At 42.0% G+C, this 115,343-nt stretch carries 110 protein-coding genes and 2 pseudogenes (2 of these 112 cut by a window edge); 42 read left to right on the forward strand and 70 right to left on the reverse strand.

Annotated elements, in window-relative coordinates:
- The 10 genes from lptC to yjgA form a co-directional block, all read left to right on the forward strand.
- Positions 1-100, forward strand: the 3' end of a protein-coding gene (gene lptC, locus ABWV45_RS03425) for an LPS export ABC transporter periplasmic protein LptC (protein ID WP_353348708.1). Its footprint begins 461 nt before the window's first position; the window shows 100 of its 561 coding nt (coding positions 462-561); the start codon falls outside the window, past its left edge; it ends in the stop codon at positions 98-100.
- Entirely contained in the window at positions 81-581 is a 501-nt protein-coding gene (gene lptA / locus ABWV45_RS03430) for a lipopolysaccharide transport periplasmic protein LptA (RefSeq protein ID WP_353348710.1), read from the forward strand. The genes lptC and lptA overlap by 20 nt, the downstream gene beginning before the upstream one ends.
- A gap of 4 nt (positions 582-585) precedes the next feature.
- On the forward strand, positions 586-1,311 hold the full coding sequence (gene lptB / locus ABWV45_RS03435) for an LPS export ABC transporter ATP-binding protein (RefSeq protein WP_353348712.1): 726 nt from the start codon (positions 586-588) through the stop codon (positions 1,309-1,311).
- 53 nt (positions 1,312-1,364) lie between these two features.
- A complete protein-coding gene (locus tag ABWV45_RS03440; RefSeq protein WP_353348714.1) occupies positions 1,365-2,864 on the forward strand; it encodes an RNA polymerase factor sigma-54 in 1,500 nt (499 codons plus the stop codon).
- 106 nt (positions 2,865-2,970) lie between these two features.
- Complete coding sequence (hpf, locus tag ABWV45_RS03445; RefSeq protein WP_353348716.1) at positions 2,971-3,276, forward strand: ribosome hibernation-promoting factor, HPF/YfiA family; 306 nt, start codon at positions 2,971-2,973, stop codon at positions 3,274-3,276.
- 6 nt (positions 3,277-3,282) lie between these two features.
- A complete protein-coding gene (gene ptsN / locus ABWV45_RS03450) occupies positions 3,283-3,735 on the forward strand; it encodes a PTS IIA-like nitrogen regulatory protein PtsN (RefSeq protein ID WP_353348718.1) in 453 nt (150 codons plus the stop codon).
- Positions 3,736-3,750: 15 nt separating this feature from the next.
- Positions 3,751-4,608: an RNase adapter RapZ gene (gene rapZ / locus ABWV45_RS03455; RefSeq protein WP_353348720.1), complete on the forward strand. Its 858-nt coding sequence runs from the start codon at positions 3,751-3,753 to the stop codon at positions 4,606-4,608.
- An 84-nt stretch (positions 4,609-4,692) separates the two neighbouring features.
- A complete protein-coding gene (locus ABWV45_RS03460; RefSeq protein WP_353348722.1) occupies positions 4,693-4,962 on the forward strand; it encodes an HPr family phosphocarrier protein in 270 nt (89 codons plus the stop codon).
- 122 nt (positions 4,963-5,084) lie between these two features.
- On the forward strand, positions 5,085-6,440 hold the full coding sequence (gene mgtE / locus ABWV45_RS03465; protein ID WP_353348724.1) for a magnesium transporter: 1,356 nt from the start codon (positions 5,085-5,087) through the stop codon (positions 6,438-6,440).
- A gap of 15 nt (positions 6,441-6,455) precedes the next feature.
- Positions 6,456-6,998, forward strand: a complete 543-nt coding sequence (gene yjgA, locus ABWV45_RS03470; protein ID WP_353348726.1) for a ribosome biogenesis factor YjgA — start codon at positions 6,456-6,458, stop codon at positions 6,996-6,998.
- On the opposite strand, the gene ABWV45_RS03475 is transcribed toward yjgA, so the two are convergent.
- The 7 genes from ABWV45_RS03475 to ABWV45_RS03505 are packed head-to-tail and all read right to left on the reverse strand — an operon-like array spanning position 6,976 to position 16,290.
- Positions 6,976-7,809: a carbon-nitrogen hydrolase family protein gene (locus tag ABWV45_RS03475; RefSeq protein ID WP_353348728.1), complete on the reverse strand. Its 834-nt coding sequence runs from the start codon at positions 7,807-7,809 to the stop codon at positions 6,976-6,978. The two genes, yjgA and ABWV45_RS03475, sit on opposite strands and share 23 nt — an antisense overlap.
- The gene (locus tag ABWV45_RS03480; protein ID WP_353348730.1) at positions 7,809-11,672 is read right to left on the reverse strand and encodes a YhdP family protein; all 3,864 of its coding nucleotides are present in this window, start codon (positions 11,670-11,672) and stop codon (positions 7,809-7,811) included. Before ABWV45_RS03480 ends, ABWV45_RS03475 begins: the two co-directional genes overlap by 1 nt.
- 8 nt (positions 11,673-11,680) lie before the next feature.
- Positions 11,681-13,156: a ribonuclease G gene (gene rng / locus ABWV45_RS03485; protein WP_353348732.1), complete on the reverse strand. Its 1,476-nt coding sequence runs from the start codon at positions 13,154-13,156 to the stop codon at positions 11,681-11,683.
- Positions 13,157-13,214: 58 nt separating this feature from the next.
- Positions 13,215-13,799, reverse strand: coding sequence for a Maf family protein (locus ABWV45_RS03490; RefSeq protein ID WP_353348734.1), 585 nt, complete (start codon positions 13,797-13,799; stop codon positions 13,215-13,217).
- Between the two features lie 2 nt (positions 13,800-13,801).
- Complete coding sequence (gene mreD, locus ABWV45_RS03495; protein ID WP_353348736.1) at positions 13,802-14,269, reverse strand: rod shape-determining protein MreD; 468 nt, start codon at positions 14,267-14,269, stop codon at positions 13,802-13,804.
- The gene (gene mreC / locus ABWV45_RS03500; RefSeq protein WP_353348738.1) at positions 14,269-15,207 is read right to left on the reverse strand and encodes a rod shape-determining protein MreC; all 939 of its coding nucleotides are present in this window, start codon (positions 15,205-15,207) and stop codon (positions 14,269-14,271) included. The genes mreD and mreC overlap by 1 nt, the downstream gene beginning before the upstream one ends.
- A 42-nt stretch (positions 15,208-15,249) precedes the next feature.
- The gene (locus ABWV45_RS03505) at positions 15,250-16,290 is read right to left on the reverse strand and encodes a rod shape-determining protein (protein ID WP_353348740.1); all 1,041 of its coding nucleotides are present in this window, start codon (positions 16,288-16,290) and stop codon (positions 15,250-15,252) included.
- Positions 16,291-16,434: 144 nt separating this feature from the next.
- Between ABWV45_RS03505 and gatC the strand changes: the two genes are divergently transcribed.
- Genes gatC through gatB form a run of 3 tightly spaced genes read left to right on the forward strand, consistent with a single transcriptional unit; the run spans position 16,435 to position 19,660 of the window.
- A complete protein-coding gene (gatC, locus tag ABWV45_RS03510; protein WP_353348742.1) occupies positions 16,435-16,722 on the forward strand; it encodes an Asp-tRNA(Asn)/Glu-tRNA(Gln) amidotransferase subunit GatC in 288 nt (95 codons plus the stop codon).
- A gap of 12 nt (positions 16,723-16,734) precedes the next feature.
- Positions 16,735-18,195, forward strand: coding sequence for an Asp-tRNA(Asn)/Glu-tRNA(Gln) amidotransferase subunit GatA (gene gatA / locus ABWV45_RS03515; protein ID WP_353349397.1), 1,461 nt, complete (start codon positions 16,735-16,737; stop codon positions 18,193-18,195).
- A 10-nt stretch (positions 18,196-18,205) separates the two neighbouring features.
- Positions 18,206-19,660 (forward strand): Asp-tRNA(Asn)/Glu-tRNA(Gln) amidotransferase subunit GatB, encoded by a 1,455-nt coding sequence (gene gatB / locus ABWV45_RS03520; protein ID WP_353348744.1) that lies wholly within the window; start codon positions 18,206-18,208, stop codon positions 19,658-19,660.
- Positions 19,661-19,863: 203 nt separating this feature from the next.
- Here the strand turns inward: gatB and moeA are convergent, their stop codons facing one another.
- The 5 genes from moeA to ABWV45_RS03545 all read right to left on the reverse strand — a co-directional run bounded on the left by moeA (position 19,864) and on the right by ABWV45_RS03545 (position 27,378).
- Positions 19,864-21,099: a molybdopterin molybdotransferase MoeA gene (gene moeA, locus ABWV45_RS03525; RefSeq protein ID WP_353348746.1), complete on the reverse strand. Its 1,236-nt coding sequence runs from the start codon at positions 21,097-21,099 to the stop codon at positions 19,864-19,866.
- A 276-nt stretch (positions 21,100-21,375) separates the two neighbouring features.
- Positions 21,376-23,160, reverse strand: coding sequence for an acyl-CoA dehydrogenase C-terminal domain-containing protein (locus ABWV45_RS03530; protein WP_353348748.1), 1,785 nt, complete (start codon positions 23,158-23,160; stop codon positions 21,376-21,378).
- Positions 23,161-23,567: 407 nt separating this feature from the next.
- Positions 23,568-25,370, reverse strand: a complete 1,803-nt coding sequence (locus tag ABWV45_RS03535; RefSeq protein ID WP_353348750.1) for an acyl-CoA dehydrogenase C-terminal domain-containing protein — start codon at positions 25,368-25,370, stop codon at positions 23,568-23,570.
- 370 nt (positions 25,371-25,740) lie between these two features.
- A complete protein-coding gene (locus ABWV45_RS03540; RefSeq protein WP_353348752.1) occupies positions 25,741-26,559 on the reverse strand; it encodes a crotonase/enoyl-CoA hydratase family protein in 819 nt (272 codons plus the stop codon).
- Between the two features lie 63 nt (positions 26,560-26,622).
- On the reverse strand, positions 26,623-27,378 hold the full coding sequence (locus tag ABWV45_RS03545) for a Nif3-like dinuclear metal center hexameric protein (RefSeq protein WP_353348754.1): 756 nt from the start codon (positions 27,376-27,378) through the stop codon (positions 26,623-26,625).
- Between the two features lie 53 nt (positions 27,379-27,431).
- Between ABWV45_RS03545 and ABWV45_RS03550 the strand changes: the two genes are divergently transcribed.
- Positions 27,432-28,520, forward strand: a complete 1,089-nt coding sequence (locus ABWV45_RS03550) for a trypsin-like peptidase domain-containing protein (protein ID WP_353348756.1) — start codon at positions 27,432-27,434, stop codon at positions 28,518-28,520.
- 111 nt (positions 28,521-28,631) lie between these two features.
- Here the strand turns inward: ABWV45_RS03550 and ABWV45_RS03555 are convergent, their stop codons facing one another.
- Positions 28,632-30,368 (reverse strand): aldehyde dehydrogenase family protein, encoded by a 1,737-nt coding sequence (locus tag ABWV45_RS03555; protein ID WP_353348758.1) that lies wholly within the window; start codon positions 30,366-30,368, stop codon positions 28,632-28,634.
- Positions 30,369-30,514: 146 nt separating this feature from the next.
- Between ABWV45_RS03555 and ABWV45_RS03560 the strand changes: the two genes are divergently transcribed.
- A complete protein-coding gene (locus tag ABWV45_RS03560; protein WP_353348760.1) occupies positions 30,515-31,735 on the forward strand; it encodes a hypothetical protein in 1,221 nt (406 codons plus the stop codon).
- 24 nt (positions 31,736-31,759) lie between these two features.
- Positions 31,760-32,764, forward strand: a complete 1,005-nt coding sequence (locus tag ABWV45_RS03565; protein ID WP_353348762.1) for a DUF6976 family protein — start codon at positions 31,760-31,762, stop codon at positions 32,762-32,764.
- A gap of 63 nt (positions 32,765-32,827) precedes the next feature.
- Here ABWV45_RS03565 and ABWV45_RS03570 read toward each other — a convergent pair whose 3' ends face one another.
- Positions 32,828-34,177, reverse strand: coding sequence for an aminotransferase (locus ABWV45_RS03570; protein ID WP_353348764.1), 1,350 nt, complete (start codon positions 34,175-34,177; stop codon positions 32,828-32,830).
- Between the two features lie 136 nt (positions 34,178-34,313).
- Complete coding sequence (locus tag ABWV45_RS03575) at positions 34,314-35,789, reverse strand: NAD-dependent succinate-semialdehyde dehydrogenase (protein WP_353348765.1); 1,476 nt, start codon at positions 35,787-35,789, stop codon at positions 34,314-34,316.
- 135 nt (positions 35,790-35,924) lie between these two features.
- On the opposite strand from ABWV45_RS03575, the gene ABWV45_RS03580 reads away from it, so the two are divergent.
- Both ABWV45_RS03580 and ABWV45_RS03585 read left to right on the forward strand, forming a co-directional pair.
- Positions 35,925-36,866, forward strand: coding sequence for a LysR family transcriptional regulator (locus ABWV45_RS03580; protein WP_353348766.1), 942 nt, complete (start codon positions 35,925-35,927; stop codon positions 36,864-36,866).
- Between the two features lie 153 nt (positions 36,867-37,019).
- The gene (locus tag ABWV45_RS03585; protein WP_353348768.1) at positions 37,020-38,303 is read left to right on the forward strand and encodes an NAD(P)/FAD-dependent oxidoreductase; all 1,284 of its coding nucleotides are present in this window, start codon (positions 37,020-37,022) and stop codon (positions 38,301-38,303) included.
- Between the two features lie 44 nt (positions 38,304-38,347).
- Here the strand turns inward: ABWV45_RS03585 and ABWV45_RS03590 are convergent, their stop codons facing one another.
- From ABWV45_RS03590 to urtA, 9 genes are all read right to left on the reverse strand, one after another.
- Positions 38,348-38,695 carry a hypothetical protein gene (locus tag ABWV45_RS03590; RefSeq protein WP_353348770.1) on the reverse strand — a complete coding sequence of 116 codons (348 nt, stop codon included), beginning with the start codon at positions 38,693-38,695 and terminating at the stop codon, positions 38,348-38,350.
- Positions 38,696-39,019: 324 nt separating this feature from the next.
- A complete protein-coding gene (locus tag ABWV45_RS03595; protein ID WP_353348772.1) occupies positions 39,020-39,508 on the reverse strand; it encodes a GNAT family N-acetyltransferase in 489 nt (162 codons plus the stop codon).
- A gap of 113 nt (positions 39,509-39,621) precedes the next feature.
- Positions 39,622-40,014 carry an FmdB family zinc ribbon protein gene (locus tag ABWV45_RS03600; protein WP_353348774.1) on the reverse strand — a complete coding sequence of 131 codons (393 nt, stop codon included), beginning with the start codon at positions 40,012-40,014 and terminating at the stop codon, positions 39,622-39,624.
- A gap of 10 nt (positions 40,015-40,024) precedes the next feature.
- Entirely contained in the window at positions 40,025-41,254 is a 1,230-nt protein-coding gene (gene fmdA / locus ABWV45_RS03605) for a formamidase (RefSeq protein WP_353348776.1), read from the reverse strand.
- A 47-nt stretch (positions 41,255-41,301) separates the two neighbouring features.
- Positions 41,302-41,991 carry an urea ABC transporter ATP-binding subunit UrtE gene (gene urtE, locus ABWV45_RS03610; RefSeq protein WP_353348778.1) on the reverse strand — a complete coding sequence of 230 codons (690 nt, stop codon included), beginning with the start codon at positions 41,989-41,991 and terminating at the stop codon, positions 41,302-41,304.
- Positions 41,992-42,002: 11 nt separating this feature from the next.
- Positions 42,003-42,755, reverse strand: a complete 753-nt coding sequence (urtD, locus tag ABWV45_RS03615) for an urea ABC transporter ATP-binding protein UrtD (protein ID WP_353348780.1) — start codon at positions 42,753-42,755, stop codon at positions 42,003-42,005.
- 32 nt (positions 42,756-42,787) lie between these two features.
- The gene (gene urtC / locus ABWV45_RS03620; protein WP_353348782.1) at positions 42,788-43,942 is read right to left on the reverse strand and encodes an urea ABC transporter permease subunit UrtC; all 1,155 of its coding nucleotides are present in this window, start codon (positions 43,940-43,942) and stop codon (positions 42,788-42,790) included.
- 53 nt (positions 43,943-43,995) lie between these two features.
- A complete protein-coding gene (gene urtB / locus ABWV45_RS03625) occupies positions 43,996-44,919 on the reverse strand; it encodes an urea ABC transporter permease subunit UrtB (protein ID WP_353348784.1) in 924 nt (307 codons plus the stop codon).
- Between the two features lie 152 nt (positions 44,920-45,071).
- A complete protein-coding gene (gene urtA, locus ABWV45_RS03630) occupies positions 45,072-46,346 on the reverse strand; it encodes an urea ABC transporter substrate-binding protein (RefSeq protein ID WP_353348786.1) in 1,275 nt (424 codons plus the stop codon).
- Positions 46,347-46,659: 313 nt separating this feature from the next.
- Here urtA and ABWV45_RS03635 point away from each other — a divergent pair, with 313 nt between their 5' ends.
- Positions 46,660-50,082, forward strand: a complete 3,423-nt coding sequence (locus ABWV45_RS03635; RefSeq protein ID WP_353348788.1) for a hybrid sensor histidine kinase/response regulator — start codon at positions 46,660-46,662, stop codon at positions 50,080-50,082.
- On the forward strand, positions 50,069-50,992 hold the full coding sequence (locus ABWV45_RS03640) for a response regulator (RefSeq protein WP_353348790.1): 924 nt from the start codon (positions 50,069-50,071) through the stop codon (positions 50,990-50,992). The genes ABWV45_RS03635 and ABWV45_RS03640 overlap by 14 nt, the downstream gene beginning before the upstream one ends.
- A 31-nt stretch (positions 50,993-51,023) precedes the next feature.
- On the opposite strand, the gene ABWV45_RS03645 is transcribed toward ABWV45_RS03640, so the two are convergent.
- Entirely contained in the window at positions 51,024-51,407 is a 384-nt protein-coding gene (locus ABWV45_RS03645) for a VOC family protein (protein WP_353348792.1), read from the reverse strand.
- A 179-nt stretch (positions 51,408-51,586) separates the two neighbouring features.
- Positions 51,587-52,729 carry a hypothetical protein gene (locus tag ABWV45_RS03650; RefSeq protein WP_353348794.1) on the reverse strand — a complete coding sequence of 381 codons (1,143 nt, stop codon included), beginning with the start codon at positions 52,727-52,729 and terminating at the stop codon, positions 51,587-51,589.
- 432 nt (positions 52,730-53,161) lie between these two features.
- Here ABWV45_RS03650 and ABWV45_RS03655 point away from each other — a divergent pair, with 432 nt between their 5' ends.
- The gene (locus ABWV45_RS03655) at positions 53,162-53,752 is read left to right on the forward strand and encodes a hypothetical protein (RefSeq protein WP_353348796.1); all 591 of its coding nucleotides are present in this window, start codon (positions 53,162-53,164) and stop codon (positions 53,750-53,752) included.
- A gap of 56 nt (positions 53,753-53,808) precedes the next feature.
- On the opposite strand, the gene ABWV45_RS03660 is transcribed toward ABWV45_RS03655, so the two are convergent.
- A complete protein-coding gene (locus ABWV45_RS03660; protein WP_353348798.1) occupies positions 53,809-54,759 on the reverse strand; it encodes an alpha/beta fold hydrolase in 951 nt (316 codons plus the stop codon).
- 332 nt (positions 54,760-55,091) lie between these two features.
- On the opposite strand from ABWV45_RS03660, the gene ABWV45_RS03665 reads away from it, so the two are divergent.
- Entirely contained in the window at positions 55,092-55,541 is a 450-nt protein-coding gene (locus tag ABWV45_RS03665) for an ester cyclase (protein WP_353348800.1), read from the forward strand.
- Positions 55,542-55,868: 327 nt separating this feature from the next.
- On the opposite strand, the gene ABWV45_RS03670 is transcribed toward ABWV45_RS03665, so the two are convergent.
- From ABWV45_RS03670 to ABWV45_RS03685, 4 genes are all read right to left on the reverse strand, one after another.
- A complete protein-coding gene (locus tag ABWV45_RS03670) occupies positions 55,869-57,161 on the reverse strand; it encodes an APC family permease (RefSeq protein WP_353348802.1) in 1,293 nt (430 codons plus the stop codon).
- Between the two features lie 114 nt (positions 57,162-57,275).
- Positions 57,276-57,803 (reverse strand): cytochrome b, encoded by a 528-nt coding sequence (locus tag ABWV45_RS03675; protein WP_353348804.1) that lies wholly within the window; start codon positions 57,801-57,803, stop codon positions 57,276-57,278.
- A 327-nt stretch (positions 57,804-58,130) separates the two neighbouring features.
- The gene (locus ABWV45_RS03680) at positions 58,131-58,850 is read right to left on the reverse strand and encodes a glutamine amidotransferase-related protein (RefSeq protein WP_353348806.1); all 720 of its coding nucleotides are present in this window, start codon (positions 58,848-58,850) and stop codon (positions 58,131-58,133) included.
- 136 nt (positions 58,851-58,986) lie between these two features.
- Complete coding sequence (locus ABWV45_RS03685) at positions 58,987-60,339, reverse strand: glutamine synthetase family protein (RefSeq protein ID WP_353348808.1); 1,353 nt, start codon at positions 60,337-60,339, stop codon at positions 58,987-58,989.
- Positions 60,340-60,752: 413 nt separating this feature from the next.
- On the opposite strand from ABWV45_RS03685, the pseudogene ABWV45_RS15505 reads away from it, so the two are divergent.
- Positions 60,753-60,848: pseudogene (locus ABWV45_RS15505) on the forward strand (LuxR family transcriptional regulator); the annotation flags it as partial.
- A 238-nt stretch (positions 60,849-61,086) separates the two neighbouring features.
- Here the strand turns inward: ABWV45_RS15505 and speB are convergent.
- A complete protein-coding gene (gene speB, locus ABWV45_RS03690) occupies positions 61,087-62,025 on the reverse strand; it encodes an agmatinase (protein WP_353348810.1) in 939 nt (312 codons plus the stop codon).
- A gap of 122 nt (positions 62,026-62,147) precedes the next feature.
- Between speB and ABWV45_RS03695 the strand changes: the two genes are divergently transcribed.
- A complete protein-coding gene (locus tag ABWV45_RS03695) occupies positions 62,148-63,086 on the forward strand; it encodes a LysR family transcriptional regulator (RefSeq protein ID WP_353348812.1) in 939 nt (312 codons plus the stop codon).
- On the opposite strand, the gene lhgD is transcribed toward ABWV45_RS03695, so the two are convergent.
- Complete coding sequence (gene lhgD / locus ABWV45_RS03700) at positions 63,058-64,311, reverse strand: L-2-hydroxyglutarate dehydrogenase (protein ID WP_353348814.1); 1,254 nt, start codon at positions 64,309-64,311, stop codon at positions 63,058-63,060. The genes ABWV45_RS03695 and lhgD overlap by 29 nt on opposite strands.
- 65 nt (positions 64,312-64,376) lie before the next feature.
- Positions 64,377-64,770: pseudogene (locus ABWV45_RS03705) on the reverse strand (carbon starvation induced protein CsiD).
- Between the two features lie 130 nt (positions 64,771-64,900).
- Between ABWV45_RS03705 and csiR the strand changes: the two are divergent.
- The 5 genes from csiR to ABWV45_RS03730 all read left to right on the forward strand — a co-directional run bounded on the left by csiR (position 64,901) and on the right by ABWV45_RS03730 (position 69,887).
- Positions 64,901-65,614 carry a DNA-binding transcriptional regulator CsiR gene (gene csiR / locus ABWV45_RS03710; RefSeq protein WP_353348816.1) on the forward strand — a complete coding sequence of 238 codons (714 nt, stop codon included), beginning with the start codon at positions 64,901-64,903 and terminating at the stop codon, positions 65,612-65,614.
- A 1-nt stretch (position 65,615) separates the two neighbouring features.
- A complete protein-coding gene (locus ABWV45_RS03715; protein WP_353348818.1) occupies positions 65,616-66,866 on the forward strand; it encodes an ATP-binding protein in 1,251 nt (416 codons plus the stop codon).
- Positions 66,859-67,416 carry a response regulator transcription factor gene (locus tag ABWV45_RS03720; protein WP_353348820.1) on the forward strand — a complete coding sequence of 186 codons (558 nt, stop codon included), beginning with the start codon at positions 66,859-66,861 and terminating at the stop codon, positions 67,414-67,416. Before ABWV45_RS03715 ends, ABWV45_RS03720 begins: the two co-directional genes overlap by 8 nt.
- Before the next feature lie 168 nt (positions 67,417-67,584).
- Positions 67,585-67,992 carry a rhodanese-like domain-containing protein gene (locus ABWV45_RS03725; RefSeq protein WP_353348822.1) on the forward strand — a complete coding sequence of 136 codons (408 nt, stop codon included), beginning with the start codon at positions 67,585-67,587 and terminating at the stop codon, positions 67,990-67,992.
- 26 nt (positions 67,993-68,018) lie between these two features.
- Positions 68,019-69,887: a methyl-accepting chemotaxis protein gene (locus ABWV45_RS03730; RefSeq protein ID WP_353348824.1), complete on the forward strand. Its 1,869-nt coding sequence runs from the start codon at positions 68,019-68,021 to the stop codon at positions 69,885-69,887.
- Positions 69,888-70,042: 155 nt separating this feature from the next.
- On the opposite strand, the gene ABWV45_RS03735 is transcribed toward ABWV45_RS03730, so the two are convergent.
- The 7 genes from ABWV45_RS03735 to ABWV45_RS03765 all read right to left on the reverse strand — a co-directional run bounded on the left by ABWV45_RS03735 (position 70,043) and on the right by ABWV45_RS03765 (position 74,818).
- The gene (locus ABWV45_RS03735; protein WP_353348826.1) at positions 70,043-70,468 is read right to left on the reverse strand and encodes a DUF1761 domain-containing protein; all 426 of its coding nucleotides are present in this window, start codon (positions 70,466-70,468) and stop codon (positions 70,043-70,045) included.
- Positions 70,469-70,547: 79 nt separating this feature from the next.
- Positions 70,548-71,330 carry a GNAT family N-acetyltransferase gene (locus ABWV45_RS03740; protein WP_353348828.1) on the reverse strand — a complete coding sequence of 261 codons (783 nt, stop codon included), beginning with the start codon at positions 71,328-71,330 and terminating at the stop codon, positions 70,548-70,550.
- Entirely contained in the window at positions 71,320-71,778 is a 459-nt protein-coding gene (locus tag ABWV45_RS03745) for a DMT family transporter (protein WP_353348830.1), read from the reverse strand. Before ABWV45_RS03745 ends, ABWV45_RS03740 begins: the two co-directional genes overlap by 11 nt.
- A 1-nt stretch (position 71,779) precedes the next feature.
- Positions 71,780-72,406 (reverse strand): NAD(P)H-dependent oxidoreductase, encoded by a 627-nt coding sequence (locus ABWV45_RS03750; RefSeq protein ID WP_353348832.1) that lies wholly within the window; start codon positions 72,404-72,406, stop codon positions 71,780-71,782.
- Between the two features lie 108 nt (positions 72,407-72,514).
- Positions 72,515-73,111 (reverse strand): Crp/Fnr family transcriptional regulator, encoded by a 597-nt coding sequence (locus ABWV45_RS03755; RefSeq protein WP_353348834.1) that lies wholly within the window; start codon positions 73,109-73,111, stop codon positions 72,515-72,517.
- A gap of 592 nt (positions 73,112-73,703) precedes the next feature.
- Positions 73,704-73,901 carry a 2-hydroxymuconate tautomerase family protein gene (locus tag ABWV45_RS03760; protein WP_353348836.1) on the reverse strand — a complete coding sequence of 66 codons (198 nt, stop codon included), beginning with the start codon at positions 73,899-73,901 and terminating at the stop codon, positions 73,704-73,706.
- A gap of 11 nt (positions 73,902-73,912) precedes the next feature.
- Positions 73,913-74,818 (reverse strand): DMT family transporter, encoded by a 906-nt coding sequence (locus ABWV45_RS03765; protein WP_353348838.1) that lies wholly within the window; start codon positions 74,816-74,818, stop codon positions 73,913-73,915.
- A gap of 98 nt (positions 74,819-74,916) precedes the next feature.
- Here ABWV45_RS03765 and ABWV45_RS03770 point away from each other — a divergent pair, with 98 nt between their 5' ends.
- From ABWV45_RS03770 to ABWV45_RS03780, 3 genes are all read left to right on the forward strand, one after another.
- Positions 74,917-75,771 (forward strand): LysR substrate-binding domain-containing protein, encoded by an 855-nt coding sequence (locus ABWV45_RS03770; protein WP_353348840.1) that lies wholly within the window; start codon positions 74,917-74,919, stop codon positions 75,769-75,771.
- An 88-nt stretch (positions 75,772-75,859) separates the two neighbouring features.
- On the forward strand, positions 75,860-76,273 hold the full coding sequence (locus tag ABWV45_RS03775) for a MarR family winged helix-turn-helix transcriptional regulator (protein ID WP_353348842.1): 414 nt from the start codon (positions 75,860-75,862) through the stop codon (positions 76,271-76,273).
- A gap of 19 nt (positions 76,274-76,292) precedes the next feature.
- A complete protein-coding gene (locus tag ABWV45_RS03780) occupies positions 76,293-77,183 on the forward strand; it encodes an alpha/beta hydrolase family protein (RefSeq protein ID WP_353348844.1) in 891 nt (296 codons plus the stop codon).
- Positions 77,184-77,316: 133 nt separating this feature from the next.
- Here ABWV45_RS03780 and recJ read toward each other — a convergent pair whose 3' ends face one another.
- Positions 77,317-79,071 (reverse strand): single-stranded-DNA-specific exonuclease RecJ, encoded by a 1,755-nt coding sequence (recJ, locus tag ABWV45_RS03785; protein WP_353348846.1) that lies wholly within the window; start codon positions 79,069-79,071, stop codon positions 77,317-77,319.
- 44 nt (positions 79,072-79,115) lie between these two features.
- Between recJ and ABWV45_RS03790 the strand changes: the two genes are divergently transcribed.
- A complete protein-coding gene (locus tag ABWV45_RS03790) occupies positions 79,116-80,390 on the forward strand; it encodes a CinA family nicotinamide mononucleotide deamidase-related protein (RefSeq protein WP_353348848.1) in 1,275 nt (424 codons plus the stop codon).
- An 8-nt stretch (positions 80,391-80,398) separates the two neighbouring features.
- Here the strand turns inward: ABWV45_RS03790 and ABWV45_RS03795 are convergent, their stop codons facing one another.
- The 9 genes from ABWV45_RS03795 to ffh form a co-directional block, all read right to left on the reverse strand.
- Positions 80,399-81,085, reverse strand: a complete 687-nt coding sequence (locus ABWV45_RS03795; protein WP_353348850.1) for a hypothetical protein — start codon at positions 81,083-81,085, stop codon at positions 80,399-80,401.
- Between the two features lie 209 nt (positions 81,086-81,294).
- Positions 81,295-82,695: a threonine synthase gene (thrC, locus tag ABWV45_RS03800; protein WP_353349399.1), complete on the reverse strand. Its 1,401-nt coding sequence runs from the start codon at positions 82,693-82,695 to the stop codon at positions 81,295-81,297.
- A gap of 39 nt (positions 82,696-82,734) precedes the next feature.
- Positions 82,735-84,015, reverse strand: a complete 1,281-nt coding sequence (locus tag ABWV45_RS03805) for a homoserine dehydrogenase (RefSeq protein ID WP_353348852.1) — start codon at positions 84,013-84,015, stop codon at positions 82,735-82,737.
- 202 nt (positions 84,016-84,217) lie between these two features.
- Positions 84,218-84,973: a DsbC family protein gene (locus ABWV45_RS03810; protein WP_353348854.1), complete on the reverse strand. Its 756-nt coding sequence runs from the start codon at positions 84,971-84,973 to the stop codon at positions 84,218-84,220.
- Between the two features lie 257 nt (positions 84,974-85,230).
- Positions 85,231-85,590, reverse strand: a complete 360-nt coding sequence (rplS, locus tag ABWV45_RS03815) for a 50S ribosomal protein L19 (protein ID WP_353348856.1) — start codon at positions 85,588-85,590, stop codon at positions 85,231-85,233.
- 30 nt (positions 85,591-85,620) lie between these two features.
- A complete protein-coding gene (gene trmD, locus ABWV45_RS03820) occupies positions 85,621-86,373 on the reverse strand; it encodes a tRNA (guanosine(37)-N1)-methyltransferase TrmD (protein WP_353348858.1) in 753 nt (250 codons plus the stop codon).
- Between the two features lie 2 nt (positions 86,374-86,375).
- Complete coding sequence (gene rimM / locus ABWV45_RS03825) at positions 86,376-86,903, reverse strand: ribosome maturation factor RimM (protein ID WP_353348860.1); 528 nt, start codon at positions 86,901-86,903, stop codon at positions 86,376-86,378.
- 24 nt (positions 86,904-86,927) lie between these two features.
- Positions 86,928-87,185 carry a 30S ribosomal protein S16 gene (rpsP, locus tag ABWV45_RS03830; protein ID WP_353348862.1) on the reverse strand — a complete coding sequence of 86 codons (258 nt, stop codon included), beginning with the start codon at positions 87,183-87,185 and terminating at the stop codon, positions 86,928-86,930.
- Between the two features lie 491 nt (positions 87,186-87,676).
- Positions 87,677-89,098, reverse strand: coding sequence for a signal recognition particle protein (ffh, locus tag ABWV45_RS03835; RefSeq protein ID WP_353348864.1), 1,422 nt, complete (start codon positions 89,096-89,098; stop codon positions 87,677-87,679).
- A 203-nt stretch (positions 89,099-89,301) separates the two neighbouring features.
- Between ffh and ABWV45_RS03840 the strand changes: the two genes are divergently transcribed.
- From ABWV45_RS03840 to ABWV45_RS03850, 3 genes are all read left to right on the forward strand, one after another.
- Positions 89,302-90,096, forward strand: a complete 795-nt coding sequence (locus tag ABWV45_RS03840; protein WP_353348866.1) for a cytochrome C assembly family protein — start codon at positions 89,302-89,304, stop codon at positions 90,094-90,096.
- 87 nt (positions 90,097-90,183) lie between these two features.
- Entirely contained in the window at positions 90,184-91,446 is a 1,263-nt protein-coding gene (locus ABWV45_RS03845) for an HlyC/CorC family transporter (RefSeq protein ID WP_353348868.1), read from the forward strand.
- Positions 91,447-91,807: 361 nt separating this feature from the next.
- A complete protein-coding gene (locus ABWV45_RS03850) occupies positions 91,808-92,707 on the forward strand; it encodes a DMT family transporter (RefSeq protein ID WP_353348870.1) in 900 nt (299 codons plus the stop codon).
- Positions 92,708-92,719: 12 nt separating this feature from the next.
- Here the strand turns inward: ABWV45_RS03850 and purT are convergent, their stop codons facing one another.
- The 4 genes from purT to ABWV45_RS03870 all read right to left on the reverse strand — a co-directional run bounded on the left by purT (position 92,720) and on the right by ABWV45_RS03870 (position 95,421).
- Positions 92,720-93,919, reverse strand: coding sequence for a formate-dependent phosphoribosylglycinamide formyltransferase (purT, locus tag ABWV45_RS03855; protein WP_353348872.1), 1,200 nt, complete (start codon positions 93,917-93,919; stop codon positions 92,720-92,722).
- Between the two features lie 124 nt (positions 93,920-94,043).
- The gene (locus tag ABWV45_RS03860; protein WP_353348874.1) at positions 94,044-94,247 is read right to left on the reverse strand and encodes a DUF1289 domain-containing protein; all 204 of its coding nucleotides are present in this window, start codon (positions 94,245-94,247) and stop codon (positions 94,044-94,046) included.
- Positions 94,248-94,256: 9 nt separating this feature from the next.
- Complete coding sequence (locus ABWV45_RS03865; protein WP_353348876.1) at positions 94,257-94,796, reverse strand: gamma carbonic anhydrase family protein; 540 nt, start codon at positions 94,794-94,796, stop codon at positions 94,257-94,259.
- Between the two features lie 34 nt (positions 94,797-94,830).
- Positions 94,831-95,421, reverse strand: coding sequence for a CoA pyrophosphatase (locus ABWV45_RS03870; RefSeq protein WP_353348878.1), 591 nt, complete (start codon positions 95,419-95,421; stop codon positions 94,831-94,833).
- Positions 95,422-95,778: 357 nt separating this feature from the next.
- Here ABWV45_RS03870 and ABWV45_RS03875 point away from each other — a divergent pair, with 357 nt between their 5' ends.
- Complete coding sequence (locus ABWV45_RS03875; RefSeq protein ID WP_353348880.1) at positions 95,779-96,117, forward strand: DUF3135 domain-containing protein; 339 nt, start codon at positions 95,779-95,781, stop codon at positions 96,115-96,117.
- A gap of 75 nt (positions 96,118-96,192) precedes the next feature.
- Positions 96,193-96,750 carry an NUDIX hydrolase gene (locus ABWV45_RS03880; RefSeq protein WP_353348882.1) on the forward strand — a complete coding sequence of 186 codons (558 nt, stop codon included), beginning with the start codon at positions 96,193-96,195 and terminating at the stop codon, positions 96,748-96,750.
- On the opposite strand, the gene ABWV45_RS03885 is transcribed toward ABWV45_RS03880, so the two are convergent.
- Genes ABWV45_RS03885 through ABWV45_RS03895 form a run of 3 tightly spaced genes read right to left on the reverse strand, consistent with a single transcriptional unit; the run spans position 96,747 to position 97,708 of the window.
- The gene (locus tag ABWV45_RS03885; protein WP_353348884.1) at positions 96,747-97,061 is read right to left on the reverse strand and encodes a YqfO family protein; all 315 of its coding nucleotides are present in this window, start codon (positions 97,059-97,061) and stop codon (positions 96,747-96,749) included. The genes ABWV45_RS03880 and ABWV45_RS03885 overlap by 4 nt on opposite strands.
- Before the next feature lie 9 nt (positions 97,062-97,070).
- The gene (locus ABWV45_RS03890; protein ID WP_353348886.1) at positions 97,071-97,331 is read right to left on the reverse strand and encodes a YkgJ family cysteine cluster protein; all 261 of its coding nucleotides are present in this window, start codon (positions 97,329-97,331) and stop codon (positions 97,071-97,073) included.
- Between the two features lie 35 nt (positions 97,332-97,366).
- Complete coding sequence (locus ABWV45_RS03895; RefSeq protein WP_353348888.1) at positions 97,367-97,708, reverse strand: hypothetical protein; 342 nt, start codon at positions 97,706-97,708, stop codon at positions 97,367-97,369.
- Positions 97,709-97,880: 172 nt separating this feature from the next.
- On the opposite strand from ABWV45_RS03895, the gene ybiA reads away from it, so the two are divergent.
- Complete coding sequence (gene ybiA / locus ABWV45_RS03900) at positions 97,881-98,357, forward strand: riboflavin biosynthesis intermediates N-glycosidase (protein WP_353348890.1); 477 nt, start codon at positions 97,881-97,883, stop codon at positions 98,355-98,357.
- Between the two features lie 693 nt (positions 98,358-99,050).
- Here the strand turns inward: ybiA and ABWV45_RS03905 are convergent.
- From ABWV45_RS03905 to ABWV45_RS03915, 3 genes are all read right to left on the reverse strand, one after another.
- Complete coding sequence (locus ABWV45_RS03905; protein ID WP_353348892.1) at positions 99,051-102,686, reverse strand: ATP-binding protein; 3,636 nt, start codon at positions 102,684-102,686, stop codon at positions 99,051-99,053.
- Positions 102,687-102,813: 127 nt separating this feature from the next.
- On the reverse strand, positions 102,814-103,611 hold the full coding sequence (locus ABWV45_RS03910) for a DUF4194 domain-containing protein (RefSeq protein ID WP_353348894.1): 798 nt from the start codon (positions 103,609-103,611) through the stop codon (positions 102,814-102,816).
- 53 nt (positions 103,612-103,664) lie between these two features.
- Complete coding sequence (locus tag ABWV45_RS03915; RefSeq protein ID WP_353348896.1) at positions 103,665-105,119, reverse strand: Wadjet anti-phage system protein JetA family protein; 1,455 nt, start codon at positions 105,117-105,119, stop codon at positions 103,665-103,667.
- A gap of 207 nt (positions 105,120-105,326) precedes the next feature.
- On the opposite strand from ABWV45_RS03915, the gene ABWV45_RS03920 reads away from it, so the two are divergent.
- Positions 105,327-105,686 carry a sirohydrochlorin chelatase gene (locus ABWV45_RS03920; RefSeq protein ID WP_353348898.1) on the forward strand — a complete coding sequence of 120 codons (360 nt, stop codon included), beginning with the start codon at positions 105,327-105,329 and terminating at the stop codon, positions 105,684-105,686.
- Positions 105,687-105,724: 38 nt separating this feature from the next.
- Here the strand turns inward: ABWV45_RS03920 and ABWV45_RS03925 are convergent, their stop codons facing one another.
- The 9 genes from ABWV45_RS03925 to ABWV45_RS03965 all read right to left on the reverse strand — a co-directional run bounded on the left by ABWV45_RS03925 (position 105,725) and on the right by ABWV45_RS03965 (position 113,207).
- Positions 105,725-106,096, reverse strand: coding sequence for a DUF1304 domain-containing protein (locus ABWV45_RS03925; RefSeq protein WP_353348900.1), 372 nt, complete (start codon positions 106,094-106,096; stop codon positions 105,725-105,727).
- Positions 106,097-106,204: 108 nt separating this feature from the next.
- Positions 106,205-106,777 (reverse strand): gamma-glutamylcyclotransferase, encoded by a 573-nt coding sequence (locus ABWV45_RS03930; RefSeq protein WP_353348902.1) that lies wholly within the window; start codon positions 106,775-106,777, stop codon positions 106,205-106,207.
- Between the two features lie 220 nt (positions 106,778-106,997).
- Complete coding sequence (locus tag ABWV45_RS03935; protein ID WP_353348904.1) at positions 106,998-107,711, reverse strand: ZIP family metal transporter; 714 nt, start codon at positions 107,709-107,711, stop codon at positions 106,998-107,000.
- 9 nt (positions 107,712-107,720) lie between these two features.
- A complete protein-coding gene (locus ABWV45_RS03940; RefSeq protein ID WP_353348906.1) occupies positions 107,721-108,428 on the reverse strand; it encodes a pseudouridine synthase in 708 nt (235 codons plus the stop codon).
- 50 nt (positions 108,429-108,478) lie between these two features.
- Positions 108,479-108,769 carry a hypothetical protein gene (locus ABWV45_RS03945; RefSeq protein ID WP_353348908.1) on the reverse strand — a complete coding sequence of 97 codons (291 nt, stop codon included), beginning with the start codon at positions 108,767-108,769 and terminating at the stop codon, positions 108,479-108,481.
- Between the two features lie 124 nt (positions 108,770-108,893).
- Positions 108,894-109,919: a DUF2333 family protein gene (locus tag ABWV45_RS03950; protein WP_353348910.1), complete on the reverse strand. Its 1,026-nt coding sequence runs from the start codon at positions 109,917-109,919 to the stop codon at positions 108,894-108,896.
- Positions 109,920-109,922: 3 nt separating this feature from the next.
- Positions 109,923-110,381: a copper chaperone PCu(A)C gene (locus ABWV45_RS03955; protein ID WP_353348912.1), complete on the reverse strand. Its 459-nt coding sequence runs from the start codon at positions 110,379-110,381 to the stop codon at positions 109,923-109,925.
- A gap of 110 nt (positions 110,382-110,491) precedes the next feature.
- Positions 110,492-112,471 (reverse strand): bifunctional diguanylate cyclase/phosphodiesterase, encoded by a 1,980-nt coding sequence (locus tag ABWV45_RS03960; protein WP_353348914.1) that lies wholly within the window; start codon positions 112,469-112,471, stop codon positions 110,492-110,494.
- 16 nt (positions 112,472-112,487) lie between these two features.
- A complete protein-coding gene (locus ABWV45_RS03965; RefSeq protein WP_353348916.1) occupies positions 112,488-113,207 on the reverse strand; it encodes a transglutaminase-like cysteine peptidase in 720 nt (239 codons plus the stop codon).
- Between the two features lie 159 nt (positions 113,208-113,366).
- On the opposite strand from ABWV45_RS03965, the gene ABWV45_RS03970 reads away from it, so the two are divergent.
- Both ABWV45_RS03970 and aroQ read left to right on the forward strand, forming a co-directional pair.
- Positions 113,367-114,974: a diguanylate cyclase gene (locus tag ABWV45_RS03970; RefSeq protein ID WP_353348918.1), complete on the forward strand. Its 1,608-nt coding sequence runs from the start codon at positions 113,367-113,369 to the stop codon at positions 114,972-114,974.
- Between the two features lie 98 nt (positions 114,975-115,072).
- Positions 115,073-115,343: the 5' portion of a type II 3-dehydroquinate dehydratase gene (aroQ, locus tag ABWV45_RS03975; RefSeq protein WP_353348920.1), read on the forward strand. Its footprint extends 170 nt past the window's final position; the window shows 271 of its 441 coding nt (coding positions 1-271); its start codon is at positions 115,073-115,075; the stop codon falls past the right edge of the window.

The following is a 115,343-nucleotide window of genomic DNA, read 5'->3' on the forward strand; positions in this document are numbered from 1 at the left end:
AAGCGAATTAAGCGCCATTGGAATGACCATTTTATTAGACAAACAACTGGTTAATTTTAAGTCGCAAGTCAGAGGACGCCATGTACCTAAAGCACCTTAAAATATTTTTTAGTTTACTCCTATTAACTCAGTTAAGCTGGGCACTACCGGATGATCGCCAACAAGAAATTCGGATCGCCAGTGACCAAGCTTCTTTAGATAAGCTAAAAGGGGAAGTCATTTATTCCGGTAACGTAAAAATGCAACAAGGCTCATTGAATATTGAAGCCGAGAAAATCACACTCAAGCGCAGCCCTGATGGCATTTCAGAAATCATAGCCCAAGGTACCCCCGCTCGATATGAACAAATAATAAATGCTGATGACGGCAAAACCTTAGCCTACGGTGAAACCATTATTTACAATACACAAAGTGATCAATTAACGTTATTAAAACATGCAGGTTTAGAGAAACAGGGTAATGTATTCTCAGGCGAGAAAATTGTGTATTCAATAAACGAACAAAAAGTAAAAGCTGAAAGCCCACAAGAAGACACCCGTATTCACATGGTAATTCAGCCTAAACAGGACAAGGAATCCTAAATCCATGGCAAAATTGCAAGCTCAGAATTTAGCCAAAAGCTACGGGCCAAGACAAGTTGTTAAAGACGTTTCCATGTCCATTGAAAGTGGGCAGATTGTTGGATTACTTGGCCCAAATGGCGCGGGAAAAACCACCTGTTTTTACATGATCGTCAACTTAGTTGCCTCAGATAAAGGCCGTGTTTTAATTGACGACACCGACATCACCAATTTACCTATGCATGGCCGCGCGCAAAAAGGTATCGGCTACTTACCACAAGAAGCATCAATTTTTCGTAAGTTAACCGTTGCAAATAATATTATGGCCATATTAGAAACTCGCAAAGAATTGAGCCATACTGAACGTAAGGAAAAACTTGAAAAACTGTTAGATGAATTCCACATCCAACATATTCGAGACAGCTTGGGCATGGCCCTTTCAGGTGGTGAACGACGCCGTGTTGAAATAGCTCGTGCGCTTGCTGCAGAACCATCCTTCATACTTTTGGATGAACCCTTTGCAGGGGTTGACCCCATATCAGTGGGAGATATAAAAAGTATCGTAAAACAACTGAAGAAACGCGGTTTAGGTGTACTGATAACCGACCACAATGTTCGAGAAACCCTTGATATTTGTGAGAAAGCTTATATCGTGGGTAATGGTCACATTATCGCAGAAGGTTCTGCTGAAGATGTTTTATCAAATCAGCAAGTCAAAGATATTTATTTAGGTGATGACTTTAAGTTGTAATCTTGTATATTCAGGGTAACAAGTCAAAGTGACATGGGATTAAGCAGTATTATATGAAAGCCTCGCTCCAACTTAAAATGGGTCAGCAGCTGACCATGACTCCTCAGCTGCAACAGGCCATCCGTTTACTTCAGCTTTCTACCCTAGATCTGCAGCAAGAAATTCAAAACGCTCTGGACTCAAACCCTTTGCTCGATGTAGATGAAGAGTTTGAAGGCGATGCCAATCAAGACATCAACTCACAAAGTGAAGACAAACAAGAAACTACCCAACCAGTAGAAGAAACCCAATCGGATGAGCCAACCGCCGCCGATGACTGGAATGAAAACATTCCGGACGAACTGTCTACCGACAGTGAATGGGACGATACTTGGCAAGCCTCCGCTGCCCCTACATCCATGACAGAAAGCCACTCAGGCTCATCATCTGGTGATGATTTTGACATGGATAGCCGAAACGGCAGTACTGATGATCTACGTGATCACCTATTATGGCAGCTTAACCTAACTCCTATGTCAGAAAACGATCACCTAATTGCCATCAACATCATTGAAGGTGTGGACGATGACGGCTACTTAAAAGTTGATCTTGAAGACATTGTTGGGTCATTAAACCCAGAGCTTGAAATTGAACTAGACGAAGTAGAAGCCGTATTACATTTACTCCAACAATTTGAGCCTAGCGGTGTATGTGCCCGTGATTTACAAGAATGCTTATCACTGCAACTGCGCCAACTACCCATTGAAACACCATGGTTGCCATTAGCTCAAACCTTAATCGATCAATACATCGACTTATTAGGCTCTAAAGATTACGCAGCACTTATGCGTAAATTAAAAGTCAAAGAAGACGAGCTAAAAGTGGTTATTCGAGGCATACAAGAATTAAATCCACGCCCAGGCTCACAAATTGATCCACAAACCAGCGAATACGTCATACCTGATGTTATGGTTCGTAAAATCAAAGGTGAGTGGCGTGTTGAATTAAACCCTGAAATTGCCCCTAAATTGCGCATCAATGACCACTACGCATCAATGGTGAAGCGCGCTGACAGCAGCGCAGACAACAATTTCATCAAGGATCACTTACAGGAAGCCCGCTGGTTTCTTAAAAGCTTACAAAGCCGTAACGAAACCTTGCTTAAAGTGGCCATGAAAATCGTTGAGTATCAACAAGACTTTTTAGAACAAGGGGATGAAGCAATGAAACCCTTGGTTCTGCATGACATTGCCGAGGCAGTAGGCATGCATGAATCCACCATTTCTCGTGTTACCACTCAAAAATACATGCATACACCGGCCGGTATTTTCGAGTTGAAGTACTTTTTCTCTAGCCATGTGAGTACCACCAGTGGTGGAGAGTGCTCATCAACCGCAATTAGAGCTATGATTAAAAAGCTCATTTCAGTCGAAAGTGCTAAAAAGCCTTTAAGCGACAGCAAAATTGCCAACATGTTAGAAGAAGAAGGCATCAAGGTTGCACGTAGAACTGTAGCCAAGTACCGTGAGGCGATGCACATTCCACCGTCAAACGAACGGAAACGCTTGGTTTAGCCATTAGTATATGGCGAATAAACGAGTTTTCGCCGATAAACTATTTATTAGATTATCAGCATATTCACGCACTCTGGAACTGGAGTGCCGACAGTAGGAGCCATCTATGCAAATTAATATCAGCGGCCATCATGTTGAAGTGACTCAATCCTTAAAGGATTACGTTCAGTCTAAAGTGGAAAAGCTTGAGCGTCACTTTGATAACATAACCAATGTACAAGTCACCCTGACCGTAGAAAAGCTCGCCCAAAAGGCAGAAGCCACCATCCATGCTGCTGGCGCCGATTTACACGCCAACGCAGATAGCGAAGACATGTACACCGCTATCGACAGCATGACGGATAAACTAGACCGCCAACTGCTTAAGCACAAAGAAAAGATGGTTAATCACCGTCATGGAAATAACCACTGATTCAATATGACTTCAAGTATTTCAAATATTCTTAATCTTGAGCGCACCCAATTGGGTGCGCACTGCAGTAGTAAAAAGAAACTCATTCAGCATGTTAGCCAGTTTTTAGCATCCAACATTGAGGACGCTCAGGCTGATGACATCTATGAACGACTCATTACAAGAGAAAAGCTGGGAAGCACCGGCATCGGAGAGGGCATCGCCATTCCCCACTCTCGCTTAGAAGAATGTATCGACACGGTAGGCGCACTATTTATTTTAGATGAGCCCATCGACTATGACGCCATTGATCGTCAGCCCGTTGATATTGTGTTTGTGCTTTTAGTGCCCGCCGAAGCCACCGAGCAGCATTTACAGACCCTCAGTATGCTTGCACAAAAATTCAGCAAAGAAACCTATCGAGAGCAACTTCGCTCAGCAAAAAGCCAACGTGAACTTTACCAGCTCGCCACCGCATAAATAAAAGGTTTAATTATGAAACTCGTGGTCATAAGTGGTCGTAGTGGTTCAGGGAAAAGTACCGCCCTTGATCTATTAGAAGATCTTGGGTTTTATTGTATCGATAACCTACCAGTGGCTTTACTGCAAAACCTACTGGATCAAATACAGAGCGAATCATCACAACTTACCAGTGTTGCCGTAAGCATTGATGCGCGCAACAATCAAACTGACCTAGCTAACTTTTCCATTATTCTTGATAAACTTGACCGCAAGCAATGCGAACTAGAAATCATCTATCTGGATGCCCACACAGACACCTTATTAACCCGCTTCAGTGCCACCAGACGAAAACACCCATTAACAGGGCCAGATGTACCGTTACTGGATGCCATTGAGCGCGAAAAAGCTCTGCTTCACAACCTCGCCGATTTAGCGGACTTAACCGTCGATACCACTCACCTATCCATGCATCAATTAAGAAGCTTAATTAAAGAAAGAGTGGTCCAAAAACAAGAAAATGAAATGTCATTGTTGTTTGAATCATTTGGTTTCAAACACGGCATACCTAAAGATAGTGACTTAGTGTTCGATGTACGCTGCCTACCTAATCCCTATTGGGACCCAAGTTTGCGTCAATACACAGGACAAGACGTAAAAATACAAACATTTTTAAAAGATGAAGACTCCGTCAATAAGATGTTCAATGACATACAAGGGTTCTTACAAAACTGGTTACCTGAATTTGAAGCTAATAATCGCACCTATATGACAGTCAGTATTGGCTGTACTGGCGGACAACACCGAAGTGTGTATATGGCTGAACGGCTTTTTAACGCCTACCAAGAGATTTACCCAAATGTTCAAGTACGTCACCGCGAGCTCAATCAATAATACGCTGAATTCCATGCGCTAACGCTGGACATCAACTCATTTGCTGGATATGGTAAGTCATTACTCATTTTTACACCTACTATCATGCTTGAAAACTCTGCAACAATAATAAATAAACTGGGTTTGCACGCACGCGCCGCCGCTAAGTTGGTATCCACCGCATCCGCGTTTTCCAGTAAAGTTAAAATTAGCTTCAATGGGAAAGAAGTAGACGGAAAAAGCATTATGTCCGTGATGATGCTAGCAGCCAGCCAAGGCTCTGAAGTTCTATTAAAAGTTAATGGCGATGACGAACAAGCGGCCATGGATGCATTAATAGAGTTAATTAACGACTTCTTTGGTGAAGGCGAATAACCTTTCCTCTCAATAAAACCTCAAATAAATCAGCTCACTAGGCTACACTTTTTAAACAAGGGGTCGTAGCCTGATACTCGCTTTATCGGTACAATCAACCCCTGATCTAAAGGGAACCCACTATGGCTAGGGGCGAACATAAGCACAATAAACTTGTCCATCTAGGTGCCGCTCTAGAAAGCGGTGCTTTGGCACAAGTGCGCCGTATCCTAAATAGTGATTTACAACCTGCCGATGTTGCCCACCTGCTTGAATCATCCCCCCCAAAAGAGCGTAATTTACTTTGGGACTTAATTGATGAAGAAAATGAAGGTGAAGTTCTTCAACACCTGAATGATGAGCTGCAAAGCTGGTTATTGAACCGAATGAGTGTTGAAGAAGTGGCCAACGCCATGTCTGACTTAGATACAGACGACGTGGCCGATTTACTTCAAATACTGCCTCATACAGTGACCCAAGAAGTCCTTACCACAATGGACTCACAAGACAGAGCGCGTATTGAAGCGGTTCTGTCTTATCCTGAGGACAGTGCCGGTGGTCTGATGAACACAGACACTGTAACGGTACGTCCAGATATTACGCTGGAAGTGGTATTACGTTACTTAAGGCGTCACCGCTCCCTTCCTGACATGACAGATAACTTATTAGTAGTAAACCGTCGCGATGAATTTATTGGTGTTCTTCCTATCAATAAAATTTTGGTCAGTGATGGCGATACCACTGTTCGAGAAATAATGAACACCGATGTCATTACTATCTCAGCGGATATGCCAGATACCCAAGTTGCACAGTTATTTGAACGTCACGATTTAATCTCAGCGCCGGTTGTAGATGAAAAAACATACAAGCTGTTAGGACGTATCACCATTGATGACGTGGTTGATGTTATCCGTGAAGGAGCTGACCACTCATTAATGAGCATGGCAGGTCTTGATGAAGACGAAGATACTTTTGCACCCGCATTTAAAACCAGTCGCCGTCGTGCTGTTTGGTTAGGTATAAACTTGCTCACAGCCTTCTTAGCCAGTGCCGTTATTGGGTTATTTCAAGGCACCATTGATAAAGTGGTCGCGCTTGCGGTATTAATGCCAATTGTCGCCAGTATGGGCGGCATAGCAGGTAGCCAGACATTAACTTTGGTTATTCGTGGCCAAGCTATTGGTCACATCGGCAGTAACAATATTGGCTGGCTGCTTAATCGAGAGTTCATCGTGGGTTTAAGCAACGGCGTACTTTGGTCTATTGTAATTGCGCTGGCCACCTATGCTTGGTTTCAAGACCTACAGATCTCCGTCATAATTGGCGTTGCTATCATTATAAATTTAGTGGTGGCCGCATTAGCCGGTGCATTTTTACCGATAATTATGCAACGCCTTAAAATTGACCCCGCCCTAGCAGGTGGCGTGGTATTAACCACCATTACCGATGTGGTTGGTTTTTTTGCATTCCTTGGCCTTGCGGCCAGTTTTTACTTATAAAGTTTGGTTTAAAACATGAACGAGCATGACGACGATCAGTTTGAAGAGTATTCAGGCCCCAGCAAATCTCAAGTAAAACGAGAGATGCATGCTCTTCAAGACTTGGGCAAACGCATTTGCGAGCTACCTAAAAAGCAATTGAAATTGCTACCACTTACAGCAACTATGATTGAAGCCGTTGCCGAGTGGGACCGCATAAAAAAGAATGAAGCAAAACGTCGTCATCTTCAATATGTTGGTAAAGTAATGCGTACTGAAGATGTAGAAGCCATACAACTGGCTTTAGACAAGCAAGACCCAAGCAGTGAAGAATATAACCGTGTACTTCATCAACAAGAAAAGTGGCGAGACCGTTTGATTATTGAAGGTAAGGACTCACTCAGCGATTTTTGTGCTCAATTTGAAGTCAAAGATATTCAGCATTTACGACAACTAATTCGTAATGCAGCAAAAGAGCATGAAAACAAAGAAGCAAACCCAGATGCACCTCAAGTAAAATCAGGTAAAACCGCTGCGCGTAAATTATTCTTGTTTATTAAGACTTGTTACCCAGAATAATTTTTTTATGCTGGGTAATGGGCATCTTTTGACGACATTGCTCCAGCGCACTAAAATCTAAATCGGCGATAACGACTTGTACTGTTTCATTATCTGCCTGAGCAAGCACCTCGCCATTTGGTCCAATAATCATGCTTTGCCCCCAAGTGCGTCGGCCATCTTCATGAACGCCCACCTGATTTGCCGCAAGCACAAAGCTCTGGGTTTCAATCGCACGCCCACGTAATAATATTTCCCAATGTATTCGACCTGTCTCATAGGTGAATGCCGAGGGAACTGTTATTAATTCACACTCTTGGTTTTGGTAAACTTGATATAACTCAGGAAAGCGTAAATCATAGCAAATACTTAAACCTAACTTATGGCCATGAATATCAATTACTTTCGGATTTTCCCCACAAAGAAACGTATCTGATTCGCGATAACGCCCCTTTTCATCCGATACATCTACATCAAACAGGTGAATTTTATTGTATTGTTCAAGCAAGCGTCCATCTGGTGAAAACACTAAACAAGCAGCAAGTACTTTTTCGGCTTCGTTATAAGAATCTGACATCAAGGGCATTGAGCCTGCCACTATATACATATCAAATTGCCTCGCCCATGTAGCGATAACACCTAATACATCTTGTTCAATGAAACGTTCTTGCGCCAAGGAGAATTGATTTTTCACTCCAATGCATGCAAACATTTCTGGTAAGACCGCCAGCTTAACACCTTGTGAAGAGGCCTCAGTAAGTAACTGATGAGCAGCAGTAAGATTTCCATCAACATCCCGACCACTATTCATTTGAATGACAGCAGCACGCATTAATCATCACCCCCTAAACCAAAGAAGTCCTTCATGCGATACCAAAAACCGGTATTTTGCTTTCCTTCAATCTTGTTATCAAAGCGCTTCATTAAATTTAAATTAGGCTCATCCCAACTGCCGCTTAATCGGTAAGTAGCACTGGTGAACTTCTCTATTTGATCTCCTACCAATTGCTCCCCTACAAATAAAGACGCCGCTACAGGAGGTGCAAACCCCGCTAAGATGGCAACAAAAGGCAGAGTACTGGTAATTGGAAAGGTTACTGATAGCTCTTGATTTAACTGCTTATTATTTAGGTTCACCGTACCACTGGCTGCAAATTTAGCTGATGGCCCTTTAATATCCATGGTATCAACAATATTCATAACACCCTTTTCGATCTTGAATTTCCCTGTGACGGAATCAAAATGCAATCCGCTCTGGTAAACATCAGAAAAGTCCAAACGCAATCGACGGCCAATTGCTGCAAAATTTAAAAGGCCAAATGCACTTAACCCTTGAGCGTCCCCCGCCTCTAAAAATCGACCATCTTTTAAATTCAAAGCCGCTGTACCATTTAACAATTCAGTATTGAACGCTAATGGATTATCGTCCCAAGTTAAATCTACATTCACTTTTGCATCTTTAGATTCAATCACAGGCTTAGCGCGCCACGCTTTCTGTATACCGCCCACGTCTTTACTGGAAACGCTCAGCTTAACTTGGGTGCTTTCAACAACACTTTGCTCTTTGTTTTTTTGCCAATGAATATTACCGGCCACATCCATCTTCTTGATTTTACCTTTAATCTCGCTGAGCGAGACTTGGCGGTCATCTGTTCTTAAACGCCCTTGCCATGCACCATAATTCGTTGCACCAACAAAAATTTCAGCCACGTTTACATCTAGCTCTGGGATTTGCTGAGGGTAAATGTTTGCCAGAGCTTCATCCTGCTTGTCTTTGGTTTCAGCCCCATCCAATGAAGGCCAGTGTATATACTCTAAATTAAGCTTTGTAGGGGCACCTTCTTGCCAAGTTGCAAGCCCTTTAACCAAAGGTGACTGAATATTGAACTGATAAACGGAATTGGCTTGAAGAATATCTACTTTAACTTGCTTGGCTTCAAAATCGTCAAATATTAAACGATCAGTACTAAGCTGAGCTGTCCTAAAAATATTGGAAGATTCCACCTGAGTTTGCAATTGAGCAGGCTTAATTTCATCCCATAACGCATGCCAAGCCAAAAGATCTAAACTTGGAATATGCCCCAGCACTTCCAACCCACTTTCACTTGGTATATAAGCTTCTGTTGCACCTAAATAAACCTGTCCCGCATGAATACTTCCTTGCTTAAGATGCAGTGCGATATTGGCTTTTTTATCATATTTAATACTGAGTTTTTGCCCCTCATCCAACTCCATATTAAGCTGGATTGGTGCGACTGCATCCGGTGCCTTCAAGTAAGGTTCAGGTAAATCAAGAGCAACTCCCACTAAATCACTCTTTAGCGTTAAACCGGTATAATCATTCGCTTGAGCACTAACTCTAAATTTACCTGATACTTGAGTACGCCCTGATGCAGGTTGCAAGATTGATAAATCCAACCACTTTTTAAGTCTCGACGCTGACACCCACCCATTAAATCCAATATCAGTAGAAAGACCAAGCTCATGGATTTGAGAGTTAATCGCTAAATTAATGGGCTCTTGCCACAACGAAGATGTTAAATGATTCGAAAACAAACCTTTACTTGATGTGTATGAGACCTGTCCTTTGGTATCACTGAAGTCCAAATTAATATCCACAATATTTAAAGATGTATCTTTAAGCTGGCTTTCTACATCCACTAATATTTGATCATTAGCTTCACTTAACGGCACCATCATCCCAAATCTTGTCTGATGAAGTCCATTTGCTTGCCAGTCTTTTGCAACATTATTAATTACTTCAGATAAAGGTGTTTGCTGAAAATAATCCAAACCTTCCGAAGCATTGCCATTAACCAACGTTTTAATCCACAATTGATTTTTATTAATACCGTCATACACAACTTGACTTCTTTGCGCATCACCGCCGAGTGTTTTTGCACTTTTGATTGCAGCAAAAACATGATCATTCTGAACAAGTAAATCACCTTCTACATCACTCAATCTAGGCCAGCCAGCTAAATATTCAAGTTGACCATCCAGTACCGATAAACTTAATTCTGTTTGATATATAGAGCCTTTATCTAAACCTGCAAGCATATAAAACTGCCCACTTCTCCCATGGCCACCTAACAATGCTTTATCCAACCAACCCCTAAGCCTACTTGATACTAATTTAGGAACTAAATCTTTATGCGCCAGAACATTCGCATCAGTTAGAGATAAATTAAGTTCTAATTTATCTTCTAATTGGGGATCGTTATAAAACCAAGTCTGAAAACCACCTCGAATACTTTGTGTATTTTCCATCGAAACGGACAAACCACTGCCTTTTAAATGAAAACCAGAGTCCAATATGCTCCAGTCGACTTGACCTTTTCCTCTTTTAAATTGAAAAGGTAACTCATAAATATTAGGGAACTCCAAAGTCAGGTCATCACCTTCAAATTGAACTCGTCCGCCTTTATTATTAACGGCTAAAATACCATTTAAATTTGTAACGCTTGGAATGCCACCACTTGCCTGACTACTCACTCCTGCAAGCTGACTAACGACGGTAAACGAAAGCGAATCTTCGCTTTTTGGCTGCAAAACAACGTTTAGATTTTCAACTGCACCAGTTACAGCTAATTCATTTAAAATTGGCTGAGCTTGCTCAGGAATAATATTCAAAGCATTCATAAAATCTTGCACGTAAACTAAATCTAATGCCTTTGCATATCCCTGCCAACGACTAGCACCATCCAGTTTAGCAACACCAATACCGATTTCCTTAAATGACCATGGCTGACCATTTAACTTAAATTTTGTATCTTCGAGCCAAAAACTCCAATTATTAATTGCCTTTTGCTTCACCCAAAGCTCAGCTCTAGCCGCCCCTACTTCACCTCGATCACTGATATCTACTTTGGGGCTTGCTGCAGTTAATTTGGCATAATTAAGTAAGCTATCTTTAAACTCAAAGCGTAATTGTGCTGAAGCTGAGAACTCATTAAAAATAGAGACATCAAAAATCTCTCTTATCCAGTAATCCACATCCACATCTGGTAAATCTAACGCCCCTCTAGCATAGAAACCCTCTAACTCAAAAGGACTTCCCTTACTATATAAACGCAATCCAGCGTCTACTTTTTCTTCATCACCATATGAAACATTACCCGTAATTAAATGATGATAACCATCACCCGTCATGGTTAGGTGTCTTAAAAATAATGAGTTAATCTCGCCATTGCGCTCATTTTCAATGGTGACATTATTCAGCTCTACATGGTGTTGAAGTAATAATGAGTCTACAAACTGTTTAATCAAAACCACATCATCGTCTTCTAGCGCACGATTCGGTTTTTGAGTTTCGCCATCTAAGTGAACATACAGTCCAGACAATCGAACGGAACGAAAAACAGGGGTAAGATTGATAAGAGAAAGCCGAGGGTCAAGCACTGCATCAATCGCAGCAATAGAAATTTTTGCGTGATTTGGTCTGTCAGGGGTATGTAAGGTGATGCCTTCCATATGTATCGATGGCGTCAAGACATCCATGTCACCTGCTAGATTACGAATATTAACAACGCCATCTAGCTGGTCACTCAAATATTGCTCTAGGGTTACACGATATTGACCTATATGAGGAAATATCTGCTGGCCAATGGCACTGTATAGTGCCAGTACCAAAAATGTGGCCACAAACAATAGGTTGAATACGTTTAACCCTTGTTTCAGTGCTTTTAATTTCATATTTAGGATTACTGCAAGATTAAGTCGTACTGCTCTTGGCTGTACATTGGGTCAACTTGCAGTTTAATAGATTTATCAATGAAATTTTCCAAGTCTGCCAAGCTCTGACTTTCTTCATCTAGCAATAGGTCAATGACACTTTGTGACGCCAGCACCAAATAGGCCTTGGCATCATAAGCACGAGCATCACGCAATAATTCTCGGAAGATTTCATAACATACCGTTTCAGCGGTTTTGATCTCTCCACGACCATCGCAATGAGGGCAAGGTTCGCATAGCATTTGCCCTAAGCTTTCACGGGTACGCTTGCGTGTCATTTCAACTAAACCAAGTTCAGAGACTTGTGATATTTTGGTTTTAGCGTGATCTTTCTCTAATACTTTCTCTAACATGCGAAGGACCTGACGCTGATGCTCCGTGTCTTCCATGTCGATAAAATCTAAAATAATGATACCACCAAGGTTACGCAAACGAAGTTGTCGACCAATCACTGTGGCCGCTTCAAGGTTGGTTTTAAAGATGGTTTCTTCTAAGTTACGATGACCAACAAAACCACCAGTATTCACATCTACTGTGGTCATGGCCTCAGTTTGGTCAATAATTAAATATCCGCCAGACTTCAGTTGTACTTTTCGCTCAAGAGCTTTTTGTATTTCATCTTCAACACCGTATAGATCGAAAATTGGTCGCTCACCTGGGTAATACTCCAATTTATCGGTCACCTCTGGTACAAACGACTCTGAGAATTCTTGAGCTTTTTGGAAGTTCTCGCGAGAATCGATTAATACTTTATCAATCTCAGGGCGAATGAAATCTCTAAAGGTGCGCAGGTGCAATGGTAACTCTTCATAAATAAGGCCCGGAGCTAAAACCGTTTTCATGCGCTCTTTCACTTTGTTCCAAACACGTTGTAAATAACGAGTATCTAACAGGATTTCGTCTTCACCTGCTCCTTCGGCTGCGGTTCTTAAAATAAATCCGCATTCGTCATTTAGCCCTTCTACTTCCATGCAAGTTTGCACCAGCTCACGCAGACGATCTCGTTCTGATTCAACTTCAATTCGCTGACTAATGCCCACGTGCTGGGTGTAAGGCATGAATACCAAATAACGGGATGGGATAGACAGGTGCATGGTCAAACGAGCACCTTTGGTTCCAATAGGGTCCTTAGTGACCTGAACAACGATACTTTGCCCTTCGTGCAATAAACTGTTGATTGCATCCGGCTGGCGACGGGCTGCTTCACTGTCTTTTAACGGTGTTTGAACATCAGCAGCATGAATAAACGCAGCACGCTCTAGCCCCACTTCAACAAAAGCCGCCTGCATACCCGGGAGTACACGCACCACTTTGCCAATATAAATATTACCAACAATGCCCCGTCGGTTACTGCGCTCAATGTTTACTTCTTGCAGGACACCGTTCTCCACTAATCCCATGCGGGTTTCAGTGGGTGTTACATTTAATAAGATTTCCGTATTCATGATTAAAAACTACTTTTAGTCTTTACGACTTTAAAATTAAAATTCGATTATTGGCGGCTTACTCACACCAAATGGGCACCCGATGTTGCTGTAAAAATTGTGCCGTTTCTTTAAGTGGTAAACCCACTACATTACTGTAACTACCGATTATGCCATCAACAAACACTGCTGCTTTGCCTTGAATTCCATACGACCCAGCTTTATCAATGGGTTCGCCTGTTGCAATGTAATCTTTAATTTGCTGATCAGTTAAGGCTATAAACGTTACTTTTGTGGTAACACAGCAAGCAGCCACTTGCTGCTCATCACCCTGTTGCGTACAAAGTGCAACACCTGTCATGACTTCATGGGTCGTCCCTGAAAGGGTTTGCAGCATCTCAAATGCATGAGCCTCACTGCTAGGTTTACTTAAAATAGTCCCATTTAGTACGACACAAGTATCTGAACCGAGCACTGGTAATTGGGTGTTTTTTGCACCGCTTATGGCCTTTTCTTTAGCTAAGCGAACCACATAATTCTTAGCCTGTTCATTTGGCAAAATGGATTCATCAATATCTTGAGGCTCACAAGTATATTGGACTCCAATTTGGTCTAGCAGTTCACGTCGCCTAGGTGAGGCTGATGCCAATACAATGTGAGCCATAGTTAGTCTCTAAAATAATGCCTAACAACTAACAATAAGTTATACCAAAGCGGCCAAATAAACGCACTGCCCACTGAAGGCCAGAGTAGTGCCGCTTTAGACTGCCCTAAAACAACTGATTCACTCCAATAGCGGACCAATAAAAATAATCCCACCAGAACAAACACAATAAAACTTTGCTGAAGCGGATTATATAAGCGCAATCGAGAATGCAGTAAAATAACCAAATATGCCATGACGCTCATAGCAAATGCATTTAGCCCCAATAAACTGCCATGGAGCACATCTAATAATAATCCCATGGCAAAACCTAAAAACACACCTGTTACTTCAGGTTTAACTAATATCCAAAAAATAAGTGTCATAGCCACCCATTCGGGGCGAATATAGTCTATCAGCCTAGGCATTGGAAAAGATGCCAATACAAACGCCAAAAAGAACGTAGGTAAGATAATCCCATAGGCACGCATTATGAGTCACCTCCTTGCTTGGGTGTTACATCAGGCAACTGACTCTCTTTAGAAAAAACTAATAACACGTAACGGGAACGATCAAGATGCGCCTCTGGTTTTGCCGACACAATAGCAAAAGGCTCACCAGGGTCATGCTCTACCTTGGTGATTACTCCAACTGGATAACCTCTCGGGTAACGGGAGCCCAAACCAGAACTCACCAGTAAATCCCCTTCTTGTATATCCGCGGTATCAGGTACATATATCAAGGCAAGTTCGTCTAAACGACCAGAACCCACAGCAATGGCGCGAATACCATTACGGTTCACCAAAACAGGAATTGCATGGTTACTATCCGCTAATAACAATACTCGAGAAGTAAAAGGCAGTACTTCAATCACCTGCCCCATTAATCCTTGATCATCTAAAATAGGTTGACCCACAAACACGCCGTGCTTTGCGCCCTTGTTAATAATAATATGATGGGTATAAGGATCAGGGTCTACACCGATTAACTCCGCTACTTGAACTTTGTCGTCTAATAATTCAGATGCATTAAGTAATTCACGTAATCGGTTATTTTCAGCCCGCATAGATACCATTTGCTGAACTTTTTGCTTAAGAACTAATGACTCATTACGCAGACGATCATTCTCTTCTTGCAAGCTAGCACGACTAACAGCAGACTTTTCAGCCCACATGCCTAATTGACCTGGGATACCTGAAACCCACTGAACGGGTGTAATTAAATACCCAAGAGTGGATCTTAGGTGATGTACTGGCTCAAGGTACTTATCAGCCAGCATCAAAGTGACCGACAGCATAACCGCCAATAGCATTCGAGCGTTATAAGATTGGCCAGAACTAAATATGCCCTTAATGATTGGCTCCTTAAGACTTAAATAATTGTAGAAGTTGTCTCTTCGGGCTATACGCACAAAATGCGCAACCCTCACGGATTACGCATTCTCTACAAAGCTAGACTAAATAGTAACCAATTAATATTCAGAAGCTAATAAATCCAATTGCTGGTCTGTCATGGTTTCTAAAGCTCGACCACCACCACGGGCAACACAGGTCAAAGGATCATCTGCCACAATAACAGGTAAGCCAGTCTCTTCGCTTAATAACTTGTCTAAATCACGAAGCATAGCGCCACCACCCGTCAGTACTAGACCACGTTCAGCTATGTCAGAAGCCAATTCAGGCGGACATTGTTCAAGAGCACTTTTCACCGCCTGCACAATAGCCGCTAAGGATTCTTGTAGTGCCTCAAGGATTTCGTTGCTGTTTAACGTGAAAGAACGTGGAATACCTTCTGCCAGATTACGACCACGTACATCAATTTCACGAACTTCACCACCAGGGTAAGCTGTACCAATCTCTTGTTTGATACGTTCAGCTGTGGCTTCACCAATCAACGAGCCATAATTGCGACGCACATAGGTCACTATAGATTCGTCAAACTTATCACCACCGACTTTCACCGATTCAGAATACACCACACCATTCAAAGAAATAATGGCGATTTCTGTGGTACCACCACCGATATCCACCACCATAGAACCGCTGGCTTCTTCAACAGGCAAGCCTGCACCTATAGCCGCAGCCATTGGCTCTTCTATTAAATAGACCTTACGAGCACCGGCACCGACACAGGATTCACGAATAGCTTTACGCTCAACCTGTGTGGATTTACATGGTACACACACAAGCACACGAGGGCTTGGAGTGAAAAAACTGTCTTCGTGTACTTTTTTAATAAAGTGCTGCAACATTTTTTCAGTCACTTGGAAATCAGCGATAACACCATCTTTCAAAGGACGAATTGCTTGAATGTTTCCAGGTGTACGACCCAACATACGTTTCGCATCATGGCCTACAGCAGCCACTGTTTTTTGATTCCCCTGACTGCGAACAGCAACCACTGAAGGCTCATTCAGAGTGATGCCTTTCTCGCGTTCGTAGATTAGTGTGTTGGCTGTTCCAAGGTCAATGGATAGATCACTTGAGAACATCCCTCTTAGTTTTTTAAACATTCAATATTTCCAATGTAACTGTAGAGACTGTCATTTGCTGCTTAGACTATCAACGGCGGGCTTTTTGGGCAAGGCACAAATGTGGTAAGTTACGCACCTTTCACACACTTTACATGTAAAGCCACAAAAGGCAGAGAAAATACCATGGCGCTTGATCGTTCAGATGTCACCAATATTGCAAATTTGGCCCGTTTGGCCATTGCAGAAGACAACATTGACCAATATCAACAAGAACTAAGCAGTATTTTGGCTTTAGTTGAGCAAATGAATGCCGTCAATACCGACAATATACAGCCTTTGGCTCATCCTACCGATGCAGTACAAAGATTACGCAGCGATCAGGTAACTGAAGTAAATGATCGCGAAAAATTCATGGCCAATGCTCCAGCTCAAGAAAACGGCCTATTTTTAGTACCAAAAGTTGTAGAGTAATTAATCATGGCATTGCATAACCTAACCCTTGCCCAAATTTCTAAGGGCCTAGAAGCCGGTGATTTCACCAGTGTCGAGATCACTCAACATTTCCTTGATCGCATCAATCAATTTGATAAAGGCGAAAACGGTCTGAATAGTTTTATCACGATTAGTGAAAAACAAGCCTTAATCGACGCACAGGCCGCCGATGAACGTCGCGCTGCAGGCAACGCAACACAGTGGACTGGTGTACCGTTTGCCCATAAGGATATTTTTTGTACAGATGGCACATTAACTACCTGTGGATCAAAAATGCTTAGCAATTTTGTCCCCCCTTATGACGCCACCGTGGTTGAAAACATGAAACGCGAAGGGGCTGTGTGTTTGGGTAAAACCAACATGGACGAATTCGCCATGGGTTCCTCTAACGAATCATCGTTTTACGGCGCGGTCAAAAACCCATGGAATAACGAAACTATCCCCGGTGGCTCATCTGGTGGCTCCGCTGCCGCCGTTGCCGCCCGTTTAGTACCAGCAGCTACCGGTACCGATACTGGTGGTTCCATCCGCCAACCTTCTGCTTTGTGTGGTTTAACTGGTTTAAAACCCACTTATGGTCGTTGTTCACGCTGGGGCATGATTGCTTATGCCTCATCTTTAGACCAAGCAGGCCCAATGGCACGCACCGCTGAAGACGCCGCCATGATGTTAAATGTAATGGCCAGTTTTGATGAAAAAGACAGCACCAGCATTAATCAAGACGTGCCTGATTACACCGCCACACTAAACGATGATTTAGCAGGTAAAGTCATTGGCCTTCCAAAAGAGTTTTTCCCCGACAGCCTAGACGGCGAAATGAAACAAACCATGAAGGCTGCCATTGCTGAATTTGAAAAACTCGGCTGCACAGTAAAAGAAATCTCACTGCCAAGTACCGACCTCGCCATTCCGGCCTACTACGTGGTAGCGCCAGCAGAATGTTCTGCCAACCTATCACGCATGGATGGCGTGCGTTTTGGTCACCGCTGTGAAGACCCTAAAGACGTAGAAGATTTATACAAGCGTTCACGTGGAGAAGGTTTTGGCGACGAAGTGAAACGCCGCATCATGATCGGCACCTACGCACTGTCTACTGGTTTTTACGATGCCTACTACGTAAAAGCGCAAAAAATTCGCCGCTTAATCAAAAACGATTTTGTTAAAGCATTTGAAGAAGTGGATTTCATTATGGGGCCGGTTACACCTAGCCCTGCGTTTAAAATCGGTGAAAAATCGGGTGACCCAGTCGAAATGTACATGGAAGATAAATTCACGCTTTCATGTAACTTAGCGGGCCTTCCAGGCATGTCCATTCCAGCCGGCCAAATTAACGGTTTGCCAGTTGGCTTACAGATTATGGGTAACTACTGGAATGAAGCGTCCATGCTAAACGCTGCACACAAGTTCCAGCAAGTGACTGATTTCCACCAACAAGCACCAGCGAATATCTAAGGAGTCGAAAATGGAATGGGAAGTAGTAATCGGCTTAGAGATTCATGCTCAGTTGGCCACAAAATCTAAAATATTTTCAGGCTCTAGCACCGCATTTGGCGCAGAACCTAACACACAAGCATCACTGGTTGATTTAGGTCTACCGGGTGTTTTACCTGTATTTAACGAACAAGCCCTCGCTATGGCGGTTAAATTTGGTTGCGCTATTGATGCCGAGATTGGCAAAGTATCGGTGTTTGATCGTAAAAACTATTTTTACCCCGATTCGCCAAAAGGTTATCAAACCACCCAATTGCATCACCCAATCGTGGGCATGGGTCACATAGATATCACCTTGGATGACGGCTCAACTCGACGCATCAACGTCACCCGCGCTCACCTAGAAGAAGACGCCGGAAAATCATTACATGAAGATTTCCACGGACAATCTGGCATTGATTTAAACCGTGCAGGTACACCGCTCATTGAAATTGTATCCGAGCCAGAAATTCGCAGCGCCAAAGAAGCGGTGGCTTACTTTAAAAAAATGCACAGCATCGTAACCTACCTTGGCATTTGTGATGGTGATTTATCACAGGGCTCAATGCGTTGTGACTGTAACGTATCTTTGCGCCCTAAAGGCCAAGAAGAGTTCGGCACCCGCACTGAAATTAAAAACGTCAACAGTTTCCGTTTTGTAGAGCAAGCCATTAACGTGGAAATCGAACGTCAAATGGACATCCTTGAAGACGGCGGTAGCATCACTCAAGAAACCCGTTTGTTTGATGCCAATAAAATGGAAACCCGTTCAATGCGTTCAAAAGAAGTGGCCAACGATTATCGCTACTTTCCTTGCCCTGACTTATTACCGATTGTCATTGACGACGAATACATTCAAACCATTCGTGACACCCTACCTGAACTGCCTGATCAAAAGAAACAGCGCTTAATGGATGAAAACGGCCTAAGTGAATACGACGCCAGCGTCCTGTCATCTACCCGTGAAATGGCCGACTACTTTGAAGCCGTTGCTAAAGCCTGTGATGATTACAAGCTAGCCGCAAACTGGGTAATGGGTGAGCTTTCTGCTGCGTTAAATAAAAACGAAGTAGACATCAAAAACAGCCCTGTTAAAGCAGAGCAACTGGGTGCCATGATTGCACGCATCAAAGACAACACCATTTCAAGCAAAGGCGGCAAAGACGTATTTGCGGCATTGTGGGATGAAAAAGGTGACGACGTTGATGCACTGATCGACTCGCTTGGCTTAAAACAAGTAAGCGACACCGGAGCCATTGAAGCCATCGTTGATGAAGTGATTGCCAACAGCCCGAAACAAGTTGAGCAGTACGTGACAGCTGAGCCAGATAAGCGTGGCAAAATGATTGGCTTCTTTGTGGGTCAAGTCATGAAGGCCTCGAAAGGTGCGGCTAACCCCGGCATGGTAAATAAAATACTGAAAGAAAAACTAGATGCGAAGTGTTAGACGTTAGACGTTAGACGTTAGACGTTAGACGTTAGACGTTAGACGTTAGACGTTAGACGTCATCAAATTGAGAACCGCTTGTGGAAACACAAGCGGTTTTTTATTCCTCATACAAAATAAAGTACCCTGACCCCTTCATTAATCCCACGCGTTAGTACGAAGTAAGTAACACCCTATCAACAAAGGCACCAAGCGGATCAAGCTCACAACAACAAACGATCAAATGGCTCAATCATGACAGTGTCGCCTGCCTGCACTGAACCCCTATCTTGCTCCAATACTATGTAACAATTTGCGCGGCTCATGGAGGTCAGCATGCCGGAACCTTGGCTCCCCGTAAGCTGCACTATCAACTCACCATGTGCAGTTAATTGATACACTCCTCGTTGAAAATCCATACGCCCCGGTTGTTTACGTATATTGGTAGCAGCTACAGCTTTTAAACGTAAAGGAGGCTGCTGCTCTTGTCCTGAGATTTTTCTTAATAGCGGAATGGCCAATTGATGCAAAGTCACCAATGCGCTAACCGGATTACCCGGTAAGCCAATAAAGTAACTATCTGGCAAAAAGCCAAAGGCAAAAGGCTTGCCCGGTTTGATGGCAAGCTTCCAAAAATAAATACGACCTAATTCCTCTAACACTGTTTTTGTGTAATCGGCTTCACCTACCGAAACACCACCTGATGTAATGACAACATCGGCCCATGCGTCGGCTTGGGTGAAAGCTCTTTTTAACGCATTTATGTCATCTTCAATAATACCAAAGTTCATTAATTCAACGCCAAAGCGCTGTAAAACCGCTCCTACCGTGTAACCATTGCTCTCATAGAACTGACCAATATTTAAAGGCTTCCCCGGCGTTTGTAGCTCATCTCCGGTACTCATGAGCGCAACCTTAATAGGTGCAAACACTGTTACATGGGAAAATCCCAAACTGGCCAATAATCCAATATCAGCTGGTGTTAAGCATCTACCTTTACCTAAAACGATTTGCCCTTGAGCGATATCTTCTCCGGCTCTTCGAATGTTTTCACCCGACCGTACCGCTTTTTCAATGATAATTATATTATCTTGAGTTAAGGTATTTTCTTGCATTACAACCGCATCGCACCCAGCGGGCACCTGCCCTCCGGTCATAATGCGCGCACATTGACCCATACCAATGACACCATCAAATGGATGACCTGCAAACACTTTGGCCACTTGCTCTAACTGTGCACCATTTACAGCGTCTTCTATGCGTACAGCAAAACCATCCATAGCACTGTTATCTGCTGCTGGAATATTTATGTTACTAACGACCGATTTCGATAAAACACGACCTAAGGCTTCCTCAATAGGCAGTGTCGTGGTGCGGGTCATCACCTCAACTTTTGCTAAAAGTTGCCCTAAAGCATCATCAAACGGAGTTAATCCGGGTGTACTGCAGCAATCAGTCATAGCTTTTACACTTTCCATTATTCATTGAGAGCTTTCTAAGTACTCAATTATAGGGTTTTAATCTTCAATACTATTTTGTGTATCTTATCTCAATTAGCACTGTGACGCTTAATCATCTTATCTAATACTCACTGCCTGTGCTTGTAGCTTAAACGGCTTATAACACGCATAAAAAAACCGAACCATTTCTGGTTCGGTTGTTAAATAAGATCAATGGCTAACTATAACTATTAACACCATTGCCCTTGATCAGAGGACAATAAAGTTAATCGCCAATTAGAACTGACCTGCGTCCATTTCATACAAACAATCGGCTCCACCTTTAACGGATTCGCTGAGAGAGATGTAGCGAGGAAGTAGACGCTTAACAAAGAAACGAGCTGTAGCGAGCTTGTTTTCGTAAAAAGGCTCAGAGCCTTTATTCTGTAGTGCTTTTGCCGCCATCATGGCGTACATATAAGCAAAAGAGGTGTAACCAAATACTTGTAGATATTCAACCGATGAGGCTCCAATCTCATTTGGATTATTCTGTGCTTTATCCATCACCCATTCTGTTAGTTCAGTCAGATTGGCCAAAGCGGCTTTAAGCGGGCTAATGAATTCAGACATCGCTTTGTTATCTACCTGCAAAGCAATGAAATCGTTAATTTCTTGCTGATAAATCTTGTAGTGTGCCCCACCGTTTGCCGCAATCTTACGGCCAATCAAATCTAATGATTGAATACCATTGGTACCTTCATAAATTTGAGTAATACGAATATCTCGTACGTGTTGTTCTTGGCCCCACTCACGAATAAAACCATGTCCGCCAAATACCTGCTGCCCAGCCACTGCTGACTCTAACGCTAAATCGGTTAAAAATGCTTTCACCACAGGAGTTAATAATGAAACCATGGCTTCGGCGTTTTGCTTTACTTCTTCATCATCAGAAAATTTAGATAAATCTAACCATTTAGATACATAAGTAGAAAATGCACGAGAACCTTCTGTATTCGCACGCATGATTAACAACATACGACGTACATCCGGATGGACAATAATTGGGTCGGCGGCTTTTTCTGGGAATTGCTTGCCTGTAGGTGCTCGCGACTGTAAACGGTCATTGGCATAGACCACAGCATTTTGATACGAGTTTTCGGCGATGCCTAAACCTTGAATACCTACCGCCACACGCTCGTAATTCATCATGGTGAACATGGCTGCAAGGCCTTTGTTTTCTTCACCCACTAGCCAGCCTTTAGCGCCGTCAAAGTTCATAACACAGGTAGCAGAACCTTTAATACCCATTTTGTGCTCGATTGAACCACAGCCCATTGGGTTACGTTCACCTAACGATCCATCTTCATTAACAAGGAACTTAGGCACTAGGAATAACGAGATACCTTTCGGGCCAGTAGGTGCTCCAGGCAATTTTGCCAGTACAAGGTGAATGATGTTTTCAGCCATATCGTGCTCACCCCAAGTTATGAAAATCTTGGTGCCTGAAATAGCGAATGAGCCGTCTGCATTGGGTTCCGCTTTAGTACGGATAATACCCAAGTCTGTACCGCAATGAGGTTCGGTTAAATCCATGGCACCCGGCCACTGGCCTGAATACATGTTAGGTAGATATTTGTCTTTTAATTCTTGGCTGCCGTGGGCTTTAAGGGATAAACACGCACCGGCCGTAAGCATGGGCAGTAGGCCAAAAGACACGTTTGAGCCTTGAATCATCTCTTCTACTTGGCCAACCAGCATTTTAGGCATACCCATGCCACCAAATTCTGGATCACCACCTAGGGCACCCCAACCCCCTTCGCAGTAGGTTGCATAGGCTTCTTTAAACCCCGGAGGAGCGGTGACTTGACCTTCATGCCATTTAGAACCGTGCTCGTCACCTTCACGGTTAATAGGTGCGATGACTTGTGCAGCAATTTTGCCCGCTTCCTCAAGAACAGCGTCAGCGGTTTCAGGGTCAACGACATCCGCTAAACGTGGGTTTTCAGACCACAATTTTGGAGCGTCGAAAACTTCATTAAGTAGGAAACGCATGTCGCGTAATGGTGCTTGATACTCAGGCATGTTCTATCCTCAAAAAAATACCGCCGTATAAATAATAGTCAGGCCGAATAAATATGAGAGACATTCTACATTATTTAAAAATAAATTCAGATTTATTTATTAAAATCTATCACCTGAGCGACACATAAAACAGTTTATTTCGCAAATCACAGCAAAAAGAAAAGAAGTGAATACAAATTCACACAGTACAGTAAAGCACCCTAAAAGTCATCAATTAGTCACCTATGTGACAATTATAATTCCAACAGGAAATCACCTAGCCACACCCTAAAAGCAATATAAGGCCAACCCCAACCTTATTACGACAAATCCCTCTCCACAAAATCAGCAACCACAAAAAAACCGCAACCCTTACGAATTGCGGTTTTTTTAAACTTAAAACCCTGACCAGCAGGGTTTAAGTCAGATTAGAATGCAAAGTGTTCTGCATCTAGATCCATAAGTGTATCAGCACCCGCTAACATAGTTGCAGCGTGGCCTTTAGTACGAGGCAAAATACGAGTGAAGTAGAAGCGAGCCGTTGTTAGCTTGGCGTTATAGAAAGCCTCTTCAGTTGTACCAGCAGCTAGCGCAACTTGAGCCGCTTTAGCCATTTTAGCCCATAGGTATGCAAATGTTACATAACCAGAGTACATTAGATAATCAACAGAAGCAGAACCTACTTCTTCACGGTCATTCATAGCAGTCATACCAATTTTCATGGTTAGATCGCCCCACTCTTTATTCAATTCAGCAAGCGGCGCAATTAGGTGAGCAAGCTCTGCGTTATCTGCTTCTTCTTTACAGAATTTATGAACCAGTTTGGTGAAACCCTTCAATGACTGACCTTGAGTTGAAAGAACCTTACGACCTAACAAGTCAAGCGCCTGAATACCAGTTGTACCTTCATACAACATAGAGATACGAGTATCACGAACGATTTGCTCCATACCCCATTCAGCAATGAAACCGTGGCCACCAAATACTTGAACACCATGGTTAGCAGCTTCAAAACCAGTTTCAGTGATGAATGCTTTAGCAATTGGCGTTAAGAAACCTAACAACTCATCAGCTTCTTTGCGCGCTGCTTCATCTTCACCTTTATGAACGATGTCGTTTTGCTGAGTCGTTAAATAAACCATTGCACGACCCGCTTCAGCAAATGCCTTTTGAGTTAACAACATTTTACGAACATCAGGGTGAACAATAATTGGATCAGCTGCTTTCTCTGGAGCTTTAGGGCCAGATAGAGAACGCATAGCTAGACGGTCTTTCGCATAGGCTAATGCACCTTGGAATGAGCCTTCAGCTGCCGCAACACCTTGAATAGCTGTACCAATTCGCGCAGTGTTCATGAAAGTAAACATGGCGTTTAGACCTTTATTTTCAGGTCCAATTAGGAAGCCTTTAGCGCCGTCAAAGTTCATTACACACGTAGCATTACCATGAATACCCATTTTATGCTCGATAGAACCACAAGTTACACCATTACGGTCAGCAACTTCGCCACCTTCAACATTGAATTTGGGCACGATGAATAGAGAGATACCTTTAGTACCTTCTGGAGCACCCGGCAGACGCGCTAGTACGATATGCACAATATTATCAGCCATGTCGTGCTCGCCAGCAGAAATAAAGATCTTAGTACCAGAGATTGCGTAAGAACCATCAGCATTTGGCTCAGCTTTGGTTTTAAGAATACCAAGGTCAGAACCACAATGAGGCTCAGTTAGACACATGGTACCTGTCCACTCGCCACTTACTAATTTAGTAAGGTATTCTTCTTTTTGCTCTGGCGTACCCCAAACACTAATAGTGTTCATTGCACCGTGAGAAAGGCCCGGGTACATACCCCAAGACCAGTTCGCCGTACCGATCATTTCAGAAACAACCGTACCTAGAGACTCAGGAAGACCTTGACCGCCAACATCTTCGCTGTGGGTCATTGAAGGCCAGCCGCCTTCTACATACTGCTTGTAAGCTTCTTTAAAGCCAGTAGGCGTTGTTACAGAGGCATCATCATGACGAGTACAGCCTTCGATATCACCACCACGGTTCAATGGTGATAATACATTTTCACAAAATTTAGCGCCTTCATTAATGATGGCATCAACCATATCTGGAGTAGCAACGTCAGCGTACGCAGGTAGATTAGCGTAGTGGCTAGGCATATCTAGCACTTCATCAAGTACGAATTTAATTTCACGTAAGGGAGCTTTATATTCTGGCATGGCAACCTCTTAGCCTACAATCATAGGCCCAAATTGGGCCGTTGGTTATTCATTTAAGCTCGGTAACCGAACTCTCTCAAATTATCTGTCAGCACTTGAAATAGACGAGCTGGCCAGACTTAAACTTCAAACAAGTGTTTGAAACATACGTTTGCAAGTCAATTTTGTCAAGACTTTGCCTGATACTAAGCAATTAAATGCTGATGAAGTATAGTCAGTACAGGGATCTAAGCCATTAAAACAAGCGTTTGAATATTTTACGACAACTATGCAGAGTTGGATTACTAACACTTACGACAAGTTAGTAAAACTCAGCCAATTTGAAGTATGGCTGAGTTTCTACCAATCACATAATGAATACAAATGTATATTATTTGAATGATGTACGATCAAGAAATGCTCGAGGCTCTTTACCCTTCGCTAGGCCATTGGCCATGGCGATCTTCTGATTTTTACGCCCCAATAAACGTAACTGGATTAAACGCTCCCATAACAACGCACCACGAGTGTCTTTTTTCCATGTTTTTTTGAACAGATACTTAGTGGCAGCAACCGCATCTGGGCTTTTTTCGCATATAACTTTGGCTAGCGCTTCGGCATCTTCAAGGGGGTTAGCACTCAACTTACTGATTAAGCCATACTGGGCACCTTCTTCACCACTGAAAAAGCGTCCCGTCATGGTCAGTTCTTGGGCTATGTCCACACGGGTTAAGCGAGACAACGTCGCCATACCGCTCATATCAGGAATCAAGCCCCATTTCATTTCTAAAATAGATAGATTGGCATCCGGCGTGGCGATTCGGTAATCACACCCAAGAATAATCTGCATACCACCGCCAAAGCAGTTGCCGTGTACGGCCGCGATCACAGGCACAGGTAGGTCACGCCAGATATGAGCAACACGCTGAAACATATTATCTTTGCTCCAAGGCAACTTAATAAAGAATTTGGGCATCATCATTGGATTCTTAGCCGCTGAAGCAAAATCCAACCCAGCGCAAAAACTTGGCCCCTCCCCCTTTAATATGACACAACGAATGCTAAGGTCTTTACGGATTTCCTTCGCGGCTGCCACAAGCTGCAGAATCATAGCCTGATCCAAGCCGTTATGTTTTTCAGGACGATTTAAAGAGACATAAGCAATACTATTGCTCACTTCAACAAGTACACGACTTTGAGGCTGGGTCATAATTCTGGCTTATATGAAATAAAGGGGCATTCTAGCTCGCCTTACCTTAAAAAATAAAGGCAACTAGACGGGATTATCTATATCAACAAATAATACATCTAAACCAAATTGCTGAGCTAGGTGCTCTCCCAGTGCTTTGGCACCATACCTTTCTGTGGCGTGATGACCAGCCGCATAAAAGTGCGTGCCTGACTCCCGCGCGTTATGCACACTAGGCTCGTTTATTTCACCAGTAAGGTACGCATCAATTCCTTGGTTTATGGCGTATTGCATATAACTTTGAGCGCCACCGGTACACCAAGCAATGGTTTCGATGATATCGTCTTGCTCACCAATATGCTGAGGCATGCGATTGAGCCTAAGACCAATGTGCTCAAATAGCTCTCCTGCTGTCATAGGTTGAGCTAAACGCCCCACCAGCCCCGGAGTCCCACTATCATTTGGGTCTATAGGCCCTGTCACTTCAAAATCCAATACATCGGCTAACTGCACGTTGTTTCCTAAAGTGGCGTGGCAATCCAACGGCAGATGATAAGCCAGCAATGAAATATCATGTTTAAGCAAGGTTTGAATGCGCTGTTTCTTAATACCTATAATGGCTTCTGGCTCGCCTTTCCAAAAATAACCATGGTGTACCAAGATAGCATCAGCACTTTGTGCTACCGCCGCATCAATTAAATCCTGACACGCCGTGACCCCTGTGATAATACGCTTTATGTCAGGGGAGCCTTCAACTTGCAGGCCATTTGGGCAGTAATCTCGAAATTGATTTACTTGTAGTTCACTATTTAGATAACTGACCAGCTCGTTTAACTTCATATCCCATACTCATTTGCGTAAACTTGCCCCATTCTCGAAGATTTGGTGCTCAGATGCAAAAGCCTGGTTTTATATCTTGGTCAATTATGATGGGACTGGTCATTGCTAGCCTTGCCCTTCATTTTATCCCCAGCAACAATAATGGCTATGAGCCAGTAAAGTCGTATGCCCCTGCGGTGAATAAAGCGGCTCCTGCGGTTGTCAATATATACACAAGTAAAACCATCAACCAGCAAGCCCACCCACTTCTGGCTAATCCGTTTTTCAGGCGCTTTTTTGAGCGGGCACCCGTACCTAAAAGCCGAATTCAAAACAGTTTAGGCTCCGGTGTAATTATTGCCGAACAAGGCTTAATTATTACCAACAACCATGTCATTGCAGATGCCGATGAAATTCTCATCGCCCTAAAAGACGGACGAACGGCTAACGCAAAAGTCATTGGAACCGATCTTGAAACAGACATTGCCCTACTTCAGATTTACCTTAAAGAACTCCCTGTCATTGAGTTCTCTAAAGATAGCAACTTACAAGTGGGTGATATCACCCTAGCCATTGGCAACCCATTTGGTGTAGGACAAACAGTGACCATGGGTATCGTCAGCGCCACGGGACGCAACCAATTAGGTATCACCACCTATGAAGATTTCATTCAAACAGACGCTGCCGTCAATCCCGGAAACTCAGGAGGCGCATTAGTCAATGCCGATGGCAAGCTTGTGGGAATCAATACAGCCATTTACAGCAAGTCTGGCGGAAACCAAGGTATCGGGTTTGCCATCCCTCTGAATCACGCCTTAAGAGTGGTGGACAACCTATTAAAATACGGCCATGTAATTCGTGGCTGGCTCGGATTAGAGACCCAAGAACTGTCTCCGTCTCTTAAAAAAGCATTTGGCCTACCAGACCAACTACAAGGCCAAGTGGTAGTAGGGGTTGTTGATGGCGGCCCAGCGTTTGATGCTGGCTTACTAGAAGGGGATATCGTCACGCACTTTAATGGGAAAGAAGCCAATAAGGGCACTGATACCATGCGCCAAATAGCCAACCTAATGCCCGGAGATAAAATAAAACTAGGGGCAATTCGTAATGGCGAATTTTTAACATTTGAAGCAACCCTAGGTATCCGCTTGCCTAAGCAATAAAATCTGAAATAACAAAAATAAAAATAAAAAAGCCCAGTCGTATCTGACTGGGCTTTTTTGTTTTTAACTCATACTAAATAATTAAAAAAAGCAATACTAAATTATTAGTTTTTAATTATCTGCATACGCAATACGTTTAAAATTCAGCAAGTGCTTATAACTTACATTATCGCTTGTGGCACCACCACCTTGCGTACCACAACCTAATGTCCAAGATAACTGCAATCCATTATTTGCACCAATGCAACCCAAAGTACCCGGACCATTCACCAATACCCGACTAACATCGGAATACTGAGCAAACTGATTCACTAGTTCTTCATTTTCACTATGCATAATCGCAGTGTGGCCTGCACCCTCATCCGACAGAATTGCCTTGGCAAGATCCAAAGCCTGCTGATCATTTTGAATTTTAGTCACCGATAACACTGGCAATAATTTTTCTTTTAATAAAGCTGTTCCATGGGGCTGACGTTCGGTCGCTGCCAAAATTAATTTAACAGGATAGTCGCGCTTAATACCTAATTCATCACACACATCTTGTGCACTTTTTCCCACAAAGCGGCTATCTAATTTATTATTTGAAAATACAACTTCTAATAATGCATTTAATTCAAAGTCATTAAATACCGCCGCACCTGCATTTACAGCCGCCTGCAAAAAATCATCGTAAATACTGACATCAACTAATAGATTATTTTCTGAGCCACATACAATTCCATTATCAAAACTTTTACTGAAAACCACATCTTGAGCTGCTTTTTTTACATCGCAGGTTTTTTCAATCCAAACAGGAGCATTACCTTTACCCACACCAATAGCAGGTGTACCGGATTGATAAGCTGACTTCACCATAGACGGCCCGCCCGTTGCCAAAATAAAGTGCACCCCCTCATGAGCCATAAAGGCTTGAGTTAATGCACGTGAAGATGGCTGTTGCGCAGTTTGCACCAAGTTAACCGGTAAATTATGTTGCTTTAAAACTTTCTGAATAAGCTTAACAGTTTCATTGCCCACATTTTTTGCTTTTCTGTGACTACTAATAATGATGGCATTACGTGACTTAAGTGCAATCAAACATTTAAAGGTTAATGTTTCTACTGGATTAGTCACCGGAATCATAGCAAAAACCACACCCATGCTATTGGCCACTCCCCGAGAACCATCATCAATTTCAATAATACTACCAACACCCGGTTTACCTTTTAAATCTTCGGCAACCGCTAACGTACCCAATTGAATTTTTTGAATTTTATTTTCAAGTACGCCCATGCCGCTTTCCATTATCACCATTTGCGCAAGTTTTTCTGAATGACTATTCACCTCATGTGCAATTGCCATAATCGCTTGATCAATTATTTCCTCGGGTAATGTTTGTATTTCTGCATACGCTTGATTCGCACCACTTACAATAAATTCAACTTCTTTAATGGGTGCTAAATTTAATGCATTATCAACTTGGTTTTGCAAAGAAACGTCAAACTGTTTACTTAATGATTGTAAAATTAACGAATAAAAATCTGGCTGCTCAGTCAGGATTTTTCGCAATTGCAGAATATCCAAGGGAATTACTTCTAAATTTGTTTTTGCAATAAAATTATACGGCAATACCGCACCACTTAAGAGCTCCTTTGCACCAATACAGTCACCATCTTTGAACAAAACAGGTAACTGTGCACGTCGGTCTAGTTCACTATCTTGTACTTCCATCGCAACTTCACCAGATACAATATAAAAACACTGGTGAACGTTACTTCCTTGTTGAATTAAACACTGTTGAGCTGACATAGTTTTATGAATAAAACCACTTAGATAATTCAAAAATGTGTAAGAGTCGATAGTTTTCATCTTTCTTTCCTTAGCAAGAGCGCCACTGCAAACTGTCGGTAACAATCTAATCATATAATACTTGTAAGAACAATTTATTACATTAGAATTAGCTCACAATAATTAAAAAGCATATATGAAATATATTTTTCAAAAAGGAACTAAAAATGGAACGCTTAAACAGGCGTGAGGTAGAGCAAATACTTGGTATTTACCCTCCCTTTAGAATTAAGGATATGATTTTGAACTTAGAGCAAGAAGTGCTTGAAGTTCAAATCGAGGAAACCAATAAAAAAACCCGAAACTTATTTGCGAATACTAAACAGAATACACGCAAAGTACGCTGGCACCATACCAAAACAGGCCGCTTTGATACCGTGATTGAATTACATGCATCAAAAAATGCCTTTTCAAAACACCGAACATTAAATCCTCCTGCTTTTATAGGTCCTGAAAACGCGCAGTACACATATCAACTGCAACAGGCTATTTTGTTAGCGGCTGGAAACTCCCTAAACTCAGAGACCATCCATAGCCTTACAGGAGTTAGTCGCTCTTTAATTAGTCAAATAATTGCAGACAATCAAGAGCACCAGCAAGAAAGTAAAGTTCAAAGCCAATTACCTTTAGAAACCGACCCTATCTGGCGAAATATTATTAAACATGAAGTCAGTTTTAAAACTAACTTCCCTCCATTAAAGTTTTTGATTTCTCGCTTAGAGCTTACTTGTTTTAATAATATAGACGACCCAAGTATCATTCAGGACTCGGTTTCGACACTTCGTCAATTTTTTATTAAAAATCGCACCCAATTAAAAAGCGAGTACGCACAAATCGGGGTTATTGAACAACCTAGAAGTCAGGCGCAAGCAAATCAAACCAGTAGTAATAATAAAAATAAGAAAGTTACATTAACTATCGATCATCCGATCTGGCACAGTATTCTTTCTGGCGAAGTCGATTTATTGTCTAAGAATACCGGCCTTAATTTATATATTGCTCAACTTAAAAACCTATATCGTAAATCCGATATCACACAAACTGAGCAGTTTCAGATATCTAAAGAGCTTTTGTCATACCTGAAAAAGAACATGGCCAAGCTTAAACCCGAATTAATGTCTATTTCTAAAATGGTTCGTCAGTTAAATGAACAATCAACCGAAAAAGAATTGCCTGATAACAACCATAATGTTTGGCAAGACATTGTTCAGGGTCGTATTTTTATTGAATCAAATCAAATGGCGTTAAAACTTTTATTAGTAAAAGCCCGTGCAGCTGAGGATATATCTGAGGGCAGCGAAATGTTACATCAGTATTTTACCAAAAACCTACGCGCATTAACGACCGAAGTTAAACAAATAGAAGAGCACCTAGCCGTTGCGAGCTAGGTGACAAGGATGAAATAAATAAGTATGCCAAATGTATCCATTACCAGCCAACTTCTAGATTTAAACAGCACTATCGAACGTATTGAATCTGGCGAGTTTTTAATTATAGCCGCAGATGAATCTTTACTAGCTCAATTACCAAGCGGTAATTGGATTGGTGGCTCCATCCCATATTTCATGGGTGATAACGGTGGCCTAGTGAGTAAAGAGCACATCTTTGTAAACGCTATCGAAGGATTAAGCGGTGATTCTCAACCGCGTATTACTCCATATGATGCCAAGTCTATTTCACGTATTGCCCAAGATGCCCCTGACAATGGCTTTACCGTTGCGATTATTCCAGCGGGTACTGACGTTCATTCAGAATACGCACAGAATGCACCAAGCTACCAGAACATGTTCTTTTCTCCCTTAATTGGTTGGATTGCAGGTGTTCATTTAGATGAAGTTGAAAGCTCTAAAGCAAAAACCATTTTTGGCCCTGGAGCCATGGCTATGGAAGATAAAGCTGTCGCCATGCATGTCTCTTTACCAACTAATCAACTAGCTAACATTCATATTGTTAACTTATTCGAACAAGGTAACGGCCCTAAAATCAGGTTCACAGAAACAGGCTTTAACGTTAAAACGTGCACAGTTGATGGGGTTGAAACCAACCTTGCAGATTACATTAGCCAAAACAATGTTGATACACGCTTACCATTAGTCGCAGACTACAATGGCATTAATGTAAACGTCTCTATTCAAAGCATTAATGGTGACAATATCGCCCTTTATGCACCCGTTTTTGCTGATATCGAATATCAATTTGCTACACCTGTGCCTGATTATGTTTCAAGCTTTAATCAAGCCATGTCTGGGGAAGCCACGGATAAGTCTGAGTTTGGCGTGAACTGCATTCTTAACTTTTTATACTCCGAACTAGAAGGCAAGCAAACAGGCAAGCTAACTGGGCCAATTACATTTGGTGAAATTGCGTACCAATTACTCAACCAAACCTTGGTTTATATGAGTATTGATAACGCATAAAAAGCTAGACGCTAAAAAATAGAAACCGTTTCCTCAGGAATGAGAAAGCGGTTTTTTTACACTTCAAATTACCAATAAACGTTCCTTTTTTGCATACTCCAACGATTCATCCAGCGCTTTGACTAAAATCTGCATCATTTCATCAATGTGCGCCTTAGTACAAATCAAAGGGGGGCAAAACGCCAATGACGAACCTGCTACTGCGCGGGTAATCATGCCGTGGTTTTGACAAGCTTGCATGGCATAACCGCCCATTACACCACCATTGAAGCTTTGTCCTGTGGTTTTATTGGCCACTAATTCAAGCGCGCCTATCATACCCTCACCGCGCACTTCACCCACTAATGGATGATCTACAAATTTTCGCAATTCACTTTGCAAGTACTTACCCACTTCCGCCGCTTTAGAAAATATATTATCCCGTTCATATATTTCTAGCACTTTTAATGAAACAGCACATGCAACCGGATGCCCCGAATAGGTATAACCATGCCCAAACACCCCAACTTGATTTGAAGACTCGATCATGGCGTCGTACATATCCCCACGAATGACAGATGCACTAATAGGCATATAAGCCGAAGACAGTTGCTTGGCCAATGTCATCATATCTGGCTGAATATTCATGGTAGTTGAGCCAAAGTCATTTCCAGTGCGGCCAAAGCCTGTGATGACTTCATCAGCCCAGAATAAAATATCGTACTTAGCCAAAATAGCTTGGACTTTTTCGTAATACCCTTTTGGCGGCACAATCACTCCACTGGCCCCTGTTATCGGTTCTGCGATAAAAGCGGCAATGGTGTCTGGGCCTTCTTTTAAAATCAGGTTCTCTAAGTTAGTGGTAATGCGTTCAACAAATTGTGCTTCTGTTTCGCCCTGTTGTTTGCCGCGATAATAATGAGGGGCATCGGTGCGAATAATGCCAAGTGCCTCAAAGGGTAAATCAAAGTGTGTGTGATTTGGTGGCAGGCCAGTTAACGATGCCGACGCCACTGTCACCCCATGGTAAGAGCGTTCGCGGGCAATGATTTTAAACTTCTCCGGCTTGCCAATGGCATTGAAGTAATAGCGCAATAATTTGATATGGGTATCGTTGGCATCACTGCCCGAATTACCAAAAAATACTTTGGCATTCTCCACAGGTACCATGGCGGAAATCTTATCTGATAGATCCATGCCCACTTGGTGAGTTTTACCGCCAAACATATGTGAATAAGACAGCTTCGCCATTTGCTCACTGGTAACATCTATAATCTCTTGATTACCGTAACCTAGCGATGTACACCACAGCCCTGCTAGACCCTCTATATAACGCTTGCCTTGATTGTCATACACATACACCCCTTCGCCCTTTTCAATGGTCAGGGTTTCCGTGTGTTTCAAATTGGTCGTCGGATAAATAATGGTACTCATGGCGAACACCTAAAAAGACAGGTTATTAAAGTATAGTTATATAAATATATAGGCCATATGCCTTAAGGGGTAAAACCCATATTTTAGGCATAAAAAAACGGCACCCCTTTCGAGATGCCGTTTTTGTACTTAACTATTAAGCGCCGTGATTACGCGCCATGCCACCCATACATACGTATTTGATTTCTAAGTAATCGTCTAAACCGTATTTAGAACCTTCACGGCCTTGACCAGACTCTTTAACCCCACCAAATGGAATCAATTCAGAGCTGATCATGGTTTCGTTTACGCCCACCATGCCGTAATCGATTTTCTCAGCAACACGCCATACACGGGACAAGTTATCGCTGTAGAAATAAGCCGCTAGACCAAATTCAGTGTCGTTTGCCATATTGATGGCTTCTTCTTCAGTTTTGAACTTGAAGATAGGTGCAACAGGGCCAAAGATTTCTTCACGGAATACGCTCATGGTATCGTCAACATTGGTTAAAATAGTTGGCTCATAGAAGAAACCCGCACCTTCACGTGGCTTACCACCGGTCACTACCGTTGCACCCTTTTCTACAGAGCGCTTAACGATGTCATCGATATCACTTACTGCGTTAGCCGAAACCACAGGGCCGTGAGTACTGGCATCGTCTAAACCATCACCAAAGTTAAATTCATTTACCGCAGCGCTGAAGCGTTTCACAAATTCATCGTAAATACCTTCTTGTACTAAAACGCGGTTTGTACAAATACAGGTTTGCCCAGAGTTACGGAATTTAGAAAGCAATGAACCATTGATGGCGATATCTAAGTCTGCATCATCAAAGATAATCACAGGGGCGTTACCACCTAGCTCCATAGATGTACGCTTAACTGTTTCAGCGCATTGCTTCATTAGGGTTTTACCAACAGGGGTAGAACCAGTAAAGGTTACTTTTGCTACGTCAGGGTTTGAGGTTAGCTCACCACCAATTAATGATGAACGGCGACCAGCAACCACGTTAAAAACGCCATCAGGAATACCCGCTTGCTTAGCAAGCTCTGCCAAGGCTAAAGCAGAAAGAGGGGTTTCAGAACCGGGCTTTAATACGATTGAACAGCCGGCCGCTAGGGCTGGAGCCACTTTACGAGTGATCATGGCGTTCGGGAAGTTCCAAGGGGTGATTGCACCGACCACACCTACAGGCTGCTTGATCACGATACCGCGACGATCCGGTGTACCTTGAATCACATCACCATAAATACGCTTGGCTTCTTCAGAGAACCATTTAATGTAAGACGCGCCGTAGGCCACTTCACCCCGTGATTCAGCCAAAACTTTACCTTGTTCCATCGTCATGATTTTGGCCAAGTCTTCTTGGTTGGCCATCACTAGGTCATACCATTTTTCTAACAATTCAGAGCGCACTTTAGCTGGCTGTTCTTTCCAAGATTCCATGGCTTTTTTCGCCACTGCAATGGCCGCTGCGGTTTCTTCTTGAACGCAGTTTGCCACTTGTGCAATTTCTTCACCGTTAGCAGGATTAAATACAGGGAAGGTTTCGCCACTGTTCGCATCAACCCATTGGCCGTTGATAAAGGCTTGGGTTTGCAACAAGCTTGGATTATTTAGTTCGATGGTCATGGTTTGTTCCTTGGGGCATTAGGCCTATTTTTATGTGGGTGAAGTTATAAAGCACTGTTTCTTTTATTTATATGATGATTTAATAGAACTCACATTTGAATATTCAAATATAAAATATTAGAGAATTTATCTTCTATGGGTCGTAAAAAAGCCGCCATATCGGGCCAATTAGCTGACATAGACCTTAGATTACTGCGGGTTTTCAAGTCTGTGGTCGATGCAGGGGGCTTTACCGCTGCCGAGCTGCAACTTAACTTGGCTAACTCCACTATATCTAACTATATTTCTGACCTCGAAAAACGTTTGGACATGCGCCTATGCGAGCGAGGCCGCAGTGGCTTTAGCCTCACAAGTCACGGGCAAATTGTCTATGATGCCACTTTAGAGCTATTAGGTGCGCTGGACAGCTTTCGAAATAAAGTTAACCAAACCCATAACCGTCTCATAGGCCAGCTCCACTTGGGTTTTGCCGAACATATGCTTGGCAGCCATGACTCCATCATCGTTCAGGCACTTAAGTTATTCTCAAAAGAAGCACCTGACGTCAATATACACATTACCACCATGTCGTCTGATGATGTGACCACCGCTGTACTTGATCAAAAAGTGGACATTGGTATCACAGTCATCACCCAAAATTTTGCCGAACTAAACTGCATTAGCTTATTTGATGAGCAGATGCAGCTGTATTGCGCCGAAGGCCACCCATTATATGATATGGCCGCAAACGAAATTACCCCCGACAAACTCATGGAGTTCAAGTTTGTAGAATCCCCACGACTCATGCCGGGGCGTGAACTACACCCAGACATGCGCAAATGGAACAAACAAGCAAAAGCCCACCACCAAGAAGCCCGAGCGACATTAGTTTTAAGTGGCCACTACTTAGGTATTTTACCGTCCATCTTAATTCGTAACTGGCGCTTAGACACCAAGCTTAAACCTTTGTTATCTGAACTCTATGGTTACAGTAATACTTTTAGCGCCATTTATCGCAGCAACCACTCCAACCAATTGATCATCGAGCAATTTATTAACTCACTTAAACAAACCCAAGCATTACAAGACAGAAAATAAATCCATGCTTTAATAATAAAACATACATCTAAAATCAAAATATACCCTACTGGGTATATCCCAAATGGCTTCCAAGCAGTATTGTTTTAAACAAGGTAACTAATTTCATCTAGTACATATAATTTTAGGCCCGCACTTTCTTTGAGGTACACCATGAGCAAGCCCGAACATACCGCCTCGTACTACGCAGCCTCTGCAAATGACAAGCACATTCGCCCTAGTTTATCCGAACATATTAAAGCCGACATATGTATTATCGGTGCAGGCTTTACGGGCCTTTCCAGCGCCATACATTTAGCCGAAAGCGGTTTTAGCGTCATCGTACTTGAAGCCAAACGAGTGGGCTTTGGCGCGTCAGGACGAAACGGCGGGCAAATTGTGCACAGTTACTCCCGTGATATGGACTTTATAGAAAAGCACTACGGGAAAGAAATAGGCACCGAGATGGGGAAAATGGCATTCGAAGGAGGCCGCATCATTCGCCGCCTAGTCCAAGACTATAATATTGATTGTCACCTAAAAGACGGAGGCATTTTTGCAGCCTGCAATGAAAAGCAACTCAAAGACCTCGAGGATAAAAAAGCCCTTTGGGAATCACATGGCCATGATAACTTAGTGCTTCTTGATAAAACCCAATTAAAAAATCACGTAGGATCAGACCGATATACAGGCGGTTTGTTAGATAAATCCGGCGGGCATTTTCACCCTTTAAATTTAGTACAAGGGGAAGCCGCTGCGGTAGAATCCCTTGGCGGTAAAATTTTTGAAGACTCAGAAGTCATAAAAATAGACGAAGGCAGCAACCCCGTCGTTCACACAAAAAATGGTCAAGTCACTTGTCGCTACTTGATTGTGGCCGGTAATGCTTATTTAGGTGGCCTTGTACCAAAACTTGAAGCTAAAGCCATGCCCTGTGGCACTCAAGTCATTACCACTGAAGTCCTGAGCGAAGCTCAGCAAAAACAATTATTACCACAAGATAATTGTGTAGAAGACTGCAACTACTTATTAGATTACTACCGCCTTTCTAATGAAGGTCGACTCATTTACGGCGGCGGCGTCACTTACGGCGCACGAGAACCCAGCAAGATTAAAAGCATGATTGTGCCCAACATGCTTAAAACCTTCCCGCAATTAAAAAACACCAAAGTGGACTTTGCTTGGACCGGCAACTTTTTGCTAACACTCATGCGCTTACCCCAATTTGGCCGTATAGGTAAAAACATCTACTATGCTCAAGGGTATTCAGGCCATGGTCTTACCAGTACCCATTTAGCAGGTAAAGTATTAAGTGAAGTGATTCAAGGGGATGCAAAACGCTTTGATGTATTTGCGGGCTTACCGCAATATCCATTCCCAGGTGGGCAAACTTTCCGAGTACCGTTTACTGCAATGGGCGCGTTTTATTATAACTTGAAGGATAAGTTGGGAGGTTAAAAAGGGGAGACTTCCCCCCTTATTTAAAATACAAGTCGAGTTGATTAATATAGGTAAACTCTAACGGCTTGGTTACAGATAGCTGTACCTGCGGCATCTTCATTAAAGTCAATTCTAACTGAACGGCGACTTGTTTTTGCAGCCAATAAAATTTCTAGCGCGATTTCAGGCTTTGTAAATTTTGACTTGAATCGAGCAGCCTGACAACCACAAGTTGAATTTTCTTTAGTGTGCTTTAAATAGGCAAAAACGTTACCAGATTCACTATCTAAACCGACCAGCCCTAATTGTGAATTGTAATGTGAAATGTGAACATCTTCAGAACAGAAGGCAAAAGCACCCTGAGATGCAGCAAAAAGTCCTAAAATAAATAAGCTTTTAAGTAGTTTCATTGAAAATCCTTTTATGTTGTTTGGATATTATTTTTCATAAATAGAGTAATTCTATAAAATCCATCACAGTTTAAAATAACTATTCATGGAAATACAGACTTAATAAATTATTTCCTATACATGATAAAAATATTTTCAATGCCAATAAATATTTAGATCGATATTTAATCACCTTACATGTAGCGTGCTAAGTATATACTTCAAAGGATAGCTGATTACTTTATATACAAAAAGCTTATTTGTTAGATATATAAGTCAATATTCTGTTGAGCAATTTTCGTGCATGACAATATTGTATTATTACCTAAAGGGTAAATTGGTTTTTTAGTCTCGGGGGAAATTCCAATCTTGCTTGAGTAGCACATAACGGATAAAGGTTTTATCATCCACCACACGCTCATCTAATTGCTTAAAACCCAGTTTTAACAAGCCCTTTACTCTAGTGCGCATGGGTGGAAACAAAACCGTCACTTGATCAAAGTTCATTTCGGTAAATGCTTTTTCAATAATTTGTACGGTTAGTGTTTTTCCTATACCCCAATATTTTGGGTGCAGCACTAATGCTAAGTCCGGCATACCGAACTCGGGTTGTAAGCCGCCCCAAGCAGCAAATTCACTATCTACCACAAACGCCCAAGGGCCGTAACCATGCTCTTGCCACATTTGCGTTTTTGCATGTACGAATTTTTGGCAATCTTGTAAATTGAAATCATCAAAGGTGAGTGGTATCTGGCGACGAACTAACGGGTTATTCATTAGCGCGATAATATCTTGAGGGTCTACTTGATCGAGCTGTTGAAATTGAATATCCATGAATAGCCTCCTTGAATTCATCTAGCGTAGAGTGAATTCATGATAGCTTAATTCCCATAAAAAAGGCCCCTTACGAGGCCAATAAAATCTGGGGGCTATTATGGTTATTGATTCTAGTGACTGATCATCCACGGACGCTGAGAAGGAAACACCTTGCTGCCATCCGGTAGGAAGATCACCTGTTGTTTTAAGGCGCTGTATTCCGGTTTATGTTCAGAACAACCGCAGCCCCCTTTGTGCCCTTTTTTCTGCGCAAAGCTGCGCTTATCATCAGCTTCGAGCCGAGATTCATTAGTAGAAAAAATGGGCTCGTGCAGAGCTTTTTCATTTTTCTCCATGGCTTTTTTCTGGTTTGGTGCCATTTTTATAATATCTGGCGATATCATAATAATACGAGCGCTCACCGTGCCACACTGTGGACACTTGCAAGGTAAGGCTGATTTATCCATGGCTTGTAGTTCATGGAATACTCCATGTTTGGGACACTTATAATCGTATAACGGCATTAGAACCCCCTTATTTATCTTTAGATAATGGAAGATCGATACTGCCATCCAATTCTACCTTCGGCCCATCTGCATTGGGTTGAACGTCAAAATCAAAAATATCCGTTGGCAACCAAACCGTGGCACAAGCATTTGGTATATCCACCACACCACTAATATGGCCTTGTACTGGCGCACAACCTAAAATAGCGTAAGCTTGAGCTTTGGAATAACCAAACTTAGTTAAATAGTTAATGGCATTCAAACACGCTTGGCGATACGCCACATGCACATCTAAATAATGGTTGGTGCCTTCTTCATCTACCGAAATCCCTTCGAAGATTAAGTAATCATCGTATTTTGGTGTGATTGGGCTTGGCTTAAAGATTGGGTTTTTAATGGCGTATTTTTCCATACCACCTTTGATTAGGTTCACACGTAAGTGAATCCAACCGGCCATCTCAATTGCACCACAGAATGTGATTTCCCCATCACCTTGGCTAAAATGTAAATCACCCACACTTAAACCAGCTTCTTTTACATAAACTGGGAAGTACACTTTCGCACCACGTGATAAATCTTTAATGTCACAGTTACCACCATGTTCACGTGGCGGTACAGTACGGGCACCTTCAGCTGCTGCTGCATCCCGAGCATCACCCGTCATGCGGCCCATGTGTGCGGTATCGGCATACGGTAAGGTTGCTAATTCTGGTACGCGTTCAGGTTCGGTATCGAATAATTCTTTTTCACGCTTATTCCATTCGTCCAGCATTTCACGGGATGGTAAGCAGCCAATTAAACCGGGGTGAATTAAACCGGCGAACTCCACACCGGGAATATGGCGAGAGCTAGTGAACATGCCTTTAAAATCCCAAATGGATTTTTGCGCTTCTGGGAAATGCTCGGTTAAAAAGCCACCACCGTTTTGTTTTGAAAAGAAGCCATTAAAACCCCACTGGCTATCATCAAACGTACCGATATCTAAAATATCAACTTCTAATAAGTCACCGGGCTCGGCTCCTTCAATAGCAACAGGGCCAGACAAAAAATGTACTTTTGTTAAATCCACATCACGTACATCATCGGCGCAGTCATCATTTTTAATTTGACCACCGGTCCAATCCATACATTCAATGATAAAATCATCACCGGGTTTAACTTTTTCAACCATGGGTATGTCTGGGTGCCAGCGATTATGAATTTTATCGTTATCATAGGCCGACCCTTTTAGATCTACTTTTATGATTGTCTCAGTCATGTCAGGCTCCTTTATATCACCTAGTTTTAAAATATTTGTTTATGCTATTACACAGATAAGTATTGTTTAATTTTACTTTGATCAACGTTTTCACGTAGATCCTCATGAATGAAGGTTCCTTTATCAATCACAATAATGCGATCCGCCACCGCCATGGTGAAACTCAAGACTTGCTCAGACACAATAATAGTAATGTCGCGCATTTTTTTAATTTCATTTAGTACGTTGGCAATGTCTTTTATTATGGATGGCTGTATCCCTTCTGTAGGTTCATCCAATAATAAAACTTTAGGATTGGTCACTAACGCTCGGGCAATGGCTAATTGCTGTTGCTGACCACCAGATAGATTCCCCCCTTTGCGGTGGCGCATTTCAAATAAAACAGGGAAAAGCGCATATATCTCGTCTGGAATTTTTTTCATCTTGGATACTTCCATGCCAGTTTCGATGTTCTCTTGCACCGTCAGCGATGGGAAAATCATGCGGCCTTGTGGCACATAGGCAATGCCGTTTTCAACTCGTTGAAAACTTTCACAGTCTGTCACATCCACACCGTCAACACTGATGGCACCATCACTCAATGGCAGTACACCAATAAGTGATTTGAAAAGTGTGGTTTTGCCCATACCATTACGACCCATGATGGCCAGAGTTTCATTTTTAGGTACATCAAAGTTCAAACCATGTATCACTTCACTTTGGCCATAGCTAACTTTTAAATCGGATACGCTTAACATACATTCACCTCTTAATGGCCCAAATACACTTCGATTACTTTTGGATCGTGTTGCACTGCATCCATATCGCCCGTTGCCAAAATCTTCCCTTGGTGCAATACCGTTACCTTGTGAGCAATTTGTGCAACAAATTCCATGTCGTGTTCAATCACGAGTACAGATCGACCTTGGCTGATCTTGTTCAGTAACTCGGCAGTTTGTTCGCGCTCTTTCACACTCATGCCTGCAACTGGCTCATCTAACATCAAAAGCTGTGGGTCTTGTATTAACAACATGCCAATCTCTAACCACTGTTTTTGACCATGACTTAATAAACCCGCCTCAGTTTCTAAATCATCAAACAACATGATTTCTTTGGCTATTTCATGAATCTTTTCCAGTACCGTTTCGGTACGTTTAAAAAATAATGAACCAAATACACTGCGACCTACCGGGTAAGAAACCTCTAAGTTTTCTAAAACCGTTAAGTTTTCATATATGGAAGGGGTTTGAAATTTTCGACCAACACCCGCACGCACAATAGAATGTTCGTTTAATTCCGTTAATTCCTTATTTAAAAATTTAATACTGCCGGATGTGGCTTTGGTTTTACCGCAGATCAAATCCAACACGGTGGTTTTACCGGCCCCATTTGGCCCGATAACGACATGCAGCTCATTTTTGTCTAAATAAAAATTTAAGCTGTCCACCGCTTTAAACCCATCAAACGAAACCGTTAAATCTTCAATGGCTAAGGTGTAATCTGTATTGGTTGTTAAACTCATAATTTGCTCCTAATTCGTTAAAAACTCGAACCCTAGTGACTAGAGTCCTGTATTTTTTGTGGAACCAGGGTTTGTTTGATTTTGTTATAACCGGTTTTAACAAAACCCAAACGATTCGTAATGTGGTGGCTATAGTCGTTCCAAATACCAGCTAGGCCATTCGGGAAGAACATCACAACAGCAATGAATAAACCGCCCATTAAGAACAACCATAATTCAGGGAAAGATTCTGAAAATGTGGTTTTACCAAAGTTAATGAGTAAGGTGCCATAAACTGCACCGATCAAAGACATACGCCCACCCACTGCGGCAAAGATCACCATTTCAATAGAAGGCACTATCCCCACAAACGAAGGAGACATAAAGCCAACTTGTAACGTGAACATAGCACCGCCAATGGCTGAAATAAGCGCTGCAAAACAAAAGATGAAGATCTTAAAGTTACCCACGTCATAACCTGAGAAACGCACACGATCTTCTTTATCGCGAATGGCTAAAAGTAAATGACCAAATTTACTGTTTAGTATCAAGCGTGAGACAACAATCACACCAAGCAATAAGCCTGCATTAATAAAGTAAAAAATATACTTGGCACTATCGGATGTAATATCCCAACCATTTAAAGTCCGTAAATCCGTAATACCATTGATACCACCGGTTAAACCCTGCTGGCCTACAATCAGTACGGTTAAGATAACGGCAATTACTTGAGTAATAATCGCAAAGTAAACACCACCCACTCGACGCTTAAACATGGCAGCACCAATGATGTAAGCGAACAGGGCTGGTAAGGTTAAAATTGCAATAATTGTAAAAGTAAAACTGGTGAACGGTTCCCAAAACCAGGGAAGCTCGGTGAGCTGATTCCAATCCATAAAATCAGGAATACCTGGAGTCGATTGAATCGTCGTGTTTTCTGGGGATGATGCCTCTAGTTTAAGAAACATGGCCATACCATAACCACCTAAACCAAAGAAAATTCCTTGACCTAAGCTTAACGTACCACCATAACCCCACAACAAAACCAAGCTCACTGCGGCGAAGGCATAGGTTAAATATTTACCCACTAAATTTAGACGAAATGCATCTAGAAATAGCGGAAATATAATCAGTATCACTGCGGCTAGGATAAGCAAATGGGCGGTGCCGTTTTTGCCTCCTAGTATTTTTTCGTAAAAGAAACTCATAACATTCTCCAAAACATCTTAATAACCATTCAATTTATATTTCTATTTACGATTTAGCGTCGCACCTTGCTGGCAAATAGACCTTCTGGTTTAAACATCAAAATTATCACCAGTGTTAATAAGGTATAAACCTTAGCCATCGAGCCACTGATAAAGAATTCAAGAATGGATTGCGCTTGGGCAATAGAAAATGCTGAGGCAATGGTGCCAAATAAGCTGGCCGCGCCACCAAATACTACAACCATGAATGTATCAACTATGTATAACGTACCGGTTGTTGGACCAGTCGATGCGATAGTGGTAAATGCGGCACCGGCAATACCAGCAATACCGCAACCTAGTGCAAAGGTGTAACGGTCTACCTTTTTGGTATTAATACCAACTGCACCGCTCATCTCACGATTTTGAGTAGTTGCACGTACACGCAATCCCCAATTTGATTTAAACATGAGATAAAAAACACCAAGGGTGACAACAATGGTTAAACCCAAAACAAACATGCCGTTAATGGGTATATCAATCATTTCAGTTGGTTGTACTGAGCCCATTAACCAATCAGGCAATGTTGGGCTAACTTCCCGTGCGCCAAATACGCTACGGAAAGTTTGTTGCATGATAAGGCTTAAACCCCAAGTGGCTAAAAGCGTATCTAATGGGCGCGAGTAGAGATGCCGTATCAATATAAATTCTGCAAAGTAACCGAGTATCCCGGCCACAAAAAAGGCGACCACGATGGCTACGACAAAGTAATAATCTAAAAAAGAAGGGAAGTAAGCTTCTGTGAAAGTTGATAAAAAATAAGTGGTATAGGCGCCTACCGCCATAAACTCACCATGGGCCATATTAATTACGCCCATTTGACCAAAGATAATGGCAAGACCAAGTGCCATTAATAGAAGTACTGAAAACAAACTGATGCCCGCGAAGCCTTGCATGGCGAATATTGCGCCCAGTTCGCTGGTTGTATAGCCATCCATATTAATTCCTCTTATCAGAACCCAAAAAAAATAACTGGGAAATGAAACGTCTAAGCCGCAAAATGCGATTTAATGTTTGATGCGGGGATGAATGTGCATACGTCCTTGTTTGCACCACTCTTATTTACTTAATTTAAAACCTAGTGTGACAATTATTGATAACCTGCTGGGAACGGATCCGGCTCAATCAGTTCAGAGGTATATACCACTTCTGCTTGACCATCTTTCTTCCACTTACCGACACGTGCCTTACTCCATAAGTGATGGTTTTTGTGAAGCTTCACATACCCTTCTGGTGCAGTAGTTAATTCGATGTCGCCTTTTTCAGACTCCGCGACAACTTTATCCACATCAAAAGAACCTGTGCGTTCTACAGCTGCTTTCCATAACCAAGGGCCAAGATACGCGGCTTGAGTTACGTCACCAATAACACTGTCATCGCCCCACATTTCTTTAAAGGCTTTTACGAATTTTTTGTTGTTAGGGTTATCCTGACTTTGGAAGTACTTCATGATTGAGTAAAAACCTTCTAGGTTTTCACCACCTATGCCTAATACTTCGTCTTCAGTCACTGAGATTGTTAGCAGGGTTTGTTTCTTAGCGGTAATACCCGCGGCTTTAAGCTGTTTGAACCAAGCTACGTTAGAACCACCTACAACGGCAGCATAAATAACATCTGGTTTTTTCAAGCGTATTTTATTAATGACCGAACCAAATTGTGTATTACCTAGTGGCTTGTATTCTTCACCCACTACCTTGCCTCCTAAAACATTTTCAATATGCTTGCGGGCAATTTTCATAGATGTACGCGGCCAGATATAATCAGATCCTATTAGATAGAAGGTTTTAGCGCCTTTCTCTTTTGCTACCCAATTTAAACCGTCTAATATTTGCTGAGTGGCTTCTTGACCTGTATAGATAACGTTTTTAGATTGCTCTAAACCTTCGTAAAAAGTTGGGTAATAAAGTAAGCCGTTTTCTTTTTCAAAAACCGGTAATACCGCTTTACGAGATGCCGATGTCCAAGCACCAAATACCGCAGCTACTTTATCTTTTACCAATAGTTTTTTACTTTTTTCAGCGAAGGTTGGCCAATCACTGGCGCCATCTTCTTGGATGATTTTAATTTGACGACCTAAAATACCGCCAGATTCGTTAATCTGCTTGATAGCCAGCTTTTCGGCCTCTTGAGCCCCGGTTTCACTGATTGCCATGGTTCCTGTAAGTGAATGCAGGATGCCGACGGTTACTTCTTTATCGGTTACCGCAAGCCCTGTTGTATTAACCGATGCCTGCGCCATGCCTACATAGGATGCCAATAATAGACTGGCAGGAACTGCACATAAGGTTTTTAAAAAAGAGCGGCGTTTAATGCCTTCTCTTTGGCTCACTGATTTGCGAGCCGAGGTTGATAGTAAGTCGCCCATATCGCTTCTCCTAAGTTGATTGACTTGCTATCAGTTTGTGCTTGAACCATCAATCGCACCATCAGGTGAACACCTCAGCATACTAGGTCATTTAACCTATACCCCCGATCTGTTAGTAAGGTTAAGTTAACGCGCGAGCTGTCGCTTTCCTGCCCTATGTGCAGTATGGCCAAGCTTCAACTGATTAATTTTTCAGGCGCAATACTTGCTGGTTATCCTTTATGTTGGTTTAAAAAGGAGTTTGCAAATCAGCCGTCGCAACTCGGCCTACCTATTCATAAAGGCCGGCATTAGTTTATTGAAGGTTTGATGAATGATTCATGCTCAGCAAGAAGTATTTCGGGTTCGGCGTCGATATAACCAGTGGGTTGCCAATGAAACATTGGAAGATTACGCCCTAAGATTTACCGCAAAATCCGCACGTCGCTGGTCTGCTGCCCGTGTATCTCAAACGGCTTTAGGCGCTATTTCATTTTTAGCATTAGAAGCTATTGGTGGAGCAATCACATTGCATTATGGCTTTAATAACGCTGTAGCTGCAATCATGGTAGTTGGCTTGATTATCTTTCTGACAGGCATCCCCATCAGTTATTACGCTGCAAAACAGGGCACTGACATTGATTTGCTCACTCGTGGTGCGGGTTTTGGTTATATTGGGTCCACCATTACTTCTTTAATTTATGCATCATTTACATTTATATTTTTTGCATTAGAAGCCGCCATTTTATCCCTTGCTCTTGAGCTAACTCTGGGAATTCCCCTTAGTATTGGTTATATCATAAGTGCTTTAATCGTAATTCCCCTTGTAACTCACGGTATTTCACTAATTAGTCGTTTCCAAGTGTGGACCCAGCCCATTTGGATTGGTTTTCAAATTCTTCCTCTCATATGCATTGCATTTCAATCAGAAAATGCAATTGAGCTATGGGTCAACTTCACTCCAAGCACTAACGTTAGCAATCAGGTATCTGGTTTTTCTATAGTCGCGTTTGGAGCAGCTGCTTCTGTTTTATTTTCTTTAATTGCTCAAATAGGCGAGCAAGTGGATTTTTTAAGGTTTCTACCGCAGCAAGATAAACCAGATAAACGTTGGTGGTTTGCCATGTTAGCTGGAGGGCCGGGGTGGATCATTTTCGGTGTATTTAAAATATTAGTTGGCTCGTTTTTAGCCGTACTTGCATTACAACATGGGCTTTCAGAAGAACAAGCCAGTGACCCCAATCACATGTATTTAACTGCTATGAGCTATGTAACAAACTCCGAACAATTAAGCTTAATTCTGTTAGGTGTATTTGTTGTTGTATCACAATTGAAGATTAATGTGACAAATGCTTATGCTGGCTCTATTGCTTGGTCAAACTTTTTTTCTCGTATTACACACAATCATCCCGGTCGTGTGGTATGGCTGGTATTTAACGTAATAATCTCATTATTGCTTATGGAGCTGGGGATATATCGCATACTTGAAGAAATTCTTGGAGGCTACTCTATCATTGCATTAGCTTGGTTAGGCACGATAGTGGCGGATTTAACTATCAGTAAGCCTTTAGGCCTGCGTCCACAAGAAATGGAATTTAAGCGTGCACACCTATTTGACATTAACCCTGTAGGTGTAGGCTCCATGATCATTGCTTCTACACTTGGTTTTATATGTTATGTGGGTTGGTTAGGTGAAACCTTAGAAGCACTATCCTCATTTATCGCCCTAGGAATAACATTTATATGCGCTCCGGTTTTAGCGTGGGTAACTAAGGGACGTTATTATATCGCACGCCCTGCCGTTATTGTTTCTAGCCAATCTCAAATGAAATGCTGTATTTGTGATCACCACTTTGAACATGAAGACATGTCTTTTTGCCCAGCCTATGCTGGTAATATTTGTTCTTTATGTTGTTCGCTAGATGCCCGCTGTGGCGATATGTGTAAAACAAATGCTAAATTTTCTCAGCAAATAATAGGTGCATTATCTTATGTTTTTCCTAAAAAATGGGTAGGTGCGATCAATTCCCGCATTGGTCATTTTATTGGTTTGTACCTTCTAACCTCTTTGGTGGTCTCAAGTGTCTTGGTATTGGTGTATTTACAAATAACCACAACCGGCAACCTAAACAATACCGTTGTTGTAGAACAAGCCATTGCAACTGCCCTGATTAACGTCTTTTTTATTCTACTCATTATTTTTGGTGTATTAGCATGGATGTTCTCTCTTGCCAGAGATTCACGCATCATTGCCCATAAAGAATCAGAAGACCAAACTAAGCTGCTGCGCGCAGAAATCAAGGCCCACCAAGAAACTGATCGTGCTCTACAAAAATCCAAAGAGTTGGCTGAGTCAGCGAATTTAGCGAAAAGCCGCTATCTAACAGGTATTAGCCACGAACTTCGCTCTCCTTTAAATGCCATCATGGGTTATGCACAGTTATTAGAAAAAGATCCTACGATACCGACACCTAGACGTGGAGCTTTATCTACCATTAGACGAAGTAGTGAGCACCTATCTGATTTAATCGAGGGTTTGTTGGATATCTCTCGAATTGAAGCAGGAAAATTAGAATTAGAGCGATCAGATGTGCAGTTCGACGAGCTATTAGATCAACTCGTTAATATGTTTAGCATGCAAGCACAAAATAAAAATTTAAAATTCAACTACATAAAACTTACCAATATTCCAAAAGTTGTTCGGGCAGACCAAAAGCGGCTTCGCCAAGTTCTGATCAATTTATTATCAAACGCAATTAAGTATACCCAACAAGGGGATATCACCTTTTCTGTCAGTTATCGAAATCAAGTTGCTGAGTTTAAGGTGATAGATTCCGGCATCGGGATTAATCCGCAGGACATCGATACGATTTTCTTACCGTTTGAACGCATCAGGGAACCTGGGCAACCTTATGTTACTGGAACAGGCTTAGGTCTAACGATAACTCGATTGTTAGTGGATATCATGGGGGGAGATATTCAAGTTACCAGTAAACTACAAGAAGGTAGTGAGTTCAAAGTCGCTCTTATGTTATCCAGTATTGTTCCAGCTAAATATATTAATCATGAAACCGAGAAGCCAATTATTGGCTACAAAGGTGAACGTAAGAATATTTTTGTAGTAGACGATGAACCTGATCACCGCATGTTAATGTCTGAAGTATTAATGCCTTTAGACTTTAATGTGATCATGGCCCAAGACGGCATTGAATGCCTAGATATGCTCAAGCACTGCTTATTTATACCTCATATATTTTTATTAGATATTTCTATGCCCGGAATGAGCGGCTGGACACTTGCACAAACAATCCGAACACAATACCCAGATGCAACCATCATTATGACATCAGCTAATGCACATGTTAGTCCCACTTCTAATAAAGATCCCAGTAATGGCTTACTTGTAAAACCTATTCGTTATCATGAGCTTTTCAAGTTGCTCGCCAATTACGCAAAAATTAGTTGGTTATATAAATCCACTGATTCAAGCAACACCTTAACAAAAGGATCAAGTGTGAAAACATCAAGTGATCCATATATGATTCCAGAATCCAATATTCAAGAATTAATTCGCTTAGCTGAAATTGGTTATGTGAATGCAATACGCGCAAAATTAATGGCACTACAAAAAGAAGATGACTCAAATGAACGTAATATATTAAAAAATAAAACACTAAATGAGCTATTAAATTTAGTAAATACATTTCAATTTCCTAAATTCATAAAAGCCTTGAGGGGACATCATGACGTCCAATAATAAAAGTAAAGATTTAGTATTGGTTGTTGATGACTCTCCGGATTCATTAGGCATGATCAATGATGCACTTGATGCTGCTGGCTTAACTGTACTAGTTGCTTTAGAAGGAAATCAGGCCCTCAGCATTGCCAACAGTATTACTCCCGACATTATTCTTATGGATGCTATGATGCCAGGGTTAGATGGATTTGAAACGTGTCGATTGCTTAAGTCACACCCTCATTTAGAGCACATACCAGTCATATTTATGACAGGATTAAGCGATACACAAAGTATCGTAAAAAGTTTTGACTCCGGAAGTGTAGACTTCATACAAAAACCCGTGAATTGCGATGAATTATTAGCAAGAATGAAGGTGCATTTAAGTAACTCACGTTTGACCCAAAGCGCGCGATCAGCGTTGGATTCAGCAGGCCAGTTTTTAATTACCACAGATAAAGAGGGTAACTTCAAATGGGCCACACCTCAGGCCCATCAATTGTTCCATTGTGCTGGTTTATCAGAAGACTGGCTAAAACAAAATCTCGCGTTTCAGCTACAGCCTTTATTTTCACACACCTTCAATAAAGAAAAAGGGATTCAAATTAACCAAGGCGAAAAACCAATTGAGATTAAATTCATCAGTGAAAATAAGAATGACGAATACCTCCTTCGCTTAATCAATTTAGAACGTCCCAGTGAATCACAAATTATGCAGGAAGCTTTTGAGTTAACCAATCGTGAATCAGAGGTATTAGTATGGCTGGCAAGGGGGAAAAGTAACTCTGAAATAGCAATGATATTAAATATTAGCCCAAGAACAATTAATACACATCTTGTGCAGATATTTAGAAAGTTAGGGGTAGAAAATCGAACCAGTGCAGCAATCTTGGCATTAAAGAAATTAGAGCAGTATTTCACTGCTCATTAAGTTCTCCCCCTATAACTAGGAGGAGTAACATTTAATCCATCACACGATGTGATGCGCAAATTTTATTTCCTGATGGATCGCGTAAATAAGCAAGGTATAAATTAATGCCCCCGCCAGAGCGAATACCCGGTGCATCTTCACATTCAGTGCCGCCGGCTTTTAAACCCGCCTCGAACCAAGCATTTACTTGCTCGGGAGAGGCTGCGGCAAAACCAAGAGTACTACCATTACCATGGTTTGCGTCATTGCCATCAATAGGCTTAGTTAATAGAAAAGAGCCTTGTCTATTAGGATAAAGTACTCGCCCTTTTGGGTCCAAAATACCCGGCTTGTGTCCTAATTCTGCAAGGATTGCATCGTAGAATTTTTTTGAGGCATCTATATCATTAGCCCCCAGCATCATATGGCTAAACATGTTGTATCTTCCACTTTATTATTTTAAGGGCAATAGATACTGCCCTTTTGATTTAAACGGATTTTCAACCCAACATGTTATCCATCTTCATACTTAATCACTAATGCATTTGTTTGAACAGTATGTTTTACCCTGCGAATTAACCACAGAGCAAACCATCAACGCTAGTGATATGCTCATTACTGAGCATAAAACGCAATAGACCAAACAAAATCCATGGATGTATATTGATCAATATCTTGATAGGTGATTTTACCCACAGGCACGGTGAATGGATAAAATTTCACCATAGGTGTGCTGCCCGAGGTATCAATTTTAGCCGACGTTGTACCATGACAGGTATGACAAGAAGAATTCCACTTTGTCCACGTACTGGGGTCATTTTGATCAGGTGATCCAGCAAATGCTTCCATTTTTGTGTTACCCAAAATGATGTCTGGATGCTGAGCATCTGAATAACGAATTTGAGTGCCATTAGATACGTAATTCACAAACGCCGTATCCGCTAATCCCGCCTGCTGTAAAAGCATTTGAGCCTTGCTACTTGATAATGCATCTTTGTATGTAATCAAATTCTGTGCATTAGCTAGGCCTGGGTTACCTTTAAATTCAAAGGTTGTCCAAAACCAACTAGGGGTTTCTGAGTAAAACGGATTTTCAGGCGTAGGCTGCATTTTAGCCATAATGTGCAACCCCACTAGACTATAAGTCACATTATTCTCCGTATCCACAAACTGATATGCCCCTTCTATGGCTTGCGTTTCCCAATCTGCTTTGATCTCAACAGTACCAATTGGAAAGTCCACTTTGGTATTACTACCGGATAAAAACTTAAGCACACCTGCTTTAGAGTTTAACCCCTTAGCCATGATGTAATCATATGAGAACATGTTACGCGTCACTTCTTCTCCACCGTTCACTGGCGGTGCTGCAAGCTGCTCTTTAGGTGTCATTCCCTTCATGAGTTTTGGAAGTTGTAAGTGTGGGCGAGCACGTACTTTATTATCAAAAGTGAACTTAGGAACCGCTGGGCTAAACGTATTTTGGTTACTTGGCCAAGTTTCCCATACTGAAAGGGTTTTGCCTTGATCTTGCACTTGTTGATTAACACGAGCAAACAGCATCCAAGCAACCTCCGATTGTTGCTCGATGTCTTCACTGAAAGCCTCGTTAACGTATTCATTGGCAAAAGCATCATCTGAAATATTCCACCAATCTGCCCCTGATGCTAATAGGCTCATTTTAGAGTCTGGCTTATCCGAGCTTTCGGAGCATGCACCTAGTAATGAACAGAAAGCCAACATTGATACTATTTTAGCCATCCAAGCCAATGACCTTACATTAGGTCTTACTGATAAAGTAATAAGCATTTTTGCCTCAAAATTTTTATGTATTTAGCCCCACTTTATTAAACTGAATACTCAATTAACGACAATAAATGTAGTGCAGTTACTTAGAATAAAATCATAGAACGTTAGCCCATCAAACCTATTCAATGGATATTTCCAGTGAATTTAACTTCACTGTTTGTTATTGAGAACTTGATCATGTACAAAAAATATTAGCGCATATTGCATCAGTACTAAGTACCAGCTTCATAAAATGCGCCTTGTGCTCAGCTTTCTTCTCATTCTTAATCGGTGTAAATACGCTTAAAACTTTAATTGCACACAATTTAATTGACAGCAATCATCACCTCACCTAATATAAACCTACTTGTACATAATTCAATCACCCAAGATGAGAAAACTACAATGAAATGGATATTAACCCTTATCATCAGCTTGACGGCTTTACCCCACGGAGCATTTTCCGCGGATAAGCCCCTTGAAATTGATGCAAAAAGCTTTGGCTGTATGCTAGATATGACTCCAGTACGTGGTTTCTATGTAGATAATCTTATTCCTGGTGAACTAGATAAAACCGTTGCTGCGGCTAATGCCGAAAAAACCGTTTACCCTGCAGGTTCTGTTGTACAACTGGTGCCAGATGAGGTAATGGTTAAACGTCAATCTGGCTTTAACAGTGCAACAAAAGACTGGGAGTTTTTCGAACTAAACGTCAACCAAGAAGGCTCTCAAATCAATAAACGTGGATTTGTGGATGTAGTGAACCGCTTTGGCGGGAACTGCTTTGGTTGCCACATCAAAGCCAAGCCAGAATTTGATATGGTTTGTGAAAACAGCCACGGTTGCGACCCAATTGCCATTCCACGTCCTATCATTACGTTATTACAGAAAACCGATGCTCGCTGTGGTGGCCGCTACACACCGCAACCGCAAGAGATTGAAATGCTAAAACAGTTTAAAGCTGCAATTGCCGCGCAAATGGCGAAAGATAAATAAGAAAAAGAAAATTAACACAAAAAAATACCCAGCTTAGCTGGGTATTTTTTTGTGTACTAGTGAGCGGCTAAAAAGTCTTGGACAACTTTTACTGTACTCTTTGGGTCTTCTTCATGGGGAACGTGGCCTAGCTCTTTAAAAACAATCAACTCACTATTTGGTATCTCTTGATCAAAACGTTCACCGAATTTAACGGGTATTAGTAAATCTTTTTCACCCCAAATTAATAATGTTGGTACTTGGATACTCGGCACCTTAGCAGCTAATGGCCCTGGCAATGTTTGAATAAAACGCTGTTTAAGTGCCTGACGATTACCTTCTCTTAAGGTTAATTCGTAATAGCGCTCTACTAGATCATCAGTAACTAATTCAGGGTTACCATAGACATTTCTCACACTACGTGCCACCAACGACATAGGTAAAAAACCTTTTAAAACCGAACCCATTAACGGATTAGAAGAAAGCTTAAAGCCAATAGGAATAGATTTAGCATCATATGGATAACCACTGGCATCCACCAATACTAGTTTTGCTACACGCTCAGGGTATAAAACCGCGGTAGCCCAAGATATGTAACCACCTAACGAATTCCCTGCCACAACCGCTTGCTGAATATTCAACTTATCCAAAACGCTTACAACAACTTTTGCATAATGTTCGATTTTATAATTATTAGTTGGCTCTGGCCCTGTTAACCCAAATGCAGGTAGATCAAACCGAATTACTCTTCTGCTGACTTTTAGCGTTTCAACCCAACCATCCCAAGTATGTAAAGAAGCACCTGTACCATGTATCAAGAGAATTGGTTGGGTGTCGTCTTTTGGCCCTTCATCACGTAAATGTACTTGTAAGCCATTGATGTCCACAAATTGAGAGGGCGCTGGGGCCCACTTATCTTTAAGTTGGGCCACCGGAATATCAGGGACTTTATTAATGCTTATATAGCCTGCTAATACCACTATTAGAACAAGCACTACATAGAGCGCATATTTAAAAACTCGAAACATAAGATTCACCTTAAATTACCAATGACGGCAGTTTATCTGTTTGTCTGGGCTAATTTTGTCACACTGGCTACATTACTAAGCTAATTTGTCACCTTGGTTACACTTAATACAATGACAGCGATCACGATTCAATGAGCATGCCGTACAATTCCAGTCGTCATTCTTGAAACTTTCACAAAATACGAGTCATATCTATTCACACGAGAGATAACTGATCAAATGTGTGCAATTATCATACAATCGCCAATAACTAATACTAAAGACTGATTGATAATGTCCGCCAAATTCTGACAATACCCATAAAATAACGATAAAAATTTGAAAGGTTGTCCATGGAGAAGTCAAACGGCGCTATTGCTAGCATGTTTATGAAGTTAGCTTGGCAGAAAAAGCACTATAATTTATTGAACGAATACGTTAGTAAAGACTTTCAATATCACACCACGTTTAATGAAAGAGTGCTTAATTTAAGAGAATACATCATCTTTATTCGCACGTTTCATGAAGCGATTCCCGATCTTGAGTTAACGATTGAGGATGTCTTAGTGAAAGACAATAAAGTAGTGATTCAAAGCATTTTAATTGGCACGATTGCCAAGCCCTTTTTTGGAATCAATCCATCTGGAAAATTGCTCTCTTTTTCTGTCGTTTCTACATTTGAAATCGAACACGGAAAAATCAAAGTACTAGATACGCTTACGGATATGGCGGGTGTACAAAGGCAAATAAAAACGCCAATTGATAACGATTACCCAATAGAAGATTATTTAAAAGACAAATAAAAAAAGCACCTGAGGCTTCAATGCTTCCTCTCATTTATTTAACACTCAAAACAGCTGAAGGACCAGCTAGGTGAACACTAAATCAATGGCTATCCTGTATTGTCACTCACCTCGATACTCAATATAAACCCCGATAAGCTCGCATGAATGGCGCAGCAGATTAATATGGTATTGGTTCCACTAGCTTGGCTAGGCCAATGGATGATTGTTTCCCGTCAAGTACGATAACGTTCTACTAATTAATATTCAGCTATAAGTAAGATTGACACAAAATAAAGCTGGAAACTAATCAATCTATTAAAATTAAAATTAAAATGCTATCTAGAGCTATTTTTTAGCAAAAAGCCAAGCACCCAAAGTTAATACCCCGTACAACCCTCCTATAAAGATTAACTGCTCTGGCTGCTCTTGCCATTCGAACAGCAAAATCAATAACATGCCGAAAAACAAACCAACCATTGCTATCAAGACAATTACCAGCGACGACTGTGTTTTATCCCTAATCTTATAATTTGCAAACGCCGTCAAAAGAGAGACCAGCAAAAAAGTGACACTTCCAAATTCTAAAATAACTTTTAAATTTCCAATAAATACTAGCAATATTGCAAAGCCTGCCATTGAAAATATGGAAACAACTGGAATACCACCCTTGCGATAGGCTAAAACTTTAGGGAAAAAACCTTCACTGGAAATAACGGCCATTTGCCTAGAAGCACCAAATAAGGTGCCACTGATTGCGCTACAGGTTGCTAGCAACGCTCCTAGCACTACTAAATCAGTCCCCCAATGCCCTAATGTTTTATCCGCTCCAGCCGCCAAAGCAAACTCTTGATTCGCTATAATATCAACAAACGGTATAGAGAGAATCGCACCTAAGGAAATAACTACATATATAACAATGGCTAATCCAATTGATGAATAAATAGCCTTAGGTATGTTTTTATCTGGATTTTCCATCTCATTGACTGCGTTAATAACAAGCTGAAATCCCTCATAAGCCACAAATGTTAACGAAGCCACCATAAAAATAGATAGCCAATTAGCGCTGGGGTTTTCACTGACAAGTGAAGGGATAGTTGTATTGCTGTTGTTAATTAATACAAAAGATATGACCATCAAAATGACCAACTTACTATACACCATAACATCTTCGATCTTACCCATACCTTTTACGCTCCATATATTAATCAGCGCAAAAAATAGAATAACGGCTGCAGCAATTATTTTTCTCATCCATTCACTTTCAGCAATAAGAAAACCGCTTAAAGCATAAAAAGAAAACGTATAGGCATATAGTGCAATAGTACTTATATAGCCAAAGATAACCCACCAACCAATTAAGGAAGCTGCAAACTCCGATTGCGGAAATGTACGTTTGAAAAAGCTATAGCTAGCTCCCTCATCCTGATAATAAACACCCAGCTTAATGTATGAATATGCAGCCAAAGCTGCGATCAAACCGCCTAATAATATCGCGAGCGGCGTGTATGGACCTATCATAGCAACAGATAAACCAAGAATGGTAAAAATACCACCCCCGACCATGCCCCCTAACGCAATCGCGATCAATTCAAGGACCCCGAGGTTTTTCGCTTTCTTTGAATCAGTTTTTAGTGTCATAAAGATTACTTAAAAGCGGAAAAGTAAGAGTATAAACAATTGAACTAAAGAAGAGATAAAAGATTATGTGAAAATCAAAAAATGGACTCCATAGAAGCTATGGAGTCCTTAATTTTAACGGCCTAACATACGACTAATGGTGCCATCTTTATCAATAAACTGATGCTTAATACCGCCAGCAACATGAAGCAGCACTGCTAGAATAGCAAGTTTTGACAAAATTTCGTGTATTTCATGACCCAAGCCACCTAGCCATTCAATTTTTTGTGATTCAGCAAGAATATTGATACCAAAAAAATCCACGCCATAACCACCACCGATGCTCATCATCAGTCCAGAAATGGGCATTAAAATAGTGGCTAATAATAATAAGTGGTGAACCCCCGTGGCTGCTTTCTCTTGCCAAGCAGGACCCTCACCTATAGACGAGATAGCCCCCTCTTTTATTCGCCAGCCTAAACGAATAGCCGCTAAAAACAAAAATGCAAAACCAAAGGATTTGTGCAGCCCCATCAGTTCGAATTTTTCAGGCCCTCTTGGTAGTTCTTCCATATAAAGGCCAACGCCCAAAATCATTAAAAAACCAACCGCTATCAACCAATGAAGGATAACTGTTGCTTTAGATAAAGGAGTGTAATTCATGGTATACCCTATTTAAAATTCGGCTAAATGATTTTGTACAATATTCAGAATAATTGCGAGCGTCAACAAGGTAAAGTATTGTAAAAATATGAATACTAGATGACATTCACTTAACTAGTTATTGTTTTTTAAATATTAATGTATCCTTTTAGAAAACAATAAGCTCTTAGAATAGAACTGAGAATTATTTAGTTTTCCTAACCTTAGACTCAGGAAGAATATTTAACTAAATAGTGCCACTGGCTTCATTAAATAAACAACTTTAGCATCTACTAACCGCCGTAAATTGATACCTAGAGTAGCCCCTTGTAGACTGCAATCAAAATATTAAACGCGCTTTTCAATAAAGCTTCCCATCCATTTTGCCACTTTATTAGATTCTGTCGCAGCACTTTGAGCCCGAAGACTGATCAGCCCTTGTTCCGCTATATTCACAGGTACTACCGGACCTTTTCTCGACTCAATAAGGGCCTCCTCATATTCAAGTGAAAACTCAGGATGTGCTTGGAATGTTAAAATTTGGTCATCGTAAAGCAGACCTGCATACTGACAAAAATCTGATTGGGCAATCACGTCGGCATTTAAAGGTTTTTCAATCACTTGGTCTTGATGTATCGCATTGATCGTAAATTCGCATTGCGCATCAGGAATAAAATCCGTTTTTGCCACCACGTCATACGAGTGTAAACCCACTCCCCAACCACCGACATATTTTTCTACCTTACCGCCAAAGGCCATCGCAATAATTTGATGACCAAAACAAATTCCAATTAGAGGTTTTTGTGCAAGGTGAATGTCTAAAATTAATGATTTTAGTTTTACCATCCAAGGAAAATTTTGATACACGCTGGATTTTGAACCGGTTATTATCCATGCATCACAAAAATCTGCGGATACAGGAAACACATCATCTCTGACATCAAATACTTCAAACTCAAAGGTATAACCGTTCGCTTTAAATAACTCCATAAACATATTGGCATAGGAGCCAAACTGACCGATTAGTTCATCTGGAGTAATGCCTGCCGCTAATATACCTACTTTCATTTGATAACCCTAAAGACCTGTATTCTAAAGTACCTTGTTCACTATCTTTTTTTCACCGTCGTGATATGAATGGGTTCATAACAGATCGACCAATTTACTATGTATTTATTTAAATTTGAGGTTATTTCACTCGAAACTATAACAACCCCAAATAGGATTCATATTCAACATCCGAGATTCGCTCTTCAAAGCGCAACTGCTCTTGCTCTTTAGCAGTAGAAAATACCCGAATGAAGTCTTCTCCTAAATATTTGCTTATAACATCAGACTTTTTAAATACCTCAGTAGCTTGATCCCACTTGCTTGGTAGCTTGTGTTCATCATTGTACTCATTAGCCTGTGTTTCGGTATAGGCATCACCTTCAATTGGCTGAGGGGGCATTATTTTATTTTCTATACCGTACAATGCTCCAGCTAAAATGGTAGCCAATACTAAATACGGATTGGCATCAGCACCTGATACGCGATGCTCAATACGTCGAGCTACTTCAGGGCTTTCTGGAATACGAATGGCCACCGTACGATTTTCATAACCCCAACATGCCACGGTGGGCGCATGAACCCCTTTCATAAAACGGCGATAAGAGTTTAAATGGGGCGCAAATACCAACATGCCGTCAGCCATGGTATGAATCAATCCCGCCACTGCATACTTTAATATGTCGGAACCTTCATTAGTACCATCATCAAAAATATTTTTTCCATTCTCATCAAGCAAACTGAAATGAACGTGAAAACCATTGCCGCTTTGATCAGCGTAGGGTTTTGCCATGAAGGATGCGCTCATCCCATGTTTACGCGAGATGCCTTTAACTAGTCGCTTAAACATAATGGCTTGGTCAGCCGCTAACATAGGGCTATCCACATGTAATAAATTGATTTCAAACTGGCCTGCCCCCAGTTCAGAAATAATAGTATCCGCGGGTATTCCTTGTAGCTCACAGGCTTCACGTACTTCGCTAAAGAAGGCCTCTAGGTTATCCATTTCATCTATGGAATAACAATCTGTTTCACTTAAACGGCGACCGTGTCCGTCTAGCATTTTAGGTGGGCGAGGACGTTGATTTTTCTCTGACTCAGCATCCATTAAATAAAACTCAAGCTCTGTCGCCATCACTGGCGTTATTCCTAATGCTTTAAATCGTTTTGTAATATTGACCAGAATTTGACGAGGATCTGCTAGAAATGGGGAGCCGTCAGAATTAAACATCATTGCTAAAAATTGGTTACGCGGTGATTGTGCCCATGGAACAGGAATGGCTTCATCATGCACTGGTAAGCAAATACCGTCACTATCACCGGTTTCAAAAACCAATCCATTTTTCCATACGTCATTTCCCCAAACGTCAAACCCCACCACAGATCTAGGCAGCTTAACACCCTCATTCGCTATTTTAGCGCTGGCACTGGCTGGCATTCGCTTACCACGTAAGTTGCCATTTAAGTCCGTGATGAATAAGTCAAATTCCCTATCTTTACTAGATGGCATACTCATACCTCTTAAAATGCATTTAACGTTTTATTGGTCAAATACAGGCTAACTATTATTGTCATATTTATCTATCTGAGATCACAACTCAAGAAAAGTCATAATCACAAATATATTTTAAATGCCCCAACAAAGAGCGTAATATCAGAGCTAGCCCTAATTAATACCCAATGCCCGCCTTTAAAGTAAAGCAATCTATAGATAAACCCATTACTATTTAATTAATCTTAGCTGAGCATGATGATTGTGTAACTATCTTCCAATGGATATATGCCACTTTACGCTGTAGGGTTAAGTATCTGGGTAATCTTTCTGAGCGCACTTACTGCCTATAAGCCAGCGGTTGACAATTAAATGAGGCTCGAGTCCTTCAACTAAGTTTTTACTAGCCATTAAGCTCTATCTATACTCTAATTCACACTCGACTTAATACATCTACCCAATCTGAAATTTTTACTTTATTTTTAATCCATCTAAATGAATTAGAAAACATAGCTTTATCTAGTTAATTTCTAATCGAAAATAAGTTTTTTCTCAAGGCAAAAAAAAACGCGACCAAGTTTCCAAGGTCGCGTATTAAGTTTTCAAATTAAAGGAACTAACTTTAATTTCATTATATTCTACTATATTTAAAAAAATACACCACAAATTTAAACCAATAAAATTCACAATACATTAGATTACAATAAAAAATGAAACAAACTGATCCAAGATTATCAGTTTATAAAACTGAAAAATGAAAGCACTTTAAAGGCTAATTTTTTCTTGTTTATTTGCCGCTAATACATATAAAAGATCTAATGCCACCGTAGCAGCAGCCAATGAAGTTATTTCCGCGTGATCATATGCCGGTGACACTTCCACTACATCCATGCCAATTAAATTTAAGCCTTGTAAACCTCGAACTATTTTAAATGCATAATCCGACGTTAACCCTGCAGCAACAGGAGTACCTGTGCCCGGTGCATAGGCAGGGTCTAAGCAATCAATATCAAATGTCACATATACTTTTTGATTCCCCACACGCTGCTTTATTCGTTTTAATGTTTCTTTTGGACCCTTGTCACCAACCCAAGCAGCATCTAACACTTCAAACGGATAATTCTCACGAGTGTAATTGGTTCTGATTCCGATTTGTAACGAATGCGATGTATCCACTATGCCTTGTTTAACGGCATGATACAGAAACGTTCCGTGATCATATTTACTGCCACCACTATAGGTGTCAGTATGAGCATCAAAATGAATCAAAGCTACAGGCCCATGTTGTTTAGCCACCGAGCGTAGAATCGGCAAAGTTATAAAATGATCACCTCCTATGGTTAGTGGTATTTTATCCCCTTGCACAATATTTAGAATTTGCGCTTCAAGAGCATCAACTAACGTTTGCGGTTCACCGTGTTTAAACACCACATTACCAGAATCAATTACCTTTAAATGCTCATCCAGTGCAAAATCCCACGGCCAACGTTCACATTCCCATGCCATATTAATAGAGGCTGCACGCACCCCTTGTGGCCCTAAGCGAGCACCTGCACGCCCTGATGTAGCCATGTCGAATGGTACACCCGTCACCACCACGTCAGCATCGGTTTGCGCAAAATCAGGTGTGAATGGGAACTCCATAAAAGTATTACCCAACGCCCCGTAAATAGGATAATCAGCATTGGCTTTTAAATGAGACATAACTAGGCCCTGTTATTAAGCACTTGACTGTCAGTCTAGACCCTAGCTATAAATTAGTTAAATGCATATATTAAATATAAGTATGCATATCGTTAATAAACAAACCATAAAAAGAGAGCAGCATGATCTTACGGCAATTTGATTTGAATCTACTTATTATTTTTGAAGCTCTAATTAGTGAATGCCATGTTAGTCGCGCTGCAGATAAAGTATTTTTAAGTCAATCAGCCATGAGTCATGCGCTAAATCGTCTGCGAGAGCAATTAAACGATCCAATTCTAGTGAGAACTGAAAGCGGCTTACAGCCTACGCCTAGAGCCAAAGCCCTAGCGCCAAAAGTTCGTAATGCCTTGCAGCTATTACAGCAATCGTTACTCCCCCCTGATGATTTTGATGCCGCCCGTTCTGAGCGCACCTTTACTATTGCCAGTACTGATTATTTTGAAGCGGTAATATTTCCCGATCTACTCAACCATTTATTAACCATTGCACCCAGCATTAAAATCGAAATTGAAATGATCAGAGAAGAATCTTCCCACAAGCGTTTAGCTAACGGCGAGGTGGATTTAGTTGTGGGGTTGAATTCTCAGCAGCCTTTACCAAGCCATTTAATCGTTCACCCGTGGTTAACTGAAACACAAATGTGCTTAGTGGCCAGCGACCATCCACACATTAAAAATAGCCTCACATTAAAACAATATGTGAAATTACCCCATGTGGTATTCATGGATGTAAGCCAAGACGGACAAGCAAAAAACATTGATGCAGTCGATCAATGGCTTGCAAGTAAACAGCTTTCACGCCAGCACATGGCGCGTACCGTCAACTACATGGCCGCAGCACGCATTGTGGAAAAAAATCATGCGGTGATGACACTGCCTTTTCATATGGCACAACTGTTTAGTCAGATGTTAAAACTACGAATGGTGAAACCACCAAAGGGAATACCGTCCATAAACATGACATTGGTTCAACACCCTCTTTACAGTGAAGAGCCTAGCGTAAGTTGGCTGACCAAACACATTCAAACATTTAGTCAGAACCTATCGTGGAAAGCATAGGACCGTTAGGGGCCATCTCGTTCTGTGCTTGAGATATCTTTTCACAAATGTAAGAGCCAATAGGCATTGCAGAAGTAGCAGCTGGACTAGGTGCATTACAAACATGTAGCGAACGGGGGCTTTGCGAGAATAAAAAATCGTGTACTAAACTGCCATCATTCATAACGGCTTGGGCACGAATACCCGCAGGATATGGTTGCAAATCTTGCAACGTTAAACTTGGGCAATATTTTTGCACGTTATTTAAATATCCAGATTTAAACCAAGAGTTTTTAGTTTCGATTAAACCTGTTTTAAAGTTATTTTTTAGCACGCGCCAAAATCCTGCAAAGCGCACCATTTCCCAAGTATCTTTCAAGCTTATATTTATATTTCCATATCCTTCACGTTTCCAGCCTTGTACCGCATTTGGCCCTACGGTTACGCTACCATCAATCATACGTGTTAGGTGAACCCCTAAAAAAGGTAGATCTGGATCAGGCACGGGATAAATTAAATGCTTAACAATTTGGTTATATTTGGCAGGCAGTTGATAGTATTCGCCACGAAATGGAATGATTTGAAAATCCGTTTTAATACCTAACATTTTTGTAGTGCGATCTGCCATTAAGCCAGAACATGAAACAAGATACTCACACTCTAACGATACTTGCGAGTGTCTATGGGTAGCATGTACCGTAATGGCTTGCTTAGTTTCACCCATAGCTATTACTTCATGATTTAAAAATACCGAACCACCAAGTTGCTTAAATTTCTCCGCCATGGTTTGTGTGACCAACTGATAATTCACAATACCAGTTTGCTTAACCAATATGGCTCCAAGACCATTGATGTTTGGCTCTAATTTTTTAAGTGCCTGCGCGCTAAGTAATTCAGCATCGATGCTGTTTTCAGCACAACGTTCATACAAGCTCAGCATGCGTTCGCGTTCTAACCCATTGGTGGCGACAATGAGCTTACCGCACTGCTCATATGGGATATTATTTTCTATACAAAACTCTATCGTGGATTGGACACCTTGTTTACAAAATTGAGCTTTCAATGAACCAGGCTGATAATACACGCCCGCATGAATCACTCCACTATTGTGACCTGTTTGATGACAAGCAAAGGTAGATTCTTTTTCAATAATGGCAATGCGCTTTGTTGGATACTGTTGCTGTAGCTGCCAAGCAGTGGAAACACCCACAATCCCACCGCCAATAATGATGTAGTCAAATTTCATAGGGCTATCCAAAAAATAGGCTAAAACGTGAGCCCATTCTAACAAAAATCAAATGCTCAGGTGATTTAATTGACAGTAAACTGCCCATGCTGCCTAAGTAACTCACGCTCTAAATCTAGGTTTTCAAAAAAAATATCGCGCCCATGTAACCAGCCGTGGTTTTGAATCACCACCACGGAACCCGCAGAATTGATCGATAAACAGCATGTGTGGTTTGTGGTTTTTACCTTCTTCAAAAAACACAGGGCGGCGTACTTTATAATCAATTTGTTTGCTTGGCGGTGACCCCCACTGAATATCTTGTTTGGCTAACGGATGATTATAAAATTTATCCAATGCTTGCTCTTGTAACACAATACGTTGCAATCTTGGATTACAGGTATGATTTTCTTGGGTAAAGCTCTTATTCGGCTGGGGGTTTATCGTTAATGAATGTGTTGTCATGGCCGCTCTCCACATTTAAATGGCCATCTAATAATGTCGATATTTTATAATTTTGTCTGCATTGTAGTATTTAAACGCTATTCTAACCATGACTGAGTTGCAGTAGAATAGCCCTCTAATACGCAAGTAAATCCCACGGAGTATCATGGATAGCAGCCCTTTAAGTAACTCGAACACAGAGAGTTACGCTGAACAAGTGGTAAGCCAATTAAAGCAAGATATTCTGCAAGGCTACTTTGCCCCTAATGAAAAGCTGCTTATGTCTCGCCTTAAAGCCCGCTATAACATGGGGGTAAGTCCACTGCGCGAAGCATTATCACAATTATTGGTTGAACAATTAGTGGTGGTAGAAAACCAAAAAGGGTTTCGTGTTCACCCTGTATCAAAAGCAGAATTAAAAGACATCTATCACACTCGTGCCCATATAGAGTCTCTGTGTATCAAGCTGGCCATAGAAAACGCAAACGACGAATGGGAAGGGCAAATCATCGCCAGTGACCATCGCTTGAAAAAAACTGCCCATTTGTTGAGCCAAACAAATAACCTAAACAGCGAACAAGCTCGCCAACAGCTACAACAATGGGAGGCCACGCATCACAGATTTCACAGCGCCATTACCTCAGGTTGCCAATCCCCTGCCTTGCTTAAAGTGCGTCACAGCCTTTACGAAAAAGCCTCACGCTACCGAAACCTTTGGTTAAACCAATATATGGTGGACAACCAAGTATTCGACACAAACGAAAAAGATCACGACCAATTAATTGAAGCACTGCTAAAGCGAAACTCAAAACTAGCCTGTGAATTAATCTACCAGCACTTGCTTAACCCATACAAATTACTACAAGGCAGCGAATTTTAATATGGCCATTGATATTGCCCGCACGCAGCAGCAAAGCGTCATCATTCAAAATTTAAAACGCTTAGCCATACTGCGTTTAATTGTATGCTGTGGCATTGCTCTAGCCCTAATATTTATTGGCTTAGAAGAAACACCACCTATGCAACGCTTTATGCTATGGGGCGCACTAACGGCACTCACCGCATTAAGCTTATTAAACCTGTGGCGAGCCAAACACGGCCAAGCCTATGCCAACGAATTATTCATTTACTTAATCGCTGACGTAATATTAATTGCCGCAATCATTTTTGTTAGCGGTGGTGCCAACAATCCATTTATTACTTATTTACTGGTGCCAATTGTCATAAGCGCAGCCACGCTAAGCTGGTTAACCACATGGATGCTGTGCATGATCGCCATGATGCTATATGGTATTTTATTGTTTTTTTATTATCCACTTCCGGCATTGGATCACCACCTTGCCATGGCGGGTTTAAGTTTTCACATAATAGGAATGTGGTTTACATTTATTTTAAGCGCCTTACTCATTGCATATTTTGTGGTGGATATGGCGTTTGATTTACGTCAAAAAGAAAAACAAAGTGCCCATTATCGTGAGCAATCCATTCAAAACGAACACCTGATGTTATTGGCCAGCCAAGCGGCCAGCACCGCCCACGAATTAGGTTCACCTTTAACCACCATTAAAATTCTCAGCAGTGACCTGCAACATCTCAGCGAACTAGATCAAACCAGTAAAGAAGATTTACAGCTAATTCATCAACAAGTACATATTTGCCAACAGAAATTAAAACGCCTAAGCCAGCCTAGTAAATTAGATATGAGCGAACCTCAAAGTGCCATGTCGTTTTTACACGACACCACACAACAATGGTTATTGCTTCAACCAAAAGCCCAGTTTGTATGGCGACAACCATTTGAGCAATACAGCCAAGGACCACAAGTGCAATACCCACTGGTATTGATGCAAGCCATTATTAACTTACTAGACAACGCAAACAATGCATCCAAAAAAGCCATAGAGCTACACGTCACATGGGAGAAAAATCACTGGCAACTGACCATACAAGATTATGGCAAAGGTATAAATAAAGACTTTATCATGCCTAAACAGCCAATGGACTCTGACCATGGCCTAGGCATAGGTTTACTACTTAGCCACAGCAGTGTGTTACGCTTAGGTGGTAACATCGCTCTAGAAAACAACCAGCAAGGTTGTCTCACCTGCATCACGGTGCCCTATCATGTCTGAAACATTACAACCTAGTTTTTTAGTTATAGATGATGACACCTCATTACTGCGAATTTTAGGCCGTGGCTTAACCAACCGAGGCTTCACCGTATTAAGTGCTGAAAACCCAACACAAGCCTTAGCCCTTTGCAAAGAACATCAACCGGAGTTTGTCTCATTAGATTTAAAATTAGAACACGAAAGCGGCCTGCATTTAATTAAACAGCTAAAGCAGTTATCTCCAAACTGTAAAATAGTCATGCTCACCAGCTACGCCAGCATCGCCACCGCTGTGGACGCCATAAAACTAGGGGCACATCAATATTTATGCAAACCAGTGGACATTGATGAACTACTAAATGGATTTGACTATTCACCAGTGGATGACTCAGAAAGCGCCAATATCACTCAATTATCTGAAAAACCCACTTCGGTCAAACGCTTAGAATGGGAAAAAATACAACAAACCTTACAAGCCCATGATGGCAATGTATCAGCCACAGCACGAGCACTTGGCATGCATAGACGCACATTGCAAAGGAAGTTACAAAAACACCCTGTGAAGCACTAGTGCACCTAACAATAGACATACAACAAACAGATATAATATTGAAAATTAAATAAACATTATGGAATAACAACATTTAAAAATCGGTCTAAACTTCAAATATTACGACAGGGTTAAGAGTCAATCTTATCTAAAAACTCAACAATTCAATTTCAATCCTCTGGAGATATCATGAAGAATTTTGGCGCATTACTAATCACTCTTTTCATAATCCCCTTCAGTTTAACCGCAGTCGCTGAAGCACCGCTTACCGTCGAAGGGGCGAAAACCATTAATGCGGCAGAAGCTAAGGGCTTATTTGACAGTGGCGCTCTATTCATTGACCCAAGACGAGACTCCGATTATGCAGCTGGCCGTATTCCAGATGCCGTTCATTTAAACTCCAAGTCAGTTTTAAGCGAAGACACACTAGCAGCTGAAGCAAAAAAAGATGAAGCCATTGTGTTTTACTGCAACGGGCCTAAATGCAAGCGTTCTGCTGTTTCCTCAGAGAAAGCGGTTTCATGGGGATACACTCAAATCTATTACTTTCGAGATGGCTTCCCTGCATGGAAAGAAGCCGGTTATCCGGTTGAATAATCCATAGAATATCAAGGAGGATAATAGTGAACCTAAGGGAGAAGATTGTTGCGCTGACTGTAGCCTCTATTTCCGTAGTTGCTATCACCTTAATAGGTGCAGGCCTGCTCATTCAAATGACAGCTTCAGAGCGATTTGAGACAGCCACCATTGATGCTAAAGCGCAACTATGGGAAAAAATTAGTGAAATTCACCTAGATGCAATGGAAGCAGATACCGCCAGCTTAATGCGTGACCGTGAAATTAAATCATCACTTAAAAAAGGGAATTACCAAAAATTAACTGAGTCCGCTGCAACCTCCTTCAAACGACTCAGTACATCAGGCGTATTAACACGACTTATTATCACCAATAAAAACTCAGAGGTTGTATTCTCTGAGCCTAGCGTTATTAATAAAAACCAATCTAACCCTCTTGTCGCTATGGCCATTAAAGATGGGAGTATCGTTAAGGGGTTATCACATAGCTATGATAACACCCCTGTTCTACAGGTTGTTTTTCCAATATCTACACGGGGAAAGGTCATAGGCACAGGTATATTTGAAAAGTCCTTAGATGCTGCCATTTCTGAATTTAATCAAACAGACAAATCACATGTTTCAATATTAAATACCAAAGGTGATCAAGTTATCTCGACAGACAATGCATTTTTTTCAAGCATGAGTACTGACATGCCGGAAAATAAGAGCAACCAATATGAAAAAATATCCCTCGAAGATAAAGTATATGCGGCATCAACCATTAGTTTAAAAAGCAAAACAGGCCAATTAGAGGGGTACTTACTCGTCGTTAAAGACTTCACTGATAGCTACACAGAACAAGACAACATCTTCATTATTGCCAGTATTTTCTCTTTTTTAGTCGTCACTTCGATTGTATTTTCTTACAGTTTATACATTAAAAAAGCGTTTAATCCCCTCAGTGAAGCCATAACAAGCCTAAAAAGTATTGCCAATGGTGATCTCACCACTGAAATCGTACAAAGTAAAAATAATGATGAAGTCGGAAACTTATTATCTAACATGAGCCTAATGACTGAAGGGCTTCGTAACGTGATAAGTAAAGTTGGAAATATGGCTCAAACCATTGAGTTATCTACCAGAGCAATGGAAAACATATCCAACACAACTAATCAAAGAGCCACTAAACAACTTGATGAATCCTCACAGGTTACTAAATCCATTGAATCCATGAATGCGATTGTACAAAATGTTGAATCTATTTCTGAAAATAATGCGTCTTCAACCTCATCAGCAAATAAAGAAGCCGCACATACAAACAGCATTGTTAACCAAACAAAAGACTCTATAGAAGGGGTTGCCAGTAAAATCACCCGAGCCTCTGCCATTGTTTCTAAACTGGGTGAATCAATCGATAAAATTGGGTCAGTAATTGAAGAAATCAGCGGAATTTCTGAACAAACAAACCTTTTAGCATTAAATGCTGCGATTGAAGCTGCACGAGCAGGTGAACAAGGTAGAGGGTTTGCCGTTGTGGCTGACGAGGTTAGAAACCTTGCGCAGCGTACTCAAAAATCAACCGCTGACATCAATAATATGATTGGAGCTCTACAAGAAGGTGCAAGGGATTCAGTACAATGCATGCAAGAGAGCATTGAAGATGTAACTCAGTCTGTTGATCGCTCCCAAATTGCATCAGATGGAATCAGCAGTACCTCTGACTCTATTAATAATATAGAAAGAATGAATATTGAAATTGTAACAGCAATAGAAGAACAAATTACTGTATTTAATAACATTCGTGAAAGTGTCAATCAAATCTCTGAACTCTCTGAAAATACAGCGTTAAGCTCTGAGCAAACCAGTATCTATAGTGGGGAATTACGCCTACAAGCAGAAGAAATGAAAAAGATTGTTAATCATTTTAAAATTTGATTAAACAATTTTGAATAGCACCCAAAAGATTTTTAAATTAAGGGCGTAATCCAATCGCTCTTAACAAAATAATACACTATATTAACTACCAAAAAACGCCACATTATCGGGGCTAGATCTCAGTAAGACTAACAACGTTAATTAGGCTAATTTTATTAGGAAAATATACCAATAATTGCACCAATCATAATAAGTTCAACAACGCTATGCGCTGAATTTATCAATGTTAATTTTAAAGGTACACGTGCAAATCCATTGTAATAGCCTAGTGATGTGACTGTAAACACAGTTGCAATTATTGCCCCAAAAAATGCCCCGTTTAGAACACCAGAAATACCTATTACTAAAATAAGAAAAGCCGTAACCATGGTTTTTATTAACCCTGAAAATAAAGATATAGCAAAAGCTCCGCCCAGACCTTCGGTATTATCGGCTTCTGCTTTGGTGAGGCTTAAAGCATTTGCCCATGCTTCACCAAAAACGGCCCAATGGTACCAGACAAAGCCAAGCACATAGCTTGCAACCGTTGCAGTTGCTATTGCTATGTAATTTAAGTTTTGTAATTCTGCGATAAAATTCATACATATTCCTATCTTAATTCTGCGTGATCTGACGTTCGCTTCATTGGCAAAGCCCAATGCTGATTATTACCCCCCCCTATTACACCCTGCAATAATTTTTGATAATAAATTGTTCGGTAAACCCCAAACTCTCGTACAATGGTTGACCCAACTGAGATGCCTGTAAAACAAGATATTTTGCCTGCCACTGTTTACAAGCCTCAATAATATGTAGCATGAAGCACCTAGCAATACCCTGACCTTGAAAAGCTTGTTTAACTCCGACTTGATGAATGCCGATAATATCGTGAGTTTTATATAAAAGTGCTGCCGCCACAGCCTGACCATCTTGCCAGCCTAAGTACATCTGTATGTCTCTATCATTAATCAGGTTTTCAATAACAAAGGGATCGATAGCGTAAGCAAAAGCTTCACTCCCAATATCAACCCACTCTTTAATATTTTCAGGTGAATGTACTGGTAGCACCTGAAACCCGGGGCGTGCAAGATCTGAGCATACAGCGGTGCCCTTCAACTCCAAGTACATGGCAGTTTGCTCAAAAGTACAGCTCCATTTTTTTTCTAACAGCAGCTTCTCAATAAGCTGCGGTTCAATAATCCCTGTTCCCCTACGCTCCTTTTCACTACCAACAAACCATACAGGTAAAACAGTGGATTCAGGTATATTATCAAGCCATGTAGTATTACTGAAATGACCTGACATCATAAAGCTTGCATCGTTCTTGTTTATATCGAACCAACAGCGGTGAGGCCAATGCTTATTGATATGCCCCTTTGATGACTCATTTCCAGCAATGGACTTTGAACCATACTTTTTCCATAGACCTGTTAGATTAACGAGATTCGCTTCATCAATATGCATTGTCGGGCTCCCAATTAAGTAATAATACACCGACTATAAGTGAAACAGTGCCAGACAATTTGATAAAATCAATCGACTTCACCGGCAGGTTAAACCAACCAAAATGGCTAGCAATAACAGCAATAAGAATTTGCCCAGATAAAGCATAAGACATCATCGAAGCGACACCCATCTTAGGGATCAGATAATAAAACATACCCACTCCAAAGGCACTTAAGGCTCCGCCAGAAAACCACAAATACAAAGGCACCGACCTAATATCAACTATTTGCGGGTACTTCTTTGTCGATAGCATCACAGCAGATATTGTAAATATACAACTGAATAAAAAGGCAATACTAGTTCCCAACATGGAGCTTTTTAGCAACACCCCCAGCTGTGCGTTCATTGTGGCTTGAATCGCAATGGCCGCACCCGCGACCAACGCAAGCAAGGGTAAATAGCTCACCTTAAATCTCCATAACTATTTCATCATAATCAAATCGCACCTTAGGGCTGTATGCTTGCATATCCTCGCTGTGGCGACGACCAATAGGGCATATCACCGAAGTTGTAAGACCATGTTCGTCCAACCCTAATACTTCATCGTAGCCAGCACTATCGATACCCGTCATAGGGCAACTATCAATTTTCATGACGGCGGCACAGGTTAATAGATTGCCTAGGGCTATATACGCCTGTTGATGCGCCCATACCTGTCGTTGTTCTGGTGTTTTAGCTGCCAGAGCCGACTTCATATGTTCTGAGAAATTAATAAGTTCACTATGGGGCTTATTGGTAATTTTCGCGTATTTATCAATGTAGTTATCCACCGTTGTATCGCCTATTTGAGTTTGTGCGGCAAACACAATCAAATGTGAGCTTTGGGCAATTTTGTCCTGTCCGTAAGAATGCAGCAGTAATTTCTCACGAACCGCTTTAGATTCCACCACAATAATTTTATAAGGTTGCAGCCCATAGGACGATGGGCTCAGGCGCACCGCATTAAGTAAGCCTTTTAATTCCGCCGAGGTAATTTTCTCATCCGAGAATTGTCTCACGGCATAACGCCAATTGAGTGCATCTAATACATTCATCTATTCTATCCAAATTTTATGAGTGACTGGCCAAACCCATTGCAGGCCAACGCATAGAAGCCAGAATATAGAGACACACCAAAGAAAACATTTACATAGGTTGATAAGTTACAAATTCTTTCGAATACGGCTTAATTGGGTGGGGGTAATACCAAGGTGTGAGGCGATATGGTACTGGGGCAAGCGATCCACAAGGCTTGGATGCTGTTTAATAAAGCGTAAATACCGCGCTGTTGCGTCATCTTGTACAATTTCGATTTCACGAGCGTCTTTTGCTAATAGCCAATTCTTTTCTAGGTAATAAATTTGAAATAGCTTCAAGTCATTTCTTTCAATCATCAATTTTCTATAGGCCGAAAAATCTATCTCAATAATGAGAGTATCTTCTATTGCCTCAAAAGCATGAGTCGTTGGGGTTGAAGTTAACAACGCCGTCATTGCACCCGGAAACGTTCCCTCATTGAAAAATATTTTATTGTACTCATTACCTTTTTCATCGCAGACAAAACAGCGCATTAGCCCCTGAAAAACATAGGCATAAGAATGAGGGACTTCACCAGAACCATAGAGAATGGAATGCTTTGTTAGTGAGCGAAATTTTGATATCCCCACAAATGCTCGCCAAGTTTCATCGCTGATGGGCGAATATGACTCTAGAGATTCTCTCAATGCAAAAAAAGCGTTCTCATCATCGTGCAATGTCATGGCCTCCATTATTTTGTTTAACACCCTAGATACTAACACCTAAAAACAACCTTGAGTGTTGATATATAGCCCAAAACCAGAACAAGCTATAAGCAAGCAAGTACTAGACCTCCATAGTTGGGTAGCTGGCTCCGGCTAGTGGCATAAAGACAACTACCGCAGAAGTAACCCTGATATATCTGTAGCCGCTTCATCCATAAAAACATTGTAAATGTGGTTCGGCTCGTTTGCTATTTGATGGTTAAAATTAACAAAGAGCGGTACTCCTACCACTAGTGCGAACGCTGCTATGCAAGGCGTTGGAATCATTAAACGAAATTCGAACATCCAAACTCACTATCTACTTGGAAGCATAACAATTTTAATCGTAAGCATGCGTTTTTTTAAGAAATTAAACTTAATGCATTCTGAAAAATTTGAATAAATTACAATGAGCGCCTTTTTAAAATTTTTTGAGCATAGTAGGCCTACTCACCTTAATAAACTAAATCTACTGTTAAACTATATTGCATTTTTACTGCGTGATTTTCAATGTATTAACACAATACTACTGTATTGAAGCTACACTTAAGAACCATCGAAGCCAAACCATCTACTTTTTTCTTAACTGAGTTACCACTTCACCCCCTATGCCCCAGTTGTCCGTATTCACTTCATCAATCACCACCACGGTAGTGGCTGGGTTCTTATTAAGTACATCTACCAATAATTGTGTCGCGCCTTTTATTAACGCGGCTTTTTGCTCTTTGGTGACTTGCTCGTCGGTGATTTTAATATTTACATATGGCATGGAATTTCCTTTTATTTCATTGTGGATTTATAAAATAAATTTTCAATCAAACGGGAATGGGTTAACCAAGCACCAAAGGCCACTAAAATCAAACCGGATATCAATGAGGCCGTAACAGGTTCGTCAAATACAAACAGTGCAGCAATTCCTGCAATCAATGGCACCAACGCCATAAGTGCCCCCATGTTTGCCGCGCCAATGATTTTAATGGCTCGTACCAACAGTAATAATTGAACAATGGTGGCTAATAATCCTTGGTAAAGCATTTGCGTTAAAATGTCAGGCAACACGTTCAGCGACATGTTTTTGGGGGCAAATAAAATGTACCAAGGTAGGTACATTATGCAGGTTAATATGGCGAGACTAATGGTGGCTTGCCATGGGGTGATCCCCCAGTGGTTAATTAATACTGAAAACACACACCAAAATACCGCCCCTATTAAAAAATAAATATCCCCTTGTAGTATGAGCTCATTAATTTGTGTAGCCGCCCATTGCTCTAAAAATAAAGCCGCAATACCCAACGTAATCACGCTTACACCCAGTGTTTTTTGTAATGTAAAGTGTGCTTGTCCCAATACTATAGCCATGACAAACATAAACAATGGCATAGAACCCGGCAGTAGCAGCGCCCCATGGGAAGCTGGCGCTAATTGAAAGCCATGAAATGTAAACATGGCATATCCGATGCCGCCCACCAGTGCCAATAGCCAATACTTTAACTGAAAAAGCGCAAAACGCTGTTTAAACCACCACACGGGTAATAATATAAATGTGCAAGTTGCGTAACGCAGGGCGATCACATCATAGTGGTTTAACTCGCTTATGCCTCCCAGACGCGATACCAATATAAAACCCGACCATATCAAAACAGCGCCCATGGCAAATAAGTATCCCTTTGTGAGGCTTGTATTCATAAACGGTCTCTTTGCTTGATTTTTAATGAGTGTAGCGCTAAATTTCATTCATAAATAATGAATAAATAAGAATTAGTTATTCTCAATAAGTGAATCCTATGGAACTCTCCGATTTACAGGTTTTTCAACAGGTGGCCCAATGTGGTGGCATTACTCGTGCAGCTGAAAAACTCAACCGCGTGCCATCTAACGTAACGGCTCGTATTCAAAAGCTTGAAGAAGAACTGCAGCAACTGTTGTTCATTCGTGAGAAAAACCGCCTTTATATTTCTAGCGCGGGGCATCAATTATTGGATTATGCCAATCAAATTTTAAGCTTGGCTGACCAAGCAAAACACAGTCTTCAAGGGGATAAACCCAACGGCACACTGCGCATCGGCTACATGGATGCTGTGGCTGCAACCCGTGTGGTTAGGCCGTTAAAGCAGTTCCATGAACAATTTCCAGAGGTTTCACTTAACGTTAGAAGTGCACCTACTGGTTTGTTGATTGAACATGTCCTTGAAGGCAAGCTGGACCTTGCTCTAGTGGCCGATCCAGAGCAAGACACGCGTTTAGGCATCACCCACATTTTTGATGAAGAGTTAGTCGTCGTTTCTAGCCGCCGTCATCAAACCATTAGCAGCCCTAATGACTTATCGGCCAATCCCACTGTTTTAGGGTTCAATTACAAATGCGCTTACCGTAACCGACTGACTAATTGGCTGAAACACGGACAATGTGTACCTAAAGTAATTGAAATCAACTCCTACCACACCATGCTCAGTTGTGTTGCCGCAGGTATGGGCATCGCCATGGTACCAAGGGCGCTACTCAACGATTACCCCTTCACCGACAGTATTCAATGCCACACATTGGCCAGTGAATGGGCTGTCTCTCGTACGGCCTTAATTTGGCGAAAAGGCTTTGAAAACCCCTCTATGGACGCTTTCTCTAAACAATTAACGGCATAAGGGCCGTTGCCCTTTCTTGTTTAATCTATTGCAACTTACTACACATGTGTACTATATTTAGTTCACATATGAAATATATTGCAAAAACATGAATCATAGACTGTTTTACTTACTCAATGCAGCTCACCATAAGGTGCATAAATACGCCGATCAGCGCACTGAAGCTGAGCTAGGCATCAGCATCACTCAACTAGGGGCACTGCTCAATATTAATGAGCAGCAAGGTTGCTTACTGAAGGAGCTGGCAGAAGTATTAAATCTCAATAATTCAGCACTGACTGGTCTTGCTAACCGCATGGAGAAAAATGGCTTAATTAAACGCCAAACATGTGAGCACGATGGCCGCGCTTCAAGGCTGTATCTAACCGCTTTAGGACAAAAAAAAGTCGATGTAGCACTGCCTGCCATTAAGCAATTAAACCAAGCAATAAAAGGGGATTTTTCCGACGCTGAAATTCTGGTTATTGTTAAATTTTTAACTCACCTTCAACACTCTTTTTAATACCAATAAAGGAATATTCATGACGACACTAGCAAGCGCCCCTCTGGCCGAAAACAGTATTGGCATGGAAGATGTCATATTACAAAGTGCTAACCATCGTAATATTCATGCGAAAGTTTTTCATACCCAGCATGCAAAATCAGTGGTTATTCTGGCTCCTGCCATGGGTGTGGTTCAAAAACATTACGAAAAATTTGCGCTATTTTTAACTGAACAAAACCATGAAGTCATTACATTTGATTATTTTGGTACAGGTGCTTCCTTGCAAGGTCATGTGAAAGATTGTGATACCGATGTGCGCCAATGGGGAGAACTCGATTGCGAAGCGGTCATTCATTATGCTAAAAAAACTTATCCTAATTTAAAACTGCAATGGGTTGGACACAGTGTGGGGGGGCAACTACTGGGGTTCATTCCCAGTGCAAACCAATTAGATAATGCCATTACTATTGCCTGCGGCAGTGGCTACTGGCCACACAACTCTCCACCTACCCGTAATATTGTTTGGATAGCGTGGTATTTCATTGCGCCAATATGCTTGCAACTATACGGCTACTTCCCCGGAAAAAAACTCAATATAGTCGGTGATTTAGCACCTAATGTATTGAAACAATGGCGTCGCTGGTGCATGAATAAAGAATACTCAATTGGTGTTGAAGGCCCAGAAATTCGCCAACGCTATGCCGATGTAGAGATACCTATTTCATCTATTTCATTTAGTGACGATCACATGATTTCTCAGCGTAACACGCTTTCTTTACACAGTTTTTTTGAGAAAGCTCAGGTGACACAAATAAGGATAAACCCAAAAGAAATCAGCGAAAAATCCATTGGACACTTAGGCTGGTCACGTGAAAAACTTCGTGACTCCCTTTGGAGTAATAAGATTTTGCCATTGATTAATAATTAATTTCTCATCATTATAAAAACAGTATAAGTATATGAGTTACGTTAAAGGTTGGGCTCTGCACAACCTTTTTTATATTGTTAAGGTTATCCGTTTTAATCTAGCCTAATGAGTATCTAAAAATTTAACTTCCAATTTAAGTTATTTGTAAATGACGAACGATTAATTGTACGGTTTCTTGCCCACGAAATTCGTTTACATCCATTTCAAATACTATGTGTACTGTTTGCATGTTATTGATCATAGCTGAAGTTAAACCATGTCGTTCAATACCAAATAAAATAGCATCTACTGCTAAATGACTATTGGGCACTTGCAGGGTAAGTTTTAAATGATTTTTATCCATGCCCAGCAGCCTGTGATTTAGCACGATAAAGGTGTCATCAAATAACGGCTCTGGGAAATTCTGTCCCCACGGAGCCATAAAACGTAACTGCCGCGCCATATTAATATTAAAATCTTGTGCCTTTAAAGGACCATCAGTAACAACCTGATTTACCAGTAATTCAGGCGTTAATAAGGTTTGCGCCACCTCTTCAAATGTTTGCTCAAATTCATTTAAATATTTTTGTTTAATAGATAAACCAGCGGCCATAGCATGACCACCAAATTTATTTAGTACGTGGGGTTTTTTTTTCGCCACTAAATCCAACGCATCCCGTAAATGAAAACCCGAAATCGAGCGGCCACTGCCTTTTAGTTCGAATTCACCACCTTGCATTTCATCATGAGTTAATCCATCTTGCGCTGGCGCAAAGGCGATAACTGGCCGATATAACTTATCTTTAATGCGTGATGCTAATAAACCAATCACCCCTTGATGCCATTGCGCTTGATACAAGCACACACTCACCTTGTTATCAGCGTGCACGTTTAACTGCTCTAAATGCTCTAGGGCTTCTTGTTGCATTTGCCCTTCTACTTGTTTACGGTCTTGGTTTAAATCATCTAACGATTGGGCGATCATTAATGCTCGGTCTAAATTTTGTGCCAGCAGACATTCAATACCCACACTCATATCATCCATACGCCCAGCTGCATTTAAGCGAGGGCCCAGCGCAAAACCAAAATCTTTACTGGTAAGTTGTGGCGGGTTCTTTTTAGCCACTTGCAGCAAGGCTTGAATCCCCGGGCGAGCAAAGCCAGAACGAATTCGGCGCAAACCCTGCTCGACCAAAATACGGTTATTTTCATCAAGCGGGACCACATCTGCCACTGTGGCCAAAGCCACTAGATCAAGATACTGCGCCATATTAGGTAGCTGACTAGCATCATGCCCTTGCTTCACCATGGCCGTTTTAAGAGCGCACATCACATAAAACACAACAGCACAACCACAAGCAGATTTTGAAGAGAATTCACAATCGGGTTGATTAGGGTTAACGATGGCATCGGCATTTGGTAAATCGTTTTTGTCGGCACTGGCCGCTAAGTGGTGATCCGTGACTAATACTTTCATACCTAGGGCTTTTGCATGGTCTACACCATCAAAGCTGGAGATACCATTATCTACCGTGACAATTAAATCGGGCTTAAAATGTGTGTATGCGTAATCAACAATTTCGGTGGATAAACCATAACCAAATTCAAAGCGGTTAGGTACTAAGTAACTCACATTATGAGCACCCAGTTGCCGCAACGCATCCACCGCCAATGTGGTACTAGTAGCGCCATCAACATCAAAATCCCCAAGAATTAGAATACGCTGTTGCTGCTGTATCCCATTCATTAATAATGCACACGCGCTATCTAACCCCTTAAGGGTTTGGATATCTAACAGACTTTTTAAATTAAACTGAGTATTTTGCTCATTTAAACCACGAGCATGGAAAATTCGCTCTAATAAAGGCAGACTAGGGTCTGATTGGCGACGTGTAATTTGAATATTCATGGCTACATTGTACGCAGTAGCAAAGTATCGAGAAAGAAAAGATTATGGCTAACATCAATATACATTTATTGCTCACCGGCGACGAGATCATGAGCGGCGACATCATTGATAGCAACAGCGCCATGATCGCCGACCACCTTGCAACTTTAGGGTTACGCCCCAGTAAAAAAGTGACCGTTGGTGATCAGCTAAGTCATTTAATTGAAGAAATGCAGCACCTAAGCCAACAGGCTGATGTACTCATTGTAAACGGTGGCCTTGGCCCAACCGAAGACGACAAAACCGCAGAAGCTCTGGCCCAAGTTTTAGGCCTGCCTTTGGCTGAACATGCTGTTGCAATTCAACAAATTGAAGATTGGTGTCAACATCACAACTACCCAATGAACGATGCCAACCGCAAGCAAGGGATTTTACCAAAAGATATTAATATTATTGAAAACAGTAACGGTAGCGCCCCGGGATTTTATTGCGAGCACAACCACTGCTTAATGTTGTTCACACCCGGCGTGCCCAGCGAATTAAATGCCATGCTCAAGCTAAATATTCTACCTATGCTGAATCAACGATTCACAGAGATTGAACCCCATAGCACGAAACGCTTACAAGTGTTTGGCATTGGTGAGTCATCTTTGCAACTTAAATTGCGAGAACAAATTAAACATTGGCCCGAAGGCATTGAACTTGGATTTCGCGCCGCTTATCCACAAGTAGAAGTAAAACTCACCGCTCAATCCAAACCAGCGGAAAAGCAAATAGACAGTCTCACCCAGACCATCAAAAAACTACTATCAAGTCATGTAATCGGTGAAGATGGCACCCAACTACCGGAATTACTAGTGCAACTGTTAGCAAAAGAACGACAAAGCATTACCACAGTGGAATCTTGCACAGGTGGATTAATTGCCTCCAAGATCACCTCAGTGGCTGGTTCATCCTCTATATTTGGTGCAGGTTTTGTAACTTACTCCAATGAAATGAAAACCGCCATGGTAGGTGTTAGCGAGAAAACTCTAGTCGATAACGGTGCGGTATCTGAACCAGTTGTAATCGAAATGGCCAAAGGCGCGCTTGCAAAAAGCGGTAGCGATTGGGCCATTGCCGTAAGCGGTGTAGCAGGCCCCAGTGGCGGCACTAAAGACAAACCCGTAGGCACCGTTTGGGTAGCGTGGGGAAATAAAGAAACAATTAAAACCGTAAAACTGTTTTTACCTTTCCCGCGCCAGCGCTTTCAAGAATATGTGGCCAGTGCGGGATTGGATTTGATTCGTCGTGAGTTATTGGGTGTGAGTGAAACGCCGTATTATTTTTCGAAGAAATAATATTTGTATCATCTATTAACTCCAACTAATTTCGGATTTAACAAATAAGTTAAAAAACACTCTACGTTATTAAACATTTTTCTTACATATTCTGATGAAAAAAAGACAAACCTCCCCTCAATTTCTTCAAAGTAATTATAGTTGTTGACTATTACTTTAAAACCCCTCTCTTTATGCTCATCATAAAGCAGATTTCCATTCCCATGCATTATGCAGTTTCTCAATTCATTTAGAATACTCAATGCTGACCATTCTGAATTAACACATGTAAAGTCAACATTAATCTCCTTTTTTAAATACTCTTTAGCCCTTTTAATTCCACTACCCTTAAAATTTTTGTAACTTTTTTCAATTACTAAATTCTTTTTACTAATATCACAAATTTGATTAAGCGTATCTTCTAGATATGAATACAATGTCAAAATTGCTGTATAACGATGCATTCTTAGGTAGACCATTTCTATTTCTCTTAAGGCCTGAGAATATTCATAATTATAATTATGGTCATCCTCATCATTCTTAGTTCTCTCTTGTTCTATTTTATCAGCTTGAATATATTGCTTACGCTCTTCCTCAAATACAGCTTCTATCTTGTCAAAATGATACTTAAGAAACTTAATCTTCTTAGCAATCGAAAGTTGAGATAATGAATTCGCTTCAGGATTTGCTGACGGGGCTTTTCTACTATATTCCATCTATCTGCTCCTAAAACAAAAAATGCAGCGCCTTTCGGTACTGCATTTTTTAATGATGGGTTACGATCTCGCTTCGCTCGATCTAACCCATTCTACTCTGCGACTTATATAGCTAATCAAGTGGACTCCCATTTTTGGGCTTCGCCCTATGAGAGTGATGCATGAGAAATGCAAGATTAGCGTCTTACATCTCCCGTCTTGCGTCTCACTTATTTAAACGTATTCTCAGCAATAAACTTATGCACCGCTGCCAAATCCGCTGGCAACACATCCAAACGCTCTTCACGATCCATTAGGTCCGTTAAGTGGTGTGGCAGATTTGGCATGTCAAAACCAGCACGCTGTACCGCATCTTCAAATTTCACAGGGTGGGCGGTGCCCAGTGTGATCATTGGGATATTGGTATTACGACGAGTTTCACGTGCGGCTTTTACGCCAATGGCTGTGTGAGGGTCTAGCAAGTAACCGGTTTCTTCAAATACTTCTTGCATGGTTTTCACTGTAGCGTCTTCGTTAACAGCGTAACTGTCGAACAAGGCGCGAGCTTTCGCGAGTTTTTCTTCGTCCAGTGATACCACGTCTTTTTTCGCATTCATGCGGCCCATTAGTTCAGCTAGTGCTTTTCCGTCGCGGTCGTATAAATCAAACAATAAACGTTCAAAGTTAGACGACACAGCAATATCCATTGAAGGAGTAATGGTGTGTTGTAGTGGATGAACTTCGTATTGGTTTTTGCTCATTAAGCGATGCAGTACATCATTGCTGTTAGTGGCAATGACTAACTGCTCAATAGGCAAGCCCATTTTCTTCGCCATGTAACCGGCAAAAATATCACCAAAGTTACCAGTAGGAACTGAGTATGCCATTGGGCGAAGTGGGCCACCCAAATTCAATGATGAATAGAAGTAGTAAACGATTTGGGACATGATGCGCGCCCAGTTAATGCTGTTTACCGCAACCAGTTTGCGCTCGCCTTTTAAGAAACTTTGATCACCAAAGCTGGCTTTTACCATGTCTTGGGCTTGGTCGAAGTTACCTTCGATAGCGATATTGTAAATGTTATCGCCTTTTACGGTTGTCATTTGACGGCGTTGCACTTCTGATACTTTGCCGTGTGGATGCAGAATAAAAATATCCACGTTACGGCATGCTTTAGTACCTTCAATGGCGGCGGAACCTGTATCACCAGAGGTGGCGCCCATGATCACTACTTTTTCATGGCGACGCTCTAATACGTAATCCAATAAACGGCCTAGGGTTTGTAATGCAAAGTCTTTAAACGCTAAGGTTGGGCCGTGAAAAAGTTCTAACACGTATTCGTTGTGGTCTATTTGCTGTAACGGCGCAACGGCTTTGTGACCAAAACCACCGTACACGTCATTTAGAATGGTTTGCAATGCGTCGGAGTCTACACACCCTTCTACGAATGGATAAATGACTTTATGAGCCAGTTCCGCATAGGGAAGGTCGCGCCATGATTCGATTTCGGCCAGTGTGTATTGCGGCACGTCTTTTGGTACATACAGGCCGCCGTCTTCCGCTAATCCTGTTAGCAATACGTCTTCAAATGTTAACTCCGGTGCATTACCGCGAGTAGATATGTATTTCATCATAATCATTACCCTGAGATTCAGGTTTTATTCAATAAATTAGTTTAGTTCTTCTACACGGATGCGAGTAACCGCGCCGTTGATTTCTTCCAAGGCTTCAATTTCAGCAATGGCTTGATTCATGATTTTTTCTTGAATCTTGTGGGTTAGCATGATGATAGGTACAAGGATTTCATCATCTTGTGGCTCTTTTTGAATCAAAGCTTCGATACTGATGCCTTTGTTGCTCAAGATGCTGGCAATTTTGGCCAATACACCGGCTTTATCCAGTGCTTGCATACGCAAGTAGCAACCGGTTTCAATTTCATCAATAGACAGTACTGTGACATCTTCTAGGCTATCGAACGATAGCGCTTCTACTTGAATCCCGCGGGCGATATCAATGATGTCCGCCACAACTGCAGAAGCAGTAGGGCCAGCACCAGCACCTGGGCCACAAAATAGTGTGTCTTGTACCGCGCTGCCTTTTACCGCTACGGCATTCATTACGCCGTCTACTTTTGCAACCATGTTGGTTTCTGGTATTAGCGTTGGGTGCACACGAAGGTCGATGCCGTTTTCATTACGAGCACTTACACCTAGGTGTTTAATACGGTAGCCAAGTTCTTCTGCGTATTGCACATCTTCACGAGTGATTTTGCTGATGCCTTCGGTAAAGCAATTATCGAACTGTAACGGAATGCCGTAGGAGATCGATGATAATATGGTTAACTTGTGAGCAGCGTCGATACCTTCTACATCAAAGGTTGGATCGGCTTCGGCATAACCCAGTGCTTGGGCTTCGGCTAATACGTCGTTGAAATCACGACCTTTGTCACGCATTTCAGTCAAAATGAAGTTGCCTGTACCGTTAATGATACCCGCTACACGCTCAATTTTGTTTGCAGCTAGGCCTTCACGAATGGCTTTGATCACTGGAATACCACCAGCTACACCGGCTTCATAACCAACACTCACGCCAGCGGCTTTGGCGGCTTTGAATATTTCAGCACCGTGTACTGCTATCAACGCTTTGTTAGCGGTTACCACGTGTTTGCCGTTTTTAATGGCTTCAAGTACGAGCTCTTTTGCTACGTCATAACCACCGATAAGCTCAACCACGATATCGATTTCTGGATTACGAGCCACATCAAAAATATCACGAGTGATATTGGTATTGCTGGTATCACAAGCTGGGTTTTCACGACGAGCGCCCACTTGCTCAATAATAATGTCACGCCCAGCACGACGAGCAATTTCTGCCGCGTTTTCTACTAGTACGTTGAATGTGCCACCGCCAACGGTGCCGAACCCACAGATGCCCACTTTAACCGGTTTCACAACATGGTCTCCGTTATGTTGATGCCTAACTGATATCGCGTCAGGAATGTAAAAATTTTGGGCGCTAAATGTACCACAATCAAGGGGCAACAGGCAGGGGGTATTTCAACTATTACAGGGGATTTAAGGCATAAATAGAAAAGCCCCAGAGCTTTCACTCTGGGGCTTTGATGATTTTACGTATCAGTGTTTTTTTACTGGCTTATAGGCCAAGTTTTTTCACCAACTCATCAGCAGCCATATAGCCAGGTACCATTTCACCGTTTGGCAATAGTATGGCTGGAGTACCACGTACACCAAACTCTGCACCCAGTGCTAGTTGCTTTTCAATTGGTGCATCACAGCCTAGGTTTTCTTTAATAAAACCCGTGGCTTTGGCTTTATTCATAGCTGCTGAACGGTCTTCGTCACACCAAACGCTTTTTAGCTTTTTGTATGATCCGGTGAGCTTAGTCTGTTTACGATCTTCATATACCCCTGCTCGAGGGTAAGCCATGTATTGAACCGTCACACCCATTTCGTTTAGGCGCGGTACTTCGCGGTGCAGCTTGCGGCAGTATCCACAATCTACATCAGTGAATACGTTGATTATTGCTTTTTCTTCCCCTTTGCCTTTAAACACAACCATTTCTTTTGGATCAAGTTGAGCTATTAAAGCCGCACGTTTTTCAGCGCCTTTTTGTTCAGTTACATTCACCAATCCACCAACTTCTGTTTTATACAATGAACCGTGAATTAGGTATTGGCCATCTGGTGTGCTGTACAGGGTGTCTCCTGAAATCAGCTCCACTTCATATAGATTTTGCCCCGGCACTTGGGTGGCACTTTTAATAATTAAATTAGGCTGCGCATTGATCAATGCTTTACCTATAGTGTCTTCAACGCTGAGCTCTTCTGCCTGCAGCAGGCCTGTAAGCATTGCTAGGGTTACAACACCTAGGGTTCTGAAAATTGCCATATTGGGTCTCTGTTTATATTTGTGTGCTAATTAGAACATTGATCCCCCTTTAAGTTCCAGTGACAATATGGGGAATGTGATTAACGGCCACCAAAGTCGTGACATGGAAAAACCTCAGGCCGCAGTTTTTAACACTTAAACAGCCCTCTTGAGGCCACATCAGCGCTTGATTTATCTTACTTATAACCCTTTTACGTTTTGTTAAACGCAAAAAACCCGCACAAGGCGGGTTTTTTAAGAGTGCTTTTAAGTAAAATTTACTTAGATAGCTTCTCTTTGATACGTGCTGATTTACCAGAACGCTCACGTAGGTAGTAAAGTTTCGCTTTACGAACATCACCACGACGTTTCACTTCAACGCTGTCGATTAGCGGGCTGTGCGCTTGGAAAGTACGCTCAACACCAACACCGTTAGAGATTTTACGTACTGTGAACGCTGAGTTCAGGCCACGGTTACGCTTACCGATTACAACACCTTCATATGCCTGAAGACGCTCACGGTTACCTTCTTTTACTTTAACTTGTACAACAACAGTATCACCGGCACCAAATTCTGGGATATCGGATTTCAACTGTGCAGACTCGATGGCCTGAATAATTTTGTTTTTGCTGCTCATGACTAAGCTCCTAAGTTGTTTCGGATAGGTTCAAGTATCACTGGGATCTTGAACGTCTCGAATAAATTCTTGCAAAAGGGCCTGCTCATCTTTATTGAGTTGCCTTTTTGCCAGCAAATCTGGCCTGCGTTGCCAGGTACGCCCTAACGCTTGTTTAAGGCGCCAGCGCTCAATTTTTTTGTGATTACCACTGAGTAATACAACTGGTACTGATTCACCGCCATACACTTCTGGTCGGGTATAGTGTGGACAATCTAATAGGCCATCGACAAACGAGTCTTCGACGGCACTCTTTTCATGCCCTAGTACCTCTGGCACTAATCGAATGATGCTATCCATCATCACCATAGCGGCCAGTTCACCACCACTTAGAACGTAGTCGCCGATGGACCATTCTTCGTCCACCTGCGCTTGAATCAAGCGCTCGTCTACCCCTTCGTAACGGCCAGCCAAGAAGATTAAAGCCTCTTCTTTGGCCAGATTTTCTGCCCCCGCTTGTGTCAACTGCTGACCTTGTGGCGACAGATAAATTACTTTGCTGTTTGGGCCAAGCTTGGCTTTTGCAGCACCAATGGCGTGCTCTAGCGGCTCTACCTTCATCAACATGCCTGGACCTCCGCCATAAGGGCGATCGTCCACGGTTTGGTGTCTGTCTGTGGTGAAATCACGAGGATTCCAACAAGTTATGTCCACCAACCCTTTGCTGACTGCTCGGCCGGTTACCCCGCTTTCAGTCAGCGCTTGGAACATCTCAGGAAATATGGAGATGATGCCAAATTGCATGATTAGAATTCCGGATCCCAATCAACTTCTATAGTGCCGGCTTCTAAGTCGATGTTTTGAATGCAGTCGTTCGTATACGGCAACAAGCGTTCGCGTCCATCAATACTGTCTTTCGTGGCTTTAACAACGAGAACATCGTTGGCGCCGTTATTAAACAGATGGTCTATTTGACCAAGCACTATTTTTTCAGTGGTAACCACCAATAATTCTTTCAATTGATGGTAATAAAACTCGCCTTCTTCGACATCTGGCAGCGCATCCATAGGGACAGCAATGTCACATTGGCAATACTTTTGCGCCAGAGTCCGATCGTGGCAGTCGTCAAGTTGAGCAACTATGCCTTTACCTTGGGTACGCCAGTTATTCACTTTAACCGGTGTCCACTGGCCGTTCATGTTCAACAGCCAATCACCGTAGGAGAACACATTCTCCTTGAGTTCAGTGTGACTAAACACTTTCACCCAACCTTTAATGCCATACACGCCGGTCACTTTGCCGATAACGGTTAAATTCTCTGGTGTATTACTCATCAAAGTGTCTTATTACCTACCCAATTAGCTAGCAGCTTGTTGCTTTTTAACTTCTTTCAGAAGCTTAGCAACACGATCACTTGGCTGAGCGCCTTTGCTCATCCAGTATTCAACGCGTTCTAGATCAACACGTAGACGCTCTTCTTGACCACGAGCTACAGGGTTGAAGAAACCTACACGCTCAATGAAGCGACCGTCGCGTGGAAAACGCTGATCCGCTACAGACAAATGATAAAAAGGACGTTTTTTAGAGCCACCAAGGGCTAATCGAATTACTACCATGCGACAGTTTCTTCTCTTTTATGGGCAGGCTTTGGTATCACCTACCGTTTAACAAAGCATCTCGCCATGGGGATTTATCTCCACCATAGGCCAGACGCACTATAAGGGGCGCGTATTGTATAGGAAGTAAGCGAAAGAGGAAAGGGGTAATTATTGCTGGACGCTGGACGCTGGACGCTGGACGCTGGACGCTGGACGCTGGACGCTGGACGCTGGACGCTGGACGCTGGACGCTGGACGCTGGACGCTGGACGCTGGACGCTGGACGCTGGACGCTGGACGCTGGACAAAACAGCGTGAATTTCTCGTCTATATTGTCAATCTTTTCTACTATTCAATGCGCGTTATTTCCCTGTAGCCTTCGACTTAAACTCAAGCGTATCGATAACTTTAGCTGCGTCTCCCGTCTCCCGCCAAGCTTGTTTAAGACAAACCCCCCAATATTGATGCAACATTGAGGGCTTGATTCGAGCTATCAGGCTACAGTTGAACTATTTAAACGGAAAACCGCCGCCACCCATTCCCGGAGGCATTCCACCACCCGGCATTCCGCCTGGGCCACCACTTCCACCCATGCCTTTCATGGCGCCCATCATTTTGCGCATACCGCCTTTGCCCGTCATTTTTTTCATGACTTTTTGCATTTGCTTGTGCTGCTTCAATACACGGTTAATGGTTTGAATGTCAGTGCCTGAACCTGCAGCAATACGCTTTTTGCGTGAGCCGTTAATTTTATCTGGAAAGTGACGTTCTAGCGGGGTCATAGAATTGATCACCGCTTCAGTTTGAGAGAGTTGTTTTTCAGCCGCATCCATTTGACCAGCTTGCTGACCCATATTCCCCATACCCGGCAGCTTGTCCATCATGCCCATTAAGCCGCCCATGTTTTTCATTTGCAGCAATTGGTCACGGAAATCTTCTAAATCAAAACCTTTGCCTTTTTTGATCTTTTTAGCCAGTTTATCGGCTTTTTCTTTATCAATTTTACGTTCAGCTTCTTCGATAAGAGACAGTACGTCACCCATATCCAAAATACGCGAAGCAATACGATCAGGGTGAAAAGGCTCAAGGGCTTCTATTTTCTCACCCATACCCATGAACTTAATGGGCTTACCGGTAATTTGGCGTACCGATAACGCTGCACCACCTCGGGCATCACCATCGGCTTTGGTGATTACAACACCAGTCAATGGCAAGGCTTCATTAAAAGCTTTTGCCGTGTTGGCAGCATCTTGGCCCGTCATGGCATCTACCACAAACAAGGTTTCCACCGGGTCGATGGCTTTATGTAATTGCTGGATTTCTGCCATCATGGCTTCATCTATAGCTAAACGACCTGCTGTATCCACAATTAGCACATCAGAAAACTGGGTTTTCGCTTCAGCAATAGCCGCTTTAGCAATATCTACGGGTTTTTGCGAAATATCAGAAGGGAAGAATTTGGCATCCACTTCACCGGCTAAGGTTTCAAGCTGTTTAATGGCCGCGGGGCGATAAACATCCGCCGAAACCACCATAACTTTTTTCTTTTCACGTTCTTGCAAGTATTTGGCTAATTTAGCCACGGTGGTGGTTTTACCCGCACCTTGAAGGCCGGCCATTAAGATAATAGCAGGTGGCTTGGCGGCTAAATCAAGGCCTTCGTTAGCCTCACCCATGACACTTTGAAGTTCTTCATGGACAATTTTAAGCAAGGCTTGGCCTGGGCTTAGGCTTTTTAGCACCTCAGAGCCAATGGCGCGCTCTTTTACTTGATTGGTAAACTCTTTAACAACTGGTAAAGCAACGTCAGCCTCTAACAAAGCCATGCGCACTTCACGCAAAGTACCCTTGATGTTGTCTTCGGTTATTTTGGCTTTGCCACTAATAGCACGCAGGGCACCATTTAAACGGTCTTGTAAGTTTTCAAACATATTACTGTCTCAATTTAAGGCGTCCATGATCGATGAAACCCAGAAAAAAGGGGATAACTCTATACATCTGGCGCGTCTATATGCACAATTGAGCAACATTATATAGGGAAGCGCCGGATAACTCACTCTTCAAACGCATCTGTCTTTGATTTAGTGACGGCGTCCCAAATAACCACCCTCGTTTTTAGGAATTTACCATTTTTATGGTTACGCTGTTTGCTCTTATTGCCATTGCTTTATATTCGGCCAGTGCCTATTTGCAATACTCCGCTATTCATCAGCCGAACCCACTGACTCGTAAACGTGTATTAGGGCTTGGCAGTGCGGCGGTTATTTTTCATGGTTTTGCTTGGTTTTTACCAATATTTACTCAGCCTGTTAGCCTAAGCTTCCTTCACATGGCTTCCCTGATTGCATTGGTAATTAGCACTCTCATTGTCATAAGCGCTTTACGTAAACCTCTAGAAACCTTGTTTCTTGGGGTATTTCCCATGTCGGCATTAATCATTCTTGGCAGCTTATTCACAGCTCACGATGGTGCACCTCAAGAGCCGTACGACAAAGGTCTACTTAGCCATATTTTGCTTTCTATCATGGCGTATAGTGTGCTGAGTATCGCTGCGGTTCAGGCAATTTTACTCATTATTCAAGACAGACAGCTTAAACATAAACACATGTCTGGCATTATTCGTGTGCTTCCGCCACTGCAAACCATGGATCGCCTATTGTTTGACATGATTAGTGTGGGCACCTTGTTATTAAGTTTGGCAATATTGTCCGGCTTCTTCTTTTTAGATGATTTGTTTGCTCAGCACCTTGTACATAAAACCGCATTCACTCTCATGGCATGGATGACCTATACAGCGCTTTTGCTTGGCCACTGGCGCTTTGGCTGGCGCGGTAATATTGCAAGTAAATGGACACTGGTGGGCACGGCCTTATTGGTATTAGCTTATTTCGGTAGTAAATTAGTACTTGAGATCATTTTAAAGCGCTAGCCTGAGCTTAATTAAACCTATTTTTGATCTTTGGTTAACTGGCTTTTCTGCTACACTAGCGCCAACTTAAGCCTCTAGGACCGCTACGTGAGCGACATACCCTTAAGCCTGTTATTTGCAGCGTTATTTTTCCTTGTTATTTTTTCTGCGTTTTTCTCAAGCTCTGAAACTGGGATGATGTCCCTCAATCGTTATCGTATGCGCCATCTTGCCAAGCAGGGCCACGGCGGTGCCAAGCGTGCAAGTAAACTTCTCAACCGAACAGATCGCCTCATAGGGGTTATTCTAATTGGCAATAATTTTGTCAATATTGCTGCTGCCTCCATTGCTACTATTATTGCTCAACGTATTTGGGTTGATAACCCAGAACTAGGTGTCACCATTGCCACAGTGCTACTGACTTTGGTCATTTTGATTTTTTCGGAGGTTACTCCGAAAACCATCGCCGCTAATCATCCTGAAAAGGTAGCATTCCCAGCCAGCTATTTACTTCAGCCTCTATTAATTCTATTAATGCCGTTTGTTTATGTGGTAAACGCGATAGCGAATGTTTTAATCAAAATTACCGGGTTAAAGCTGGATCAAGGCAGTAAAGACTTACTTAGCACTGAAGAATTCCGCACACTGGTACACGAGGCAGGAGCTTTGATTCCACCTCGACGTCAACAGATGCTGTTATCTATTTTAGATTTAGAAACCGTTCGAGTGAACGATATTATGGTGCCACGTAACGAAATCGTGGGCATTGATCTTGACGAAGATATTCGTGATATTGAAAACATCATGCGCACGTCACAGCATACTCGTTTACCGGTTTGGAAAGGCAACATTAATAATATTATTGGTGTGTTGCACATGCGGAATGCCGCAAAAATTCTAGCTCAGGAGTCCTTTAACAAGGCTGAGTTATTGCAAGTAACCCGCGAGCCTTATTTTATTCCTGAAACCGCACAATTACACAACCAACTGTTTAACTTTCAAACAGAGCAGCGACGCATTGCAATTGTAGTAGATGAGTACGGCGCCGTTCAGGGTATAGCCACTCTTGAAGATATTCTTGAGGAAATTGTCGGCGACTTCACCAGTGATGCATCAGCTGCCAGCCAAGATATTACACCACAAGAAGATGGCAGTTATATCATAGATGGCACCACCACCATTCGCGAACTGAACAAAGCATTGAAGTTTGATTTACCACTGGACGGCCCAAAAACTTTCAGCGGTTTAATCATCGAATACCTTGAATCTATTCCGGAAAACAATGTGTGCTTAAAGGTTGAAGATTATAAAATCGAGATTTTAAAAACCAGAGCAAACACGATTGCTTCGGCTAAGATTCTAAAGCCCTGATCATAGGCTAATAAGTCATTTATATTTAAGGATCATCAGCTCTTGGATTCGGCTTTGGCAGTATTGCCCACTTAGGCGGCTCCATTGGGTTAGATGCTACTTATCTATACATGGAAACGGATCAATTTGATGAAAACCACTTTTTAAGTATTGGTACCAGCGCTGGTTATAGCTTAACCATAAAGCCCATAAAATATTTTCATTTCGAACTTGGTCAAAAACACACTTAGAATATTGAGCATGAAATGAGTAACGGCCGTAATCTTGGTCGCTTCAGAGAAGACTATGTCATGCTACATATTCGTTTCCCATATGACGCTAAGGTCGAACTCTAATTTTCTCCCCAGCTAAACAGGACGTTATGAATCATCCTACTGAATTTTTTACCCGTCCTGTTGCGATTACTCTTTTAATTTTAGCGGCCACCATTTTTGCTGGAAACCATATTGGCGCTCGATTTGCGTTTGATAATGGTGCAGGCCTTTTGCTAGCCGTTTTAGCTCGTAGCGCCATGGCACTGATATTTATGCTAACCATCGTTAAGTTACGACAAGCATCTATGGTGATCCCCAAACACCAAAGATCATGGCAACTGCTAATAGGTTTTTTGATTACAGGGCAAAGTCTTAGCCTATACAGTGCTATTAATTTAATACCAATTCCGTTAGCCCTATTAATTGTTAATACATGGCCAATGATGTTTATTTTGGCTAACTGGGCGACTGGAAAGCGCTTGCCTAATTTAAAAACTTTCCTATTTCTCATAATAATTGTGACGGGTTTATTTTTTGCACTAGACGTTAATAGTAAGCTAGAAATCTCGCAGCAATGGCTTCAAGGTGTCATGCTTGCTTTTATATCTGCCATACTGCTTACTTTTATTATGTGGCTCACACAGTACCAACTAGCAGGTATTGCAGGCTCTGTTCGCAGTAGCTACACCATGCTCATTGCGGTGATATTAATGCTGATGGCCGGTGCCTTAGATGTGCTTCCGGGGGGAATCAATTTACCTAATAACACAACAGGCTGGATGGGATTATTAAGTTTGGCGGTGTTATACGGTATTGCCATTACCTTGTTATTTGTATTAACCCCTAAATTAGATATGGCTCGAAATTCACCTATGTTAAATTTCGAGCCAGTTGCATCATTGGTATTAAGTTATCTTTTTTTAGGACAGGTACTCACAAGCCACCAAATGTTCGGCGGTGTACTAGTTTTAATGGGGATCATTGCCATTGGGTTTAGCCGAGCCTAAGCCCAGCTATATTTATAATTGCACCTGCACTGCACTCGAGCATGCAATAGCGGTTTGCTTGGCCTCTTCGATGTTTTGTCCTGTTGCTAATGCAACCCCCATACGACGAGTACCGCTAACCTCAGGTTTACCGAACAAGCGCAATTGTGTATTAGGAATAGACAGTGCGTTTTCTAAATTTAAAAACTGCACATTACGACTTTCACCACTCACTAGAATCACACTAGATGCACTTGGCCCGTTTTGTTTTATTTGTGGAATAGGCAAATCTAAGATTGCACGGGCATGTAATGCAAACTCAGATAAGTCTTGAGAAATCAAAGTCACCAAACCTGTATCGTGAGGGCGCGGAGAGACTTCACTAAAAATCACCTCATCGCCTTTAATAAATAACTCAACACCAAACAGGCCTTTACCACCTAATGCAGATGTCACCTCTTTAGCCATATTTTGTGCCGCTGTTAATGCGGCATTTGTCATGGCTTGAGGCTGCCAAGATTCTTGATAATCACCGTTTTCTTGGCGATGCCCGATAGGCGCACAAAAAGAAGTCGTGATCTCTCCATTTTCATCACGATGACGAATAGTCAATAACGTAATTTCAAAATCAAAATCCACAAAACCTTCAACAATAACCTTTCCTTTTCCTGCGCGACCACCTTCTTGAGCATAATCCCAAGCAGCATCAATTTCGTTTTCATTTCGCAACAAGGACTGTCCTTTACCAGAAGAACTCATGATGGGTTTAATCACACAAGGCAGACCAATATTTTTAATAGCCGCTAAGTACTCACCTTTAGTTTGCGCAAACTCATAAGCGCTGGTTTTTAAATTAAGTGTTTCAGCGGCTAAGCGGCGAATGCCTTCACGGTTCATGGTGAGCTGGGTGGCTTTGGCAGTTGGAATAACCGTAAAGCCTTCTTGCTCAAGCTCCGCTAGTGTCTCTGTGGCAATAGCTTCAATTTCAGGAACAATTAAATCCGGTTTTTCTTGCTCAATCACCCTGCGCAGTGCATCGCCATCCAGCATACTAATCACATGAGAGCGATGAGCTACTTGCATGGCTGGGGCATTGGCGTAACGGTCAACCGCTATTACCTCTACGCCTAGGCGTTGTAATTCAATTGCCACTTCCTTGCCTAATTCCCCTGAACCACATAACAACACTTTTTTTGCGCTTGAACTTAACGGTGTACCTAAGCTGATTGACATACCATGCCCTCGAAAAATAAAAATGAGTGTATCAAATTTGATTTATGGCTTCATAGGTTAATAAACGTAAAACGGCGCTATTGATAACAATAACGCCGTTTTAAAAGAAGAATTAATAACAGGGTTAGAAAGTCATTAAATTTCCTGATGCTTTTTCACGCTCTGCTACGTTTTTTAACACGCTGTGTTTTTGGGTATTATCCATAGTACCCCAATTCATGATCTCATCGCCTGTGCGATAGCAACCAATGCACACATCATTTTCATCCAGCGCACACACTGCTACACAAGGGGATTTGACCATGCTTAAAATATTTTTGTCGCTCATAGGATTCACTTATTTAACTTCAAGGATCGTCATGGGTTTTAAGTGCTTTTTATAGTGCTTAAAATTATGTACATAATGAGCGGCGCTCAACTCAAGCTGCGTTTTTTGATCCTCTGATAGCTCTTTTTTAACTTTACCAGGACTTCCGAGAACCATGGAGCCATCCGGTACAACCATGCCCTCTGGAATTAAAGCATTAGCACCTATGATGCAGTGCTTACCAATTTTAGCGCCGTTTAATATCACTGCGTTAATACCAATTAAACTATAATCCCCTACGTCGCAGCCATGTAGCATAGCTTTATGCCCAATGGTTACGCCTTTTCCTATGGAGAGTTCAATGCCAGAGTCTGTATGCAAGATGGCTCCGTCTTGGACATTGCTGTTTTCACCAATGGTAATCACATCATTATCAGCACGAATAACAGCGTTAAACCAAACCGATGTGTTATTTTCCATGACTACACTGCCAATTAGCTGGGCGCTGTCTGCAATGAAATGATCTTCTCCTTGAAGATCAATTTTACGTTCTGCTAATTCATAAACCATGTTTTTACCTAAATCTTTTTATCATTTGGAATTATTACGTTTCCATCAATCCATCTAATGAATCTAATAAAATTTCAAACTCTGTATCAAAAAATAAATTGAACATCTCACCAAGCATCACAGCAGTTAATCCCCAGATGGTATAGTCTTCAAAATACCATCTAGGCCCCTTAAAGCGACCAAATACATCTATCTGATCAGGCTGACCTTGCGTAAAGAACGACAATGGCACTTTAAACACCGAATCAATCTCTCTTGAGTCTGCATTGATGTGAGCATCTTTATGCACAATGGCCAAAACCGGCGTTACCAAAAAGCCATAACGGGAGATAACCTGATCCAAGGTTCCAATAACATCGACCTCACTCGGATCAAGATGAATCTCTTCTTGAGCCTCACGCAGTGCCGTTGCAATGATGTCTACATCATTATCTTCTCGCTTGCCGCCGGGAAATGCCACTTCACCCTTATGGGTGGGCATATCACTTGACCTGAGGGTTAATATCACTTGCGGATCAGCTTCGTCGGTAATTGCGACTAACACCCCTGCCTCAGCTAAACCCCGTTCACTTAAGGTTCTTGGTTTATGGGCCTGCGCTTTTGTTATTAATATATCGAGTACCATGGGCCACCTCACTTCATGCACGTATTCTAACCAATTTTGCTCTTTTAATCAGTTAGTAACTGTAACTGTGCCAATTCAAGTACGCTTAGCATTGCTGTTACAAATCAACTTATAAGATTTACGCCTAAATATCCGGCTATCTATTCACAATTTGGATAAAAAGCGCAATGACAAACATTGATCGAATTTATAACCTTTTGAATTATAAGGATTTTTATCTTTTATAATTCAACTATGGGTTTTTATGCCTGCCTTATACCTTGGGGTCAAGCATGAAGTACGCGCTGTGACAAGCTTATGGCGTAAGCCCTTGATTGATAAACTATTACAATCAGTTACATAATTCAGAGAAGCTTTATGAAAAAGCCATTACCCAGTTTTGAACGCATGGCCGAAATGGCCAAAAATGATCCAGATGCCTTAGAGCGCTTACGCTTAGAGATGGTACGTGATGCCATCCAATCAGCACCAGAAGAATACCGTCAGCGTTTACATGGCTTGCAGTTTCAAATTGATGGTAAGCGTCTATTAAGTAAAAACCCAATGCAGGCCTGCATTGAAATCAGCCGGATGATGAACGAATCATTACTAGAGCTTAAAACCTATATTAACGGTATTGATGGCGACACAGACACTCCACTGCCAAGTATCGCTGAACCTGCTAAAGTCCTGAAATTCCCTACGGAAGTACTTTAGCTCGCTGGAATTCTTTGCCTTGCCTTTCCTTTGGCCGCTATACTGCGGCCTTTCTTTTAAGGTGATTGCTTCCCCATGAAATTTTGCAGTGAATGTGCCCACCCAGTTCAATACTCTATACCTGAAGGGGATAATAGAGAGCGTGCCATATGCACGTCCTGTGGCACCATTCATTATGTAAACCCAAGAATTGTCGCAGGTACGTTACCAGTTTTTGAAGGTCAAATTCTGTTATGTAAACGTGCTATCGAGCCAAGGAAAGGCTATTGGACACTACCTGCTGGCTTTATGGAAAATGGTGAAGGCTTGCAACAGGGGGCGGCACGAGAAACCCTTGAAGAAGCAGGTATCAATGTCACTTGTGGACAAATGCTAAGCGCTATTACGGTGCCATTTATATCACAAGTGCATATCTTCTTTTTCACCCAATTAGACAGCCCAGAGCATGCATTAAAAACCAGTGAAAGTTTAGAAGTAAAACTATTTAACTTTACGGATATTCCTTGGACTGAAATCGCCTTTCCAACCGTCAAGCAAACAATCGAACATTATTTGAATGATGTGAAAAACGGTGAGATACAAACCCGCATATGGAATATTGACGTTAAAGACCGTATTGCCCGTATAAGCTAAAAGCCAGTTATGGGCTGATAAACATCATAAGCAGGCTCTTCATAAGGATGTGCTGCCTTCATGGCGGCCATTACCGCTTTAATACAGTGTTCCTCACACACCATTTCGATTTTAAGCTCGTTCACTATTTCTAGCTCACCTACCTCACCGATAAACGCATTAGACCCTTGCATGGGCTTAAACTGACCTTGCCCTTGGGTTTGCCAACAACAATGCTCATACAAACCAATGCGCCCCGCTCCGGCATCAAACATGGCCTGTTTGACTACCTGAGCATGATCTAAAGGTACATAGATATTAATACGATACACAGTGGCACTCTAATTTGAGATGTGGGTTAGATGGACCAATTGAATCAAGTTATCCATAGCTTCTTGGGCTGAGTCACCGCAAATCTCTTTCTCTGCAATGAACTGCTCACAAACCTTTGGACGCTCAGGGCGAGCAAAGATTTTACATAAATTATTCTCATCAAGCTGAATGCAACGCTCTCCTGCTACTTTACCGTTAGGCATACCTGGGATAGCACTGGATATAGAGGGAGCAATACAACAGGCTCCACAACCGGGGTTACATAGCATAGCTGAACCTAAATCATGTTCGAGCCCATAGCATGTCACAATCCTAGGGAATTCACCAATTGACGGTTATATCGAGTGCAATAACGTTCTAGCAGAATTTTTTCATCGATACCCATCTCAGAGTGATCGTATAAGCGAAATTCATTCATGATTTTAACGCGGTATTTCTTTTTAATGATGTCTATGTGAGTCGCTTCAACACCGGGGATTCTATTCTCTTTATTTTCTCCCACAATGTAAGCCATAAAAACAGGATAGACACTTGATGCGCTCTTTTTCGCATCTTCCACAGGATACTGGAACAAGCGGTAATCCAAACCTCGGGCGCATAAACAAGAACAGAACAGCAACAAGCTAAGGATGATTATTGATTTCATAACGACTCTTTAGGTAACCGCATATCATTCACCAGTATAGACCAACTACGCCTACACCCTCGTGACAATTTGTAACCTGTGTTTATAGCAAATGAAACACACCCTACTCTTGCATTAAACCTAGCCCCCTCATACCATGGCGAATTGAACCGATTAAAATAAGTAACAAGCCATGACCGCTGGATTATTCCCTGAAGAAAACGTCAACGATATTTTCTTTTCTCGTCACGATACCGATGAGCCATTAGGCAGTGCTTCTCACCACCCTTTTTCTTTAGAAGGGCAAGAATGGCCGACAGCTGAGCATTACTACCAAGCCAGCTTATTTGATAATCCAACTATTAAAAGCAAAATTTTAGCACTGAAAAGCGCAAATGATGTTTTAGCATTTACTAAATGGAAGTTATTTTCAAAGAAAAAAGGTTGGAAAAAACTCAGACAAGTCTTGATGACCCGCGCCATTTACACCAAATGCAAAACTTACCCACAAATCGCTGAGAAACTATTAGCCACTGGCGATAAAAAATTAGTAGAAAACAGCAGCTATGATTATTACTGGGGCTGTGGGCGAGATCGCCGCGCTGAGAATACTTATGGGAAAGTGCTGATGAATGTGCGGGATAAGTTGAAGGAAGAAAGCTCTAAATAAAGCTTTTCAACTTTGATTTACGAATATCGCTATCAACGCAAAAGCAAACAAAACGCCTAAGGTTAATAATAAAGGTGCGAAATTACCATTTTTCGCTTCTGATGCTAAAAAAGTATTAAATTCTTTTTTACTTTGCTTTCTACCATGTTTCGAATCTAAGTTGTGTTTAGTTAAGCCTATACTTCCAGTACTTACATATTCCTTTGCAGTAGTCAGTGTAGGTACCGGCCCAAAATCAATATTGCCATCGACTTTTTAATATACCAATAGAACCATCTTTAATTATTCTTCGACCATCTGCAGCAAGATAATTACCAGCTTCAATCTTTGCCACTTTCATACGTGATTATCCTTAATATATCCATTGAAATTAAATAGAGAAAGTAGACAGACTTAGAGCGTTAGCGAGGCAGTTTAGGCAAGGAAAAGGATTCTTCAAAAAACGGAGCTTACTGTAGTAAGTATTCGTTGCACTCACCCTTCGGGCCAAACTAAAGTTTGTTCAAGCAAAGCTTGTGAGTATTTTTGAAGTATCCGTTAACGCAGCATAAGCAACGCTGCTAGCTCGAAATTAAGCTCGATTGAGGAAGTCAGAGCGAGGCGAAGTTGATTTTTTAAAACGGAGTTTAGTCCGCTAAATGAGTATTTAAAAAATCAACTTCAACAAAGCTATGACGACGATAATCAGCTTAATTAGGCAAACTCTTCCATAAAGTCCAATTCGGCTTGCTGTCGTACCACTCTTCTATGATGCGCCCACAAATCTTGAATCTTCTCTTTATTGCATTGCTGCCTGTCAACCAATACTCGCGTATTCAATTCACCACGCTTACCTGCGGCTAGCGGTACTTTACTGAATACGTATTGGTTTGAAATCAGATCCATAAATGGGCCAGATTTACTGGTCGGCATGATGAACAATAACTGTAACCCTAGGCTTTCAGTTAAATAGTTGATCACTTCTTTCGAGCGGGTTTCATCCATTTTACTAAAGGCTTCATCCACTAACACCATACGCAGGTGAGTATCCCCTTTATTAAAGCGGAAGGCTGAGGTAATAGCCGCACTACGAATAATATAGGCAGGGGTTTCTAACTGACCGCCAGAGCCAGTACCGTATTGCGATAAGGCAATTGGTTCTTTACCTTCAGGTTGTTTATAAATTTCGTAGTTACGATAATTACGATAATCCGACAAACGTTCTAACTCACGCATGGCTTTTTGTTCGTCGTCACTTAATAGCATTTCCATTAATTGACTGCGCACCTTAGCGCTCTTTTGGCTAAGCTCCACTTCGAATAAAGTTTGCCCTTCACCAATGGATGGATTCTTGATGACCTCTTCAAAGAAGTTCCAGTAATCTTTAAATTCTGGCACCCATTCCCAATCGAACCAGTAACATTCTTTATCGGTACCGAATCTATGATGACGTAACTCGCTGTTCATATCTTCTAAGGTACGCTTACCTTCGCTAATGGCTTGGTAAATGGCGTGACATAAATTAGTTACAAACGCGTTATCAAAGCTGTCTTTTAAGCTAGATAGCTTGTCTTGTTTTTCTACCAAGATGTTATTTTTCAAGCGGTTATGAATCCGATCCACTTCACGCTGAACATCGCATATATCTTGGAAGAATCGGGCGCTATGTTCGTCCGTATAATCCGGTGCATAAACAATGGCATCCAAGGTTTGGCAACGCTGATTATGTTCAGCGATGGCTCGGTCCACACTTTGAGCGCGGCTATTTAATTCACTTAAAATGGCTTGCTGTTGATTCTGTGCGATTTCCGCTGTGGTGCGTGCTGCTTCTTCATCTGCTTCGATTAAGCATTTCTCAACATCAAAGTCCGGCCAAACCTTACTAATGGAGCGTAAGTTATCTTCGTTAGAATCCGCTTTTTCTGCTGTGAATTCTTGCTGATCGCTAAGCACTGCGCAGCGTTTCTCGCTTTCTTTTAATTGTTGAGCCGTGCGACCTAGCTCCCCATCTAGACGCTGAATTTGTTCATCTAATGTCTGCGCTTGTTCCGCCAGTTCTCTGTATTCATCTTCTAATAATGAGAAGTCTGACAAATCTATTTGATCAAGCTGTTTCTCGGCATTTCGCCATTGACGATTCACGCTCACCATTTGTTGCAATTGATCAGCATACGCAAGATGACGTAATTGATTCACCGCTAATAGTAAATCTTGTGCTTCTCGTTGGTTTTGCTGTGCATTACTGGCTTGTTCCGCCAATTGCTGAAATTCACGCTGCTTGGCACTTAGCGCGCGTTCGCGTGCACCTTGCCCAAACACCAATTCAGTATCACTCATGTCACAGCGATACATGGAATACGATCCAGAACCCATACCTTGCTTGGTTAAACCACGGCGTGTTTTACGCAGAGCTTGAGCATCGGGTACTTGTTCTACACTGCCGTAACTGGCCATTAGGTAATGCTTGGCAGTGGCATGCTCAAATTTCATAAGATGCATAATGGAGTTATGCGGCACCTTTTGACGATCGGCGTCTTGTTTGGCCTTGCTGCCTTGAATCACGCGGGCTCGGTTACCGCCAGGCATGTTACGTACAATGCTAATGGCATCAGATTCGTAATCTTCTTCAACCACAATAGAGAAACGCGCACCGCCAATGTAACCCTCAATGGCGTTCTGCCAATCAGAGTCCAGTACTTCAACATAGTCACACAAGACTTTTGGATCTGCCTGCGGGTACTCACGACGAATGGCATCTAAAGCGGCTTCAACAAAGTATGGGTAACTGACTTGGCTTGAATGCAAGCGATCCATATCTTGTTGGATTTGTTGCATTTTCTTGTGCTGGCTTTGTAATTTTTGTTCACGGCGATCCGCCAAGCGAGCAAGCTGGTCACGTAAGCTCACCCCTTCTGTGGTGAGTTCCGCATTAAACCAAAGTTCACGCCACTGGTTGATTTGTTCTTGTCGCTGAATGCCGTCATCTAAATGGGCTTCCAGCGGTGAGATGTCGATCATGTCCTTGTTCAAAATAGCGGGAAAGTCCAGTTGATCTGAATCCGCTAAAGCGACCACCTGCTTACCTTGTGATAAAAACTTGCGCTCATTTAACGCTGGGATTTCTACACCAACACTGGTGTTCTGTAAGGTTTTATAAATGCTTTTAGATGCATCTAAGGTGTATTTGAGCTGTTTGTCTTGCTCTAATAATAAAATCGCTTGCTGTTGCAATTGCTTTTTAAAGCCTTCTATCTCTTGCTCTAAATGATCTTTATCTTTTAACGCTGGAATTCCCTGACGGCGCGCTTCCAATCCCACTAGTTCTTCACGGGATTGCTTACGGCGAGATTCAGCGGTTTCACGTTCGTTTTGTTTGTGATTCAAATCGCTGCGCAATTGTTGCTGCTGATTTTTCGCATCTCGATAGGCGCTTTGGTCTTCGACATAGCGACTCTTTGCTGCCACATAATGGGCAACCTGATAATCAATCCACTGATCAATGTAGGTTTGGCTATTAGACTTAGCGCCTAATAAGATATTGATATTTTCGATTAAGCCTTGTGCATCGGATTCCATTGCATGAATGGTTTTCATTAAATCTGAGACACTGCGTATGGCCTCGCCTAAATCTTTTTTCTCTAAAATTTCATTAGCCACAAATCCATTAATACTTTTAACGGGTTTATATGCCATAAAGCGTGAAAAAGCCTTGGCGGCATTTAATGCTTCACGTTCACTCACAGCATCATCACGACCACGCAATGCGCTGTACAAACGACGAAGATATTGCTTTTTAGTGTCGTATTTTTCTACGGCCTTTTGCCCACAGCGTTTTTGTAGACGCTTGAAGATTTTATCTACCGCCACCACTTGTTTGCTGTCGCTTTCTTCTAGTAGAAAGTCGCTTTGGGTCAGTTCATGCCCTGCCACAATCATTAATAAGAAGTCACTTTGACGCGCTACCGCTTGATTGCCCGCTTTATCGATATAAGCACTCACACCAATAATGGCGGTAAATGGTTGACCGCTTTCCCCTTGTGTGGGGTGAAATACCGCTGCCAAATATCCATTGGCGCCCCCTGGGCGAGCATATGAGCCGTCGTCACACCCTAATACATAAGAGGCTAAAGTACGCACTTGTTTGCCGCGACCTTTTTGCGTGGCTTCATCTTGACCTGGGTTGTAATTAAATAAATTATCATGGGCGGCTGTCATGATGGTTTGAATGGCATCTGCCGCAGTGGTTTTACCACTACCATTACCACCGCTTAAAAGATTTATGGGGCCAAATTCAAAATCAGTGGCTGGGATATTACCCCAATTTACATAGACGAATTTTTTCAAAAACATAACTAAATCGTCTCCGCTTTAAGTTCTGTACAAAAGAAGTTAATAGGGCGCACTCGCAAATGGGCAAACTCGATTTCAGGCATATTGCCCCTTTCTAATTCACCATTAACAAACTCATAAAGAAACATTATTTAGACTCCTCAGCAAATACACTTGGGCTTTGAGCTAACGTATCTTGTTTGCCATCTTGCTCTTCATTTTGTTTGTTATCCTCTGATGTTTGGGTTTCAGTGGATTCAATCACATCGCTTGCTTCTTGCGATACAGGCTCAGCTTCATCTGCCGCTACCACTTCGCCTTCCTCTTGCTCGGACACTAATGTGCTTAATACTTCATCACTGACATAACTCATGATCATTGGGCGCACTTTCAACCAAAATTCAGCGTGCTCTAAAGCATCTTCATTGGCTAATTGAATTAAGCGCAATTGACGTAAACGGCGGAATAGGTTTTTACGCTCGGTAAGTTGCTCCGGCAGGCTGCGGCCCAGCAGATTTTTTAAGGCTATGCTCAGTGATTCTAAGCTCACCATTACACAGCCTTGTTCATCCACTTGTCCTTCACGCAGGGCTTTGTCATATTGCGAACGCAGCACCAAAACTAATGCCACTTCGTTTTGTGATAAACGCACACGCATACCACTATTAAATGGTTGGTCATCATCTTCCATGCCCGGCACTTGCGCACCCGGAGGGAAACAGCGAATAAATTGAAAGCGACGATCATGTTGGATGCGAATTGACATTAATGAAATGTAGTCTTGCACGATATCTTCGATGCGCAAGTAACGGTCGTACAAGATTTGTTCTACCTGTGATTCGTCACGGCATATTACACCGTAATCCATTAAACGAATCAGCAATTCGCTGAATTCTTTTAATTGGACGCCTTCTTTTTCGAGTAGCTGTTCTATCTTATTTAGCATGTGATTCCTGAACCCATCTGCGAGGTTTCTTAGGGTGTGCCACCCTGTTTAATTTACGCCGCAGCGTTTTCTTTTTTTATTAGGCGAATACTGAATACGTCTTTTTTATCAAAGTATTCATCTTGTTTTTGTTCTAGCCAGCGTAATTCAAATTGATACTCACTGGATAAATTATCCACGGCTCCCACACTGACAACATGGGCAATGGCCAATAAGTCGGACGCGTTATTTACGGGGATTTCACTGGATTGAATTTCGTTGCGTTGCTGGAATTTCTCAACCATGAATCTGCGCACTTGGTTATTATTTACGAAGAAAGCTTGATCCAATGCTTGCTGAACGTACAGCTCACGGCGGCTGTCTTGGTCGACGCTTTCTAAACCTTCATCAACACCATCATCAATCACGGCTCTACGACGTGGTGCTTGCAAGCGCACTTGGCTAGGGTCGATAAAGCGTATCTGTGGTACCGCCATCATGGAGGAAACATGATCCAGCTGTGTGTTTTGCTCATCTACGCTGAGTGATGACAGATGCTTACAGACACTCACCACATCATTGTGTTTCTGACTGGCTAGGTAACTCATTTGTCGAATAATAATATCCGCACGTTTGGTAAAATTTTGCAGCGATTTACGCACCAGTGGAAGCACATGTTCACATGCACTTTTAAGGCGATGCTCAATATCGTCCAGCACCGACCAAAGTACCGATTGGTTTTCTTGTACCTGCTCTGGCAATAACTCTCTTAAGCGCTTTTCTGCTTTTGCTTTAGCACTTTTTGGGCTGGCCTTTATTTGGTCAACCAAATCACTGATTTGATCACGATATTTTTCTACGTTATCCGCCGATAAGCGCACGGCTAAATCTGGCTGGAAGCGTTTCTCCATAAAGTCGAAAAACTGATCACTGGCTTTTTGCACCAGCATTTGACCTTCCATTTCTCGCACTAACGCACGCTTACGTTCATCTAGTTCGCTGATAACATCAGTAAAGTCACTGATAATGCGCTCACTGTATTCGTAGGCATCCAATAAGTCATAGACCTCCCCATGCTCTAAGAAGCTCTCTAGAGCATTACGTACATTTCGAGTGTTGCGATGACGGGCCACTTGCTGAGTTTGCTTGCCCTCTAAGAAAGGCTCCACAAAGTGCCTGCCCCAGCGACTAAAACTGAAGCTCGACTGTAATGTGGCTTCATCCACCTGTTTTTCGATCCAACCGTGCTCAAGCAACGTATTAAGTAGCCAAGTGGCCAGTTCACGGTGGGTTTTGAAGCGACCTTCGTCGTCTTCGTCATCGCTTTGCATGACTGGAGCACGCACCAAGGCTTCGCTGAAAATATTGATCATGGTTTCCCGAGAAAGGGCTTGGCCATATTCAGCGGAACCTGCGTGACTAGAGGAGTAAAGCTGTTTATACAGTTCGCGCAGACACTCCACCATTTGCTCGCGGTACTTGCTGGTGAGCGGGCGAAAAAACTGACTCCGTTCCTGTTGAAAAAACATACAATTAGATAGCTCTGACAATAAACAAAGGGCACAACTTTACCTGAATTCCCCTGCTACGGGAAAGGGAATCCATGCCAATTTTACAGGATTATGAAGTTGCATAAGAATTTCCCCAAAACATGGGAAAAAGGTAAGGTACACACACTGATTAAACCACTCAAATAGCTAATGAAAGGGCGAATTTAGAGTGACAAGGAATAGATAATGAAAGCGTTATTACTTATTGCCCATGGCTCTCGTAAAGCCAGCTCGAACCAAGAAGTGGCCGAACTAGCCAACAAGCTTAGCCAGCAAGACAGTGAATTTGCCCTAGTGGCCCATTGCTTTTTAGAGCTCACCACGCCAAAAGTGCCTGATAGCGTGGCCCAGCTAGCCGCTCAAGGAGCAACAGAGGTAGTGATTTTGCCCTATTTTCTAGCGGCGGGAATGCATGTATCTGAAGATTTACCTGAGTTACTAAGCCAAGCTCAACAGAACTTTCCCAAAGTAAGCTTCACGCTTTTAGAGCACCTAGGGGCAGCTGAGCAGATGCCAAGCTGGATATTGCAGCAAGCGAGCCGTTAACGGCTCGCCTACTTGAAACGAAATATTAAAAGCAGAGGTTAAACAAAAGCATTCACTAAAACCGCCGTCAACGCCAAAGCCGCAGGTAACGCCTGAACCTTATAAATTACTTTATTAGCTGTGGCTCCACCATACAAACCCGCAACTAATACACAGCTAACAAAGAACAACTGTATTTGCAGTGCGGTTTCAGCATTAGGGTGTAATAACCCCCAAAATAAACCTGCCGCCAAAAAAACATTATACAATCCTTGGTTTGCAGCCATGACCTTGGTGCTCTCGGCCTCTTCTACACTCATGCCAAATACTTTACGACCCTTGGGTTTAGTCCATAAAAACATTTCGAGTATTAAAATATAAACGTGCTCTATGGCGACTAAGGCAACGAGTAACGAGGCGAGAATTTCCATGGTGATTCCTGTTTTTATTATTGAATACACATACAGCTTATCGCGAAATATTGAGCGCAACTAGGTTTTAATTTAAAACGCTCAATCTCGTCATCTATCCCATTAATATCATATTGAGCGAAGATACCGTTCAATCAAAAACACATGGTCATCATCGGCATTCAGCGTCCGTAAGGCGCTTGCTAAGAGCAGCGCATATTCAGCATTTTCACCGCTGGGCCCAGAACTTTTAGCAATGTGTTCTGCAATTTTTTTCTCACTGGTTTGACCAAGAAACGCATCATTGTCTTGATCCGCAATATAAATCAAACCGAGTTTCTGAGTTATATCTCCTGTGGGTTCTATTAGGTGTAAAGCCACCTCATGTCTTAGATAGCCATTTTTTTCTCTATGGTCTAAATGCTCAAACACATCGGCGGTCACTTTATAAGCCATACCATCGCAGCGATTGCCCGCGTCTTCAATTAAGGTCACCACACGTCCGGGTTGTTCGGGGGTGCCTCTATGGTCATGACTGCCCTGCCAAAACCTTCTGGCCCAACCAGTGATAAAAGCTGGTTGTTTATGAGTAAAAGGAAAGTCTACTTTGTAAATTAGCGAGCCATAACCAAATAACCAAATCTCATCGTACTGATCTAACGCCTGACGGGCTTGATTCGCTTCAATGGTATTTAACGTCATAGTTAGTCACTCTAAAGATGATACCTCTTACGTTATCATATTTAGATAGAGCGATAATACTCTCTGCCTCACTTACCTCACATTAGGTGCACCGACATAAACCAATCAATACAACCTGATATATACCCTTTTTTACAAGCGGTTTATTACCTGACTGTTTAGGGCTGAATGTTCAAAAAGAAGGGGATCTCAAAACCGATCTGTGGCTTTTATTTGATTTTTAACTTGTCAGCATGTGACCTAGCATACCTAATACAAACCCCAATACCGCTCCCATTGGCGGGAACCAATGCTCTTCAAGTTTGACATTTGGGGCAATATCTTGGAACACGGAATACATTATGCCCCCTGCGGCAAACAACATAATTGCCGACAATACATGTGGCAATAAGGCTAAATATTCATAGCCTATTAGTCCACATATTGGGCCTAACAGCGCAAGTAAGGCAAACATGATAATGACGTTAAATGCCTTTGATCGACCACTTTCAAGTATCTCTCGATACGCGTTAAAGCCCTCGGGTAGGTTTTGTAAACCGATCAATAAAGCAAGCAGCAAGGCGTGATCACTACCCATACTAAATATGGCCCCAAGCGCCAATGACTCAGGTATAAAATCGGTAAGCATAGCCGCCAGCTGGCTCGCTGGGGTATTCTGTTTTGCTAAATAAATGTCCACTAGCATAAAAGCAAACGCACCACCTACAAACATTGAACATGCCCAATAGGCGTTAAGGTGTGCGATTCCTTGCGGAACCAAAACCAACGCAATTGCCGAGACCAAAGCGCCGGCAGCAAAAGCCATTACACTGTGGCGTAACTCATTTTCTAGCCAATCTTTTTGAGCGTGCTCAAATCTCGCAATTAGCGCCCCTAAAGGCATAGCGAATCCCGCAGCCGCCGTAAATATCAACATAGTCCAAAGGTCGAACATACTGACTCCTTACTTTACTTGCAGAGCTTGAACTTCCTGTTCGCTCAACGCCCTATAGTGACCGGGTAACAAATCGCTATCTAGAGTTATACTGCCAATACTGTGCCTGTGTAATGTTTCCACTCGATTCCCCAAAGCCGCAAACATACGTTTAACTTGATGGTATCGACCTTCATGAATAGTCAGTAACACTTCTTGTTCTGATATTCGCTCTAACTGTGCAGGTAATGTAGGTTTAACATCATCTTTGAGTGTAACCCCTTGCGAAAATAACTGCTCCGCCTCTGCGATTAATGGCTCAGCAAGTCGTGCTCGATAGGTTTTAGCCTGATGGTGTTTAGGTGAGGTAATACAGTGTGACCAGTGGCCATCGTCGGTAATCAGCAATAGCCCTGTGGTATCTTTGTCTAAGCGGCCGACGGTATGCAGTTTTTGCAGATTATGCTCAGCATGCATCACATCAAACACAAGGGGGTGATCGCCATCACTGTTGGCACACACCAAGCCTTGAGGCTTATTCATCATGAAATAGCGGTTCGCCAACTGCGCGGCAATGGCTTCACCATTGAGTTGAATATGATCACTGAGAGGGTGTATTTTCTGTGCGCCACTTTTTGCTTTGATGCGATTCACGCTCACTCTACCTTGGCGAATAGATTTACTGGCCAGTGAGCGTGTTAAATCGGTATGGTCACTAAGATATTTATCAAGCCGCATGGTAGATCCCTTAAACAGGGCGCTAGTTTAACCTATACGTTGATGAGGCTCTAACCTTGATTTTGCTTTATGAAGGCCCCCGGACCCGCCAGCATATATTCGACTTCTTCACGCAATTTTAAAACATGGTCTTCGGCTATTTTCCAGTCTGGCCCACTTACAATAGCCTGATAGCGATCACGAGCAAACGGCAGCAAATCACTTTTAACCAACATGGTAATGGCCAATAACGGGCCAATAAGTTGTGCCGTGTCATTTCGACTGGCGATGTATTCATTTTGAAGTGCTTGCAGGCGTTGTTCTAAATTCAACACATACAAATGATATTCCTGCACGTCCATGTTTACTCCATTACTTCAATTTTTAATATGGGCTTAGTTTGAGTGTAGATGAGAAAATTAAAAAAGAAGGAAGGAGAGCAAAAAAAACGAACAATGAGGCCGGCAGCATTAGCCGGCCATAGAATTAACCTTGTGAGAGTAAGGCTCGAAGATCAATAATGCCAGCGTTAGCACGGGATATATACGATGCCATGACTAATGAGTGATTCGCTGTCATACCAAATCCATCGCCATTTAAGATAATTGGCGACCAGATAGCGGCTTGAGTGGCTTCTAACTCTCGTACGATTTGCTTGACGCTTACCAATGAATTTTTCTTAGATAGTATGTCGGCAAAATCCACTTCGATGGCTTTTAAAATATGTATAAGCGCCCAAGCACTGCCACGCGCTTCATAAAATACATCATCGATTTCCGTCCAAGGGGTTTTCACTTCAAACTCCCCTTCATTTTCAGTGCTTTGTGAAGATGCATTATCCCCAGCTAAATCAACGTTAAGGCGCTTCTGCCCCACACTGGCACTCAGACGCTGACTTAAAGAGCCAAGACGGGTTTCCACATCTTTCAACCATTGGCGCAGGTTATCAGCACGGGCAAAAAACTGGGCTTGGGCCTGTTGTTTATCCGCCAACCTTAATGCATAACTGTTTAGCTTATTGATACCACGGCGATATTCCCCTTCAGTATCAGGTAACGCCCAAGATAAGTTATCAAAGTGAAACTGGGGCTCAGCGATGACTAAGTCCACATCTTCCGTGGATTGACTTTGGCTGCGACTAAAATCTTTGCGCAGCGCTCGGCTTAAATCACGTACCTGTACCAATACGCCAAACTCCCAATTTGGGATATTATCCAGCCACAAACCCGGAGGCATCACATCATTACTTAGATAGCCTCCTGATTTATCCAACAGGGTGCTAGCAATTTCCATTAATGTCACTGTGGTGGTGTAACCTGTAGCAAGATGGCGGTCATTCTCCATGGCATGTTGAGCTGCAACTTCTGTCACAACAAACTGCTCTGGCTCTGAACTAAATACAAAACCTAAGATAACTGCCAGTAATAAAAAGACGGCAATACCACCTACAACGATGCGCATCATCCAGCCAGCTTCTAAAAAGCGGTCTAGGTGTTCATTTTGTTTATCCATAACTTACTCCTTACCATGATGGTGATGATGCATGTGCCCATTTCCCATCATCGACTTTACAGGGACATCATAAGTATAAAGTTTGCCCTGCTCATCTTTCAATTGAAGATCCACTTGATCGCCGGGAATTAGCGGCTGTTTCAAGCCCAACAACATAATATGATGAGCACCGCTTTCAAATACAAAAGAAGCCCCTGCTGGTATTACAATATTAGATACTTGCTGCATGGACATGACACCCGATGCTTTTTTGATGTGGGTATGATATTGCGCGTCCTTGGCCATTGACGTGCTCGCCGACACAAGAGTAATGGCTTGTGTTCCTGTATTTTGTAAAACCATAAAGGCGGCGGTATTCGGTTGCCCCGGTGGCATGGCACGTACTTGAGCATCATGCATTAAAAGCTCTGCATTGGCGTTCATCACAAACAACAACATACTTGCTAAAAAAAAGCGCCCCATAAGGTCTCCTGAATCAACCTGATCGTCATTTACATTGGCGGCTACTATAGCAAACAATTTTGCTTGGGTGTGTTCAACCTATCCGAATACTTCTATTTATGTTCTATCCATTAATCTTGATCAATTTGATGGGCCATAACTGAGGCACTTGGCACGTCCAATGGTGTTGGTGTACCTAAGGCAAAGCCCATTAGTCCATCAATACCAAGTTGAGTAAGCACGTCAATCTCAGCTTGTTGTTCAACCCCTTCGGCAAAACAAAGTGCCCCTTGGGTTTGAAAAACTTGGATCATACCACTGACAAAAAATGCACTGTCTTTTTGTTGGTCTATGTTGCGAATATATCGACGCTCAATTTTTCCTTGATAGATAGGGAAGCTTGCCAAGAAGCCAAAGCTCTTGCCGGAAGTACCTACATGATCCACGCTCAAACGCATGCCCAGGCCCACCATTTCATGTAACCACATTTGTGTTTTCACCGTCACATGGGCCAAGGTGTATTCACTGCATTCAATGATTAGCGATTGTAATTGCTTGGGTTTGAGCTTTTCACTAAACCACTGGCGAAAGCTTGGGTCATTTAAGCTTTTGCCTGAGATATTCAACACCCACTTACCCGTGAATTTATCAGGGTTTGACTCATCTTGTTCAAATACTCGCAGCCAATGGCGAATCACTAGACGGTCGAACGCCTGTGACAAATTTAATTTATCCACCATGGGCCAAAAATACCCCGCCATAAGTGGCTCCTCGCCTTCTTCAATCAACCGACAATGCACCTCTTTTTGAATCACATTGTGAGTATCATCAAATAGAGGCTGGGCAAATAATTGAATTGCTTCATCCTCTAGGGCGGCGTTTAATCTTTGTTGCCATTCCACCCAATTGGTTAATGGATGACTTTCCGTAGCGCCAATTAATAAGCTTTTTTGTTCAGCTTTACTGCGTTGCAATAGCAAATCTAGCTGATGTTTTAAGCTGGCGGGCTCTTGTGGCTCATGTACCGGCATGGCCACAAAGTAAAACTTTGCGTTGTATTGCTGCACTAAGGATAAACGCTTTAGGCTATCGTGAATGGCTTCTATGCGATTTTTAAATTGGCTATCTAACGGATCTGGGCTAAACAACCAAAAGTCACCGCCGCTGGTTCGAGCAATACCCACATGCTCATGGCTGAGTGCAGAATCGGTTTTAAGCTGCAGTGCCAACTGTGATAACAACTCGTCCAACATAGCTTTGCCGTGCTGATCATTCAGCAACATTAAGTTTTCTAAGTGTAAAAGTGCAATCCAACCTGGGGCAAACTGCTCATGCTGCATCCAATCATATAGATATTGATCCCAGCCTTTCGTATTTAATACTTGGGTTAAATTATCGTGATAGGCATCGTATTGAAGCTTTTGTACTGTCTGGCCATGGGCTAAAAAACTGGCTTGAAGCCGATCGCTTAAGTGATTCATTGCCTGTACTAGGCTATATACCTCTTTGGATTTTGGCGTGTCATGAATGTGGACAAACTGATTCAAAGACAGCTTTTCGGCTAGATGCTCTATTTGCTTTAATGGTTGGAGTAACCAATTAAGCAATAACCGCATGCTATAAACCACCAGCAACGTCATCAATAAAAACCAAGCACATTCGGCTTTCACAAGCTGCCATAGCTCTTCATAACTGGTCTTATTGTGTACTACCAAGCTTAATTGCCCAAATTGCTGCCAACCATCAAGTACTTCAGTTTGTGCAAAACCAGGCTGTAGCTTCATCCAACGTTGAAACCACATGGGTACATCGGTGGGTTCGGTGGCGGCTCGCTCAATGATTGCACCGTTTTGCGTGGACTCAAACTTTACCAACGAAAAATGCCCGCGATCAAAAATCACATCCACCATGGATTTAAGCGTGGCATCGTCTTTGGTTTGAGCACTATGAGAAAGGGAAAGTGCAAAGGTAGTGGCGGTTTCATCTGCCCTTGATTGCAACTGCTCTTCAAAATGCAGTTTGAAATTATGAATATTCAACCATAGGTTGCCCGATAGAATCACTACCATTAGGCATCCTAGGTAGAGGGCAAGTTGACGACGAATACTCATAAAAAATGACCTTTAATCAATTTGATTCCCCAGACGGCAATTGCATCCATGGCTCTAACCCTTGAGCTTGCATGCGAAACAATACATCCATCCACATACTTAAGCGACTGGCGGTACCCACTTTAATGCTCTGGCCGCGTTTCTGCTCTAGCCATAACCCCATCCCGTTAAAACTGTAAACCGGCACTAAATCTCGCCGCTTTGATGCCCTTAAAATACGAGGGTTTAGGTTATCTAAGATAAGTGGTTCACTTTTTGGCGCTTTATAATAAGCAAGCACCATATGTGCCTGATTGATCTTCATCGCTTTAACGTAAGTAATTCTTAGCTTTTCTTGAGGAATGCCAGACTGTATAAGAGAAAAATACTTAGCAATCACATAATCTTCACAATCCCCAGCCGCACTGGCCAAAGACTCAATAGGCGTGGCCCAATAGTCCTCTTTTTGCCAATGAGTCTCATCCGATACAAACTTGAGGCGCTCATTAAAGTAGCGATTGATGGTTTCCAACTTGGCTTGCTCAGAGCCTTTTTGGGTGTCACTGGCCTGTCGTATAACGAACTCAGTCCAATCCACAAACACCTGACGACCCTTCTCGCCAAAACCTTGAGTCACTTGCGCTAAACTGGCCTCATTCAGAAGAGCATGGGTGTTTTGCGCCAATACCCAGCAAGCGAAACACACACTCATGCATATAGCAGCGATATTTGGCTGTATCCGCGCTTTGTTTAACATGAATTCACAATACTCAAGTGGATCAGTATTGTTTAACTATAGGTGACACACACTCATCGTGGAGAAAACACTACCAATTTCTCAAACTGATGATTCATACATTAATAAATCACCAAACCTTGCTAAAGTTAAGGTATCTGACATGCATCTTGAGTGCTTATGAGTCACATTGAAAAAGAATCCGCTTCAAATGCGCTCAAACGCCATTTTGCCAGCCGAGTTAGCAATCAAATTCGAGTATTGATCAATGCTTGGCGGCGTAGTTGTGAGCAAGGATTAGCGGTTTCTCACCTAAATAAACTCATTGATGAATGTGAAAAACTGGTACGTCACAGTCTACGCTTCAATATTCACCATCAGCATGACCATGCCTTAGTTATTCTGGAAATGTTAAACGAAGCCAACAACTCCAACCAAATTAATGAACTACAGCAACAAGCCCTGCAACACGCCATTGATAGACTCGGTCAAAGCTCCCTTAGAAAAACCGATAACAACAACCTAGAACAAATACCTAAACCCAAGCCGGTTATATTAGCGGTGCAACCGGATTACGCGGCAAAGCTCAGTGAACAATTTAATCACTTTGGCATTACCAGCCAAATTGCCAAGGACAATGAGCATTTCTATCAGTTACAAGAAAGTATTGAGGCCTGCGCCTATATCACCGACATTCATTTTATGCGTGAACATAACGGCTTAGAATTAATGAGCCACTTTGTGAAACTCAAGCAAACTGACACTCCTATTATTTTTATTACTGAAGAAGAATCCGCCAGCATAGAACAACGTTTAGAAGCCCAGCGAGCTGGCTGTCTTCGCTTTTACGTTAAACCCGCAGTTAGCCAACTGATTCGAACCGTAGAGCGATATTACTCCCCACAACCAGAAGAGCCTTTTCAAGTATTAATTGTTGATGACTCTCGCTCACAAGCATTGTTTTGCGATAAAACCCTAAGTAAAGCCGGCATGAATACCCACGTACTAACCGACCCGATGAAAATACTTGATGCTCTTGATGAATTTCAACCTGAAATCATTGTAATGGATATGTACATGCCCGGTTGTACCGGTACTGAAATCGCAAGCGCCATACGCCAGCAGTCCCACTTAATTGGTGTGCCGATTTTGTTTTTATCCGGTGAAGAAGACATTGATATACAACTGGATGCCATGAGCCAAGGGGGGGATGACTTCCTAACCAAACCCATAAATCCAGATCATCTAGTTATGACTGTGAGCAATCGGGCACGGCGGGCTAGAGTACTAAATAATCTCATTATACGTGACAGCTTAACTGGCCTATTCAATCACACCTATATTTTAGACAAACTAAAACAAGCCTGTCGTAAAGCAAAAGACAAACAACAACCGCTAAGCTTTGCCATGGTGGATATCGACTTTTTTAAAAAAATAAACGACAACTATGGCCATCCAGTTGGCGACAAAGTGATTTTGGCGCTCTCGCTATTTTTGAAACAAAGGCTGCGTAGCTCAGACAGTATTGGCCGTTACGGAGGCGAAGAATTTGCCATCATTTTACCCAATACCACCACAGAGCAAGCTCTCAGCGTCATGAACAATATTCGCCAAGGCTTCAACCAATTGGAACACTCTGCAGACGACAAAGACTTTCACGTGAGTTTTTCATGCGGTATTTGCAGCCTTACTAGCAACAACGGGAACACAATCATTGAACATGCCGACCAAGCCCTTTATGCGGCCAAAAAGCAAGGGCGCAATAATGTTCAAATTTTTATTGAATAGTAGACAACACATCGAGTTTACGACGGATGTGACTAGACAGCCTGAAGTCCATTAGGCAAACTTCAAACCATACCTTTAAAAAGTTAAGAGCACATATCATGGCCTCTATTCTTGTTCTTCATGGTCCAAACCTAAATTTATTAGGCACCCGTGAACCTGAAATTTACGGTAGCGAAACCTTAGAAGACGTAAACGACACACTGGCTCAACAAGCAAAAGAGCAAGGCCACCATTTATTAAGCTTACAAAGTAATGCCGAATACGAACTAATTGAGCGCATTCACGAAGCGCGCAGTGAAGGCATTGACTTCATCATCATCAACCCAGCTGCCTTCACTCACACCAGTGTTGCACTGCGCGATGCTTTAT

The organism is Oceaniserpentilla sp. 4NH20-0058 (assembly GCF_040371755.1).
Classification (GTDB): domain Bacteria; phylum Pseudomonadota; class Gammaproteobacteria; order Pseudomonadales; family Oceanobacteraceae; genus Bermanella.

Coding starts and splice junctions, on each gene's coding strand:
- ABWV45_RS03670 (WP_353348802.1), bottom strand. CDS start 57,161: ATGACACTAAAAACTGATTCAAAGAAAGCGAAAAACCTCGGGGTCCTT.
- rapZ (WP_353348720.1), top strand. CDS start 3,751: ATGAAACTCGTGGTCATAAGTGGTCGTAGTGGTTCAGGGAAAAGTACC.
- ABWV45_RS03875 (WP_353348880.1), top strand. CDS start 95,779: ATGAAAAAGCCATTACCCAGTTTTGAACGCATGGCCGAAATGGCCAAA.
- urtB (WP_353348784.1), bottom strand. CDS start 44,919: ATGGATGGCTATACAACCAGCGAACTGGGCGCAATATTCGCCATGCAA.
- ABWV45_RS03675 (WP_353348804.1), bottom strand. CDS start 57,803: ATGAATTACACTCCTTTATCTAAAGCAACAGTTATCCTTCATTGGTTG.
- ABWV45_RS03840 (WP_353348866.1), top strand. CDS start 89,302: ATGGTTACGCTGTTTGCTCTTATTGCCATTGCTTTATATTCGGCCAGT.
- moeA (WP_353348746.1), bottom strand. CDS start 21,099: ATGACTGATTGCTGCAGTACACCCGGATTAACTCCGTTTGATGATGCT.
- ABWV45_RS03565 (WP_353348762.1), top strand. CDS start 31,760: ATGCCAAATGTATCCATTACCAGCCAACTTCTAGATTTAAACAGCACT.
- ABWV45_RS03545 (WP_353348754.1), bottom strand. CDS start 27,378: ATGAAGTTAAACGAGCTGGTCAGTTATCTAAATAGTGAACTACAAGTA.
- ABWV45_RS03490 (WP_353348734.1), bottom strand. CDS start 13,799: ATGGCTCACATTGTATTGGCATCAGCCTCACCTAGGCGACGTGAACTG.
- ABWV45_RS03755 (WP_353348834.1), bottom strand. CDS start 73,111: ATGACATTGCACGATGATGAGAACGCTTTTTTTGCATTGAGAGAATCT.
- rimM (WP_353348860.1), bottom strand. CDS start 86,903: ATGAGTAATACACCAGAGAATTTAACCGTTATCGGCAAAGTGACCGGC.
- ABWV45_RS03850 (WP_353348870.1), top strand. CDS start 91,808: ATGAATCATCCTACTGAATTTTTTACCCGTCCTGTTGCGATTACTCTT.
- ABWV45_RS03970 (WP_353348918.1), top strand. CDS start 113,367: ATGAGTCACATTGAAAAAGAATCCGCTTCAAATGCGCTCAAACGCCAT.
- ABWV45_RS03680 (WP_353348806.1), bottom strand. CDS start 58,850: ATGAAAGTAGGTATATTAGCGGCAGGCATTACTCCAGATGAACTAATC.
- ABWV45_RS03810 (WP_353348854.1), bottom strand. CDS start 84,973: ATGGCAATTTTCAGAACCCTAGGTGTTGTAACCCTAGCAATGCTTACA.
- ABWV45_RS03530 (WP_353348748.1), bottom strand. CDS start 23,160: ATGCCTGAGTATCAAGCACCATTACGCGACATGCGTTTCCTACTTAAT.
- mreD (WP_353348736.1), bottom strand. CDS start 14,269: ATGCGTGCCTATGGGATTATCTTACCTACGTTCTTTTTGGCGTTTGTA.
- mgtE (WP_353348724.1), top strand. CDS start 5,085: ATGGCTAGGGGCGAACATAAGCACAATAAACTTGTCCATCTAGGTGCC.
- ABWV45_RS03905 (WP_353348892.1), bottom strand. CDS start 102,686: ATGTTTTTGAAAAAATTCGTCTATGTAAATTGGGGTAATATCCCAGCC.
- ABWV45_RS03790 (WP_353348848.1), top strand. CDS start 79,116: ATGGCTAACATCAATATACATTTATTGCTCACCGGCGACGAGATCATG.
- ABWV45_RS03570 (WP_353348764.1), bottom strand. CDS start 34,177: ATGAGTACCATTATTTATCCGACGACCAATTTGAAACACACGGAAACC.
- ABWV45_RS03460 (WP_353348722.1), top strand. CDS start 4,693: ATGCTTGAAAACTCTGCAACAATAATAAATAAACTGGGTTTGCACGCA.
- ABWV45_RS03590 (WP_353348770.1), bottom strand. CDS start 38,695: ATGAAACTACTTAAAAGCTTATTTATTTTAGGACTTTTTGCTGCATCT.
- ABWV45_RS03795 (WP_353348850.1), bottom strand. CDS start 81,085: ATGGAATATAGTAGAAAAGCCCCGTCAGCAAATCCTGAAGCGAATTCA.
- ABWV45_RS03665 (WP_353348800.1), top strand. CDS start 55,092: ATGGAGAAGTCAAACGGCGCTATTGCTAGCATGTTTATGAAGTTAGCT.
- ABWV45_RS03955 (WP_353348912.1), bottom strand. CDS start 110,381: ATGGGGCGCTTTTTTTTAGCAAGTATGTTGTTGTTTGTGATGAACGCC.
- ABWV45_RS03780 (WP_353348844.1), top strand. CDS start 76,293: ATGACGACACTAGCAAGCGCCCCTCTGGCCGAAAACAGTATTGGCATG.
- urtA (WP_353348786.1), bottom strand. CDS start 46,346: ATGGGCGACTTACTATCAACCTCGGCTCGCAAATCAGTGAGCCAAAGA.
- ABWV45_RS03765 (WP_353348838.1), bottom strand. CDS start 74,818: ATGAATACAAGCCTCACAAAGGGATACTTATTTGCCATGGGCGCTGTT.
- ABWV45_RS03580 (WP_353348766.1), top strand. CDS start 35,925: ATGGGTCGTAAAAAAGCCGCCATATCGGGCCAATTAGCTGACATAGAC.
- ABWV45_RS03750 (WP_353348832.1), bottom strand. CDS start 72,406: ATGAATGTATTAGATGCACTCAATTGGCGTTATGCCGTGAGACAATTC.
- ABWV45_RS03695 (WP_353348812.1), top strand. CDS start 62,148: ATGATCTTACGGCAATTTGATTTGAATCTACTTATTATTTTTGAAGCT.
- rng (WP_353348732.1), bottom strand. CDS start 13,156: ATGAATACGGAAATCTTATTAAATGTAACACCCACTGAAACCCGCATG.
- ABWV45_RS03555 (WP_353348758.1), bottom strand. CDS start 30,368: ATGAAAACTATCGACTCTTACACATTTTTGAATTATCTAAGTGGTTTT.
- ABWV45_RS03775 (WP_353348842.1), top strand. CDS start 75,860: ATGAATCATAGACTGTTTTACTTACTCAATGCAGCTCACCATAAGGTG.
- ABWV45_RS03945 (WP_353348908.1), bottom strand. CDS start 108,769: ATGGACGTGCAGGAATATCATTTGTATGTGTTGAATTTAGAACAACGC.
- ABWV45_RS03895 (WP_353348888.1), bottom strand. CDS start 97,708: ATGAAATCAATAATCATCCTTAGCTTGTTGCTGTTCTGTTCTTGTTTA.
- ABWV45_RS03440 (WP_353348714.1), top strand. CDS start 1,365: ATGAAAGCCTCGCTCCAACTTAAAATGGGTCAGCAGCTGACCATGACT.
- ABWV45_RS03965 (WP_353348916.1), bottom strand. CDS start 113,207: ATGTTAAACAAAGCGCGGATACAGCCAAATATCGCTGCTATATGCATG.
- ABWV45_RS03865 (WP_353348876.1), bottom strand. CDS start 94,796: ATGGTTTATGAATTAGCAGAACGTAAAATTGATCTTCAAGGAGAAGAT.
- urtC (WP_353348782.1), bottom strand. CDS start 43,942: ATGAGTTTCTTTTACGAAAAAATACTAGGAGGCAAAAACGGCACCGCC.
- ABWV45_RS03950 (WP_353348910.1), bottom strand. CDS start 109,919: ATGGATAAACAAAATGAACACCTAGACCGCTTTTTAGAAGCTGGCTGG.
- ABWV45_RS03925 (WP_353348900.1), bottom strand. CDS start 106,096: ATGGAAATTCTCGCCTCGTTACTCGTTGCCTTAGTCGCCATAGAGCAC.
- ABWV45_RS03660 (WP_353348798.1), bottom strand. CDS start 54,759: ATGTTTCGAGTTTTTAAATATGCGCTCTATGTAGTGCTTGTTCTAATA.
- ABWV45_RS03860 (WP_353348874.1), bottom strand. CDS start 94,247: ATGAGCGACAAAAATATTTTAAGCATGGTCAAATCCCCTTGTGTAGCA.
- ABWV45_RS03645 (WP_353348792.1), bottom strand. CDS start 51,407: ATGTTTAGCCATATGATGCTGGGGGCTAATGATATAGATGCCTCAAAA.
- ABWV45_RS03930 (WP_353348902.1), bottom strand. CDS start 106,777: ATGACGTTAAATACCATTGAAGCGAATCAAGCCCGTCAGGCGTTAGAT.
- ABWV45_RS03960 (WP_353348914.1), bottom strand. CDS start 112,471: ATGAGTATTCGTCGTCAACTTGCCCTCTACCTAGGATGCCTAATGGTA.
- ABWV45_RS03870 (WP_353348878.1), bottom strand. CDS start 95,421: ATGGTACTCGATATATTAATAACAAAAGCGCAGGCCCATAAACCAAGA.
- ABWV45_RS03585 (WP_353348768.1), top strand. CDS start 37,020: ATGAGCAAGCCCGAACATACCGCCTCGTACTACGCAGCCTCTGCAAAT.
- ABWV45_RS03595 (WP_353348772.1), bottom strand. CDS start 39,508: ATGGATATTCAATTTCAACAGCTCGATCAAGTAGACCCTCAAGATATT.
- fmdA (WP_353348776.1), bottom strand. CDS start 41,254: ATGACTGAGACAATCATAAAAGTAGATCTAAAAGGGTCGGCCTATGAT.
- ABWV45_RS03600 (WP_353348774.1), bottom strand. CDS start 40,014: ATGCCGTTATACGATTATAAGTGTCCCAAACATGGAGTATTCCATGAA.
- ABWV45_RS03760 (WP_353348836.1), bottom strand. CDS start 73,901: ATGCCATATGTAAATATTAAAATCACCGACGAGCAAGTCACCAAAGAG.
- gatC (WP_353348742.1), top strand. CDS start 16,435: ATGGCGCTTGATCGTTCAGATGTCACCAATATTGCAAATTTGGCCCGT.
- lptA (WP_353348710.1), top strand. CDS start 81: ATGTACCTAAAGCACCTTAAAATATTTTTTAGTTTACTCCTATTAACT.
- ABWV45_RS03910 (WP_353348894.1), bottom strand. CDS start 103,611: ATGCTAAATAAGATAGAACAGCTACTCGAAAAAGAAGGCGTCCAATTA.
- rpsP (WP_353348862.1), bottom strand. CDS start 87,185: ATGGTAGTAATTCGATTAGCCCTTGGTGGCTCTAAAAAACGTCCTTTT.
- lhgD (WP_353348814.1), bottom strand. CDS start 64,311: ATGAAATTTGACTACATCATTATTGGCGGTGGGATTGTGGGTGTTTCC.
- hpf (WP_353348716.1), top strand. CDS start 2,971: ATGCAAATTAATATCAGCGGCCATCATGTTGAAGTGACTCAATCCTTA.
- ABWV45_RS03685 (WP_353348808.1), bottom strand. CDS start 60,339: ATGCCATCTAGTAAAGATAGGGAATTTGACTTATTCATCACGGACTTA.
- thrC (WP_353349399.1), bottom strand. CDS start 82,695: ATGAAATACATATCTACTCGCGGTAATGCACCGGAGTTAACATTTGAA.
- ybiA (WP_353348890.1), top strand. CDS start 97,881: ATGACCGCTGGATTATTCCCTGAAGAAAACGTCAACGATATTTTCTTT.
- ABWV45_RS03940 (WP_353348906.1), bottom strand. CDS start 108,428: ATGCGGCTTGATAAATATCTTAGTGACCATACCGATTTAACACGCTCA.
- ABWV45_RS03475 (WP_353348728.1), bottom strand. CDS start 7,809: ATGCGTGCTGCTGTCATTCAAATGAATAGTGGTCGGGATGTTGATGGA.
- ABWV45_RS03535 (WP_353348750.1), bottom strand. CDS start 25,370: ATGCCAGAATATAAAGCTCCCTTACGTGAAATTAAATTCGTACTTGAT.
- ABWV45_RS03650 (WP_353348794.1), bottom strand. CDS start 52,729: ATGGCTAAAATAGTATCAATGTTGGCTTTCTGTTCATTACTAGGTGCA.
- purT (WP_353348872.1), bottom strand. CDS start 93,919: ATGTCAATCAGCTTAGGTACACCGTTAAGTTCAAGCGCAAAAAAAGTG.
- rplS (WP_353348856.1), bottom strand. CDS start 85,590: ATGAGCAGCAAAAACAAAATTATTCAGGCCATCGAGTCTGCACAGTTG.
- ABWV45_RS03640 (WP_353348790.1), top strand. CDS start 50,069: ATGACGTCCAATAATAAAAGTAAAGATTTAGTATTGGTTGTTGATGAC.
- ABWV45_RS03550 (WP_353348756.1), top strand. CDS start 27,432: ATGCAAAAGCCTGGTTTTATATCTTGGTCAATTATGATGGGACTGGTC.
- ABWV45_RS03635 (WP_353348788.1), top strand. CDS start 46,660: ATGATTCATGCTCAGCAAGAAGTATTTCGGGTTCGGCGTCGATATAAC.
- ABWV45_RS03735 (WP_353348826.1), bottom strand. CDS start 70,468: ATGAATTTTATCGCAGAATTACAAAACTTAAATTACATAGCAATAGCA.
- yjgA (WP_353348726.1), top strand. CDS start 6,456: ATGAACGAGCATGACGACGATCAGTTTGAAGAGTATTCAGGCCCCAGC.
- ABWV45_RS03715 (WP_353348818.1), top strand. CDS start 65,616: ATGGCCATTGATATTGCCCGCACGCAGCAGCAAAGCGTCATCATTCAA.
- speB (WP_353348810.1), bottom strand. CDS start 62,025: ATGTCTCATTTAAAAGCCAATGCTGATTATCCTATTTACGGGGCGTTG.
- ABWV45_RS03770 (WP_353348840.1), top strand. CDS start 74,917: ATGGAACTCTCCGATTTACAGGTTTTTCAACAGGTGGCCCAATGTGGT.
- ABWV45_RS03915 (WP_353348896.1), bottom strand. CDS start 105,119: ATGTTTTTTCAACAGGAACGGAGTCAGTTTTTTCGCCCGCTCACCAGC.
- lptB (WP_353348712.1), top strand. CDS start 586: ATGGCAAAATTGCAAGCTCAGAATTTAGCCAAAAGCTACGGGCCAAGA.
- ABWV45_RS03880 (WP_353348882.1), top strand. CDS start 96,193: ATGAAATTTTGCAGTGAATGTGCCCACCCAGTTCAATACTCTATACCT.
- gatB (WP_353348744.1), top strand. CDS start 18,206: ATGGAATGGGAAGTAGTAATCGGCTTAGAGATTCATGCTCAGTTGGCC.
- ABWV45_RS03540 (WP_353348752.1), bottom strand. CDS start 26,559: ATGACCCAGCCTCAAAGTCGTGTACTTGTTGAAGTGAGCAATAGTATT.
- urtE (WP_353348778.1), bottom strand. CDS start 41,991: ATGTTAAGCGTATCCGATTTAAAAGTTAGCTATGGCCAAAGTGAAGTG.
- ABWV45_RS03725 (WP_353348822.1), top strand. CDS start 67,585: ATGAAGAATTTTGGCGCATTACTAATCACTCTTTTCATAATCCCCTTC.
- ABWV45_RS03890 (WP_353348886.1), bottom strand. CDS start 97,331: ATGCTATGTAACCCCGGTTGTGGAGCCTGTTGTATTGCTCCCTCTATA.
- ABWV45_RS03655 (WP_353348796.1), top strand. CDS start 53,162: ATGAAATGGATATTAACCCTTATCATCAGCTTGACGGCTTTACCCCAC.
- ABWV45_RS03740 (WP_353348828.1), bottom strand. CDS start 71,330: ATGCATATTGATGAAGCGAATCTCGTTAATCTAACAGGTCTATGGAAA.
- trmD (WP_353348858.1), bottom strand. CDS start 86,373: ATGCAATTTGGCATCATCTCCATATTTCCTGAGATGTTCCAAGCGCTG.
- ffh (WP_353348864.1), bottom strand. CDS start 89,098: ATGTTTGAAAACTTACAAGACCGTTTAAATGGTGCCCTGCGTGCTATT.
- ABWV45_RS03505 (WP_353348740.1), bottom strand. CDS start 16,290: ATGTTTAAAAAACTAAGAGGGATGTTCTCAAGTGATCTATCCATTGAC.
- ABWV45_RS03575 (WP_353348765.1), bottom strand. CDS start 35,789: ATGACCATCGAACTAAATAATCCAAGCTTGTTGCAAACCCAAGCCTTT.
- recJ (WP_353348846.1), bottom strand. CDS start 79,071: ATGAATATTCAAATTACACGTCGCCAATCAGACCCTAGTCTGCCTTTA.
- ABWV45_RS03720 (WP_353348820.1), top strand. CDS start 66,859: ATGTCTGAAACATTACAACCTAGTTTTTTAGTTATAGATGATGACACC.
- ABWV45_RS03935 (WP_353348904.1), bottom strand. CDS start 107,711: ATGTTCGACCTTTGGACTATGTTGATATTTACGGCGGCTGCGGGATTC.
- ABWV45_RS03560 (WP_353348760.1), top strand. CDS start 30,515: ATGGAACGCTTAAACAGGCGTGAGGTAGAGCAAATACTTGGTATTTAC.
- urtD (WP_353348780.1), bottom strand. CDS start 42,755: ATGAGTTTAACAACCAATACAGATTACACCTTAGCCATTGAAGATTTA.
- ABWV45_RS03480 (WP_353348730.1), bottom strand. CDS start 11,672: ATGAAATTAAAAGCACTGAAACAAGGGTTAAACGTATTCAACCTATTG.
- ABWV45_RS03920 (WP_353348898.1), top strand. CDS start 105,327: ATGAAAGCGTTATTACTTATTGCCCATGGCTCTCGTAAAGCCAGCTCG.
- csiR (WP_353348816.1), top strand. CDS start 64,901: ATGGATAGCAGCCCTTTAAGTAACTCGAACACAGAGAGTTACGCTGAA.
- ptsN (WP_353348718.1), top strand. CDS start 3,283: ATGACTTCAAGTATTTCAAATATTCTTAATCTTGAGCGCACCCAATTG.